The 113,226-nt window shown below is 71.3% G+C and carries 103 protein-coding genes (2 of these 103 running past the window's edge); 47 read left to right on the top strand and 56 right to left on the bottom strand.

Features of this window, described 5'->3' with window-relative positions; translation table 11 throughout:
* The 4 genes from OHA17_RS08900 to OHA17_RS08915 all read right to left on the bottom strand — a co-directional run.
* Positions 1–751: the 5' portion of an MFS transporter gene (locus OHA17_RS08900; RefSeq protein ID WP_406505603.1), read on the bottom strand. It extends 485 nt beyond the left edge of the window; only the first 751 of its 1,236 coding nucleotides appear in the window; its start codon is at positions 749–751; its stop codon lies beyond the left edge, outside the window.
* Positions 752–855: 104 nt separating this feature from the next.
* Entirely contained in the window at positions 856–1,626 is a 771-nt protein-coding gene (locus tag OHA17_RS08905; RefSeq protein ID WP_406505605.1) for an SDR family NAD(P)-dependent oxidoreductase, read from the bottom strand.
* Between the two features lie 139 nt (positions 1,627–1,765).
* Positions 1,766–2,710, bottom strand: coding sequence for an NAD(P)H-binding protein (locus OHA17_RS08910; protein ID WP_406505607.1), 945 nt, complete (start codon positions 2,708–2,710; stop codon positions 1,766–1,768).
* Positions 2,707–3,330: a ScbR family autoregulator-binding transcription factor gene (locus OHA17_RS08915; protein ID WP_406505609.1), complete on the bottom strand. Its 624-nt coding sequence runs from the start codon at positions 3,328–3,330 to the stop codon at positions 2,707–2,709. Before OHA17_RS08915 ends, OHA17_RS08910 begins: the two co-directional genes overlap by 4 nt.
* Positions 3,331–3,701: 371 nt before the next feature.
* On the opposite strand from OHA17_RS08915, the gene OHA17_RS08920 reads away from it, so the two are divergent.
* Entirely contained in the window at positions 3,702–4,643 is a 942-nt protein-coding gene (locus OHA17_RS08920; RefSeq protein ID WP_406505611.1) for a ScbA/BarX family gamma-butyrolactone biosynthesis protein, read from the top strand.
* Between the two features lie 107 nt (positions 4,644–4,750).
* Here OHA17_RS08920 and OHA17_RS08925 read toward each other — a convergent pair whose 3' ends face one another.
* A complete protein-coding gene (locus tag OHA17_RS08925) occupies positions 4,751–6,292 on the bottom strand; it encodes an AMP-binding protein (RefSeq protein WP_406505613.1) in 1,542 nt (513 codons plus the stop codon).
* 126 nt (positions 6,293–6,418) lie between these two features.
* Positions 6,419–7,234: a helix-turn-helix domain-containing protein gene (locus tag OHA17_RS08930; RefSeq protein ID WP_406505615.1), complete on the bottom strand. Its 816-nt coding sequence runs from the start codon at positions 7,232–7,234 to the stop codon at positions 6,419–6,421.
* A gap of 63 nt (positions 7,235–7,297) precedes the next feature.
* On the opposite strand from OHA17_RS08930, the gene OHA17_RS08935 reads away from it, so the two are divergent.
* On the top strand, positions 7,298–8,524 hold the full coding sequence (locus tag OHA17_RS08935; protein WP_406505617.1) for an MFS transporter: 1,227 nt from the start codon (positions 7,298–7,300) through the stop codon (positions 8,522–8,524).
* Positions 8,525–8,543: 19 nt separating this feature from the next.
* Here OHA17_RS08935 and OHA17_RS08940 read toward each other — a convergent pair whose 3' ends face one another.
* Positions 8,544–8,672 (bottom strand): tautomerase family protein, encoded by a 129-nt coding sequence (locus OHA17_RS08940; RefSeq protein WP_406510668.1) that lies wholly within the window; start codon positions 8,670–8,672, stop codon positions 8,544–8,546.
* Between the two features lie 190 nt (positions 8,673–8,862).
* Positions 8,863–9,759 carry a LysR substrate-binding domain-containing protein gene (locus tag OHA17_RS08945; protein WP_406505619.1) on the bottom strand — a complete coding sequence of 299 codons (897 nt, stop codon included), beginning with the start codon at positions 9,757–9,759 and terminating at the stop codon, positions 8,863–8,865.
* A 146-nt stretch (positions 9,760–9,905) separates the two neighbouring features.
* On the opposite strand from OHA17_RS08945, the gene OHA17_RS08950 reads away from it, so the two are divergent.
* Both OHA17_RS08950 and OHA17_RS08955 read left to right on the top strand, forming a co-directional pair.
* Positions 9,906–10,565, top strand: coding sequence for a LysE family translocator (locus OHA17_RS08950; protein ID WP_053725817.1), 660 nt, complete (start codon positions 9,906–9,908; stop codon positions 10,563–10,565).
* A 193-nt stretch (positions 10,566–10,758) separates the two neighbouring features.
* Positions 10,759–11,202: an SAV_915 family protein gene (locus OHA17_RS08955; protein WP_406505621.1), complete on the top strand. Its 444-nt coding sequence runs from the start codon at positions 10,759–10,761 to the stop codon at positions 11,200–11,202.
* 6 nt (positions 11,203–11,208) lie between these two features.
* Here the strand turns inward: OHA17_RS08955 and OHA17_RS08960 are convergent, their stop codons facing one another.
* Positions 11,209–12,351 carry a winged helix DNA-binding domain-containing protein gene (locus OHA17_RS08960; protein ID WP_406505623.1) on the bottom strand — a complete coding sequence of 381 codons (1,143 nt, stop codon included), beginning with the start codon at positions 12,349–12,351 and terminating at the stop codon, positions 11,209–11,211.
* 218 nt (positions 12,352–12,569) lie between these two features.
* Here OHA17_RS08960 and OHA17_RS08965 point away from each other — a divergent pair, with 218 nt between their 5' ends.
* A complete protein-coding gene (locus tag OHA17_RS08965) occupies positions 12,570–13,748 on the top strand; it encodes a magnesium and cobalt transport protein CorA (protein WP_406505625.1) in 1,179 nt (392 codons plus the stop codon).
* Between the two features lie 28 nt (positions 13,749–13,776).
* On the opposite strand, the gene OHA17_RS08970 is transcribed toward OHA17_RS08965, so the two are convergent.
* From OHA17_RS08970 to OHA17_RS08985, 4 genes are all read right to left on the bottom strand, one after another.
* Positions 13,777–13,956, bottom strand: coding sequence for a hypothetical protein (locus OHA17_RS08970; protein WP_406505627.1), 180 nt, complete (start codon positions 13,954–13,956; stop codon positions 13,777–13,779).
* A 334-nt stretch (positions 13,957–14,290) separates the two neighbouring features.
* On the bottom strand, positions 14,291–14,650 hold the full coding sequence (locus tag OHA17_RS08975) for an ANTAR domain-containing protein (protein ID WP_406505629.1): 360 nt from the start codon (positions 14,648–14,650) through the stop codon (positions 14,291–14,293).
* A 274-nt stretch (positions 14,651–14,924) separates the two neighbouring features.
* Positions 14,925–15,092: a hypothetical protein gene (locus OHA17_RS08980; RefSeq protein WP_406505631.1), complete on the bottom strand. Its 168-nt coding sequence runs from the start codon at positions 15,090–15,092 to the stop codon at positions 14,925–14,927.
* 34 nt (positions 15,093–15,126) lie between these two features.
* Complete coding sequence (locus OHA17_RS08985) at positions 15,127–15,483, bottom strand: PRC-barrel domain-containing protein (protein ID WP_406505633.1); 357 nt, start codon at positions 15,481–15,483, stop codon at positions 15,127–15,129.
* Positions 15,484–15,790: 307 nt separating this feature from the next.
* Here OHA17_RS08985 and OHA17_RS08990 point away from each other — a divergent pair, with 307 nt between their 5' ends.
* The 4 genes from OHA17_RS08990 to OHA17_RS09005 all read left to right on the top strand — a co-directional run bounded on the left by OHA17_RS08990 (position 15,791) and on the right by OHA17_RS09005 (position 17,698).
* Complete coding sequence (locus OHA17_RS08990; RefSeq protein WP_398877274.1) at positions 15,791–15,958, top strand: hydrophobic protein; 168 nt, start codon at positions 15,791–15,793, stop codon at positions 15,956–15,958.
* 92 nt (positions 15,959–16,050) lie between these two features.
* On the top strand, positions 16,051–16,224 hold the full coding sequence (locus OHA17_RS08995) for a CsbD family protein (protein ID WP_406505635.1): 174 nt from the start codon (positions 16,051–16,053) through the stop codon (positions 16,222–16,224).
* Between the two features lie 52 nt (positions 16,225–16,276).
* Complete coding sequence (locus OHA17_RS09000; protein ID WP_406505637.1) at positions 16,277–16,639, top strand: PRC-barrel domain-containing protein; 363 nt, start codon at positions 16,277–16,279, stop codon at positions 16,637–16,639.
* A gap of 204 nt (positions 16,640–16,843) precedes the next feature.
* Positions 16,844–17,698: a hypothetical protein gene (locus tag OHA17_RS09005; protein WP_406505639.1), complete on the top strand. Its 855-nt coding sequence runs from the start codon at positions 16,844–16,846 to the stop codon at positions 17,696–17,698.
* Between the two features lie 9 nt (positions 17,699–17,707).
* Here OHA17_RS09005 and OHA17_RS09010 read toward each other — a convergent pair whose 3' ends face one another.
* Together OHA17_RS09010 and OHA17_RS09015 are read right to left on the bottom strand one after the other, a co-directional pair.
* Positions 17,708–18,112 (bottom strand): DUF1003 domain-containing protein, encoded by a 405-nt coding sequence (locus OHA17_RS09010; protein ID WP_406505641.1) that lies wholly within the window; start codon positions 18,110–18,112, stop codon positions 17,708–17,710.
* Between the two features lie 286 nt (positions 18,113–18,398).
* Entirely contained in the window at positions 18,399–18,665 is a 267-nt protein-coding gene (locus tag OHA17_RS09015) for a hypothetical protein (RefSeq protein WP_406505643.1), read from the bottom strand.
* Between the two features lie 331 nt (positions 18,666–18,996).
* Between OHA17_RS09015 and OHA17_RS09020 the strand changes: the two genes are divergently transcribed.
* From OHA17_RS09020 to OHA17_RS09030, 3 genes are all read left to right on the top strand, one after another.
* Complete coding sequence (locus OHA17_RS09020; protein ID WP_406505645.1) at positions 18,997–19,203, top strand: hypothetical protein; 207 nt, start codon at positions 18,997–18,999, stop codon at positions 19,201–19,203.
* 198 nt (positions 19,204–19,401) lie between these two features.
* A complete protein-coding gene (locus OHA17_RS09025) occupies positions 19,402–20,019 on the top strand; it encodes a hypothetical protein (RefSeq protein WP_406510669.1) in 618 nt (205 codons plus the stop codon).
* Positions 20,019–20,426: a hypothetical protein gene (locus OHA17_RS09030; RefSeq protein WP_406510670.1), complete on the top strand. Its 408-nt coding sequence runs from the start codon at positions 20,019–20,021 to the stop codon at positions 20,424–20,426. The genes OHA17_RS09025 and OHA17_RS09030 overlap by 1 nt, the downstream gene beginning before the upstream one ends.
* Positions 20,427–20,446: 20 nt before the next feature.
* On the opposite strand, the gene OHA17_RS09035 is transcribed toward OHA17_RS09030, so the two are convergent.
* The 5 genes from OHA17_RS09035 to OHA17_RS09055 form a co-directional block, all read right to left on the bottom strand.
* On the bottom strand, positions 20,447–20,611 hold the full coding sequence (locus OHA17_RS09035) for a hypothetical protein (RefSeq protein ID WP_406505647.1): 165 nt from the start codon (positions 20,609–20,611) through the stop codon (positions 20,447–20,449).
* Positions 20,612–20,994: 383 nt separating this feature from the next.
* Entirely contained in the window at positions 20,995–21,423 is a 429-nt protein-coding gene (locus OHA17_RS09040) for an STAS domain-containing protein (RefSeq protein WP_406505649.1), read from the bottom strand.
* 222 nt (positions 21,424–21,645) lie between these two features.
* The gene (locus tag OHA17_RS09045; RefSeq protein ID WP_398877286.1) at positions 21,646–21,918 is read right to left on the bottom strand and encodes a hypothetical protein; all 273 of its coding nucleotides are present in this window, start codon (positions 21,916–21,918) and stop codon (positions 21,646–21,648) included.
* Between the two features lie 110 nt (positions 21,919–22,028).
* Entirely contained in the window at positions 22,029–22,259 is a 231-nt protein-coding gene (locus OHA17_RS09050; RefSeq protein ID WP_406505651.1) for a hypothetical protein, read from the bottom strand.
* Positions 22,260–22,264: 5 nt separating this feature from the next.
* Positions 22,265–22,837 carry a DUF5994 family protein gene (locus OHA17_RS09055; protein ID WP_406505653.1) on the bottom strand — a complete coding sequence of 191 codons (573 nt, stop codon included), beginning with the start codon at positions 22,835–22,837 and terminating at the stop codon, positions 22,265–22,267.
* 318 nt (positions 22,838–23,155) lie between these two features.
* Here OHA17_RS09055 and OHA17_RS09060 point away from each other — a divergent pair, with 318 nt between their 5' ends.
* Both OHA17_RS09060 and OHA17_RS09065 read left to right on the top strand, forming a co-directional pair.
* The gene (locus tag OHA17_RS09060) at positions 23,156–23,638 is read left to right on the top strand and encodes a DUF5994 family protein (RefSeq protein ID WP_406505654.1); all 483 of its coding nucleotides are present in this window, start codon (positions 23,156–23,158) and stop codon (positions 23,636–23,638) included.
* Between the two features lie 213 nt (positions 23,639–23,851).
* Positions 23,852–23,989, top strand: a complete 138-nt coding sequence (locus tag OHA17_RS09065) for a hypothetical protein (protein ID WP_406505656.1) — start codon at positions 23,852–23,854, stop codon at positions 23,987–23,989.
* Between the two features lie 25 nt (positions 23,990–24,014).
* Here OHA17_RS09065 and OHA17_RS09070 read toward each other — a convergent pair whose 3' ends face one another.
* Genes OHA17_RS09070 through OHA17_RS09085 form a run of 4 tightly spaced genes read right to left on the bottom strand, consistent with a single transcriptional unit; the run spans position 24,015 to position 28,209 of the window.
* Positions 24,015–24,845: an ANTAR domain-containing protein gene (locus OHA17_RS09070; protein ID WP_406505658.1), complete on the bottom strand. Its 831-nt coding sequence runs from the start codon at positions 24,843–24,845 to the stop codon at positions 24,015–24,017.
* Positions 24,846–24,856: 11 nt separating this feature from the next.
* Positions 24,857–25,720, bottom strand: coding sequence for a GAF domain-containing protein (locus tag OHA17_RS09075; RefSeq protein ID WP_406505659.1), 864 nt, complete (start codon positions 25,718–25,720; stop codon positions 24,857–24,859).
* Between the two features lie 24 nt (positions 25,721–25,744).
* Positions 25,745–27,610, bottom strand: coding sequence for a CheR family methyltransferase (locus tag OHA17_RS09080; protein WP_406505660.1), 1,866 nt, complete (start codon positions 27,608–27,610; stop codon positions 25,745–25,747).
* Complete coding sequence (locus tag OHA17_RS09085; RefSeq protein ID WP_398877293.1) at positions 27,610–28,209, bottom strand: chemotaxis protein CheB; 600 nt, start codon at positions 28,207–28,209, stop codon at positions 27,610–27,612. Before OHA17_RS09085 ends, OHA17_RS09080 begins: the two co-directional genes overlap by 1 nt.
* Before the next feature lie 629 nt (positions 28,210–28,838).
* Between OHA17_RS09085 and OHA17_RS09090 the strand changes: the two genes are divergently transcribed.
* The 15 genes from OHA17_RS09090 to OHA17_RS09160 all read left to right on the top strand — a co-directional run bounded on the left by OHA17_RS09090 (position 28,839) and on the right by OHA17_RS09160 (position 44,579).
* Positions 28,839–29,159 carry an STAS domain-containing protein gene (locus tag OHA17_RS09090; RefSeq protein WP_406505662.1) on the top strand — a complete coding sequence of 107 codons (321 nt, stop codon included), beginning with the start codon at positions 28,839–28,841 and terminating at the stop codon, positions 29,157–29,159.
* A 568-nt stretch (positions 29,160–29,727) separates the two neighbouring features.
* Positions 29,728–30,393: a hypothetical protein gene (locus tag OHA17_RS09095; RefSeq protein ID WP_406505664.1), complete on the top strand. Its 666-nt coding sequence runs from the start codon at positions 29,728–29,730 to the stop codon at positions 30,391–30,393.
* Between the two features lie 298 nt (positions 30,394–30,691).
* On the top strand, positions 30,692–31,270 hold the full coding sequence (locus OHA17_RS09100) for a DUF5994 family protein (protein WP_406505666.1): 579 nt from the start codon (positions 30,692–30,694) through the stop codon (positions 31,268–31,270).
* Positions 31,271–31,275: 5 nt separating this feature from the next.
* Positions 31,276–31,422: a hypothetical protein gene (locus tag OHA17_RS09105; RefSeq protein ID WP_406505668.1), complete on the top strand. Its 147-nt coding sequence runs from the start codon at positions 31,276–31,278 to the stop codon at positions 31,420–31,422.
* Between the two features lie 417 nt (positions 31,423–31,839).
* Positions 31,840–32,985: a hypothetical protein gene (locus tag OHA17_RS09110; RefSeq protein WP_406505670.1), complete on the top strand. Its 1,146-nt coding sequence runs from the start codon at positions 31,840–31,842 to the stop codon at positions 32,983–32,985.
* Between the two features lie 85 nt (positions 32,986–33,070).
* A complete protein-coding gene (acnA, locus tag OHA17_RS09115) occupies positions 33,071–35,746 on the top strand; it encodes an aconitate hydratase AcnA (protein ID WP_406505672.1) in 2,676 nt (891 codons plus the stop codon).
* Entirely contained in the window at positions 35,743–36,318 is a 576-nt protein-coding gene (locus tag OHA17_RS09120) for an NADPH-dependent FMN reductase (protein ID WP_406505674.1), read from the top strand. Before acnA ends, OHA17_RS09120 begins: the two co-directional genes overlap by 4 nt.
* 9 nt (positions 36,319–36,327) lie before the next feature.
* Positions 36,328–37,161, top strand: coding sequence for an isocitrate lyase/phosphoenolpyruvate mutase family protein (locus tag OHA17_RS09125; RefSeq protein WP_053724034.1), 834 nt, complete (start codon positions 36,328–36,330; stop codon positions 37,159–37,161).
* A gap of 34 nt (positions 37,162–37,195) precedes the next feature.
* A complete protein-coding gene (locus OHA17_RS09130; RefSeq protein WP_406505676.1) occupies positions 37,196–38,578 on the top strand; it encodes an LLM class flavin-dependent oxidoreductase in 1,383 nt (460 codons plus the stop codon).
* Between the two features lie 6 nt (positions 38,579–38,584).
* Positions 38,585–39,376 (top strand): class I SAM-dependent methyltransferase, encoded by a 792-nt coding sequence (locus tag OHA17_RS09135; protein ID WP_406505678.1) that lies wholly within the window; start codon positions 38,585–38,587, stop codon positions 39,374–39,376.
* Positions 39,369–39,857, top strand: coding sequence for a GNAT family N-acetyltransferase (locus OHA17_RS09140; protein ID WP_406505680.1), 489 nt, complete (start codon positions 39,369–39,371; stop codon positions 39,855–39,857). Before OHA17_RS09135 ends, OHA17_RS09140 begins: the two co-directional genes overlap by 8 nt.
* The gene (locus OHA17_RS09145) at positions 39,845–41,014 is read left to right on the top strand and encodes an acetyl-CoA carboxylase biotin carboxylase subunit family protein (RefSeq protein WP_406505682.1); all 1,170 of its coding nucleotides are present in this window, start codon (positions 39,845–39,847) and stop codon (positions 41,012–41,014) included. Before OHA17_RS09140 ends, OHA17_RS09145 begins: the two co-directional genes overlap by 13 nt.
* Positions 41,007–42,170 carry an acetyl-CoA carboxylase biotin carboxylase subunit family protein gene (locus OHA17_RS09150; protein WP_406505684.1) on the top strand — a complete coding sequence of 388 codons (1,164 nt, stop codon included), beginning with the start codon at positions 41,007–41,009 and terminating at the stop codon, positions 42,168–42,170. Before OHA17_RS09145 ends, OHA17_RS09150 begins: the two co-directional genes overlap by 8 nt.
* Positions 42,171–42,230: 60 nt before the next feature.
* Positions 42,231–43,499, top strand: a complete 1,269-nt coding sequence (locus OHA17_RS09155) for an MFS transporter (RefSeq protein WP_406505686.1) — start codon at positions 42,231–42,233, stop codon at positions 43,497–43,499.
* Positions 43,500–43,541: 42 nt separating this feature from the next.
* The gene (locus OHA17_RS09160) at positions 43,542–44,579 is read left to right on the top strand and encodes a hypothetical protein (protein WP_406505688.1); all 1,038 of its coding nucleotides are present in this window, start codon (positions 43,542–43,544) and stop codon (positions 44,577–44,579) included.
* Positions 44,580–44,592: 13 nt separating this feature from the next.
* Here the strand turns inward: OHA17_RS09160 and OHA17_RS09165 are convergent, their stop codons facing one another.
* On the bottom strand, positions 44,593–45,171 hold the full coding sequence (locus tag OHA17_RS09165) for a LuxR C-terminal-related transcriptional regulator (RefSeq protein WP_063801894.1): 579 nt from the start codon (positions 45,169–45,171) through the stop codon (positions 44,593–44,595).
* Between the two features lie 273 nt (positions 45,172–45,444).
* On the opposite strand from OHA17_RS09165, the gene OHA17_RS09170 reads away from it, so the two are divergent.
* Positions 45,445–48,654, top strand: a complete 3,210-nt coding sequence (locus OHA17_RS09170; protein WP_406505690.1) for an ATP-binding protein — start codon at positions 45,445–45,447, stop codon at positions 48,652–48,654.
* Between the two features lie 22 nt (positions 48,655–48,676).
* On the opposite strand, the gene OHA17_RS09175 is transcribed toward OHA17_RS09170, so the two are convergent.
* The 7 genes from OHA17_RS09175 to OHA17_RS09205 form a co-directional block, all read right to left on the bottom strand.
* Complete coding sequence (locus tag OHA17_RS09175; protein ID WP_406505692.1) at positions 48,677–51,223, bottom strand: ATP-binding protein; 2,547 nt, start codon at positions 51,221–51,223, stop codon at positions 48,677–48,679.
* 48 nt (positions 51,224–51,271) lie between these two features.
* Entirely contained in the window at positions 51,272–51,955 is a 684-nt protein-coding gene (locus OHA17_RS09180) for a response regulator (protein WP_398877313.1), read from the bottom strand.
* Between the two features lie 112 nt (positions 51,956–52,067).
* Positions 52,068–52,742: a potassium-transporting ATPase subunit C gene (locus OHA17_RS09185; RefSeq protein ID WP_406505694.1), complete on the bottom strand. Its 675-nt coding sequence runs from the start codon at positions 52,740–52,742 to the stop codon at positions 52,068–52,070.
* Between the two features lie 22 nt (positions 52,743–52,764).
* Positions 52,765–54,903 (bottom strand): potassium-transporting ATPase subunit KdpB, encoded by a 2,139-nt coding sequence (gene kdpB, locus OHA17_RS09190; RefSeq protein WP_406505696.1) that lies wholly within the window; start codon positions 54,901–54,903, stop codon positions 52,765–52,767.
* A complete protein-coding gene (gene kdpA, locus OHA17_RS09195) occupies positions 54,900–56,564 on the bottom strand; it encodes a potassium-transporting ATPase subunit KdpA (RefSeq protein WP_406505698.1) in 1,665 nt (554 codons plus the stop codon). The genes kdpB (OHA17_RS09190) and kdpA overlap by 4 nt, the downstream gene beginning before the upstream one ends.
* 8 nt (positions 56,565–56,572) lie before the next feature.
* Entirely contained in the window at positions 56,573–56,662 is a 90-nt protein-coding gene (gene kdpF, locus OHA17_RS09200; protein WP_406505700.1) for a K(+)-transporting ATPase subunit F, read from the bottom strand.
* Complete coding sequence (locus OHA17_RS09205; protein WP_406505702.1) at positions 56,659–56,799, bottom strand: hypothetical protein; 141 nt, start codon at positions 56,797–56,799, stop codon at positions 56,659–56,661. The genes kdpF and OHA17_RS09205 overlap by 4 nt, the downstream gene beginning before the upstream one ends.
* Positions 56,800–57,080: 281 nt before the next feature.
* Between OHA17_RS09205 and kdpB (OHA17_RS09210) the strand changes: the two genes are divergently transcribed.
* Positions 57,081–59,261, top strand: a complete 2,181-nt coding sequence (gene kdpB, locus OHA17_RS09210) for a potassium-transporting ATPase subunit KdpB (RefSeq protein ID WP_406505704.1) — start codon at positions 57,081–57,083, stop codon at positions 59,259–59,261.
* A 28-nt stretch (positions 59,262–59,289) separates the two neighbouring features.
* Here kdpB (OHA17_RS09210) and OHA17_RS09215 read toward each other — a convergent pair whose 3' ends face one another.
* Together OHA17_RS09215 and OHA17_RS09220 are read right to left on the bottom strand one after the other, a co-directional pair.
* Positions 59,290–60,810, bottom strand: a complete 1,521-nt coding sequence (locus tag OHA17_RS09215; protein ID WP_406505706.1) for a DEAD/DEAH box helicase — start codon at positions 60,808–60,810, stop codon at positions 59,290–59,292.
* Between the two features lie 384 nt (positions 60,811–61,194).
* Positions 61,195–61,398: a cold-shock protein gene (locus OHA17_RS09220; RefSeq protein WP_053726075.1), complete on the bottom strand. Its 204-nt coding sequence runs from the start codon at positions 61,396–61,398 to the stop codon at positions 61,195–61,197.
* A gap of 432 nt (positions 61,399–61,830) precedes the next feature.
* Between OHA17_RS09220 and OHA17_RS09225 the strand changes: the two genes are divergently transcribed.
* From OHA17_RS09225 to OHA17_RS09240, 4 genes are all read left to right on the top strand, one after another.
* Positions 61,831–62,595 (top strand): SDR family NAD(P)-dependent oxidoreductase, encoded by a 765-nt coding sequence (locus tag OHA17_RS09225; RefSeq protein WP_406505708.1) that lies wholly within the window; start codon positions 61,831–61,833, stop codon positions 62,593–62,595.
* A gap of 32 nt (positions 62,596–62,627) precedes the next feature.
* On the top strand, positions 62,628–63,749 hold the full coding sequence (locus OHA17_RS09230; RefSeq protein WP_406510671.1) for a sensor histidine kinase: 1,122 nt from the start codon (positions 62,628–62,630) through the stop codon (positions 63,747–63,749).
* A complete protein-coding gene (locus OHA17_RS09235) occupies positions 63,746–64,408 on the top strand; it encodes a response regulator (protein ID WP_406505710.1) in 663 nt (220 codons plus the stop codon). The genes OHA17_RS09230 and OHA17_RS09235 overlap by 4 nt, the downstream gene beginning before the upstream one ends.
* Positions 64,409–64,521: 113 nt before the next feature.
* The gene (locus OHA17_RS09240) at positions 64,522–65,160 is read left to right on the top strand and encodes a GPP34 family phosphoprotein (RefSeq protein ID WP_406505712.1); all 639 of its coding nucleotides are present in this window, start codon (positions 64,522–64,524) and stop codon (positions 65,158–65,160) included.
* A 27-nt stretch (positions 65,161–65,187) separates the two neighbouring features.
* Here the strand turns inward: OHA17_RS09240 and OHA17_RS09245 are convergent, their stop codons facing one another.
* From OHA17_RS09245 to OHA17_RS09265, 5 genes are all read right to left on the bottom strand, one after another.
* Positions 65,188–66,300, bottom strand: coding sequence for an ABC transporter substrate-binding protein (locus OHA17_RS09245; RefSeq protein ID WP_406505714.1), 1,113 nt, complete (start codon positions 66,298–66,300; stop codon positions 65,188–65,190).
* A 119-nt stretch (positions 66,301–66,419) separates the two neighbouring features.
* The gene (locus OHA17_RS09250) at positions 66,420–67,916 is read right to left on the bottom strand and encodes an IMP dehydrogenase (protein ID WP_406505716.1); all 1,497 of its coding nucleotides are present in this window, start codon (positions 67,914–67,916) and stop codon (positions 66,420–66,422) included.
* 288 nt (positions 67,917–68,204) lie between these two features.
* Positions 68,205–69,092 (bottom strand): polysaccharide deacetylase family protein, encoded by an 888-nt coding sequence (locus tag OHA17_RS09255; RefSeq protein WP_406505718.1) that lies wholly within the window; start codon positions 69,090–69,092, stop codon positions 68,205–68,207.
* 372 nt (positions 69,093–69,464) lie between these two features.
* The gene (locus OHA17_RS09260; RefSeq protein ID WP_406505720.1) at positions 69,465–70,697 is read right to left on the bottom strand and encodes a GNAT family N-acetyltransferase; all 1,233 of its coding nucleotides are present in this window, start codon (positions 70,695–70,697) and stop codon (positions 69,465–69,467) included.
* 79 nt (positions 70,698–70,776) lie between these two features.
* On the bottom strand, positions 70,777–72,021 hold the full coding sequence (locus OHA17_RS09265; RefSeq protein ID WP_406505722.1) for an MFS transporter: 1,245 nt from the start codon (positions 72,019–72,021) through the stop codon (positions 70,777–70,779).
* Between the two features lie 56 nt (positions 72,022–72,077).
* Here OHA17_RS09265 and OHA17_RS09270 point away from each other — a divergent pair, with 56 nt between their 5' ends.
* A complete protein-coding gene (locus tag OHA17_RS09270; RefSeq protein WP_406505724.1) occupies positions 72,078–73,061 on the top strand; it encodes a DUF5937 family protein in 984 nt (327 codons plus the stop codon).
* Between the two features lie 46 nt (positions 73,062–73,107).
* On the opposite strand, the gene OHA17_RS09275 is transcribed toward OHA17_RS09270, so the two are convergent.
* From OHA17_RS09275 to OHA17_RS09295, 5 genes are all read right to left on the bottom strand, one after another.
* Positions 73,108–74,259 (bottom strand): XdhC family protein, encoded by a 1,152-nt coding sequence (locus OHA17_RS09275; protein ID WP_406505726.1) that lies wholly within the window; start codon positions 74,257–74,259, stop codon positions 73,108–73,110.
* Between the two features lie 46 nt (positions 74,260–74,305).
* A complete protein-coding gene (locus OHA17_RS09280) occupies positions 74,306–75,769 on the bottom strand; it encodes an NCS2 family permease (RefSeq protein ID WP_406505728.1) in 1,464 nt (487 codons plus the stop codon).
* A gap of 393 nt (positions 75,770–76,162) precedes the next feature.
* Positions 76,163–78,562, bottom strand: a complete 2,400-nt coding sequence (gene pucD, locus OHA17_RS09285; protein ID WP_406505730.1) for a xanthine dehydrogenase subunit D — start codon at positions 78,560–78,562, stop codon at positions 76,163–76,165.
* 2 nt (positions 78,563–78,564) lie between these two features.
* Entirely contained in the window at positions 78,565–79,158 is a 594-nt protein-coding gene (locus OHA17_RS09290; RefSeq protein ID WP_053726064.1) for a (2Fe-2S)-binding protein, read from the bottom strand.
* Positions 79,159–79,160: 2 nt separating this feature from the next.
* Complete coding sequence (locus tag OHA17_RS09295) at positions 79,161–80,057, bottom strand: FAD binding domain-containing protein (RefSeq protein ID WP_406505732.1); 897 nt, start codon at positions 80,055–80,057, stop codon at positions 79,161–79,163.
* A gap of 263 nt (positions 80,058–80,320) precedes the next feature.
* On the opposite strand from OHA17_RS09295, the gene OHA17_RS09300 reads away from it, so the two are divergent.
* Together OHA17_RS09300 and OHA17_RS09305 are read left to right on the top strand one after the other, a co-directional pair.
* Entirely contained in the window at positions 80,321–81,991 is a 1,671-nt protein-coding gene (locus tag OHA17_RS09300) for a PucR family transcriptional regulator (protein ID WP_406505734.1), read from the top strand.
* 141 nt (positions 81,992–82,132) lie between these two features.
* Positions 82,133–82,906 carry a hypothetical protein gene (locus tag OHA17_RS09305; protein WP_406505736.1) on the top strand — a complete coding sequence of 258 codons (774 nt, stop codon included), beginning with the start codon at positions 82,133–82,135 and terminating at the stop codon, positions 82,904–82,906.
* A 41-nt stretch (positions 82,907–82,947) separates the two neighbouring features.
* On the opposite strand, the gene OHA17_RS09310 is transcribed toward OHA17_RS09305, so the two are convergent.
* Both OHA17_RS09310 and OHA17_RS09315 read right to left on the bottom strand, forming a co-directional pair.
* Positions 82,948–83,220, bottom strand: a complete 273-nt coding sequence (locus OHA17_RS09310) for a hypothetical protein (protein ID WP_406505738.1) — start codon at positions 83,218–83,220, stop codon at positions 82,948–82,950.
* A gap of 163 nt (positions 83,221–83,383) precedes the next feature.
* Positions 83,384–84,142 carry a GntR family transcriptional regulator gene (locus OHA17_RS09315; protein ID WP_406505740.1) on the bottom strand — a complete coding sequence of 253 codons (759 nt, stop codon included), beginning with the start codon at positions 84,140–84,142 and terminating at the stop codon, positions 83,384–83,386.
* 124 nt (positions 84,143–84,266) lie between these two features.
* Between OHA17_RS09315 and OHA17_RS09320 the strand changes: the two genes are divergently transcribed.
* Together OHA17_RS09320 and OHA17_RS09325 are read left to right on the top strand one after the other, a co-directional pair.
* A complete protein-coding gene (locus OHA17_RS09320) occupies positions 84,267–85,115 on the top strand; it encodes a (2Fe-2S)-binding protein (RefSeq protein ID WP_406505742.1) in 849 nt (282 codons plus the stop codon).
* Between the two features lie 237 nt (positions 85,116–85,352).
* Positions 85,353–86,408, top strand: a complete 1,056-nt coding sequence (locus OHA17_RS09325; RefSeq protein WP_406505744.1) for a DUF2637 domain-containing protein — start codon at positions 85,353–85,355, stop codon at positions 86,406–86,408.
* A gap of 36 nt (positions 86,409–86,444) precedes the next feature.
* Here OHA17_RS09325 and OHA17_RS09330 read toward each other — a convergent pair whose 3' ends face one another.
* Positions 86,445–86,915 (bottom strand): ATP-binding protein, encoded by a 471-nt coding sequence (locus tag OHA17_RS09330; RefSeq protein ID WP_406505746.1) that lies wholly within the window; start codon positions 86,913–86,915, stop codon positions 86,445–86,447.
* 140 nt (positions 86,916–87,055) lie between these two features.
* Here OHA17_RS09330 and OHA17_RS09335 point away from each other — a divergent pair, with 140 nt between their 5' ends.
* A complete protein-coding gene (locus OHA17_RS09335; protein WP_406505748.1) occupies positions 87,056–90,175 on the top strand; it encodes an alpha-mannosidase in 3,120 nt (1,039 codons plus the stop codon).
* Here OHA17_RS09335 and OHA17_RS09340 read toward each other — a convergent pair.
* From OHA17_RS09340 to OHA17_RS09355, 4 genes are all read right to left on the bottom strand, one after another.
* Positions 90,172–92,028: a serine/threonine protein kinase gene (locus OHA17_RS09340; protein ID WP_406505750.1), complete on the bottom strand. Its 1,857-nt coding sequence runs from the start codon at positions 92,026–92,028 to the stop codon at positions 90,172–90,174. The genes OHA17_RS09335 and OHA17_RS09340 overlap by 4 nt on opposite strands.
* A 130-nt stretch (positions 92,029–92,158) precedes the next feature.
* The gene (locus tag OHA17_RS09345; RefSeq protein ID WP_406505752.1) at positions 92,159–93,901 is read right to left on the bottom strand and encodes a pyruvate dehydrogenase; all 1,743 of its coding nucleotides are present in this window, start codon (positions 93,899–93,901) and stop codon (positions 92,159–92,161) included.
* 27 nt (positions 93,902–93,928) lie between these two features.
* The gene (locus OHA17_RS09350; protein WP_406505754.1) at positions 93,929–95,644 is read right to left on the bottom strand and encodes a protein phosphatase 2C domain-containing protein; all 1,716 of its coding nucleotides are present in this window, start codon (positions 95,642–95,644) and stop codon (positions 93,929–93,931) included.
* Between the two features lie 144 nt (positions 95,645–95,788).
* On the bottom strand, positions 95,789–99,568 hold the full coding sequence (locus OHA17_RS09355) for a S8 family peptidase (protein ID WP_406505755.1): 3,780 nt from the start codon (positions 99,566–99,568) through the stop codon (positions 95,789–95,791).
* Between the two features lie 191 nt (positions 99,569–99,759).
* Between OHA17_RS09355 and OHA17_RS09360 the strand changes: the two genes are divergently transcribed.
* The 3 genes from OHA17_RS09360 (at position 99,760) to OHA17_RS09370 (ending at position 101,749) form a co-directional block, all read left to right on the top strand.
* Positions 99,760–100,740 carry a helix-turn-helix domain-containing protein gene (locus tag OHA17_RS09360; RefSeq protein ID WP_406510672.1) on the top strand — a complete coding sequence of 327 codons (981 nt, stop codon included), beginning with the start codon at positions 99,760–99,762 and terminating at the stop codon, positions 100,738–100,740.
* A 69-nt stretch (positions 100,741–100,809) separates the two neighbouring features.
* On the top strand, positions 100,810–101,292 hold the full coding sequence (locus tag OHA17_RS09365) for a DUF456 domain-containing protein (protein ID WP_406505757.1): 483 nt from the start codon (positions 100,810–100,812) through the stop codon (positions 101,290–101,292).
* A 76-nt stretch (positions 101,293–101,368) separates the two neighbouring features.
* Positions 101,369–101,749: a PPOX class F420-dependent oxidoreductase gene (locus tag OHA17_RS09370; protein ID WP_398877346.1), complete on the top strand. Its 381-nt coding sequence runs from the start codon at positions 101,369–101,371 to the stop codon at positions 101,747–101,749.
* Positions 101,750–101,756: 7 nt separating this feature from the next.
* On the opposite strand, the gene asnB is transcribed toward OHA17_RS09370, so the two are convergent.
* From asnB to rsgA, 4 genes are all read right to left on the bottom strand, one after another.
* Positions 101,757–103,598, bottom strand: coding sequence for an asparagine synthase (glutamine-hydrolyzing) (gene asnB / locus OHA17_RS09375; protein ID WP_406505759.1), 1,842 nt, complete (start codon positions 103,596–103,598; stop codon positions 101,757–101,759).
* A 211-nt stretch (positions 103,599–103,809) separates the two neighbouring features.
* Positions 103,810–104,910, bottom strand: a complete 1,101-nt coding sequence (locus OHA17_RS09380) for a calcium:proton antiporter (protein ID WP_398877348.1) — start codon at positions 104,908–104,910, stop codon at positions 103,810–103,812.
* A gap of 42 nt (positions 104,911–104,952) precedes the next feature.
* Positions 104,953–106,326, bottom strand: a complete 1,374-nt coding sequence (locus OHA17_RS09385) for a bifunctional transcriptional activator/DNA repair enzyme AdaA (RefSeq protein ID WP_406510673.1) — start codon at positions 106,324–106,326, stop codon at positions 104,953–104,955.
* Positions 106,327–106,823: 497 nt separating this feature from the next.
* Positions 106,824–107,930 carry a ribosome small subunit-dependent GTPase A gene (gene rsgA, locus OHA17_RS09390; protein WP_406510674.1) on the bottom strand — a complete coding sequence of 369 codons (1,107 nt, stop codon included), beginning with the start codon at positions 107,928–107,930 and terminating at the stop codon, positions 106,824–106,826.
* 375 nt (positions 107,931–108,305) lie between these two features.
* On the opposite strand from rsgA, the gene OHA17_RS09395 reads away from it, so the two are divergent.
* The 3 genes from OHA17_RS09395 to OHA17_RS09405 all read left to right on the top strand — a co-directional run bounded on the left by OHA17_RS09395 (position 108,306) and on the right by OHA17_RS09405 (position 112,650).
* Entirely contained in the window at positions 108,306–109,121 is an 816-nt protein-coding gene (locus OHA17_RS09395) for a toll/interleukin-1 receptor domain-containing protein (protein WP_406505762.1), read from the top strand.
* A gap of 330 nt (positions 109,122–109,451) precedes the next feature.
* Entirely contained in the window at positions 109,452–111,200 is a 1,749-nt protein-coding gene (locus tag OHA17_RS09400; RefSeq protein ID WP_406505764.1) for an ABC transporter permease, read from the top strand.
* 28 nt (positions 111,201–111,228) lie between these two features.
* Positions 111,229–112,650, top strand: coding sequence for a nitrate/sulfonate/bicarbonate ABC transporter ATP-binding protein (locus OHA17_RS09405; protein ID WP_406505766.1), 1,422 nt, complete (start codon positions 111,229–111,231; stop codon positions 112,648–112,650).
* 285 nt (positions 112,651–112,935) lie between these two features.
* Here the strand turns inward: OHA17_RS09405 and OHA17_RS09410 are convergent, their stop codons facing one another.
* On the bottom strand, positions 112,936–113,226 hold the 3' portion of the coding sequence (locus tag OHA17_RS09410) for an ArsR/SmtB family transcription factor (protein ID WP_406505768.1). It continues 111 nt past the right edge of the window; the window shows 291 of its 402 coding nt (coding positions 112–402); its start codon lies off the right edge, out of view; its stop codon occupies positions 112,936–112,938.

Genomic DNA, 113,226 nt, shown 5'->3' on the forward strand with positions numbered 1-113,226 from the left:
TCGAGATGAACGTGTAGAGGATGGTGTGGGCCAGCACGAAGACCAGGGTGACGAACAGGACCGGGGTGACTCCGGGGACCTTCAGTGCCGCGGCCATCGGCGTCTTCTCACTCTGCCGCTGGCCCGGGTAGTCCGGGACCAGCGCGCCGATCCAGCCGAGCAGGAGGACCGTGAGCCCGGTCATGACCAGGAAGGCGACCTGCCAGTTGACGGCCTTGCCCAGGAACGTGCCGGCCGGGACACCCAGGGAGAGGGCGACCGGGATACCGGCCATCGCGATGGCGATCGCCTTGCCCTGGAGGTGCGCCGGCGCCATGCGGCGGGCGTATCCGGCGAGGAGCGCCCAGGCCAGACCGGCGGCCACCCCGGCGACGAACCGGGCCACCATCGTCACCGAGTAGGTGCCCGAGAGGGCGGTCACCGTGTTGGCCACGGCGAACCCCGCCATCGACGCCAGGAGCAGCCGCTTGCGCCGCCAGGCCGCCGTCGCCGCGGTCAGCGGGATTGCGGTGAGGGCCGTACCGATGGCGTAGATGGTGATCGTCTGGCCGGTCGCCGACTCGCTGACACGCAGGTCCGCACTCATCGCGGGCAGCAGACCCGCGGGCAGCGTTTCGGTCAGGCTCGTGATGAAGACCGCCGTGGCCAGCGCGAGGAGCGCGAGCATGGGCAGTTTCCGGTCGCTCTGGTTCTTGATTCCGGCGTGGGGATCACGGGGGTCAACTGGGGTCTGCTTCTCACTGATTGACATGCTGTGAATGCTCGAACCTTCACATCTATGTGAGGGTCAACGAGGAGTGGCGTGAGGTCGATCACATGCCGTTGAAGAGCCGGGAATTCCGCCGCCGGAGGCGGTTACGCCGCGGTCCATCCGCCGTCCACCGGCATGGCCGCGCCGGTGACGAACGTGGCGCGGTCGCTGCACAGCCAGGCGGCGGCCTGCGCGATCTCCACCGGGTCGGCCATCCGGCGTTGGACCGAGCGGGCCACGAAGCTCTCCTCCAGTTCCGGGGTCCCGGCCAGCACCTCCTCCATCAGCTCGCTGCGGGTGCTGCCCACCACCAGTGCGTTGACCCGGATCCCCTGCCGTCCGTAGTCGGCGGCGGCCGCCCGGGTCAGCCCCAACACGGCGTGTTTGGCGGCCACATACGCGGCCGATGCCCCGGTGGCCTGGAGGCCCGCCACGCTGGAGGTGTTCACGATGGAGCCGCCCCCCGCGTCGAGCATGGCGGGGATCTGGTGGCGCAGGCAGTTCCACACCCCGCGCACGTTCACGTCCATGGTCCGGTCGAAGATCGCGGTGTCCGTCTCGTGCAGCGGAGTGCCCGCCGTGGCCCAGCCCGCGTTGTTGAACGCCCCGTCCAATCGGCCGAACCGGCCCACCGCGGCCTTGACCGCCTTGGTCACGTCCTCTTCGCTGACCACGTCACCGGGGGCGGTCTCGGCCTTGCCGCCCGCCTCGACGATGTCGTGAGCGAGCGCGTCCAGCCGGTCCGCGCGGCGTGCCATCAGGACCACCGCGGCCCCTTCCGCCGCGAACAGCCGCGCCGCGGCCTCCCCGATGCCGCTGGAGGCCCCCGTGATCAGAACGGTCCTGCCCGCGAGCATGCCGTGCGCTTCGGTCATGGTGCTTCTTCCCTCCCGGTGCCGGTTTCCCGGCCGGTACGTATGTGTGGGTGCGGGCGCCTGGCATTCCGTGGGCGCCCCGGGGTGTGGTGTCGCCACACGTGGTCGGCCGCTTCTCGTGCGGCTGGCGCGCGGCAGCTCAGCGGAACGCCGCCGCGTGGCGGGATGCCCAGGCCCTGAAGGTGCCCGGGGGGCGGCCGGTGGCTTCCCGGACGCCATCGGTGACCTGCTCCTTCGCGCCCGCCGCCTGCCGTTCGGCGCTGGCCAGCAGGGCGCGGGCCAGAGGCTCCCCCAGCCGGTCCCGCCATCCCCGCAATGCCTGATCCGGCGTCAACTCCTCGTAGCGGACCGGCTGTTGGAGTGACTCGCCCAGCTGGTCCGCCTGCTCGCGCACGCTCAGGGCCTGCTGTCCGGTCAGCGCGTGGATCCGGCCCGCCTGGCCGCGGCCGACCAGGGACCGGGCGGCGGCCCGTGCCACGTCCTGCGGGTCGACGCAGGAGTTGCGCGAGGTTCCGTACAGCGCCCGCACCACTCCCTCCTTGCGCACCCCGGCGGCCCAGCCGAGGGCGTTGGACATGAACGCCCGCGGCCGCAGCAGCGTCCAGGTCAGGCCCGAGGCCCTGACCCGCTCCTCCGATTCGCGCTGCCAGCAGGTGATCCGGTCCTGGGCCAGCGGGTCGCATACCGCGGCCGCGGACAGCTTCACCACATGCCGAACTCCGCCCGCCCGGGCGGCGGCCAGCGCGTTCGCATCGTGCGTGGGGCTCAGCGGGTCGAACGTGACGAGCAGGAGGGCGTCCGCCCCCTCCATCGCGTGACGCAGCGTGGCGCGATCGCCGAGGTCCGCGCCCACGATGTGTCCGGCCACCCCCTGCCGGGCGGCCCGTGCCGGGTCCCGGGTCAGCGAACGTACGTCATGGTTCGGCGCCAGGAGACGGGCCACCTCGCCGCCCACGGTGCCGGCCGCCCCGGTGATCACGACACGCATGCGCCGCGTCTCGCCGAAGGTGCCATCGGCGTCCAACTCACTGTCGGCGCCCAGGGGTTCCTGGACGTCATCCGGCCACAAGTTCCGTTCACTCACGAGACCTGACCCCGCTCCGCGTCCAGGCTGATACGGCGCGCGGCACTGGGCACGGCCATGCCGGGGAGCAGCAGTTCCCACATCCGTACGGTGCGCTCGACGAGGTCCTCGCGGCCGTTCACCAGGTTCGCGTACAGCTGGATTCCCGTACACGCGCCGACCACGAACTCGGCGACGTCCTCAAGCACCACTCCCGGCATGAGTTCCTTGTCGCTCTCGGCGTCGGCCAGGCACTTGACCATGATCTCGCGCCACTCCAGGAACGTGGACGCGTCGTGCATGCCGAAACTGCCCTGCTCAACGGCGAGTCGGACGCCTGCGCGCAGCAGCGGGTCGACGCGCAGCCGGTGCGCCCAGACCAGGGTGATGTCGACAAGTCGCTGTAGTCCACGCGAGCTGAGGCGTGGCTCTATCGTGTGCTTCTGCGCGTTCATCACCGCGACGGCGAGGTCCTCCTTCGACTTGAAGTGGAAGTACATCGCCCCGGCCGTGAGCCCGGCCCGCGCGAGGATGTGGTTGATCAGCGCCGCCGCGTAGCCCTTCTCGTCGAACTCCTCCGCCGCGGCTCGCAGGAGCACCTCGCGGGTCCGCACCGCTCGCTCCTGTCTGATTTCCGCCATCGCTTCGCTCCCGAATTGGGTTCGACAAGAATAGAGAACGCCTTTTATATTATCGGCCATCGGTACGACGGTCCACCGATCTCGCGGACGCATCGACCGTTTCGACTTGTGCCCGGGGGGCCGCATGACGTCGGGAATCCAGCGCGCGCTCACCGCGCCGAGCCGGTCACCTGCCGACCCGGTGCGCCCCGTCAGACCCTGTGCCCGGTGTGGCAGCGGTTGCCCCATCTCCTGCCTCAACTCGCAGTCGTAGCACGTCAGTTACTCAGGTTCGGCCACTCCAGTACGGCGCATCCCTTCACCCCAAGCACCCCCCACCCCTGAGCCCGTCGTCGGCGCCCGCGCCGGCCGGCCGGCTGTGAGGAGTACCCATGCCGCCACTGCCCGCATGCCCCGCACCCCCTGTCTCCGCGGTCCCCAAAGAGCTGGTCCACAAGACGAATCCGGACGAGGTGCTGCTGACCGGTTGGCACCGCACCGCGCCCGACGACTTCACCGTGACCGCCCGCTGGCCAGAGGGCCACCCCTTCTACGAGGTGCGCCACGGCCTGCACGACCCGCTGATCCTGAGCGAGACGATCCGGCAGATCTTCCCCCTGCTCTCGCACGCCGCCTATGAAGTGCCGTTCGGGCACCACCTGTTGTGGGAGCACTACCGCTTCAAGCTGCACCCCGCCGCCCTGGACGCCGCGTTACTTCCGCCCACTGTCGACCTGCATGTCACCTGCCTGGAGGTGATGCGCCGCGGTCGGCGCACCACCGCCCTGACGCTGCTCATCCAGGCCTTCCGCGGCGGCATCCCGCTGGCCACCGCCCACACCCGCTTCACCATCCAGACGCCGACCGTCTACCGCCGCCTGCGCGCCCGGTACGCCGACGCCCATATGTGGCCGGCGCCCCAACTCGCCCTCTCCGTACCGCCCACACGTGTGGCCCGCACCCATGCCTGCGACGTGGTTCTGTCACCCAGCCACACCCCGCACCGCCATCAGCTCCGGCTCGACCCCCGGCATCCCGTGCTCTTCGACCACCCGGTCGACCATGTGCCGGGCATGCTGCTCCTGGAGGCGGCCCGCCAGGCGGCCCACCATCTGCACCACCCCGAGCCCGTCATTCCCCTGGCCATGGACTGCCTGTTCCACCGCTACCTCGAACTCCACACGCCCTGCTGGATCGACACCCGGCAGCTCCCCCCGGACGCGCAAGGCCGTCCCCGCACCACCTTCACGTTCCACCAGAACAACACCCCGCACTTCACCACCACCCTCACCCACCAGCGCCTCGACTCCGCGAGCAGTACCTGGCGCGGGTGACCGGCAGGCCCACCCCTCATCGCCGGCCTCCACGCCGAACCCGGCCGCTCCGAGGCACACGGAGCGGCCGGGTTCGCACGCGCACGCCAACTCCCGTACGGCAGACGTCAGTTGATGCTGCGGTCGAGACCGGACCAGTACGGCTCACGGAGCTTGAACTTCTGGATCTTGCCGGTGGCCGTCCGCGGGATGGCCTCGCGGAACTCGACCGAGGTCGGCGCCTTGTAGCGGGCGAGGCGCTCCTTGCAGTACGCGATGATGTCGGCCTCCGTCACCGACGCGCCTTCCGCCAGGACGACCAGCGCCTTGATCGTCTCGCCCCACTTGTCGTGCGGCACACCGATGACGGCGACCTCGGCGACCGCCGGGTGACTGAAGATGGCGTCCTCCACCTCGATCGAGGACACGTTCTCACCGCCCGTGATGATGACGTCCTTCTTGCGGTCCGAGATCGTCAGGGAGCCGTCGCTCTCGTCGATCGTGCCGCCGTCACCGGTGTGGAACCAGCCGTCCTCCAGCGCTGCCGCGGTCTCCTCGGGCTTCTCCCAGTAGCCGTCGAGCACCACGTTGGAGCGGGCGAGCACCTCGCCGGATTCGGACACCTTCAGCCGGACGCCGAGCGCGGGCACGCCGGCCCGGGACAGATTGCGCGCCCGCTCGGCGGACGGCAGTTCCACCTCGGCGGGCCCGGTCCGGTTCATGGTGAGCAGCGGGGAGGTCTCGGTGAGCCCGTAGATCTGGGTGAACTCCCAGCCCAGTTCCTCGTCCATCCGCTGGATCATGCGGGTCGGCGGGGGCGCCCCCGCGCAGACGACCCGCACGCGGTCGCGGCCCGGGATCTCGCCCTGCCACGTCGCCGCCGCGTCCAGGACCATGTTCCACACCGCGGGCGCCCCGCACATCAGAGTGACCCCGTGCTCCTCCACCCGCCGCAGGATCTCGGCGCCGTCCACCTTGCGCAGCACGACCTGTTTGACGCCGAGTCCGGCCATCACGTATGGCATGCCCCAGCCGTTGCAGTGGAACATCGGCAGGGTGTGCATGTAGACGTCACCCTCCCAGGCCCGGGTGTGCAGTCCGAACGTCAGGCCGTTGACCCAGATGTTGCGGTGGGTGAGCTGAACTCCCTTGGGGCGGGCGGTGGTTCCGGACGTGTAGTTGATCGTGGCCGTCGCATCCTCGTCCGGGTGGGACCACGGGCGCGGCGCCACGCCGAACCGCATCACCTCGTTCTCGGTCTGCTCGCCGAGCACGAACCGGTGGCGGGCCTTGACGGCGGACAGCGCGTCGTCCACCTCCGGGTCGATGAGCAGCACCGAGGCCCCGCTCTGCCGCACCACGTACTCGATCTCCTCCGGCTTGAGCCGGAAGTTGACCGGCACGCAGATCCGGCCGCTCATCGGCACCGCGAACAACAGCTCCAGCATGCGCGCCGAGTTGTGGCTGACCACCGCCACGCGCTCGCCCTCGCCGACGCCGAGCGCGTCGAGCCCCGCCTGCCAGGCGCGCACCCGCTCGGCGACCCGCCCATAGGTGAGGTCCCGCACGGGTGGGCCCGGCTGGTCCGGCTCGTCGACGACGCCGGTACTGGAGGAGAACCCCAGCTCTGCCCGGTCGAGGAAGTCCGAGACCGTCATCGGAATCCGCATCGCTCTTCTCTCCTGTATCCGCAACATCAGCAACAGCTGTCAAGTGGGGAGTCTGGTACCTACCGACGCCCGCAGCGGCCGAAACCCCGAATTGACCTGCTGGAACCGCCGATCGAGGCCGGCCCTTCAGCGCAGCCGGCGCAGGGCCGCCTCGGAGTCGGGGCCGTCCGGCAGGTAGGCGAGGAAGTGGTGGCCGGGTTCGTCGACCGCGGCGAGCTTGACCGAGCGAAGGCGCAGCTCGCCCGCCGCCGGGTGCCGGAAATGCTTGACGGCCGGGCGGAAGGCGGCGGTCTCCCGCTCGTCGAGCCAGCGCGCGGCGCAGGGGTCCGCGCGGATCGCCTCGATGATCTCGGCGTACCGGGGGTCGTCGGGATGGTGGGCGGCCCGCGCCCTGAACTGGCCGAGCAGCGACCGGGCTTCGGCCTCCCAGTCGGCGAGCAGCGTCCGGCACGGCGGCCAGCGGAACACCAGCCACAGCATGTTGCGCCGCTTGGGCAGCAGCCGGGCGAGATCGGTCAGGAGGGCCGCGTACGAGGCGTTCCACGCGAGCAGGTCCCAGTGCGGGTCGATGACCATCGCGGGGTGCGGAAGCATCGCGTCGACCAGGGAGCGCAGGTTCGGCGAGACCCAGCTGGCCGGGGCGGCGCTCGGCGGCGGCGCGTCCTCGACGAACGACAGGACGTGCGCGGTCTCGGCCGCGTCCAGACGAAGCGCCCGCGCGAGGGACCGCAGCACCTGCTCGGAGGTGCGCACCCGCCCCTGCTCCAGCCACGCGTACCAGGAGGCGCTGATTCCGGCGGATTCGGCGACCTCGGCGCGGCGCAGGCCGGGGGTGCGGCGGCGGGGCGCGGCGGGCAGTCCGAGGGCGTCCGGGGTCAGGCGCTCGCGGCGCGAGCGCAGGAACGCGCCGAGTTCCGCGCGGGGGTCCGGTGAGTGCGTCACGGTGTGAGTGATGGTAATCGGTTGAGCCCACACAGCCGTTGGCACCCCTGCTGAGCTGGGGGCATGACCACTTCACCGCCCCGTGGGGGGCTGCTCTGCGCCGCCGGGTTCGTCAGCAACTTCGACCGTTTCTCCATCGCGCCGATGCTGGTGCCCATCGGCTCCGCGTTCGGTGTGCCGCTCGGCACGGCCGCGCTCGCCGCGAGCGCGTACACCCTCGGATACGGGCTCGCGCAGCCCGCCTGGGGGTTGGCGAGCGACCGGTTCGGCAGAGTGCGGGTGATGCGCCTGTCGCTCGCGGCGTCCGCCCTCGGAGCACTCGCGTCCGCGGCGGCGCCGGGGGCCGGGTTCCTCGTCGCGGCGCGGGGATTCACGGGGGCGTGCTTCGCGGCCGCCATCGCGGGCTCGCTGACGTACGTGGGTGACACGGTCGCGCCCGACGGACGGCAGCGGGCGCTCGGCACGCTGATGACGGCGTTCGCGCTCGGCACCGCCCTTGCCACCGTCGTCGCCGGGGCGCTGGCCCACTGGGTGAGCTGGCGCCTGGTGTTCGCGCTGCCCGGACTGCTCGCCGGGTATCTGGCGCTCACCCTGCGCCGCCTGCCCGAACCGGAGCTCGCGCCTCGCGCGGGCGGCGCGCTGCGCACCGTCCTGCGCTCTCGCTGGCAGTGGTACGTGACGGGGGTGGCCCTCCTCGAAGGAGGCGTGCTGCTCGGCTGCTTCACCTATCTGCCGCCCGCCCTGGAGTCGCTCGGCGCGGGCCCGGCGACCGCGGGCGCGGTGGCGGCGCTGTACGGGGTGGCGGCGATGGGCGGGGCCCAGGTGGTGCGGCGGCTCGCGGGCCGGCTCGGTCCGGTCGCGCTGATCGTGGCGGGCGGCGCCCAGCTGACCCTGGCGTACGCCGTCGCCGCGCTGCACCCGTCCCTGGTGACGCTCGGGCTGAGCGCGCTGCTGCTCGGCGGCGGCTGGGCGTTCCTGCACTCGACGGTGCAGGCGTGGGCGACCCTGCTCGTGCCGACCGCCCGCGCGACCGGGGTCGCCTTCTTCGGCGTCGCCCTCTACCTGGGCAGCGCCCTGGGCACGGGACTGGCCGCCGAATCAGCCCAACTGGGCCGATTCCAGGGCCTGTTCGGCGTGGCGGCCGTCGTCTCCGTACCGCTGACGGCCCTCGCGGCGTACGGCCGGCGTCGTTACGGGGACGGCGGCCCGCCGCGCCGGGAGGGTGCCCGGCGGGCGGCGGGCCTGCGGCCGTCCGACCCCCGTACGGACGGCCCGGCCCGGCGGCGGTGAACCGGGGGTGTGTGCGTGGCTACTTGTCGGCGGTCAGCGTGCCCGCCGCGCCCCAGCTGTCCGTGGGGACCTCGTGGATCCACACCTGGACGGTCTCGGCCGGGATCTTGTACGCGTCGACGAAGGCGTCGGTGACGCGCTTGACCAGTTCGCGCTTGAGCTCGACGTCGCGGGGACCTGCTGAATGGTGACGATGGGCATGGCCAACTCCTTGGCAGGCGGCGGCTTCCCGGCCTTTCCGGGTCGCTCACCGGCGTGCCGCCAGTCCATCGGATCCGCCGGGCCCGACCAAGAAGCAGACCGCGACCGCAGCGATCAGCTTTCGTGATCGTTACTGGTCACGGGCTTGTGGTCGAGGACGTCATGGAGGTCTTCATGGAGGTTGAGCACGCCTTCAGGAGCAGCTCGACGGTGGCCGGTATGTGGTCGGCACCCACTGCCAGACCAGTGGGCAGTGCGAGGCCGGGGGCGCGTACCGGGCGGAAGGCGACCCGGGGGCTGTGCAGCACGCGGGCATGGGCCGCGTACACCACGGTCCACAACTGGCCGAGTCCGATGGTGGCCAGGGTGTCCTGGAGCGAGCCGCCGACCGGTCCCGGTACCGGCTCGAAGCCCGCGGTGTGGCAGGCGCCCACGACGAGGTCGACGAGCGCGGGGTTGTTGCGCCGGGCGGTGATGCACAGGGGAAGCGCGGCCAGGTCCGAGAGCGCTATCTCGTCCTGGTTCGCGAGCGGATGCGCCGCGGGGAGGGCCACGACCAGCGGGTCTTCCCACAGGGGCAGGATGCGCAGGCCCGGCGCGGGCTGCGGGGAGCGGACGAACGCGGCGTCGAGCCGCCCGTCGGCGACCTGGGCCAGGCGGTCGCGGGTGGGCGCGGAGACCAGCTCGACGGCCGTGCCCGGGGCGATCTCGGCGAACGCGCCGAGCACCCGGTCGAGGTGTTCGCCGAGCCCGGCGCTGGTGCCGAGCCGCAGGGTGGCGCGCTCGCGGACGGCGGCCCGGGCCCGCTCGGCGGCGGCCAGGACCTCGCGCGCCTCGGGCAGCAGCCGCTCCCCCGCCCCGGTGAGCCGCACGTGCCGGGGCGAGCGGTCGAAGAGGTCGGCCCCCAACTCCCTTTCAAGGCGCCGCACTTGCTGACTGACTGCCGACTGGACGATGTGCAGCCGCTCGGCGGCCCGCCCGAAGTGCAGTTCCTCGGCGACGGTGACGAAGTAGCTGAGCTGCCGCAGTTCCATGCGGGGACTGTATCCAGGCGGTTGGCGGCCTCTCCCGTGCGGGCGGCGGGCAGCGGGGCCGCTCGGCCCGACGGTATGGGCGTAGGTCACGTATGGGATGTCCATGCCCTGGGCGCGCGCCACACAGGTGAGGTTGAATGACAAACATGGTGTCCACCGATCGCTTCCTCGCCTTCGCCGCGATGTCCCTCCTGGTGATCGTGATCCCGGGACCGAGTGTGCTGTTCGTGATCGGTCGCGCCCTCGCGCACGGCCGCCGCACCGCGCTCGCGACGGTTCTGGGCAACGTGCTGGGCTCGTACGTGCTGGTGGTCGCGGTGGCGCTCGGCATCGGCGCGCTGGTGGAGCGTTCGGCGTCGGTGTTCATGGCGGTGAAGCTGGCGGGCGCCGCATATCTCGTGCTGCTCGGGGTGCAGGCGTACCGGCACCGCAAGGACATGCGGCTCGGGGTGGCGGCCATCGGCGAGACCGTGGCCGCGGTCCGGCCGGCCCACGGCGATCTGCGGACCGTCGCGGACGGCGTCCTGGTGGGCGTCACCAACCCGAAGGGCATCGTGTTCTTCGCGGCGGTGCTTCCGCAATTCGTGGACCACACGGCCGGGCACCTGCCCTCCCAGATGCTGCTGCTCGGCCTGATCCCCATCACCATCGGCCTGATCACGGACACCCTGTGGGGCCTGGGCGCGGCGGCGGCGCGCGGCTGGTTCGCCCGCTCCGAACGGCGCCTCTCGCTGATCGGCGGCGCGGGCGGCTTCGCGATGATCGGGCTCGGCGTGACGGTCGCGGCGACGGGGCGGGCCGACTGACGCGCTCGGGCCGGCTGGGCCCTCGGCCCACCGAGGGCTCGTGTGAGCCCGCGGCCGCCCGAGCGAGGTCCGCCGCCACCCGGTGGGATGAAGTTCTCGTACGGGGCCGCCGCCACCCGGTCGGCCGACCCTCCCGCGCCGACCTGCGCCAGGAGGGCGTCAAAATCCGGGGCGTCGGGGTCAATGCCGCGTCATGGCGCGAGAACGGGCCGGTGCCGGGGGCATAACTTCGGGCGTACGGGCGCATGACGCGTACGGCATCCACACTTCCGCACCGGAGGACACCATGGACAGCCTCACCATCGAGGACGCCGACCCCGAAGAACGCCGCCCGGCAGGGCCGCTGTACGTGCCGGTTCGGCTCGGCTCTGCCGGAGGACACCAACTGCGCTTCCTGCGCGACGAGTTCGGCGCACGCACCGCCGTCGGATTCACCAGCCCGGACCGGCTCAACGCCGTGCTGGGCGGCGACCAGAGCTGGATCCGGCTAGCCGAACCCGCCCTGCGGGCGCTGTCGGCGCCGCTCGGCGTGACCTTGGTGACGGTCGACCCACTGCTCGCCCCGCCCGCCCCGCGCAGGCGGCACGGCCAGAGCGCGGCCGCCTGCGCCCGCCGGGACCACGCACTGAGCCGCTAGCTCTTCTCATCTCCGGCTCACGAACTCACCGAACCGTACGTCGTAAGAGGTGGCCGAGGCCATGTCGGCGAGCAGCCGCGCACCCTCCTCGGCCACCGCGGCGCGCTGGGCGGTGCCGAGCGCGCCGAACAGCTGAACCGTGAGGAGAGTGGGGGTGCCCTTCCGCTCCTCGATCCGCCAGATCCCGGCGAGGAAGCCGTCGACGAGCAGGGTGCAGTGGGCCTGGTTGCCGGTCCAGCTGCGGCCCTTGTACTCGGGCGGAACGACCCGGCCGCGGTCGGCGTGCGAGAGCAGCAGGTTGTCGAACTCGGGCAGGAAACGCGGCGGCGCCGGGGTGTCCTCGTCCGGCCGGACGGCGTCCGGCAGGTCGAAGAGTTCGACGCCGTTCTCGTCCCGGAACACCGCGAGCCGGGGCCGCAGCCGCTCGAAGGCGGCGCCGAGCCGGGTGAGCCCGGACCAGGTCTGCATGTCCTTGACCGAGGCGGGCCCGAACGCGCCGAGGTAGCGCAGCACCGTCTCGTCGGCGGCGGGCACGGGCCGGGGCGAGCGGCCGAGCCAGTGCTCGACGCTGGTGAGCGCGACCGGCCCGCTGCGGCCCCACACCCCGCGCGGGGTGACCTGGACCAGCGGGACCACACAGCGGGCGGCGAGGGACAGCGCCAGGGGGTCCGCGTCCGGCCACGCCGTCAGGAGTTCCTCGCGCAGCTCCTTCATGGTGTGCGGCCGCTCCTCGACCAGCGTGCGGACGATCCCGCCGAGGCGCTCCAGATCGACCCCGGCGAGCCCCTTGCGGAAGGTGTTCAGCTCCCGGTCCCGGGCGGCTTGCACGAGCGGGCGCAGCGTGAGCGCGTCGTCGGCGGTGTGCGTGTGGATGGTGGACCGCAGGGTGACGATCCGCACCACCTCGCGGGCCTCCATGAGCTCCGAGAGCGCCTGCGGCCGGAATCCGGCGAGCCGCGACCAGAGGGCGAAGTACGGCGGCTTCACGTTCTGCGCCTGGAGCCCGAGGAGGTGAGCGACGGCGCCCTTGGCGGAGAAGGCGTCGCTGCGCCGCAGCAACAGCTGGCGGTCGAGGGTGGCGCGGTTGAGGGCGCGGCGCGAGAGGACGGGGTGGTCGTGCCGCGCGCTGGTGCCGGTCTTGGAAGCCATGCCGAGCACGGTACTCACCCAAGAGGACAGATCCTGTCCGCATTGCCCCCGGAGGGCACCGGCCCCCTCCGGACCACCGGGCCGGTGCCATTTGAGCCGTATATCCTGCCCAGAGGCATTCACCAGTGGCATTCAGAGATGTCCCGGGCCATTCCGAGGGCATGCAGGCGAACGTTTCGACCGCCCGCCGGGCCGGTTGCAGAGCGGGAGGTGAGATCGTGCCCGAGCGACGGGCCCGCCCCGCGCGGCCGCCGAAGAAGCACTCCTGGCGCAGGCAGCCCCCCGCCGGCGCCCCGGCCGTCGCCGAGCCCGCACCTCCCACGGCCGACGACGGGAAGTCCGCCCCCGGCGACGTACCGGCGGGGAACGGACGGGCCGGCAGCATCGTCCAGTCCGCCCTGTACCGCGACGGCCGGCACATCGCCTCGCCGGGCTCCCTGGCCGAGACGTTCCGCCAACTGCGGGAGACCCCCGAGGGCATGGCGTGGATCGGCCTGCAACGCCCGTCGGAGTCCGAACTCCTTTCGCTGGCCGGCGAGTTCGACCTGCACGAGCTGGCCGTGGAGGACGCCCTGGAGGCCCACCAGCGCCCGAAGCTGGAACGCTACGGGGAGACCCTCTTCGTGGTGCTGCGCGCGGCCCGCTACCTGGACGCCCCCGAGGAGGTGGACTTCGGCGAGCTCCACGTCTTCGTGGGCCGGGACTTCGTCATCACGGTCCGCCACGGCGCGGCCCCCGACCTCTCCGCGGTCCGCCGCCGCATGGAGGAGGACCCCGACCTGCTGGCGCTGGGCCCGGAAGCGGTCCTGTACGCCATCCTGGACGCGGTCGTGGACGGGTACGCGCCGGTCGTGGCGGGGGTGCAGAACGACATCGACGAGATCGAGACGGAGGTCTTCCGCGGCGACCCGGAGGTCTCCCGCCGCATCTACGAACTCTCCCGGGAAATGGTCGAGTTCCAGCGCGCCACCCGCCCCCTGGTCGGCATGCTGCACGCCCTGATGGCAGGCTTCGCGAAGTACGGCACGGACGAGGAACTCCAGCGCTACCTCCGCGACGTCGCCGACCACGTGACCCACATCAGCGAACGAGTCGACGGCTTCCGCCAGGCCCTGACCGACATCCTCACGGTCAACGCGACGCTGGTGACGCAGCAACAGAACGCGGAAATGCGGGCGTTGGCGGAGGCGGGCTTCGAGCAGAACGAGGAGATCAAGAAGATCTCGTCTTGGGCGGCCATTCTGTTTGCACCCACGTTGGTGGGAACGATCTACGGGATGAACTTCGACAACATGCCGGAGTTGAAGTGGGCGGTTGGGTATCCGTTCGCGATTCTGCTGATGGCAGCGGTGTGCGTGAGCCTGTACTTCATCTTCAAGCGGCGGCATTGGCTGTAGCCGGCAGCGCGAATCCTCTGCGCCGGCTTCATGTCGGAACAACACGGACAGCCCCGTCCTCTTGCCGTCCCGCCATCTCGTGCGGATGGACCACGATCTCGGTGATCGCGAAGACGTGACCGGATGCGGTGAGCTGCTCGATGCGTTGTGGCAGTGGTCCGTGGAATCCGCGCCACCAGGTGCCGTCGCGTCGTACGGGGACTGGCATGGCGGCGCTCCCGCTCTGGGCGTGCATGCGCGGGGAGGGATCAACGTCCGTTCCGACGGCCCGAGTTCCGGACCTGGTCCCCGTCGATTCCGTCGAGGGACGCGCCGGACGGTCCGCTTCCGGCGGGGCATCGTGGCCAACTGCCGTGCTGCTGCCGGGGTCTGGGACGTCCCTTCAGCAGCATGGCCCCGGAACGTACCGGCGGCGGAGCGCGGAGGTCCTGGGTTTAAGGACCGGGCGGCGGGCTACCCGTCCGAATGTCCGACAGGCATGCCGGGACGAAGGGCGCCGGCGGGTTGAAGACACAGCCCCCGGCGTCGCACCGCAAGCGGCCTCACGCCCGCTCCGCCGGCCGGCAGCGGCGCAGTGCAAGACGCAGTGCGCGGCGCAGCGCGGTGGGAAGCGGCTCGCCCTCCGCGGTGGCGACCAGGGCGGTCGCCACGTCACGGAGCTTGACGTTGGAGTGCTGCGACACGTCGACCAGGACGTCCCATGCCTTGCCACACGAACACGGCGCGAGAACCATCACCATGCCGCGCGCCTGGTCGATCGCGGCGCGGCTGTCCAGTGCCCGGCGCAGCTGGGCACATTGGACGCGCAGTTCGAGGACTTCCGCAGTCAGCGCGGCGTCCCCCGCCGCGGCGAGGGGCACGGCGGAATGCTGTTCCTCGTGGATCGCGATCGCCTCGTGCACGGTGCACCCCCTGGCGCGGTCACCTGTGATGCTCGCGGTCCTGGTGGCCACGGAAACCGGAATCGTCACCGCGGTCCCACCACGATCACGGCGGGCCTCCCGGACGTGGACCAGATCATCGCTGCCGGGGACTGGGGCATCGCCCAACAGCGTAGCCCTGCCCCATGGTGCGGACACCTGCCGATGCCGGCTCGGCATCTGTTCAGACCTCATCGAGCTGCCGATGGACCGGCCCGGATCGAGATCGGGAAAGGGTCGGGGGCCGGACGTATGGTCAGCGCACCCGGCGTCGGCCGGAGCTCCGCCGGCGAGCGGCGAGATGGACGAGCGCGCCGGCGAACAGCACGATCGCGATGAACAGCAGATACAGCAGTCCGTGCGCGAGCACGCCGATGACGCCGAGCACGATCGCCGCGATGACCAGGAGCAGGAAGAAGACCATGACGCGGATGCCTCCTCGGCCGGTGCCAGGCGTTCTATCGGCGGGCGAGCTGCCGCTCACCGCCGGCACCGGGTTGGTAGGTCAGGCCGTAGTGCGCGAAGACCGCCTCTTCGTCCTCGGCGGGCAGCACGTCGTCCGTGCCGATCGCCGGGCACTTCTTCACCAGCGCCTTTCCGTAGGCGACCTTCACATAGCCCGGCCCGACGATCGCGTCGTCCAGGGGGACGAAGACCAGGCGGTGCCGCGTGGGCAGACCGACCTGCACCGTGGCCATCGCCGGCTCATCGGTACGGGTGTCCACATAGACCGCCTCCAACGAGCCGATCCTGTGCCCGTCCGGGTCGACGACGCCCTGAGTGCGCCACTCACGGATATCCGCAGCCTGGATCATCCTCAACCCCTACGCCCTCGACGGTGACTCCGGGTTCACTACTCAAGTCTGCTACCGCCCGTCCACCTGCACCATAGGACGGGAAATCAAGCGAAGGCGTCCGCCCGGTCCGTCACAGCGCCGGAAACTGCGGTGTCCGCCATGCCGGCGTCGCGGAGCCATTGACAGGGCATGCGGCGCGGCGTTGAGTGGCGGACAGGGCGCTGGGCCATGACGCTCCGGGAATTCCGGGCGCGGCCTCCCGCCACTGGCTTCGCCGGGACCCCGCGGAACGCAGAGTGCACTCCTGCGAACCGGAGGTTCGGCCGTGCTTCTCTGGATCGTTCTGATCGTGCTGGTCCTGGCGTTGTTCGGGTTCGGCTTCACGATGCACGTCCTGTGGTACGTCGCCGCGGTGCTGCTGGTTCTGTGGGTCATCGGATTCTTCATGCGCGGCCGTATGGGCTCGGGCCGCTCCGCCGGCAGCCACCGCTGACCCCCGCCTGCCCGTCCCCTCATCTGCGGGTCGGGCGGCCCGCGCCGGGAGGCTTCTCCCGGCGCCTCACCGAACGAGAAGAGGGACCGTCAATGGGCCTCGCCGACAAACTCAGGAACAGCGCCCAGTCGCTCACCGGGCGGCTGAAGGAAGGCACCGGCCGAGCCATCGGCAACAGGCGGCTCAGGAGGAAGGGCCGCCGTGAGCAGGCCGGTGGCGACCTGAAGCAGGCCGGAGAGAAGGCCAAGGACAGCTTCCGGCACTGAGCACCGATCGAGCGTCCCACTCACCCAGAACCATTCGCGAAGGAGTACCTCCGTGGACGAGAACGTGTGGGCATACCGGCCCGTGGCCGCCTACCAGTCCGGCATGGATCTGACCGGCTTCAAGGTCGAGGCGAGTGACGGCAGCATCGGCAAGGTCGACAAACACTCCGAGGACGTCGGCGCCTCGTACATCGTCGTCGACACCGGAACATGGATCTTCGGCAAGGAGGTCCTCCTGCCGGCCGGGGTCGTGGTGCGCGTCGACCCGAAGGAAAAGAAGATCTACGTCGACCGCACCAAGGACCAGATCAAGAGCGCCCCCGAGTTCGACAAGGAGAAGCACCTCGGGAACCCGGACTACCATCAGCAGGTGGGCACCTACTACGCGCACCCGCGTCCGCGACCGATGATGTAGGGCGACCGGCCTCCCCGCCAAAACCATGCTCCGGGTGCCCGGCCCCACTGGCCGGGCACCCTGCCGTCGGCCGGGCAGGTGGCGCTGCGGTCCTTCCCGCCGGCCTTGGAGGTGCAGCATGGAGAGGGGTGAGAATCTCAGCTCCCCCGGGTGCAGCTCCAGGAGCTGGACCGCGCTGAGCTTCGCAGTCGGGACGGAACGCAGATGCCTGTTCAGAGGTATACGGCACAGGAGATCGTCCGCAAGAACGTGCAGCGGAAGGCCACCGGGATGACCCGCGAGAAGGTGGCGGCGGAGACCAGGACGGCGCAAGGCTGGGAGCGCGGGACCGAGCGGGGCCCGCAGGAGCTGGGAGGGCTGGAGCCGGGGCGGCTGGAGTCACTGCGGCTGGCGCGGTGGAAGCATACGGAGTGGCGCCGGATCAGCTCTGTGATGGCCGAGGAAGCGATGGACCTCTACACGCCGGAGCGTGATTCCAGGGTGCAGGAGTTGGAGCTGCGGCGTCTGGAGAGGGTGGCGGCCGAGGCCGAGGCCGCGGAGCGGGAGGGGCGGGGGCCGGTCAAGGTCGAGGAGAACCGGGTCTACCGGGTCGTGGCGGAACGCATCAGCGCCTCCCTGCCTGGTGTCTCGTCCATCACCGTGCACCTGGAGGCGCCGTCGGTGGCCGAGGCCGCAATGTTCGCCCTGCGGGAGAATGAACGAGAGGGCGGACTGTACGGAGTCGGCCGGTACCGGATCATCCGCGTGGAAGAGGACCTGCTCGGCGCCGATGGCGAGCTGGAGGCACTGCGGGCCTTCGTCCAGCGTGCGGCGCGCTCGGCCCGCGCCCACAGCACCGCGCGCCGCCGGGCCCTGGAGGCGCTCGGGGAAGCCGGGAACCTGTGCAACGCCACCACGATCCACTCCCCCTCCGGGGTCAGGGTCACCTGCACCCGGGAAGCCGGCCACTACAACCCGCAGGACCCACCGGCCCGCGGCCGCCCGGGCGGATGGCACATCGCGGACACCACCACATGGACCGACGACGAAGCGGAGTCCACCCCGCACCGACCGGCCTGACCCCCCGCCTTACCGCTGCTCGGGTTCCGCCATCAGCCGGCGGTGGAGTTCGGCGGTCATCGTGTGGATGGCCCGGGTCAGCTCGGTGTTGGTCTTGAGCTCCAGTTCCTGCTCGACGAAGTCGTGATCGGCTTTGGCCTGCTGGAACTCTGCCTGCCGATTCTGGCCGATCATGACGAACGTCGACAGGAAGATCGCTTCCAGGGACACGACGAGGGTCAGCGTGGGCCACGGGCTGGACTCCACGAACAGCATCCAGACCGCGAAGCCGACCGCGTGGAGATACACGAACATCATCGAGCCTGCGAACTTGGTGATCGCATCAGCGATGCGCAGCTGGATGTCACCGGCACGGCTGGATTGATGGGCGACGACGACCGGGTGGTGCCGCGTCGCGCTGTCGGGTTCGCTCATCCGCTCCTGCCCGCTTCCCTGAGTCGACGCTGCCGCCGCGCCTGATGGCGCTGGATGATGTCAGACAGTCCGAGGGACAGTCTGCGTGTGCTCCTCGGACGGGCGCACAGGATCAGCCGAACTGGTCGCCCCGGTGAGCCGGTTGGACGGCTCACCGGCCACAGCGGCCAGGCGGCAGCCACCGCGCCGGGCGGGGGCGGTCAGTGCTGCACGATGCCGCGGACGTGGCCGATGTTCCCGCAGTCCGCGGGCAGCGCCTGGTCGATCGCCGTGCGACTGTCCACGGTCACCCGTGGTGCTCGCGGTCGCGACGGTCCTGGCGGAGCCGCCGGCCCCGGCGGTCGTACCGGCGCCCCCACCGGTCCTCGCGGTCCCGGTAGTCACGGTAGTTACGGAACCCGGCATCGTCCCCGCGATCCTGTCCGCCGTATCCACCTCGCCGGTGACGGAAGAGGCCGAAGACCACCGCGGCGCCGAGCAGCACCCACCACAGGGCATTCAGGAATCCGAGACCGAAGAGGGCCATGACCAGAAGAACGAGCAGCACGGTCACGGCGGGCCTCCGGACGCGGAACGGATCATCGCAACCGGGGACTGGGGCCTGGCTCAACAGCCTAGTCCTGTACGGAGGTTGCGAATACCCAGCGTTGGCGGCTTGACGTCTGTTCAGACAATGCGGGCGGCGCTAGCGTGCGCGGAGCGGCCCAGGACCCCGGCAGCGTCGAGCAGTTACCGCGCCCCCCTTACCGGAGCGCACCGCGCGCATCGGCGCCGGCACCCTCGCACCATGTTCCCGACGCGGCCTCGATGCGCCTCATCCGGGCGGTACGGCAGGACTCCGCTGTCACCGGCCCGAGCGCCATTCCAGACAACAGGCGGTACCCATGTACGCGCTACTGTTCCCCGTTCTGGCTCCCTTCGTCCTGCTCGCCATGCTCATGGGCCTGTCCTGGTGGGAGGATCACCTGCTGCCGCCGGCGACACCGCAGGAGGCGGCCGCCGAGCCCGTGCGTGCTCCCGCCGTCCTGGTTCCGGATCGCGAACCGGCCCGTATCGCTGTCGCGTTGACAGGGCAGGGCGCCCGGAGTTGACTGGCCCGTACGGCGTCGGGCTATGCCGTTCCGGATCCCCCGGACGACGCGCCCCCCGTTCTGTTTCGCCCGGACCCCGCGGAGAACAGGACTTGCGGCCCTGTGACTGCCGGAGGCCCCGCCATGATCGTCCTCATTCTCCTTCTCCTGCTCGTCCTGCTGCTGCTCGGGGTCGGCTTCACCATGCACGTCACGTCGATGTTCGCCATCGTGATGATCGCCGTGGTTGTCGTGATCGGGGCCGCGGTCCTCTTCATCGGGTTCGGCCGACGCGGTGGCGAGCGCGGGCTGAAGCGCCGCTTCGGCCCCGAGTACGGCCGAACCCTGGCCCACCACCACGGCAATGCCAAGGCCGCCGAGCAAGAACTGAGCGAACGCGTACGGTTGTACGGATCCCTCAAGGAGCAGCGACTTCCGCCCGAGGCCCGCGAGCGGTACGTCGCCCAATGGGCCAAGATCCAGGAGCAGTTCGTCGAGTCGCCGCACCAGGCGGTCGCCGAGGCCGACGCGCTCCTGGCCCGACTGGCCGAGGACCGGGGATTCCCGGGCCGGGAGCAGTTCGACGAGCAACTGACCGCGCTCTCCGTCCACCACGCCGACCAGGTCCACGGCTATCGCGACATGCACACAGCGGTCCGCGGCCGGAGCAGCACCGAAGAGATGCGCGAGGCCATGGTCGAGGCCCGCGGCCTCTTCGCCGCACTAACCACCGAACAGGTAGCCGACTCGGGCCGGCACCGCACGCAGTCCCCCGGCGACCACAGCCAAGAGCCCACCACGCACGGCCGACACCAAGCAAAGGGAAGTGGCACGTGATGCTGTACGACTCCGAACGCGCGAGGCAACCCGCGACCGAAGGCCCGGATCCCACCAAGCAGCACGCCCCGCGGACAACTGGACCACAGCCGTCCCAGGCGCCGGGCGAACCGTTCACCGGCGCCGCGGGCTCGGAGCAGCGGCTGCTGCCGGCGGGCGAACGGGACAAGCTGGCCGTCCGCCTCCAGCAGGCCGTCAACAACTTCGTCGACAGCCCGCGGCACGCCGTGGAGGAGGCCGACGGCACCGTCGCCGAGATGGTCACCCTCCTGACGAACGCCCTCGCGGAACGGCAACGCACCCTCCGCGCGAACTGGCAGAGCCAGGACACCCAAGCAGAGACCGAGGACCTGCGCATCGCCCTGCGGCAGTACCGCGAGACCGCAGAGCGGCTGCTGGCCATCTGAGCAATCGCGACCTCTGTGGTTCAGCGGCCCGGTACGGCGAAGCGCAGAATGCGGGTCCAGGTGGAGGCGTACTGCCGCCACAGGGGGCCGACGCTCTGCGGGACGCCGTACTTGCCACAGAGTTCGCGCACGCGCGGGAGTTCGCGCACGCGCGGGGCGATCTCTGCATAGCGGTTGCTGGGCACGTCGGGGAAGGCGTGGTGCTCGATCTGGTGCCGAGGTTGCCGCCGAGGATGTGGAAGAGGGGTCCGCCGCCGGTGTTGGCCGAGCCCTGGATCTGCCGCAGGAGCGCACATCGAATGTACGGAGGTCTCCCGTGCCGGCCGGGTACCCGAGGCATTGATGAACACTCGGGCCGACCGACGGCCTCTGCACCCCTGGTCGGGGCGTTCGGAGACCAGGAGGCGCACCATGACGCCAACGCACGTACGGCGACAAGGCCATTGCTGGGAATGGGGGGGCAATCCCTCCCAAGGACGGGGTGGAGGAAGCCGGGGCCGGCCATGGCCAGCCACGAAGAGGATGCGAGCGAAGGGCAGTTGACGGCCTCCACGGGTTGGCGGAGTGTCTAGGCCGCTTCGCGGAGATCCGGCCTCGTCGCCTCGGTGGCCGAAGTCCTGGCCGGCGTGTCGAGAGTGGGAAAGACCTGGAAGAGCCGGATCAACCCGCTGGTGCCGAGCGCCTTGGCAACGGCGGGGCTCGGGGCGACAAGGCGCAGGCTGCCGCCGAATGAGCGGGCCCGGCGGGCGGTGGCGACGATCAACCCGAGGCCCAGGGTGTCGCAGGAGGTGACGCCCGACAGGTCGAGGACCAACCGGATTCCAGGGCCGTGGGACACCCGCAGCAGGCGCTCGCGCAGTCCTGGAACAGTGGCGAGGCCAAGGCTTCCGCTGACCACGACGACCACTTGGTCCGCGTCGACACCGGTGGGCGCGGGTTGTCCGTCCGGAACGGATACAGGCAGCGACGGCGAGGAGCGGCCGCTCCGTACAGGCACATGTGTGCCCACCGTCTCAGGGGGCGAGCGGAGCGCGTCCGCGGGGATGGGAGAAGTTCTGGCACCTCTGGACACCGTGCGCCTCCTCGGAGCGGATCCTCACGCTGCCGGGGACTGGGGCCGTGCCGACAGCCTAGTCCCGCCCCTGCGCCGCGAACAGCCCAAGCCACGTACCAGCGCTACGGCACTTGAACGTCGAAGACACCCTGGCGACGCCTCGGCTCAGCCGCGCTCCTCTTCCTCGGCCTCCATGAGCCGGATTCCCTGGTGGGTCAGCATGACCATCGCGGGTATGTTGCCCGGGTCCCAGTCGACGGTGATCAGGCCCTCACCCGCCAGATAGGTGCAGGCAGCGGCCAGATCCTGCTCCGGGACCTGAAGGGTGCTGCAGATCATTGCGCCGGTCACGCCGAGAAGGCGATTGCCCTCGGTGGCTTCGTACAGGGCTCGTAGAACCTGCTCACGGTAGGTCTTCCGCTCGCGCAGTGTCGCCATGACCGCGTCCTCTCGTGCGTGGAGTGGTTGGGTGGGCGCCGAGGCGGAAGGCCGGCGGGCGGGACGCCTGAGGCGTCCCACTCGCTGCCCCGGTCAGATGGCGGTCCGGGTCATCGGCCTGTGCCGCCGCGGCCGGCGCGACCGGTGGTGTCGGTCGGTCGACCGGGAGCTGCCGGTGTGTGCCTGTGGTGCTTCCTGCTTCGTCGGCCGACACCCGGCAGCGCGTCGCCGAAGTGGTAGGACGCGATCCGCGCATGGTGCTGGGCATTGAGCAGTTGGACGAGGCGCACTCCCAGGCCGGTCATGACGATGATCGCCGCGATGAGGATGACGGTCTCCATGTTCCTCACCTCCACGTGTCCGTGGGGGGAGGGCCGAACCGGCATCCCATCGGGTACCCGAAGGGGGACATGCACGCCCCGCCTTCGGTCTCCCAGGCGTCTTCCCTGCCCCGGGCTTCGACGGCACTGCCGGTCACGGCTTCGGCGGTCAGCAATGCGGCGGCGGTGAGAACGCTTCCCGGGATCGCGGCGGCGGACATCAGCCGGGCCGCGGCGGCCGGCTCGGTCTCCGGCGGGATCACGAGAAGGTCCCAGCGGCCGACCCTGCGGGAGAGCAGGATCATTTTGTCGGGGTCCTGCTCGGTGAACCAGCCCACGTGCACGGTGTGCCCGGCGACGGGCACCCTGTGCGGGATCACGGGCCAGTGAGTGGGGTTCACCGTGACGCGGGTGATGCGCTCCCAGGTCTCGTCCAGGGCATCGAGGAGTGCCGGAAGTTCGGCGTCGAGGTTGCGGGAGCGGGGCCACCAGGCGCCGTCGAGCTGGCCGGCGAGCGTGGTCTTGGGCGTGAGGGACAGCCGTGCCGGAAGCGGTGGGGCAAGGACGCGGACTGCTGTGCTGTCGACGGTGATGGTCATGGCGCGGACCTGCCCCCGGGCCCGTCTGCGACAGCCCGGTGCTTATGATCGCCGGAAACGACATCCGCGTGGGAGCGGGCGTACGAAATGCTCCCGGTTCCTTCACTCTACTCCGGTCCAAGGCTCCCGAAGCGGCCGTGCGACCAGGCATTTTCCGGGAGATGGCGGGCAGTCCGGACGGGCGGTGCCGAGCCGCACGGCAGGCACCGGGAGTACCGTGAATCAAGGGCGGCATTTCACCGGCGACCATCGCGGTGCCGACGTCAGTACGGGCGAAGGACGATGTGTCGCCGCACCTCGCGGGCAGGCGAACCGATCATGGCTGAATCCGACACCTCCACTCCTGCGAAGCTGCTTCCGGACGCCATTCACCATGCGGTGAAACCCGGAACGGCCCTCCTCCGGCTGGAGACGACGCAGTCCCGTGAAGGACTCCTGGACGGCGCGTGGTGGCCTCGGTCCCGTGACATCGCGGCGGAGCTGCCGGCGCTGGTCAGCGCGCTGACCGAGCACCTCGGCCCCATCACCCGCGTGGGCCTGGACGCCACCGCCTGGAACGAAATCCCGACGCGCCTGGTGATCGACGATCGGGTCGTACACCTCGACTCCTTCCCGGTCGGTGACGACACCGTCCTCATCACCCGCGGTCACAACGACCACTTCGCGCTGCTCGTGGTCCCTCCGCACACGAGCGTCGAGGCCGCGCGCAACGCCATGGCCCGTGCGGTCCACGCCGACAACACCACCCAGGCCACACAACTCCTCATTGCCACCGCCCCCTCGGAGCAGCCGGCTCCCTGACACCCGCCGCGCCGCTCAAGCGGGTGGCAGGGCCGAAGGTGTCCGCGCCGGACGGCGAGCCAAGAGTGAAACCCGGCCAGATGCGGGATATGCCAGAGCCATGTTCCCTCGGAGCGGAGAGAGTGGAGACACGGACCCCACGGTCCTCCAACTCCAGGGACTGGCATGACCGACTCGCCATCAGAAGACCAGCGCAGGGCCATCGCAGACATCGTGACCGCGGTACACGACGGCCGGCAATGGCGCGTCAGCATCCTGCTCGACCGCTTCGTCACCGAGGCCGACCTGCCCTCCCTCATGGCGCTGCGCCAAGCCCTCGCCAACGACGTTGCGCGGCAGCGCCCCTGCTGACCCGGGGGCATTACCGGCTCGTGCGTCAACCGTCGTGCGCCGCTCCCGTCGGCCGTTCCGGCAGGGTGAGGCCCGCCCCGACAGGCCCCGGCGCCGCGGGATCAGGGCTCGTCGCCTGCGGCCTCCAAGGATCCGGCCAGTCCGGAATCGGGCGCCCCTCGACGACATCGCGGGCCACCTCCGCGATCCTCAGGTGACGGGACCGTGTGTAGCGGCGCAGCAGGTCGAAGACCGTGTCCATGGGGAGACCCATGCGCGTGGCGAGGATGCCCTTGGCCTGTTCGATGACGATCCGGCTGGTCAGAGCGTGTTCCAGCTGAGCGCTCAGGGTGCGGCTCCTGGCCAGCTCCCGTTCCCTCACCAGAGCGACTGTGGCTGCGTCGGCCAGCGACTGCCCCAGGGCGAGGGCATCCGCAGAAAGCGGGATCGATGTGATGCGCAGCAGGACGAGTGCACCCACCAACTCGTCGTGCCATCGCAGGGGCAGCGCCGCGACCCCCGCGAACCCCAGCGCCCGTGCTCGTACGGAGTACTGCGGCCAGCGCAGCCGGGCCCGTGTCTCTTCGAGAGCGGTGTCGGGCAGGGGCTCGCCCGCACGGTGACAGTCGTGGCCGGGTCCCTCCCGCCAGTCGGCCGCATCCAGTTCCAGCCGTTCCACACCCGGATCCGAGGCTCCCGCCCGGACGCCTTTGTGCGCGTCGGTGGCGACGAGCACTGCCCCCGCGGCGCCGGCGCCCATCAATTCAACGCTGCGGTGCGCCAGCGTGGTCAGGAAGTCCGCGGAGTCGAAGGCATCGCCCCGGGACTGGGCGAGCATCACGAAAGTGTCGGCCAGTCGCTGGTCCGGCGTGGGCATCGAGCTTCCCCTCAGTAGTGGAGCTTCAGATCTCCGGACACGATGCGGCGCGCCACCGACTCCGGGGGCTCTCCCCAGCTGAAGGCCCGCGCCTTGATGAGCGACAGCGCATTGCCGAGCGAGCAGTGGATCTGCTCGGAGAGCACTCCGGCAGCTTGGTGCACCACCGCCCGGTGGTCCGTTTCGCCGTACAGGCCGGGGTCGGCATCCGGGCCGAGGAGCATGCTCTCGGCCAGGGCATCGGCCACCTTGCCGAAGACTCCGGACTCGGCGAGGCCGGGCCGGGGATCGAAGACCGTGAGCGCCCCGACGCAACCGGCCTGCGACTTCAGCGGCAGTGCGACCACCGAGGCAAGTCCCAGCTCGGCGAGACGCGCGCCGTAGCCGGGCCAGCGCTCCTCCATCGCGGGTCCCGAAGCGCACACCGTCCGACGGCTCTGGGCGGCGTCCCGGGCCGGCCCCATGCTGAGCACGAACTCCAAGTCCTGTGCGTTTCGCGCGAGTTGGTCGGACGCGGCCAACGCGAGCTGGGCCATGTCGGCCCCGACCAGAGTGAGAGCGGCGCTGGAAGTGCCACAGGTCTCCGCAACGGCTGCCATGAACAGATGCCGGGCGCCGCCCCCCTCCGACCGGTCCGCCAATCCATGGGCGTACCTCTTCTGGAGCTGCGCCGCGATGAGATGACGCTCGGCGACCCTGCGGTGCATCGCCGCCATGGTCACATGGAACTCGCGTCCCGTCTCCTCCGCCAGCCGCTCGTGCCGCTCGGCGGACGCCCTCTGGCGCGCCGCACGTTCGGCAGCGAGAGCGGCCCGCCGCAGCGCGATGCCGATCTGCCCGTCTGCCGGGTGTGAACTCCCGCCCTGTGCGGTCATGTTCTCAGCGTACGGCTTCCGGCGTCAGCCGCCGGCCTCATTCCCGATGTCTTCCATCAGGAGTACGACGCCTCCGTTGTGGCCGTCGAACGGAGAGCAGACCACGGCGCAGTTGATGCTTCTGCCAATGCGATTGACGGCGGGAACGTTCACCGGCCCCGCGCGTTTGCCCGATGCGATGCACCGCTGGATGACGTCACGCAGTTCAGTGGTGGGCAAGCCGAAGTCCAGCGCGAAGAAGTGCACGTCGTGCACTTCGTCCGCGCGCAGCCCCCAAAGGTCGACCGCCCCCCGGTTCCAGCTCTTCACCTTCATGTCCGCGGACAGCACCACCACGCCTGCCGCGATGCTGCCGACCACGCCCTCCAGGAACGCCCTCGCCTCGTCGAGATCATCGGTACGCAGCCGCATCTCGTCGTTCATGGTCTCAAGCTCTTCATTGCCCGACTGGAGTTCTTCGTTGGTGGTCTCCAACTCCTCATTGGTCGACTGGAGTTCCTCGTTGGTGGTCTCCAACTCCTCGATGCTCGACTGGAGTTCCTCGTTGGTGGTCTCCAACTCCTCATTGGTCGACTGGAGTTCCTCGTACGCCGTCTCAAGCTCCTCGCGGACCCGCTTGACCTCGGCCTTCAGCTGGGTGGCCAGCGTGACATCGGTGAACGTGACGTTGATGGCGACCGGCAGGCCGGGGCCGTTGGGGATCGGCTGGATGAGGATGTCGAAGTACTGGACCTCGTCACCCATGCGCCGTTCGGCGCTGTGGACCCGCAACGTCCGGCGCTCGTGCGTGGCCTGGTCGATCAAGGAACGGAGCTCGGTGGGCCGGTAGGAGAGTTCCAGGTCCTGGAAGGGACGGCCCACGTCATTGGCCGTGAGGCCGAAGTGGGAGCGCGCCTGGCTGTTGATCATCACGACGATTCCCTCCGCGTCCAGGGCCACGGCGGCACCGGGAGTCGCGTCGAGGATCAGGTCACGCAGTTGCCGGACGCGGGTCGCCGTCTGCATCTCCATGCCCATGCCGGCTCTGATCTTCACCGGCGCCGCGGTGTACGGCGGAGTGCTCTCGCCGGGGCGCCGCCGGAAGATCCGCTGGCGGATGCTGATCGCCTCGAACCGGTCGCCGTCGTTCAGCAGCATCTCGGCCTTGCCGAGGAAGAGGAAGCCGCTCTCGCGCAGGGCGAAGTGGAAGCGGTCGATGATCTGGCTCTGCGCCTCCACGTTGAAGTACATGAGCGTGTTGCGGCACACGAGCAGGTCGAGCCGGGAGATCGGGGCGTCGCGGGTGATGTCGTGCCGACCGAAGATCACCCGTCGCCGCAGATCGGGACGGAAGAGGTACTGGGTACCGCTCGGTTCGAAGTACTTGTCGCGCAGCTCCGTGGAGAGCGATTCCAGGGACTTGGCCGGGTACAGCCCCGCGCGAGCCTGGCGCAGCGCCTCCTCGTCGACGTCCGTGGCGTAGATCTTGACGCGATTCAGGCTTTCGTCGAGACCGAGTGCCTCCGCGAACATGATCGCAAGCGAGTACGCCTCCTCACCGCTGGAACAACCGGCACTCCACACCCGGATCTCGTCCTCGGGGGCAACGTTGGTGATCACCTCCGGCACGACCTCGCGCTGGAGCAGGGCCCATGCCTCCGCGTCCCGGAAGATCGAAGTGACGTTGATCAGAATGGTGTTGAACAGGGTGCGGAACTCGTCGGCGTCCGTCTCCAAGAGGTCCTGGTAGTCCGCGTAGTCGTGGACACCGGCATCCCCCATCCGCTTGCGGATCCGACGGCCGAGCGTGGAGCGCTTGTAACCGGTGAAGTCGAAACCGCGGGCGTCGCGAATGAAGCGGAGCAGGTCCTCCAGGCCTTGATCTGTCTCGGTCGCGGCTGACTCGCTCATCACTGCCTCTTGGTCTCGACAAGTCCACGGATGACCGCGGCGATCTCCTCAAGGGGCAGCACGAAGTCAACGGCCCCCGTCCCCACCGCCGACTGGGGCATCCCCTTGAATTCCGCGGTAGCGGGATCCTGGGCGATCACCGTGCCGCCCCGCGACTTCACCGCGTCCACCCCCATCGCGCCGTCACTGCCGGTGCCGGTCAGCACACAGGCGATGGCTCGCGGCCCATAGGCACCGGCCACCGATTCGAAAAGGAGGTCGGCGGAGGGACGCAGGAAGTGGACGAGTTCACTCTGGGACAACGACAGGGTGCCTTCCGGCCCGACGAGGAGGTGGCGGTCGGGCGGGGCCACATAGACGACCCCCGGCTCCGCGTGCTCCCCGTCCTCCGCCAGCTTGACGGGCAGGGACATCCGGCGGGCCAGCACCTCGGCGATGACGGTCCTGTGCCGCGGATCGAGGTGCTGGACGATCAGCACGGGTACGGGAAAATCGGCTCCGAGAGCGCCCAGAAGCACGCCAAGACCATGAATACCCCCGGCCGAGGACGCAACAGCAACGATGTCGTACCGCTCCGCCGAGTACTGTTCTGCTGTCACACACCGAGCCTAGCGGACCCCGGGGCTCTCACCCTGATAGTGGATACCGGCTGTCAGCGGGGGTGATCGACGTGGCCGATCCCTGTTCGTGGATGACGGGTGCGGGGGTACAGGGCTCCCCTTCCTCGTACCCCCGCGCCGGGCCCTTGGGGGTACCCCGGTCACGTCTGCCGCAAGGACCGGGGGCTGGAACTGCGTTGTCGGCGATGCGACCCTGCCGATGGCCCATTCCGGTGTGGCCCGCGGGAGCCGTGTGCGCCGTTGATCACACCGCACCTTGCCATGTCCGGTCCTTGGGGCGGTCGGCTGCCGCTCCGGTGCTGGTCGCGCGGGCTGTTCAGCCCAGCGACGGGGTGTCCGCCTGCACCCGGAGACATCCGACCGTTCACTCTTGAGGGTGAATATTTGCATGCATGCACGTTTCTTCTCATTTGCGTGTTTGTAGGGTGATGGACGCATCACCCCAGACCTGGTGGCTGCACCCGATGACCGTGAACTCCCGCTGCTGCGGGGGACGTTGTGGGTGGGGAGCTACTGTGGGAAGCATCAGTCAGCCAGGTTTACCGGAACCCGTTCCTCTCGTCGCGGGGCGCTCTCCGCAGGTGTTGGGTGGCGCGCGTAGCTGTCTGATGCAGGGATCCACCGTGGTCGAGATGTACGGAGAGATCGATCTGGCCACGGCTGCGGCAGTCCAGGCGCCCCTCGACGCCGCGACCGCCCGGCCGGGAGCCCGGCTGATCGTGGATTTGCGGGCGGTGGTCTTCTTCGACTGCGCCGCCCTGACACTGCTGCACAGGGCGCATCGCCGGGTGAGCGAGTGCGGTGGTGGGCTGGGTCTGGTCTGTGTCCGGCCGTGGCACCGGAAGGTCCTGGCCGCAGGCGGCGTCACCGCCCTGGTGCCGATGTTCGCCACGGTACAGGAGGCGCTCGTCGCGGCCCGGCCCGACTGAGCCCCCTCCTCCAGCGGCCCGCGGAAGCTGCGCAGTACCACTTCCAAGGCGTATCGGCCCGGTCGGAGCGCGCGGGAACCACGGACGTCGGCTCTGATCAGTCCGGTGCCTCAATTCCCTTGCACCGACGGCGTATCGGACGTGGCGTTGCCGAAACCTTCACCGCTCAGGGTGTTTCACGGGAACAGTCCTGGCGAGGACACCGGGACTATGCTGTCGAGTGGACGTCCCAGACCCCGGCGGACATGTTGCTGCTCCGAACTGAGGCTCGGGGAGCGGACCCTTCGTCCGGTCTCCGGCACATCTCCTGAAGCGAATCGTGCGGGTCCCGCTTCCGATACACGGGGCCGGCCGGCCGTCTGCTTCCGCCGTCAGTACGCCCCTGTCGACAGCGCGCCAAGAGCGGCCGCGAGTCCGGCTCCGCCGCTTGGCGTTGCCCGGCGGGTCTACCGAACCGAGGCGTCATGCCCCTGCCCCAGCCGAACACCCACCGCCACGACAGAGGACAACGGTCGCCGATCACCTCGGCAGGCGAGATCGGCCTGGACACCGTCACGGATGGTGTGCTGTGAGCGGTCGGCCCCGGCCGGAGCAAACCCGCAGGCCCAGGAACGACGACCCGTACCTCATGGCCGCGGTGCGGCTGCTCCGGGTGAGCCGCTGGCGGGCCCAGGACTTGAGGGAGGACCTGGCGGATCTCTACACGGAGTCCTGCGAGGCGACGACCGGCGAGACGTACCGCAGCCTCCGACGGACGGGCTTCCTGCGCCGCCTCGCCGCCGACATCCGGCGACCGGGGTTCGCCCTCGTGATCGCGGAGACCGACCGCCTGGTGGGATGCGCCTTCGGATTCCCCGTTCCGAGCGACGGCCGGTGGTGGTTCGGGTTCGACGGGCCGCTCCCGTACGACGTCGAGCAACTCACCGCCTCCGGCGATGTCTTCGCGATCTCCAAGATCCTGGTCCGGCCGCACCACGCGGGTCAGGAGTTGGCCTGCCGACTGCAGGAACGGCTCCTGACCGGCCGCCGGGCATCGCTCGGCGCGGCCTTGGTGGACCCGGCCGACCTGCCGGCCCTCGCCGGCCTCCGGGCCGGAGGCTGGCAGGACATCGGAATGGTGTGGCACCCGACCGGTCCACCGCTGCTCCGGGCCCTGATTCTCCCCTTCGCGGAACGAACCTTCGTACGGCCGACGGAACCTCCACACCCCGGCTGGACCCGGAGGACCGCGTGACGCCCAACAGCCGGTCGTCCCGGATCAAGGCGCTCGTCACACCCAGCAGGCGGCCCTGCGCGATGCTCGGGTCGGGGTCGTGGACGTGTGCACCCGCCCCCGCCGGCCGTCCATGGGCGCGCATCTCGATGGCGAACCGAACCTCGGTGCCCCAGCCGGTCCTTTGGGCCCTGCCTGGGAGTACGCTTGAGATACCGAGAGCACTTCGCACCCCGGCCACAGCGTCGGCCTCGTTCTCGGCGAGCAATAACCCCCGGGCCGCTGTTAACGAACGGCGACCCGGAGACGGGTTCGCGCGATGTCCGCGAGCACTGACCTCCTTCTGGCGCAGCGCGATCCCCCCTCAGCTTCGAACGTCCGCCTTGCGCTCAAGCCCGCAGGCGCCTCCCGTGGGCTCCTGGACGGGGCGTGGTGGCCACGATCCCGCGATCTGCTGCGTGAACTTCCCGCGCTGATCGACGTACTCGACCCCCTGTGGGGCCGGATCACCCGCATCGCCGTCAACCCTGAGCACTGGCCCGTCGTCCCCCGCAAGATCCCCGTCACCGGACACGTGGTGAAGGCCGGCTGGTTCAAGGCCGAGCAGGACCCGCACAAACTCCTGGTGCTCTCCTACGGAACCGGCCGCTGGGACCTCCTCGTCATCCCGCCGCAGACCAGCGCCGCCGCGGCCGCCCGGCTGATGGCCGCCGCGAGCGACCCCGCGGGCCTGGCTCTGACCGCGAGCGCGCTCATCGCGGGCGACGAAGCCCTGCACGGCGCCTCAGCAGCCAACCGACTGCGGGACTTCGAAGAAGCATGGGCGCACGAGGGCGGTACCTCCTTGGCCCACGCCGCCGTTCCGGCCCGCCCCGACCGCCTCCTGGTGGGGATGTGACCGCCATGACCACGGCGCTGACCATCGTCATCACGCTGCTCCTGATCGTCGGAGCGGCACGCACGATCCACCTGCTCAACGCACAGCAACCGGCGCCACATCGTGAAATAGGAGGGCGGCTTCAACTGTCCTTGGTCTGCGCGCCTTGGTAGCTGGAGAAGCGCACCCGTCGAGGACGCGTAAACCCCTCCGCATACGGCCCCGAATGCCGACCCCGTATACGCGCTCAGCATCCGTACGGCATTCGCAGAACTCGCGCCGCCCGCCCGCTCGCCAATACGGCTGAGCCGCAGACGAATTCCTCCGGCGGCGGCGCGGCAAGGTGGCGGGCAGAACGACAACGGCCCGTCAGGTACTGGCAGTTCGAGGCCCCGAGGGTCCAGTGTGCCCCGCTCCACGGCGGGGCCATCCGTCGAGCCCAAGCGATCCGGATTCCAGAATATAGGCCCTTTCGGCCCGGGCCACCTGTCCCCGATTCGTGGGACGCGTACGGGGATTGACCCTGTCGGCGCTCGTTGTGGATCATCCTCTCATTCCCCGTTCCCGCCGGAAGGATTCAGGAGCCAACCATGGCCATTCGCGATGATCTGATTCTCGAGGACACCACTCTCCGGGATGGCGAGCAGACCCCGGGCGTAGCCTTTTCCAAGGAGACGAAGACCAAAATCCTCGACGCGCTCATAGCCGCCGGGGTGACCTCCGTCGAAATCGGTATTCCCGCCATGGGCGGTGAGGAACTCGAATTCATCAAGACCTGCGTGGACCGGCAGGACGAGGCTCGGCTCGTCGTGTGGCACCGGGGCGTCCGGGAGGATGTCGAGCGCTCGATCGACATGGGGTTCAAGGCCGTGCACATCGGTCTGCCGACGTCCGCCGGACACCTCAAGGCCAGCGTCCGCAAGGACCGCACGTGGCTGCTGGCCACCGCCAAGGACCTGATCAAGATGGCCAAGGACCGCGGCGCGTACGTGTCCATCAGCGCCGAGGACATCGCGCGCACCGAGATCTCGTTCCTGCAGGAATACGCCGGTGTGGTGCACGAGGCGGGAGCCGACCGGCTGCGCCTTTCGGACACCGTCGGCCTGCTCGGGCCGGAGGCCTACGGCGAGCGGGTGGCCGCGGTGGGGGCGGCGGCGCCCATCGACACGCAGTGCCACGCCCACAACGACTTCGGCCTGGCGACCGCCAACACCATCGCGGGGCTCAAGGCCGGCGCCCGGTACTTCCACGTGACGGTCAACGCCATCGGGGAGCGGGCGGGCATGGCGGACCTCGCCCAGGTCGTGGTCGCGCTGAAGAAGCTGTACGACCGGGACCTCGGCATCGACATGACCAAGCTCAAGGACCTCAGCCGGCTCGTCTCGCAGGCGGCCAAGCACCCGGTGCTGCCCTGGCAGCCGGTCATCGGCGACAACGTGTTCGCCCACGAGTCGGGCATCCACGCCAACGGCATGCTGCGCGACACCTCCACCTTCGAGCCCTTCCCGCCCGAGCACGTCGGCGGCGAGCGCCGTTACGTCCTTGGCAAGCACTCGGGTCGCGCGCTGATCGCCTGGGCCCTTGAGCAGCAGGGCATCGAGCCGCGGGAGGACCTGCTCGGGCTCTGCCTGGACGAGGTGCGCCACATGTCCATCCGTACGGCCGGCGCGGTCCCCCCGGAGGACCTGGCCGACATCTACCGCCGGGCCCTGTCCCGGGCCGGGGCCGCGGCCTGACCCTCCCCCCCTGCTTGCCGGCCCGGTGCCCGCCCCCCTCGGGCACCGGGCCGGCAACCCCCCGACGAAGCGAGAAGGGTCAACCATGCACGACATGCTGCGCTCCCTGCCCCAGGCGCGGGGAGCAGGCCGGTACATCAGCCTGGCCGCAGCCGAGGAGAACGGCCTCACCGGTCTGCATGCCGCGCCCCGCAGCGTTCGCATCCTGGTGGAGAACGTCCTGCGGGCCGCCGTGAAGAGCCGTGACGAGGCCGCGGTGGGACGGGCCATGGCCTCGTCCGCCGCGCTGATCTCCGCCTGCGCCGGCGCCGGCCCCGAGGAGGAGATCACCTTCAGCCCCACCCGGCTGATCCTCCAGGACCACACGGGCATCCCCGTCCTTTCGGACCTCGCGTCGCTGCGGTCGCTGATCGCCGAGCGGGGTCTCGACCCGCGCCGCGCCCGGCCCGCGCTTCCGGTGGACATCGTCGTGGACCACTCGGTGGAGGTGAACGCGTGGGCCCGCCCCGGCGCGCTCGCCCTGAACATGTCCCGCGAGTACGAACTCAACCGCGAGCGCTACCGGTTCCTGCGCTGGGCCCAGCGCGAGATGAGCGGGCTGCGCGTCGTGCCGCCCGGCCGGGGCATCGTGCACCAGATGAATCTGGAGCACCTGGCCCGGGTCGTGATGCCGGACGCCGACGGCCTGCTCGCCCCGGACTTCGTCCTCGGCACCGATTCACACACCCCGATGGTCGGCGCCCTGGGGGTGCTCGGCTGGGGCGTCGGCGGCATCGAGGCGGAGACCGCGCTGCTGGGGCACTCGGTGTCCCTGCTGAGCCCGCCGGTGGTGGGCGTACGGCTGACCGGTGAGCTGCCCGTCGGCAGTACCGCCACGGATCTGGCCCTGACCATGACGCGCTTCCTGCGCGACACCGGCGTGGTGGGGCAGTTCGTGGAGTTCTTCGGCCCCGGTGTGCCCACGCTCTCCGTGCCGGACCGGGCGACGGTGTCGAACATGGCACCGGAGTACGGCTGCACCGTGGCCTTCTTCCCGGTGGACGAGGCGACGCTGGACTATCTGCGGCTCACCGGCCGCCCGGAGCAGGACGTCTCCGTGGTGGAGGCGTACGCGAAGGAGCAAGGCCTGTTCGTGCCGCTGGGCAGCGCCGAGGAGCCCCTCTGCGCGCGCACCGTCGAGTTCGATCTGTCGTCGGTCGAACCCAGCGTCGCGGGACCGCGCCGGCCGCAGGAGCGGTTGCCGCTGGCCGCGGTGCCTGGCAGTTTCCCCGACGGCCCTCGGTCCGGCGGCGATCACGCGGACGAGGGGCCGGCCGACGGGGCGGTGGGCATCGCCGCCATCACCAGTTGCACCAACACGTCCAATCCCGAGTCCATGGTCATCGCCGGTCTTGTGGCGCGCAACGCCGTCGAGCGCGGGCTGAGCGTGCCGCCGTGGGTCAAGACGACGCTGGCCCCCGGTTCCCGTGCGGTGCCGCGCTATCTGGAGGCCGCCGGACTCCTGCCGTACTTGCAAAAGCTCGGGTTCGACGTGGCCGGCTTCGGCTGCACCACGTGCATCGGCAACTCGGGCGGCCTGGCGCCCGCCGCCGAGGAGGCCGTGCGGCGCGAGGGCACCCGGCTCGCGGCCGTGCTCTCCGGGAACCGCAACTTCGAGGGCCGGATCCATCCCGATGTGGCGGCCGCCTACCTCGCCTCGCCGGCTCTCGTGGTGGCGTACGCCCTCGCCGGATCCGTACGGACCGACCTGAGCAGCGAACCGCTCGGCACGGGCACGGACGGGCGCGGCGTACGGCTGGCGGATCTGTGGCCGACACCGGCTCAGATCGCGACCGCCGTCGCGCACGTGGCCCGCGAGCACTTCGCGGTGGAGAAGGAGGCGCTCTTCCAGGGCGGCTCCGAATGGCAGGACCTGAGTTTCCCCGAAGGACCGGTCTACGACTGGCCGGCCGACTCCACCTACCTGGTGCGCTCGCCGTTCTTCGACCCCACCGGGCGGACCGGCACCGCCGATCTGCGCGGGGCCCGGGTCCTGGTCTTCGCCGGCGACTCGACCACCACCGACCACATCTCCCCCGCCGGAACCATCGCCGAGGACTCACCGGCCGGCCGTCATCTGGCCGGCACCGGGATCGCCCGCGCCGACTACAACTCGTACGGCTGCCGTCGCGCCAACCACGAGGTGCTGGTCCGCGGAGCCTTCGCCAACCCCGGCTTCCGCAACAAACTCACCCCGTCCCAGGGCGGCAGCCGCACGCTCCACGTGCCCAGCGGCGAGGTGATGAGTGTCTACGACGCGGCGTCCCGCTACTTCGCCGAGCGGACTCCGGTGGTCATCCTGGCGGGCCGCGACTACGGGTTCGGCAGTTCCCGCGACTGGGCGGCCAAGGGCCCCGCGCTGCTCGGCGTGCGGGCCGTCCTCGCCGAGAGCTTCGAGCGGATCCACCGGAGCAACCTGGTGGGCATGGGCATCGTCCCGCTCCAGTTCCCACCGGGGCGGGGTCCGAAGGAGCTGGGCCTCACCGGCCGCGAGACCTTCGAGATCACCGGACTCGAAACGCTGCGGCCCCGCGGCGAGGTCACCGTACGGGCCCTGGGACCCGGTGGCCAACTCGTCGGCGCGTGGCGGATGTTGGCCCGCGTGGACACCGCGCGCGAGCTGGACTACGTGCGGCAGGGCGGGTTCCTTCGCGCGGTGGCGGCACCGCTGCTCGCCCCCTCGCCTCCCGCGGGCGAGCCCGCTCGGCAGGGCGCGTCGTGAGGATCGTCGGAATCGGCGGATCGAACCGGCCCGGCTCCACGGCCGAACGAGCGCTGCGGGCGGTCCTGACCGAGGCCGAGCGGCATGGCGCCGAGGTCCGGCTGTTCGCCGGCACCGACCTGGTCATGCCGTTGTACGACCCCGGCGGCGCGCCGCTCTCCCGGCCGGCCCTGCGGCTGATCGAGGAGACGGCGCGGGCCGACGGAGTGGTGCTGGCCAGCCCGGCCTACCACGGCGGCATCTCCGGGCTCGTCAAGAACGCCCTCGACCACCTGGAGGAGCTGCGCGACGACGCCAGGCCGTACCTGACCGGCCGGGCCGTCGGCTGTCTGGCCGTCGGGCAGGGGTACCAGGGCGCGGTCGTCACCCTCGGCGCGCTGCGAGCCGTGACGCACACGCTGCGCGGCTGGCCCACGCCGCTGGGGGTGGCGCTCAACAGCACCCAGACCGGCTTCACCCCGGCCGGGCGGTGCGACGACGCGCGAGTCGAAGAACAACTGAAGAGCGTCGCGGAGCAGGTGGTCGGCTTCGCCCGCAGGTCCGTGAACCAACCCGTCCCACACCATTTCTGAGGAGACATCATGAACAAGCGAGCCATGCTGCGCGAGGCGATCGCCCGGGACGGCGAGCTGTCCCTGGCCGCGGGCGTCCACGACGGTCTGGGCGCGCGGATCGCGCAGAACAGCGGCTTCCAGGTGCTGTGGGCCAGCGGTCTGGGGATATCCGCGTCGTACGCGGTGCCCGACGAGAGCATTCTGACGATGACCGAATTCCTCAACGCGGCCCGCACGATGAACGACGCCACCGATCTGCCGGTGCTCGCGGACTGCGACACCGGCTTCGGCGGCGCGAGCAACGTGGCGCGCATGGTCGACCAGTACGAGCGGGTCGGCATCGCGGGCGTCTGCATCGAGGACAAGGTCTTCCCCAAGCGGAACTCGCTCGGCGACGGCACCCAGCACCAGGAGACCATCGAGAGCTTCTGCAACAAGATCCGGGTGGCCAAGAAGGCCCAGCGCACCCCCGACTTCGTCGTCGTCGCGCGGATCGAGACGTTCATCGCCGGGGGCCCCAAGGACGATGCGCTCAGGCGGGCCGACGCCTACGTCGAGGCGGGCGCGGACGCGGTGCTCATCCACTCCAAGTCGCGCGACGGGCAGGAGATCCTGGACTTCGGCCGCAGCTGGCAGCGCACCGACGTACCGCTGATCGCCGTGCCGACGACCTACCCGGACGTGGACGCCGGGCAGCTGCGCGCGGCCGGCTTCTCGCTCGCCGTGTACGCCAACCAGGGCCTGCGCGCCTCGATCACGGCGATGCGGCAGAGCTTCGCGCACATCTCGGAGCACGGGTCGACCCGGGCGCTGGAGGACGGGATCGCGGAGCTGCGCGAGGTCTTCCAGTTGCAGGGCTGAGCCCTCCCGCACACGAAAGGAGATCGGGCCCCTCATGAGCGAGCCAGAGGACCGCGAACTGGTACTGGGCGCCTATCTGTCCTACGGGACGGGCCACCACGCCGCAGCCTGGCGCCACCCCGACGCCGTGGCGGACGGTGCGCAGAACATCGACCACTACATCGACATCGCCCGAACCGCCGAACGCGGCCTGTTCGACTTCATGTTCCTGTCGGACACGCCGTCCGTCTTCAACGACGACCGGGACGGCTACGGAAGCCGGGTGGTCGTCTTCGAGCCGATGACGCTGCTGTCCGCGCTCGCGATGAAGACCACCCACCTCGGGCTTGTCGCCACGGCCTCGACGACGTACAAGGAGCCGTACAACGTCGCCCGCGAGTTCGCCTCGCTCGATCTGCTCAGTGGCGGGCGCGCGGGCTGGAACATGGTCACCTCGTCCAAGAAGGACGCCGCCCACAACTTCGGCCTGGACGAGCATCCGGAGCACGGTGACCGCTACCGCCGGGCCGCCGAGTTCTTCGAGGTCGTCACCGGTCTGTGGGACAGCTGGGAGGACGACGCCTTCCCCCGCGACAAGGAGCGCGGCGTCTTCTACGACCCGGCCCGCCGGCATGTGCTCGGCCACGAGGGCGCGCACTTCGGGGTCCGTGGCGAGCTGAACGTCTCCCGCCCGCCGCAGGGTCACCCGCTGGTGGTGCAGGCGGGTTCGTCCGAGGACGGAAAGGAGCTGGCGGCGCGCACCGCCGAGGCGGTGTTCACCGCGCAGCCGGACATGGCGGCGGCCCAGGCCTTCCGCACGGACCTCAGGCAGCGGCTCGCCCAGTACGACCGTGTGAACCGGGACATCCTGGTGATGCCGGGCCTGTGCCCGTTCATCGGTGCCACGGACGAAGAGGCGCGGGAGAAGTTCGAGCAGTTGCAGCGGCTCATCCATCCGGGCCTCGGCGTGGCCATGCTGTCCGACCTGGTGGGCGGATTCGACCTCTCCGGGTACGACGTCGACGGTCCGCTGCCGGAGCTGCCGCCCTCGAACGGCAACCAGAGCCGGCGCGGGCTCATCGAGAAGCTCGCGGCGGAGGGGCTCACCATCCGCCAGCTGTACGAGCGCATGACGATCGCCCGGGGACACCTGGTTCTGGTCGGCTCCTACCGCCGGGTGGCGCGGACGATGGCGCAGTGGCTGCGGTCGGGCGCCGCCGACGGCTTCAACATCATGCCGCCCCAACTGCCGGGCGGACTGGCCGAATTCGTCGATCATGTCGTTCCCGAGCTGCAGAAGCTTGGCGTATACAAGGAAGGCTACCGGGAGGGCACCCTGCGCGAAAAGCTCGGCCTGCGCCGTCCGCCCTCCCGTTACGCACCCGCGGCCGACGGCGCTCCGGGGCACGTCGGCCCATCGCACTACGGAAACAGGTGACCGCGCATGGAACCGCGCAAGCAGAAGTTCGACACCCTCGCCGACGACTACGACCGGCACCGGCCCCGCTACCCCGCCGTCCTGCTCAAGGAGCTCGTCGGGCCGTTGGCGGGGCGGCCCCGGCCGCACGTCGTCGACGCCGGGGCGGGCACCGGCATCGTCCTGGAGGGGCTCATTCCGATCCTCGGCGAGGACGGCCGGTACGAGGCGGTCGACCTGTCGTCCGACATGGTGGCGAGGGGCCGGGCCAAGTTCCCGTCGGTGAGCTGGTCGGTCGGTCCGGCCGAACCGTTCCTGGAGCAGGCGCGGGACGTCGATCTGATCGTCGCCGCCCAGTCCTTCCAGTGGATGGACCGGCCGCGCTTCCTGCGCGCGGCACGGGGCTGCCTGAATCCGGGTGGCCAGGTCGCGATCATTCAGAACAACCGTGATTTCGCGGCGAGTTCGTTCCTGGACGCCTACGAGTCCCTCCTTGAGGAGCTGAGCCCCGGCTACAGCCGGCACTACCGGGCCTTCGACTTCGGAGCCGAACTGCGCGAGGCGTTCGCCCCCGGCGGCGGCACCGTCGAGGTCAGGACCGCCGACTGGACGACGACGATGGCGGCGGACGACTTCGTCGGCATGGCGAAGTCCTCGACCCAGGTGCAGCGCGGCATCGAGGCGCACGGTCAGGCGCTGCTCGACCGGCTCCGGGACCTCATCGACCGCCATGCCGACCAGGACGGCGCGCTGACGATGCCGTACCACAGCGAACTCTTCACGGCCCGCACCCCCTCGGCCGCCGAGAGCGATGGATGACCCGGTCCGGGCAGCCGTGCGGGGCGTAGTGGTGGCCGGCGCCGACGAGGCGGACATACCGGGAATCCTCGCGGTGCTTGCCGCCGCCTACGCCCCGTATGCGGGAGAGTTCCGGCCGACCGCGCTGGGACGAACGGCCGAGGCCGTCCGCCGTGAACTCTCCCAATGGCTGGTCGCCCGCATCGGCGGGCGGCTCGCCGGCTGCGTGCTGCAGTACCCCGAGGACGGCTCCTACACCTTGTGCTTCCTCGCGACCGAACCCGCGCTGCGCGGCCGGGGCGTCGGCTCGTCGCTGGTCGACGCCGTCGTCGGCCGGGCCGCGGCGGCGGGGTGCCGGGAGATCCGGATCGCGCTGCGCACGACTCTGGCGGCCAACACCGCCTTCTTCACCCGGCGGGGCTTTCGGCGCGTGGCGCCGTTCCGCCCCGGCACGCACGACCTCTACGAGCTGAAGCTGGAGGCAGAACCATGGGCACCGTGATCGTCCTGGGCTACCGGAAAGGCATCGCCGACGCGGTCGCCCGACGCGGCCTCGACGTCTTCCATGTGGAAAGGAAGGCGAAGGAGGCACTCGCCGGCACCAGGTTCGCGCTGGTCGACGACCTGGAGGACGCCCAAGAGGTCCTCAGGACGGTGCTCGGCGCCGGCCTCACGGATGTCGTCGGCGTCGTCACCGGTCACGAGCAGGGCGTGTTCACCGCCGCCCTGCTCCGCGACCACCTGGGGCTGCCGGGTGACCGCGACTGGGCACGGGCCCTGCGGTTCCGGGACAAGTATCTGCAGAAGGCCGCCCTGCCACCGGACGTCCAGCGGGCCCGGTGCGAGTACATCGGCCCGCACACCACCTACGCGGAGCTGGCGGCCGGGCTCGGCACTCCCTTCGTCGTCAAACCCGCCAACGGGGCGGGGTCGGTCGGTGCGGCGGCCATCGGCTCGGAGCGGGAGTTCGTCCGGCACCTCGGCCCGCGCCGTGGCGGGGCCGACGCGGCCTGGGTCGCGGAGTCCTTCGTGGGCGGCCGGGAGTTCAACATCGACGGCGTCTGGTCCCAGGGGCGGCTGCGGTGGTGCTCGGTCTCCCGGTTCCACGAGCGGCCGATGAGCACGAACACCGGTGCCGTACTGGCCTCGCAGGTGCTGTCGCGGAAGGAGAACGCCGAGTTCCTCGACGGCGCGAGGGCGCTGGCCGAACGCGCCCTGGGCGGCCTCGGCGCCCCTGACTGCGTCTTCCACCTGGAGGCGTTCGAGGACGGCGACGACCTCGTCTTCGGTGAGTGCGGCACCCGCACTCCCGGCGCCCACCACACCGAGATCGTGCAACTGACCCACGGCGTCGACCTCTACGACCTCACGGTGGGGCTGGCCCTCGGCGAGGACGCGGCCGACCTGCTCGCGCCGAAGGACCCCGACGCGTACTTCGCCTACATCTACCTGCGCCGGTTCGAGGGAGTGGAGCTGACCCGGGCGGACTTCGAGAAGCACTTCGCGTTCCACGAACTCAGCTACCCGGACACCGTCGGGGGCGGCGGCACCGGTTCGTACGGCCGGGCCGGTCACGCTCTCGTGTCCGCTCCCGACAACGCCCGGCTCGGCGAACTCATGGGCCGGATAGTCGAGTTCAACGAGTCCGGCCGTGTCTGACGCCCGCGCCCTCGTCCTCAGCACCGGCAAGCCGCTCTTCGACGCGGCCCGCGCCGCCTTCGCCGCCGAGGTCGAGTACCTGGACCTCCACGCGGGCGAGGCGTCCGGCGGCAGGCTCACCGTGCCGTCCTTCGACCACGAGCGCGAGACGCTCGCCACCGTCGACCGGCTCATGGCGAAGCAGCCCTTCCGGTACGTGCTCGCGACCTCCGAGAGCAACCTCGCGTTCGCGGCCTTTCTGCGCAGCAGATACGGGCTGCCCGGCCTGGGCTTCGAGGCGGCCCTGACGGTGACCAACAAGTGGCGGATGAAGCAGTGGATCAGGCCGTCCCTGCCCACGGCCCGCTGCTGGCTCTCCGGTGACCTCGCCACCGCGTCCGCGCTCGGCGCCCTCCCGCCGGAGGTGGTGGTGAAACCGCTGTCCGGATCCTCCAGCAAGGGGGTGCGCCGGATGCCGGCCGAGCGGGCACGAGAACTCGCCGCCGCCGGTGACGAGCTCTTCCTCGTGGAGGAGGCCGTCGACGCGGACTGCGAGCTGCATGTGGACGGGGTGGTCCGCGGCGGTGAACTGCGGGCGGCGTTCGCCTCGGCCTACGACCGGCCGGTGCTGAGCGCCGCCGGAACGACCCGGGCGAGCATCCATCTGCCGCCGGGCGACCCACGCCGTGAGCCCGCGCTGCGGGCCGCCGAACGCGCTGTCGCCGCCCTCGGCATCGCCGATTTCGTCTTCCACCTGGAGCTCTTCCAGGTGGGCGACAGGCTTCTGTTCAACGAGGTCGCCCTGCGCCCGGCCGGGGGCGGAGTCGCCGAGTCGCTGCGCGAGTTCCACGGCGTCGACCTCTGGGACGAATTCGTCCGGATTCAGCTCGGCAGACCACCGGGGTCCGGCCTGCCGGCCGGCGGCGGGCCGGCCGGTTTCAGTGGCGTGATCGGAGTGGCGGCGCCCAGCCCGGGCAGCCGCCGACGCGTCCCCGAGGACTCCGAGTTGCTTGCGGTGCCCGGCATCGTAGGCGTCTCTCCTGGAAGTTCCCGGGCCGAATCGGAAGCGGACCTCGGCAGTTCCTGCGCCTTCTCGCGGCTCGCGTTCTTCTCGTGCCCCGACGAGGCGGCCGTGCACGCGGCCCTGGCCGGCGTCGGCCGGCTCTCGGGCGGCTGACAGCCGCAGAGCCTGCGCCCGCCCCCACCTCACCGAAGCCTCACGACAGGTCGTTTCTCCATGCCGTCCGCCAAGCCGCCGTCGCGACAGCTCGATCCGCCCGCGCCCGCTCCGGCGCACCGCTCGTCCCGCCTGTTCTTCACCCTGTTCTTCACCCTGTCGTCCTTCGCCGAGGGCGGTCAGGCGGTCGTACTGCTCTGGCTCACCTACGCGCTGACGAACAGTGCCCTGCTCATCGGTGTGATGGTGGTCCTCGGCTACCTCCCCGCGGCGCTCCTCGGGCTGCTGTTCAAGAGGTTCGCGGACCGGGGACGGGCCGGCCGGGTGGCGCGCAGCACCAACACGGCGCTCTCCGTGGTGTCACTCCTGCTCGCCGCCCAGCATTTCTCCTCCGGCGGCCGTACGGCCCTGTCCATCACCGTCATCGCCCTGAGCCAAGTCGTGCTGTCCATCGCGAAGATGTTCAACAAGGCGGCCCTGAACCGGCTGATCCGGGGCGCGTTCGAGCGGGAGGAGGCGCGGCGTCTCCTCGCGGTGTCCCAGTCGGCGTCGCTGACCGGGCAGGTCTTCGGCGCGGGGCTGGCCGGGGTGGCGCTCGCCCAGGGCTGGATCACGGCGGCGCTGATCTGCGCGGCGCTGGCGTACGCCGCGAGCGCGGGCTCCCTGTCCCTCGGCACCCGGGGCTACGCCGACCGGGCCGAACAGCGGCCGGGCTCCGGGGAGAACCCGGCGGGCGGGGGGCGGGCGGCCGTCCCGATCCGCTGGAGCTCCGCCCTGATCGGGGTGCTCGTCTTCTCCGTGCCCAGCAGCGGCGCACTGCAGTTCCTGAACACGATCCTGGTACCCCTCGCCAGCACCGTCGCCCCCGAACAGCCGTCGTACTACGCGCTGTTGAACATCGTCACGATCGCCGGCGGCTTCCTCGCCGGCGTCCTGCTGTCGACGGGTGCAGTCTCGTCCCGGCGGGTGCTCGGCTGGGCGCTGCCGGTGACGGTCGCCCTGTCGCTGGCACTGGCGCTGGTCGATGCCGCGTATCTGGTGGCGGTGGTCGCCTTCGGTCTGTCGCTGGCCGTCACCTGTCACGTGATCTGTATGCAGGTGCTGACGAACCAGGTGCCCGCGGACCACGAGGTGGGGCAGTTCGCGGTGGTCCGCAATGTGGTGGCGTCGCTGGCCAAGGCGGTGTTCTCGTTCGCCGCGGGCACGCTGGTCGGGGTGTACGGCGTCGCCGTGGCCTTTGTCGTGCTCGCCTGCGGCACGGCGCTGTTCGCTGCCGGGTGGCTGGTGATGCGGCCGCGGTGGGACACGCCGGGCACGTCCGCGCGCTGAGTCTGTGATCCACGCAGTGAGGAATGGGAAGGAGACGGTGACATGGTGTTCGACGGAACAGGGAGCCGCGGTGAGTTCACCGCCTGGCTGCGGTCGGCGCGCGACGGGCTCGTGACCAGCGACGGGGGGAAGGAGCGGGCGCTGCGGGCGCTCGGCCTCGACGACGCGGGCCTGCGCGCGTTCGCTCAGGCCCGCCGTGTGGTGGTCAGCCTCCCGCACGCGAGCCCGAACGTCTTCTTCCCCCGCGTCGGCGTGTCCTGGTACGTGCGCCATCTGCAGCGCCGCGACCCGTCGGCCTTCCATCTGCGGGTCGCACTGACGCACGTGAACTTCTCGGACCTCGGATGGCGGCCCTACGCGTGGTGGTTCCTCGACCAGGACGGCGCGCTGGCCCGCGAGACCCTGTTCACCCGGAACAAGAAGGCCAAGCACGTGGTCGTCGCCGGGCAGGGGCCGATGGGCGAGGTGCCGCCGCGTGCGGTCGGCGCGGATCGGGAGGCGGCCGAACTGGCCCTGCACGGAGCCGATCGCGCCCTCTCGCACCTGCTGCTGATGTCGGCCGTGGAGCGCGCGGCCGGGCTCACGGTGCCGGGCCGGACGCTGTATCTGCCGCTGGATCTGCTCGTCGCGTTCTTCCGCGACGGTCTTCCGGGAGCCGGGTCCGACGAGTCGGGCGGCTGGCCGGCCGCCCTGTTCGGGCTGCGGACGCGGGCCAGGAAGCTCGACGGCACGGGCCGGTTGGTCGACTGTGACACCGTCGGCGAGGCGTTCGTCCTCGACAACTCCTCCAACATCGCGCTGCTTTCGCTGCTCGGCTGTGCGGGTGTGGTGGGCGGAGCGAAGATGGCGGGCTACTGGGGGGAGATCGAGGACCGCGTGGCGCGGGCGGGCCGGCTCAGCGGGGTGCCGGTGCCGGTGCCCGAGTTGCTCCGGCTGCCCGACGGAGTCGCGTACGAGGACGTCGTCCGTCCGTCGTCAGGGCTCGCGGCGGAGCTGGCGGCCGCCGGCATCGGGTACTCGCAGGGGATGGCGGTGGCCGAGCACGGCCGGTTCGCCGAGGAGGCGGATCCCTTCCGGTGACCGCGTCCGCGGGTCAGTTCCAGCCATAGGCCATCGCCGCCTTGACCAGCTCCGCCTTGTTGCCCAGGGCGAGTTTGGCCCGGATGCGTTTGACGTAGGTGTCCACGGTGTGGCGGCTGATGCCCAGGCGCCGCGCCGCCTGATCGTGCGTCAGGCCGTCCGCGAGCAGCCTCAGCACCTGCCGCTCGCGGACCGAGAGCGCACCCGCTTCCTTTGCCGCCCCGGCCGACCGGGGCGGCAGCTGCGCGTTCCGCGCCGCCAGGTGCACGGCGGCGGCCAGGGCCATCGGATCCGTGCGCTCGGGCAGACAGAGGGTCACTCCCGGGCGCGGCTGCTCGGCTGCGGCGTCGGAGAGCATCAGGACGCAGGAGGCCCTGGCCGCCGCGGCCTCGATCCCGGCCAGATGTGGCCGCCCGAGGGGCCGGTCGATGACGAGCACGTCGAATCGGTCGGGTAACACCAGGGGGACGCCCGGCAGCGCGAGGGCCGCCGCGCTCAGCACGTGCACCCGCATGTCCGGGAATTCGGACAGCGCGTGCCCAACTGCCCATGCGATGAGCGGGTGTTCATGGACCACGCCGATGTCATACATCGTGACCTCACCTGATGTTCGAGTGGGGGAATCCTGCAACACCCCCCTTGCGGTGGCCTGTTCGGATCGTGCGGACTCCTTGCGACCTCGTTACCGCCCCCTTGCCGACGGGTTGCCATTCCCTTGCCGTCCGCTTGCCGTCCGGTGACGGAATACCGCCGGGTGATCTTGGAGGGGCCCGACCGGCGTGCCAAGATCGCGAACGGATGGTCCAGGCATTCGTCGGCCCGCCACGTTCGGCACGACCACAAGCGCGAGAACGGTGGGGATCACATGTACGCACCTCGGACGCCGGGCCCGCCGCCGCTGTCGGAGCGGGACCATCCGTCCGGGCTGCTGCTGCGTGTCATGGGACCCATGTCGGTGCGGCACGCGGACGTGGACCTCCCGCTCGGCCCACCGCTGCGGCGGGCCCTGCTCGCCCTGCTGCTCATACGCCTGGGCCGGGTCGTGCCCACCGAGCAGCTCATCGAGGAACTGTGGCGGAACGAGCCGCCACGACAGCCCCTCGCCGCGCTGCAGAGCCACGTCTCCCATCTGCGGCGTGCGCTCGATCCGGCGGCCGGCCCGGGCACCCGGTCGGCCCTGCGGCATCTGGCACCCGGATACATCCTCCAGCTCTCCCCCGAGCAGGTCGACGTGTGCCGCTTCGAGCAACTGGTGGCATCGGGGCGGCAGTTGCTGGACCGCGGCGAACACCTCTTGGCGCGCGCCCGGCTCAGCGAGGCGCTGGAGCTGTGGCAGGGCCACCCGTACGGCGAGTTCGGCGCCCATCCAAGGCTCAGCGACGAGGGCGCACGCCTTGAGCAGCTCCGCCTCACCGCCCTGGAGTCGTGCGCCGAGGCCGGACTCGCCCTCGGTGCGGCCGACGAGGTCGCGGCCGGCCTCGGCCGGGAGGCGGGCCTGAACCCGGCGCGCGAGCGCCTGGTCGGCCATCTGATGACCGCGCTCTCCCGTCTCGGGCGGCAGGCCGAGGCGCTCGAACTGTACGAGCGCACGCGCAGCCACCTGGCCGAGGAGTTCGGCGTGGACACCGCCCCCGGGCTCCAGCGCGTCCGTGACGCCATCCTGCGTCAGGAGCTCGGCGACGGCCTGCCGGCGGACCAGCCGGAACCGGTCGAGCTCTCTTCCGGGCCGGGACCCGACTCCGCGGAAGCGGAGGCTCCGTCCCCGTTCACCGGCCGGGACCAGGAACTGCACCGGCTGGTGGGCGCCGCGGCCGGCGCGCTCACCGGCCACGGCCACGTGGCCAGCGTCCTCGGCCCCGCCGGCGTCGGCAAGACGCGGCTCCTGCTGGAGCTCGCCCCCCGTCTGGAAGCCGCCCCCGGGGAGCTGGAAGTGGTCTGGAGCCACTGCTTCCAGGGCGAGGGAGTCCCGCCCTACTGGCTGTGGACGCAGGTGCTGCGCCGGCTGTCGGTCACCCGGCCGGAGGCCTTCCGCGCCGCGACGGAGCCCTTCGGCGCGCTCCTCGCCCCGCTGATGCCCGAACGGTCGCGGCGGACCGGCGACGGACAGGGCGGCGAAGTCGACTGGGCGCAGGCCCGGTTCCTCTCCCACGACGCGGTGTGCGAGGTCCTGCTCACCCTGGCCGCGCAGCGTCCTCTCGTCCTGCTCCTGGAGGACCTGCACTGGGCCGACACCGCCTCCCTCGAACTGCTCCGGCTGCTCGCCATCCGCCGCCAGGGCAACCCGCTCAGCATCGTGCTGACCGCCCGTGACTTCGAGGTCGAGTCCGACGCCGCCATGCGGCGCACCCTCGCCGAGACCCTGCGGGGCCCCCGGACGGAGACGTTACGGCTCGGCGGCCTCTCCCGGACCGCCGTCGCGGCGCTGGTCCGGGCGCAGGCCGGGCCCGGCGTGTCGACCGAGGTCGTCGATGCCCTGCACCAGCGCAGCAGGGGCAACCCCTACTTCGTCATGCAGCTCCTCTCCCTCCTCGGCGACGTCCGTCAGCTGCACGACCAGGGCGCCGCGGACATGCTCCTCGCCCGCATCCCGACGGGCGTGCGCGAGGCGCTGCGCCAGCGCTTCACCTCGCTTGCGGAGCCCGTCCTGCGGGTGCTGCGGCTCTGTGCCGTCATCGGCACCGAGGTCGACACGGACCTGCTGCACCTCACCGCCGTCGAGGACGAACCGGTCGCCACGGCCCTGGAGTCGGCGATCCGCGCCGAACTGCTCGACGAGGACCCGCACCGCCCCGGCCGGCTCCACTTCGCCCACGCGCTCGTCCAGGAGACGCTCCTCGACGAGCTCTCGCACGAGGAACGCTGCCGGCTGCACGCCCGCGTCGCGTCGGGCCTGTGCGCCCGCGGGCACCGGCAGAGGGAGGAAGAGGAGATCGAGCGCGTCGCCCACCACAGCTGGCGCGCCGAGGACGCCCTGCCGGCCCGCGAGGTCCTCCCCCGGCTGCTGCGCGCCGCCGAACAGGCCGAGCAGCGCCTCGCGTACGAACAGGTCGAGAGCTGGCTGCGCCGCGCCGTCCGCCTGATCCGCTTACTGCCGCCCGGCGACGACTCGACCCCGGTCCTGGAGCAGCGGCTGCACATCCAGCTCGGTCAGGTACTGGCCATCACCCGCGGCTACGGCGACGCCGAGGCCGAGGCGCTGCTCGGCCAGGGCCGCGCCCTCAACGCCGTCACCGGGGCCCCCGAGGACCCGTCGGTGCTGTGGGCCCTGTGCGCGGGCCTCCTGGTCACCGGGCGGTACGACGACTCCCGCCGGTTCTCCGGCCTCCTGCGCACGATCGCCGACCGCACCGGCCACCCCGTCGCGCAGCTCGGCGCGGCCTACGGCGAGGGAATCGTCCTGCACATCCGCGGCCGGCTCCGCGAGGCGCTCACCGCGCTGGACGGCGCCGTCGAAACGGCGGACCGTTTCGCCCGCGAGGGACACTCCCTGGCCCGTACGTTCCAGCACGACCCCCGCGTCTCCTGCCGCTCCTACGACGCCTTCACCCACTGGCTCCTCGGCGACCGCGCCACCGCGACCGAACGCCGCCGACAGCTGCTCCGGTTGACCGCGTACGAGAGCAGGCCTTCCGACCGCGCCTTCGCCCTCTACGTGGACGCGGTCCTGGCCGCCTGGGAGGACGACGTCGACACGGCGTTGCACTCGGGCGCGGAGGGTTCACGCCTGGCCGGCGAACACGGGCTGCTCTACTGGAAGGCGATGCTGAACCTCCCCGAGGGCTGGGGCCTGACCCACTCCGGCCGCGAGGCCGAGGGCATCACCCTGATGCAGTCCGCCCTCGCCGAACTCCGCCCTTCCCGAACCCACCTCCGCCTGCCCCTCCACCTGGGCCTCCTCGGCCAGGCCCAGCACCACGCGGGCCGGCAGGAGGACGCGAGGAACACCCTCCACAAGATGCTGGCGGTCGTGGAACACCGCCGCGAACACACCTACCTCCACCCCGCGCTGCCCCCCACCCGCCTGCTCCACACACTGCTGGGCCGGGGCGCGGCGGAGCGGGTACTGAGGGCGTGACCACGCCTCTACCGCCCGCCCCTCACATGTCGTCCGACCCCGACCCCGACCGCACCCGGGCCGGCACGTACCCCGCTGCCGGGCGCAGCGTAAGTACCATCGTCATGCCCCCGCCCGGGGTGTCCTCCGCTGCCAGTGTGCCTCCTATCGCCTCGGCGAAGCCCCGGGCCACTGCCAGGCCCAGGCCCACCCCGGCGCCCCGTGGGGCGTCTCCGTAGCGTTGGAACGGGGCGAAGATGCGGTCCTTCGCGGCGTCCGGGACGCCGGGGCCCCGGTCCACCACGCGGACCTCCACGCGGTCGGCGATCGTGCTCGCGGAGACCAGGACGCGCTCCCCCTCGGGGCTGTACTTCACCGCGTTCTCCACGATGTTGGCCATCGCGCGCTCCAGGAGGCCCGGGTCCGCCCGGACCATCGGGAGGTCCTCGGGGATGTCCAGTACGACGCTGTCCTCGGGGACGCCGCCCAGCGCCATCGGCACGACCTCGTCGAGGTCCGTCTCGCGGATGATCGGGGTGACCGTGCCGGTCTGGAGGCGGGACATGTCGAGCAGGTTGCCCACCAGGTGGTCGAGGCGGTCCGCGCCCGCCTCGATCCCCTCAAGGAGCTCCGCCTCGTCCGCCTCGGACCACTCCACGTCGTCCGAGCGCAGCGACGTGACCGACGCCTTGATGGAGGCCAGCGGGGTGCGGAGGTCGTGGCTCACCGCGGCGAGCAGCGCCGTGCGGATGCGGTCGCCCTCCGCGTAGAGCCTTGCCTGGTCGGCCTCTTCCTTCAGGCGGCGGCGGTCCAACACCACTGCTGCCTGCGCCGCGAACGCGCCCAGGACCCGGCGGTCCTCCGCGGGCAGTACGCGTCCCGACAGGGCGAGCGCCATGTGGTCGCCCACCGGCATGTCCACGTCCGCGTCCTCGGGGCGCTCCACCGGCCGGGGCCCCACGCTCGCCGAGCACGTCCACGGCTCGACCTCGCTCGTACGCTCAAGGAGGGCCACCGATTCCATCGCGAACGTTTCACGGACCCGCTCCAACAACGCGTCCAGACTCGTCTCGCCCCGCAGCACGCTGCCCGCCAGGAAGGAGAGGATCTCCGACTCGGCGCGCAGCCGGGCCGCCTGATGAGTGCGGCGGGCCGCCAGGTCCACGACGGACGCCACCGACACCGCGACCGAGCCGAAGATGACGATCGCGACGATGTTGTTGGGGTCGCTTATCGTCAGGCGGTGGACCGGCGGGGCGAAGTAGTAGTTCAGGAGCAGGGAGCCGACCGCCGCCGACGCCAGTGCCGGGAGGAGGCCGCCGAGGAGCGCCGCCGCCACCGTCAACGACAGGAAAAGCAGCATCTCGTTGGCGAGGCCCAGGTCCGTGTCGATGCCGGTCAGGAGCAGGGTGAGCAGTACCGGGCCGACTATCGCCGCCGCCCAGCCCCACATCGAGCGGGCCCGGCCCAGGCGGGCGCCGCGCGCCACCGGCAGGCCCCGCCCGCGTGCGGCCTCCTCGTGGGTGACGATGTGGACGTCGAGGTCGGGGCCCGAGTCGCGGGCCACGATCGCGCCCACCCCGGGGCCGAACACGTACTGCCACGTGCTGCGGCGGCTCGTGCCCAGCACGATCTGCGTCGCGTTGACACCCCGCGCGAAGTCGAGCAGGGCCGGAGGAACGTCGTCGCCCACCACGTGGTGGAAGCTTCCACCCACGTCCTCGACCAGGGTGCGTTGGACCGCCAGTTCCCTGGGTGAGGCGGAGGCCAGGCCGTCGCCCCTTGCCACATACACCGCCAACACCTCGCCGCCCGCGCCCTTTTCGGCGAGGCGGGCGGCTCGGCGGATGAGGGTGCGGCCCTCCGGTCCGCCGGTCAGGCCGACGACGATGCGCTCGCGCGAGCCCCAGATCTTCGAGACGCTGTGCTCGCTGCGGTACTCCTGGAGGTATTCGTCGACCCGGTCGGCGACCCACAGCAGCGCCAACTCCCGTAGCGCGGTGAGGTTTCCGAGCCGGAAGAAGTTGGAGCGGGCCGCATCCACCTTGTCCGGCTTGTAGATGTTGCCGTGCGCCATGCGACGGCGCAGCGCCTGGGGCGACATGTCGACGAGCTCGACCTGGTCGGCCCGGCGCACCACCTCGTCCGGCACGGTCTCCCGCTGGCGTACCCCCGTTATCGACTCGACGACGTCGCCCAGGGATTCCAGGTGCTGGATGTTGACGGTGGACACCACGTCGATGCCCGCGTCGAGCAGCTCCTCGACGTCCTGCCAGCGTTTGGCGTTGCGCGAACCCGGGATGTTGGTGTGGGCCAGCTCGTCGACGAGGGCCACGGCGGGCCGCCGCTCCAGGACCGCGTCCACGTCCATCTCGGTGAACTGCGAGCCCCGGTAGGCCAGTTCACGCCGGGGAAGCTGTTCGAGGCCGTGCAGCATCACCTCCGTACGCGGCCTGCTGTGGTGCTCGACCAGCGCGACCACGCAGTCCGTGCCGCGCTCCACCCGCCGGTGCGCCTCGGACAGCATCGCGTACGTCTTGCCGACGCCCGGCGCAGCGCCGAGGTAGATCCGAAGCTTGCCGCGTGCCATGGTTCCGATCTCTGTGTACGAGGGACGGGTGACGAGCACGGGCGGTGCTCAGACCTCGAAGCGGTAGCCCATGCCCGGTGCCGTGATGAGGTACCGCGGATGCGAGGGGTCCGCTTCGAGTTTGCGCCTCAACTGGGCCATGTATACGCGGAGATAGTTGCTCTGCGTACGGTAGCTGGGCCCCCACACCTCCTGCAGCAACTGGCGCTGGCTGACCAGCCGGCCGCGGTTGCGGATCAGGACTTCCAGGAGGTGCCACTCGGTCGGGGTGAGCCGCACGTCGTTCCCACCGCGCTTCGCCTTCTTGGCGAGGAGGTCGAGCGTGAAGGCTTTGGTGGTGACGACTCCCCCGTCGGCGCCCTTCGTGGCGGGTTCGACCCTGCGGGTCGCGACCCGCAGCCGGGCCAGGAGCTCGTCCATGCTGAACGGCTTGGTGATGTAGTCGTCCGCGCCCGAGTCGAGGGCCTCGACCTTCTCGTCGGAGGTGTTGCGCGCGGAGACCACCAGGATCGGCGCCCGGCACCAGCTGCGCAGCCGGCGCATCACCTCGATGCCGTCCATGTCGGGCAGCCCAAGGTCGAGCAGGACCGCGTCCGGGGGCTGCACGGCGGCCAGTTGGAGGGCGGTGGCGCCGTCCGTCGCCGAGTCCACTTCGTATTTTCGCGCCTTCAGGTTGATCTCAAGAGCCCGTACGAGCTGTGGTTCGTCCTCCACCACCAGCACCCGGGTCATCGGCGTGCCGCCTTCCTGTTGTGCGCGGAATTCCTACGACTGCCCGGCGGTGCGGGAGCCGGGGCCCGGAGGTCCTCCGAGGCCGGGGCTCCCGCCCGCCGTCGTAAGTGGCTCACTTCTGCGTGAGTTCCTTGAGTGCGATGTTGAGCTTGAGGACGTTGACGCCGGGCTCGCCGATGAAGCCGAGGATCCGGCCGTCGGTGTTCTCGCTGACGAGCTTCTCCACCTGCTTGACGTCGAGGTGGTTCTGCTCGGCGACCCGGTGCACCTGGATCCTGGCGTACGCCGGGGAGATCTGCGGGTCGAGGCCCGAGCCGGAGGAGGTGACCGCGTCGGCGGGCACGTCGGCCGGGTTGACCTTGTAGTCGGCGGTCGAGTTGTCCTTGACGACCGCGTCCTTGGCGTCCTTGACCTGCTTGATCAGCTTCTCGTTGTCGCCGGAGAGGTTGGTCGCACCGGAAATGATCAGCTGGTACTGGGTGTTGAGGGTGTTCGCGCCGAGCCCGTTGGAGGGGCGGGGCTGGAACCACTTCAGGTCCGGCTGCGCCTGCTCGTCGGCGTTGTTCGGGTCCTTCTTCGGCAGGTTGTACGTCTGCCCGATGAGCTCCGAACCGACCACCTTGCCGCCCGACTTGATCTCGGACCCATTGGCCTTGTTACTGAAGGCCACCTGCGCGATGCCGGTCACCACCAGCGGGTAGATCACGCCGCACACGAGGGTCAGAACCAGGAGTGCGCGCAGGCCCGCACCGAGCAACCGGGCTGTGTTTCCAACAGAGTTGTTCATTGCCGATCAGCACTCTTTCATTTCAACGCAGCCCGGGGATGAGGGAGATGAGCAGGTCAATGATCTTGATGCCGATGAACGGGGCGATCAGACCGCCCAGGCCGTAGATGCCGAGGTTGCGCCGCAGCATCTTGTCGGCGCTGGTCGGCTTGTACTGCACGCCCTTCAGGGCCAGCGGTACGAGCGCGATGATGATCAGCGCGTTGAAGATGACCGCGGACAGGATCGCCGACTCGGGGCTGTGCAGACTCATGATGTTGAGCTTGTCCAGGCCCGGGTAGACCACCGCGAACATCGCCGGGATGATCGCGAAGTACTTCGCCACGTCGTTGGCGATCGAGAACGTCGTCAACGCGCCCCGGGTGATGAGGAGCTGCTTGCCGATCTCGACGATCTCGATCAGCTTCGTCGGGTTCGAGTCGAGGTCGACCATGTTGCCGGCCTCCTTCGCGGCCGACGTACCCGTGTTCATCGCGACACCCACATCGGCCTGCGCGAGAGCGGGCGCGTCGTTGGTGCCGTCACCGGTCATCGCGACCAGCTTGCCGCCGGCCTGCTCCCGCTTGATGAGCGCCATCTTGTCCTCGGGCGTGGCTTCCGCGAGGAAGTCGTCCACGCCCGCCTCTTCGGCGATCGCCTTCGCGGTCAGCGGGTTGTCACCCGTGATCATGACCGTCTTGATGCCCATCCGGCGCAGCTCGTCGAACCGCTCCCTCATGCCCTCCTTGACGACATCCTTGAGGTGGATGACACCCAGGACACGTGCGCCCTTGTCGTCCTGGACGGCCACGAGCAGCGGCGTACCGCCCGCCTCGGAGATGGTGTTGGCGAGGGTGTCGGCGTCCTCGGCGACCTGGCCGCCCTGCTCCTTGACCCAGGTGATGACCGAACCGGCCGCACCCTTACGGGTCTTGCGCCCGTCCACGTCCACACCGGACATACGGGTCTGCGCGGTGAACGCGACCCATTCGGCATCCACGAGTTCGCCCTGGTGGCGCTCGCGGAGCCCGTACTTCTCCTTCGCGAGGACCACGATCGAGCGGCCCTCGGGCGTCTCGTCGGCCAGCGAGGAAAGCTGGGCAGCGTCCGCCAGTTCCGCTTCAGTGGTCCCGCGCACCGGCACGAACTCGGAGGCCTGGCGGTTGCCCAGGGTGATGGTGCCGGTCTTGTCGAGCAGCAGCGTCGACACGTCACCGGCGGCTTCCACCGCGCGGCCCGACATCGCGAGGACGTTCCTCTGCACCAGGCGGTCCATGCCCGCGATGCCGATCGCGGAGAGCAGCGCGCCGATGGTCGTCGGGATCAGGCAGACCAGCAGCGCGGCCAGCACGATCATGGACTGCTCGGCCTTCGCGTACATCGCGAAGGGCTGGAGGGTGACGACCGCGAGCAGGAAGACGATCGTGAGGGACGCCAACAGGATGTTGAGGGCGATCTCGTTCGGGGTCTTCTGCCGGGAGGCGCCCTCGACCAGGTTGATCATCCGGTCGATGAAGGTCTCGCCCGGCTTCGTCGTGATCTTGATGACGACGCGGTCGGAGAGCACCTTCGTGCCACCGGTGACCGCGCTGCGGTCACCACCGGACTCGCGGATGACCGGAGCGGACTCGCCCGTGATCGCCGACTCGTCCACCGACGCAACACCCTCGACGACGTCACCGTCGCCGGGGATGATGTCGCCCGCCTCACAGACCACCAGGTCACCGATCTTCAACTCGGTACCGGGGACCTGCTCCTCGGTGCTGCCGTTGAGACGGCGGGCGATGGTGTCGGTCTTGGCCTTGCGCAAGGTGTCCGCCTGCGCCTTGCCGCGGCCCTCGGCGACGGCCTCCGCCAGGTTCGCGAAGATCGTGGTCAGCCACAGCCACGCGGCGATCGCCCAGCCGAACCAGTCCCCCGGAGTCTTGATCGCCAGGACGGTCGTCAGGACCGAGCCGATCTCCACCACGAACATGACCGGAGACTTGATCATCGTCTTCGGGTTGAGCTTCCTGACCGCGTCCGGGAAGGACTTGACCAGCGCCTTGGGGTCGAACATGCCGCCCCCGACCCGCCCGGCCTCGGGCTTGTGCCCGCTGGGGAGGTCGCTGTGGGGAGCGCGCGTGGGTGTTGCGGTGGACATGGAGCCGGGCTCCTCAGACTTCTTCGTGTCGGTGGTCATGACGCCAGCCCCTCCGCGAGCGGGCCGAGCGCCAGCGCCGGGAAGTAGGTCAGACCCGCGACGATCATCACGGTGCCGACCAGCAGGCCGGTGAACAGCGGCTTGTTGGTGCGCAGGGTGCCCGCCGTCTCCGGGATCGGCTTCTGCTCGGCGAGCGAGCCCGCGAGCGCAAGCACGAACACCATCGGGACGAACCGGCCGAGCAGCATGGCCAGGCCGATGCTGGTGTTGAACCACGGCGTGTTCGCGTTCAGACCCGCGAAGGCCGAGCCGTTGTTGTTGGCGCCCGAGGTGTAGGCGTACAGGACCTCGGAGAAGCCGTGCGCGCCCGAGTTCGTCATCGAATCCAGCGTCGACGGCATCGCCATCGCGATCGCCGTGAAGATCAGGACGAGGGCCGGGGTGACCAGGATGTAGCAGGCCGCGAACTTGATCTCGCGGGTGCCGATCTTCTTGCCCAGATACTCGGGCGTACGCCCCACCATCAAGCCCGCGATGAACACCGCGATGATCGCCATGATCAGCATGCCGTAGAGACCGGAACCGGTACCACCCGGCGCGATCTCACCCAGCTGCATGCCCAGCATGGTGATGCCGCCGCCGAAGCCGGTGAGCGAGGAGTGGAAGGCGTCGACCGCGCCGGTCGAGGTGAGGGTGGTGGCGACCGCGAAGATCGACGAGCCGCCGACTCCGAACCGGTTCTCCTTGCCCTCCATGGCACCGCCGGCGATGTTGAACGCCGGGCCGCCGTGGTGGAACTCGGTCCACATCATCAGGGCGGTGAAGCCGACCCAGATCGTCACCATCGTGGCAAGGATCGCGTAACCCTGCTTGACCGAGCCGACCATCCGGCCGAACGTGCGGGTCAGCGCGAACGGGATGACCAGGATCAGGAAGATCTCGAAGAGGTTGGTGAACCCGTTGGGGTTCTCGAAGGGGTGGGCCGAGTTGGCGTTGAAGTAACCGCCACCGTTCGTGCCCAGCTCCTTGATCGCCTCCTGCGAGGCGACCGCGCCGCCGTTCCACTGCTGCGAGCCGCCCATGAACTGGCCGACCTCGTGAATACCGGAGAAGTTCTGGATGGCGCCGCAGGCGACCAGGACGATCGCGCCGATCACCGAGATGGGCAGCAGGATACGGACCGTGCCGCGCACCAGGTCCGACCAGAAGTTGCCCAGCTCACCGGTGCGCGAGCGGGCAAACCCGCGGACCAGCGCGACGGCGACGGCGATGCCGACGGAGGCGGACAGGAAGTTCTGCACCGCCAGGCCGCCCGTCTGCACGACATGGCCCATCGCCTGCTCGCCCGAGTACGACTGCCAGTTCGTGTTCGACACGAAGGAGGCCGCCGTGTTGAACGCCTGATCGGCCGGGATCGACACGAACCCGAGCGAGCCGGGCAGCGAACCCTGCAGGCGCTGCATCAGGTAGAGGAAGAGGACGCTCACCGCGGAAAAGGCGAGGACGCCGCGCAGATAGGCGGGCCAGCGCATCTCGGTGGACGGGTTGGCGCCGATGGCCTTGTAGATCCACTTCTCGACACGCAGGTGCTTGTCCGAGGAGTAGACCCGGGCCATGTAGTCGCCGAGCGGACGGTAGGCCAGTACCAGCGCCACCGCGAGCGCGAGGAACTGGAGCACACCGGAAAGGACAGGAGACATAGCGGGGCTCAGAACCTCTCCGGGGACACAAGGGCGAGGACGAGGTAACCCAGGAGGGCGACGGCCACGATCAGACCGACGATGTTCTCGGCAGTCACAGCTTTGCCACCCCCTTGGCGATGAGCGCCACCAGCGCGAAGACCGCGATCGTGGTGACGACGAAGGCCACGTCGGCCATCGTGAACTCCTGAGAGAGGTTCGAGAAAGAACGGACATCCCGAGGAAACCCCCTCACCGAGCGCTTTCGGCCTCCGTTGACGCCCCTCTTACGGCCCGCTGCGACTCCTTGACGGGTCTCATACGCCCCTGACCCCCGGAGACCGCCGACTCCACGCACGAGGGTGATTCGGCCGTATTGTCGCGGCTTTGACATCGGTGGACCGCGCTGTCAGAGAGCCGTAAATACCCGCGGAACCGGGCGAGTTGGGCTCCGGCGATGACCTAGATTTCGATTCGCCCGATCACAGGCCGTGTCCGAACCCCGTCCGGACCGCCGGACCCACCAGAAGGTCGTTGATGTCTCCCGCCGCCCCCCAGCAGGCCCCGACCGTCCCGGCCCCCAGCGGCCCGCCACCCAGAAATCCCCCGGGCCCGCGGTCGCCCCGGCCCACCCACCGGGACGGCCGGCGATCCGCCGGACTCTTCGAACCCGTACAGCTCCTCAAGGCGTTTCCCGACGCGCTGCGCAAGCTGCATCCGCGGGACCTGGTGCGGACGCCGGTGCTGTTCGTGGTGGCCATCGGGGCGGCGCTGACCACGCTGTCCGCGCTCATCCACCCGTCCGTCTTCACGTGGGTGATCGGCGTCTGGCTGTGGCTCACAGTGAGCTTCGCCAACCTCGCGGAGGCCGTCGCCGAAGGCCGGGGCAAGGCGCAGGCCGAGTCGCTGCGCCGGGCCCGTACGGACACCGTCGCGCTGCGCCTTCGCGACAACTGGCGGGTGGGCACGGATCTGGACCACGCCAGGACCGAGGCCGTCGCGGCCACCGATCTCAAGCCGTTCGACTTCGTCCTGGTCGAGGCGGGCGAGCTGATCCCGGCGGACGGCGATGTGGTCGACGGGGTCGCGGCGGTCGATGAGTCGGCGGTGACGGGCGAGTCGGCGCCCGTGATCCGCGAGTCGGGCGGTGACCGCTCGGGCGTCACCGGCGGCACGACCGTCCTCTCGGACCGGATCGTCGTACGCGTCACCTCACGGCCAGGGCACTCCTTCCTGGACCGGATGATCGCGCTGGTGGAGGGCGCGGCCCGGCAGAAGACGCCGAACGAGATAGCGCTGAACATCCTGCTCGCGGCGCTCACCATCATCTTCCTGCTGGTCGTGGTGACGCTCCAGCCGATGGCCGAGTACGCGAACGCCGCGCAGTCCACCACCGTCCTGGTGGCGCTGCTCGTGACGCTGATCCCGACGACCATCGGGGCGCTGCTCTCCGCGATCGGCATCGCGGGCATGGACCGGCTTGTACAGCGCAACGTGCTCGCCATGTCCGGGCGGGCCGTCGAGGCGGCGGGCGACATCAACACGCTGCTGCTCGACAAGACGGGCACGATCACGCTGGGCAACCGGGAGGCCTCGGCGTTCGTGCCGATGCCCGGGGTCAAGGAGACGCATCTCGCGGACGCCGCCCAGCTGGCCTCGCTCGCGGACGAGACGCCCGAGGGCCGCTCGGTGGTGGTGCTCGCCAAGGAGCGGTACGGGCTGCGCGAGCCGGCCGAGGGCGATCTGCGCGGCGCCCGCTTCGTGGAGTTCAGCGCGCAGACCCGGATGAGCGGGGTGGACCTGCGCTGGGAGAACGGCGCCGTGTCCCACATCCGCAAGGGCGCGGCCGCCCAGGTGATCGAGTGGGTGGCGATGTACGGGGGTCAAGTCCCGGACCAGGCAAGGTGGTTCGCGGATTCCATCGCCGCCTCGGGAGGCACCCCGCTGCTCGTCGGCGTGCACGACTGGAACGGGCCCCGCGTCCTCGGCGTGATCCACCTCAAGGACGTCGTCAAGGACGGCATCGCGGAACGCTTCTCGGAGCTGCGCCGCATGGGCATCCGTACGGTCATGATCACCGGGGACAACCCGCTGACGGCCCGGGCCATCGCCCAGGAGGCCGGGGTGGACGACTTCCTCGCCGAGGCCACCCCCGAGGACAAGCTCGCCCTGATCAAGAAGGAGCAGGAGGGCGGCAAGCTGGTCGCGATGACGGGCGACGGGACCAACGACGCGCCCGCGCTCGCTCAGGCCGACGTGGGCGTGGCGATGAACACGGGGACCTCGGCCGCGAAGGAGGCCGGGAACATGGTGGACCTCGACTCCAACCCGACGAAGCTCATCGAGATCGTCGAGATCGGCAAGCAACTCCTCATCACCCGGGGCGCGTTGACCACGTTCTCGATCACGAACGACGTGGCGAAGTACTTCGCGATCATCCCGGCGATGTTCGCCTCGGCCTATCCGGGGATCGGCGCGCTGAACGTCATGGGCCTGCACAGCCCGACGTCCGCGATCACCTCGGCGATCATCTTCAACGCGCTGATCATCGTGGCGCTTATCCCGCTCGCGCTGCGCGGCGTGCGCTACACCCCGGCCTCGGCGCACGACCTGCTGCGCCGCAACCTGGCGGTGTACGGGCTCGGCGGGCTCGTGCTGCCGTTCGTCGGCATCAAGCTCATCGACCTGGTGGTGTCGACGGTGCCGGGCCTGGGGTGACCGGTGCGGGCCGGCCACCCCCTGGGGGTCAGGCTGCGCGCCGGACCCGGGCGGCCTTGCGGGCCTCGGCCATCTCGCGGGTCTCGCCCGCGCGGCGCGAGGTGCCCGTACGGCCGCCGCCGGCCTGACCGCGGGCGGTGCCGCGGCCGCGGAACGGGGCCTGGCCGCGCTGCTTGGGGCGCTCCGCCGGGGCCGCCGCGGGGGTGACCGGGATTCCGGAGGGGGCCTGGGCGCCGGTGATGCGGCTCAGCTCCGCCTCGCCGGAGCGGACCTGGGTGATCGTCGGGGTGATCCCGGCGGCCATCATCAGGCGGCTCATCTCGCGGCGCTGGTTGGGCATGACGAGGGTGACGACGCTGCCGGACTCGCCGGCGCGGGCGGTGCGGCCGCCGCGGTGCAGGTAGTCCTTGTGGTCGGTCGGCGGGTCGACGTTGACCACGAGGTCGAGGTTGTCGACGTGGATGCCGCGCGCCGCGACGTTGGTCGCGACCAGGACGGACACGGCACCGGTCTTGAACTGGGCCAGGGTGCGGGTGCGCTGCGGCTGGGACTTGCCGCCGTGCAGCGCGGCCGCCCGCACGCCGCTCTGGAGCAGGTGCTTGGTGAGCTGGTCGACGGCGTGCTTGGTGTCCAGGAACATGATCACCCGGCCGTCGCGGGCCGCGATCTCGGTGGTCGTGGCGTACTTGTCGGCGCTCTGCACGTGCAGCACGTGGTGCTCCATCGTGGTGACCGCGCCGGCCGACGGGTCGACGGAGTGGACCACCGGGTCGTGCAGGTACTTGCGGACCAAGAGGTCGACGTTGCGGTCCAGGGTGGCCGAGAACAGCATCCGCTGGCCGTCCGGGCGCACCTGGTCGAGGAGCTCGGTGACCTGCGGCATGAAGCCCATGTCGGCCATCTGGTCGGCCTCGTCCAGGACGGTGATGGCCACCTGGTCCAGGCGGCAGTCGCGGCGCTCGATGAGGTCCTTGAGCCGGCCCGGCGTGGCCACGACGACCTCGGCGCCGGAGCGCAGCGCGCCGGCCTGGCGGCCGATCGACATGCCGCCGACGACGGTGGCCATCCGCAGCCGCAGCGCGCGGGCGTACGGGGTGAGCGCGTCGGTGACCTGCTGGGCCAGCTCGCGCGTGGGCACCAGGATCAGGGCGAGGGGCTTCTTGGAGTCGGCGCGGCGCCCGGCGGTGCGCACCAGCAGGGCGAGGCCGAAGGCGAGGGTCTTGCCGGAGCCGGTGCGGCCGCGGCCCAGGACGTCGCGGCCCGCGAGCGAGTTCGGCAGGGTGGCGCCCTGGATCGGGAACGGCTCGGTCACACCCAGGCCGGTCAGCACGTCGAGGACCTCGGCGGGCATGTCCAGGTCGCCGAAGTTCGCGACCGGCGGCAGGGCCGGGGTGATGGTGACGGGGAGGGCGAACTCGCCCTGCGGTGCGGCGGGCCTGCGGCCGCCGCCGGAGCGGTTCTGCCCCTGGGGCCGAAAGCGGGCCCCGCGGTCGGCGCCGCTCTTACGGGCGGCGGAGTAGCGGTCGTTCGTGCGAGCTGAACGGTTCAAGGAGAACCTTCCTCGATATGGCACGTATCGAGGGAGCCCGGCCGAATGGAGCGGCCGGGACATCGCAAGAACGAGCCGAAAACAGAAGTCGAATTCTGATCCGGCCGCACGAGGACGCGGAAATTCCCCGCCCGTTGTCGGAATGCCGGGCAACCGCCGCCTGGGAAGGCGGGCGGGCCGGATCAGGACAGCGGGCAGATGCGCACCCCGGCCGTGGCCGTGGTGGTTCGTCCGCTGCGTGGCGGGACGGCCGGGCGGCGCCCGGTGTCCCGCGGGCCGTGAAAATGCCGTCACGAGGTGGCGGCGGGCCCGGTGGAACAGCAACGGGCTGGGGCCCGCACCCCAAGGTGCGAGCCCCAGCCGCGTGCAGAAAACGCTTCAGCGTCAGGCAGGCGTGATGTTCTCGGCCTGCGGGCCCTTCTGGCCCTGCGTGACGTCGAAGTTCACCTTCTGGCCTTCCTGAAGCTCACGGAAGCCAGAGGAGGCGATGTTCGAGTAGTGGGCGAAGACGTCCGGGCCGCCACCCTCCTGCTCGATGAAGCCGAAGCCCTTTTCCGCGTTGAACCACTTCACGGTGCCAGTAGCCATGTCATATCTCCTTCGGGGCAATGCCCGGGGGTCCGCACTGTGCTGACCCCGTCGTTACCGCGATGATTGCCCCGTCCGGAAAAAGCACCGGAAATACAAAAGTGCCTGACGGCATAAAACCATCAAGGCACTTGAAGTCTTTGGGAACCACAACTGCAACTGGGATCAACAGTAGCACGGATCCTGGAAGACGGCACGGCAAATACTACTATTTTGCGCGCGCCGCCAGGAAGCCTCGCCGCACTTTGCGTAAATTTCCGTGGCCGCGGCGACAAATATTCAGGTTCCCCGACCCTGACGTCCGCCTCAACAGAGTGTCCGAAGTGGCCAGTTATGGGCCCTCGCACTTGATCTTCGGCGGAGTGCGCGAACACTGGGGCGGTGCGCGGACAGGTCCCGCGCCCCCTGGCCCCCGGAGAAATGAGAGCCACCATGACCACTGTTCTGATCACCGGTGCGACCTCGGGCATCGGCGCCGCCTTCACGCACCGCTTCGCGGGGTTCGGGTGCGCGCTCGTCCTGGTCGCCCGGGACGAGGAGCGGTTGCGCAAGACGGCCGATGAGCTGCGGTCCCGGTACGGCGTGCGGGTCGAGACGCTGGCCGCGGATCTGGTCGATCCGGCGCAGTGCCGCCTGGTGGAGAAGCGGCTCGCCGCGGCCGAGGATCCGGTGGACGTGCTGGTCAACAACGCGGGATCCGGCCTTCCCGCGCCGTTCCCGCACAGCCCCGTCGACGACGAGGAGCGGATGCTCGATCTCCTTGTGCGGGCCCCGCTGCGGCTCACGCACGCGGCCGTGCCGAGGATGACCGCGCGCAAGCGGGGCGTCGTCCTGAACGTCTCCTCGGTGGCGGGCCTGCTGCCGACCGGCACGTACGGCGCCGCCAAGGCGTGGCTGACCGCGTTCAGCGAATCCCTGCGCGTCGACCTCGCTCCGCACGGCGTCCGCGTCCTCGCGCTGGTGCCCGGTTTCACGCGTACGGAGTTCCAGAAGCGGGCCGGCATGGATGTCAGCTCGCTTCCCGAGTGGGCCTGGCTGGATGCCGAGAAGGTCGTGGAACAGGCCCTGAAGGACCTGCGCCGCAGGCGTCCGGTCAGCATCACGGGGCTCCAGTACAAGGCGTACGCCTTCGCCGTGCGTCACGTGCCGCGCACCGTCGCGGCCCGGATGGCCCGCTCGCGTACGCCTGCGAAGTGACTGGCGGTTGGTAGCGTCGCGGCGTGGGTCACATGCGCGGTCCGGACAGCAGCGGCACCTCTCCCTCGGCCCGGGCGGTCAGGGCGCTGCGGGCGGGCTCGGCCGTGCTGGTGCTCGGGGTGGCGGTGCCCACCTGCCTGGCGGCCGGTGCCGCTTGGCGGCCCGCGCTCGCGCTCGCCCTCGCCGCGGCGCAGGCCGTGGCCCTGTGGTGGGTGGTGGGCCGGCCCGGCGCCGTGCTTGCCCTGAGCGCGCTGCTCGGGGCTGGGATGTGGCTGCTGTTCCCGGCGCTGAGCCTGACGGGCGCGCTGCTCGGGGCGCAGCTCGCCCTGTGCGTGCTTTCGGCGCTGCGGCCGGTGCGGGTCTCTCGGTGGTGGCTGCTCGGGATGCTCGCGCTCGCCCCGCTCGCCTATGCGGGCGGCAGCACGCTGGTCCTCGTCAGCCACGTACTCGCCGTGACGCTGGCCTGGACGGCGGGGCAGTGGCGCCGGGCACAGCAGGACCGGCTGGCCGCCGAGACGCGGCGGGCGGTGGCCGAGGAGCGGGCCAGGATCGCCCGCGAGGTGCACGACGTGGTGGCTCACACCGTGTCGGTGATGGTGATCCAGGCGAGCGCCGCCGAGGACGTGTTCACCGCGAACCCGGAGCAGGCGAGGCAGGCGCTGCGGGCCATCGAGGGCGCGGGGCGCTCCGCGCTCGGGGAGCTGCGGCTCCTGCTGCGTACGGAGTCCGGCGAGGACGGCGACGACGGGCGGCGTCCGCCGCGCGGGCTCGGGGACCTCGGCGAGCTGACCGCAAACGCGCGGGCCGCCGGGCTCGCCGTCGAGCTGTACGAGGAGGGCCGGGCGATCTCGCCGCCGTCCGCCGTGGACCTCGCGGGGTACCGGATCGTGCAGGAGGCGTTGACCAACACGCTGCGGCACGCGGGGGCCAGCCTGGTGCGGGTGTCGGTGTACCGCGACGAAGAGGCGGTGCGCATCGAGGTGAGCGACAACGGCCGCCCTGGCAAGCGGAGTTGGCGCTCCGCCGGTTCGGGGCGGGGCCTCGCGGGGATGCGCGAACGGGCCTCGCTGCTCGGCGGCACCCTGGAGGCGGGATCCGGGCCGGAGGGAGGTTTCGAGGTGCGGGCGGTGCTGCCGATAAGGTTCGGCTCGTGACGATTCGGGTGGTGGTGGCCGACGACCAGGCGCTGGTGCGCGGCGGGTTCCGCCTGATCATCGACGCCCGGGACGATCTCGAAGTGGTCGGCGAGGCGGCGGACGGGCAGCACGCGGTCCGCCTGGTCGGGGAGCTGAGGCCGGACGTCGTCCTGATGGACGTACGGATGCCCGTGATGGACGGCATCGACGCGACGCGGGCGATCGTCGCGTCGGGCAGTGCGGCCCGGGTCCTCGTCGTCACGACCTTCGACCTCGACGAGCAAGTGGTGACGGCGCTGCGGGCCGGGGCCAGCGGCTTTCTCCTCAAGGACATCCGGCCCGCCGAGCTCGCCGAGGCGGTCCGGGTGGTCGCGCGCGGGGAAGCGCTCCTCGCGCCGACCGTGACCCGCCGCATGCTCGACCGCTTCGCGCACACCGCACCCGCCACGCGCCCGGCCCCGGCCGCGCTGGCCGAGCTTTCGCCGCGCGAGCTCGAAGTGCTCACCTTGATCGGTCAGGCGCTGTCCAACACCGAGATCGCCGGCCGGCTTCACCTGTCGGAGGCGACGGTCAAGACCCATGTGTCGGCCGTGCTGCGCAAGTTGCGGCTGCGCGACCGGGTGCAGGCGGTGGTCGCCGCCTACGACCACGGGCTCGTCGAGCCGCGCCGCGGCTGACCCGCTCCCTCATCCCGCGGGCTGAGCCGGCCGCGCACTCATCCCGCGGGCCCAGTGCGGATCCATCCGCCGGGTGGATCCGCGCGCGCCGCGGAATCCGTAGCGTCGGTCGCATGACGCACACCCTGTACGGCCGGATGTATCTCGCGGCCTACGACACCGCCGCCGGAGCCCTGTACGACCGCACCCGGACCCGCTTCCTGCTCCGCGTCGCGGTCCTCGCCGAACTGGCCTCACTGGGCCGTATCGCCGACTCGGCGGGCGAGGTGACGGTCGCGGATTCCGGCCGCACCGGCGACCCGGTGCTCGATCACGCGCTGGACCGCATCGGGGCGCACCGGCGCACCTGGAAGGCGTGGGTCCGCGCCGATCGCCGGGAGACCCTGGGCTCGGTCGAGGACCGGCTCACCGCCCTCGGCGTGATCAGGGTGGAGGAGCGGCCCGTCTTCGCCCGCGCCGCGCGGCGCGAGGTGACGGTGCGGGACGCGGCGGGCGTACGCGCGCTCCAGGCGGGGCTCACCGAGCTGCTGCGCGGAGAGGGGCCGGTCGAGCCGTACGACGCCGTTGTCCTGGCGCTCGCCTCGGCGGGCGGGGTGCGGCACGTCGTGTCGCGTGCGGACGCCCGCGCCCGCAAGGACCGCCTCGACGCGCTGACCGGCCGGCTCGACGCGCTCGCACCCGCCCTGGGCAGGACCGTGCGCGGCCTCGGGACCACGCTGGTCGCCGCGCAGGGCGGGATGGGCGGCGGCTGACCCTCGGTGCCGTTGAAGAGCGCCTTCTCAGCCGGTGTGGAGGACCCGGAAGCGATCGGGTTTCGCCGGGTCCCGGTCGACGACCTGGACCGGCGTCCAGGCCCACTGCCACACGCTGATGCCCGGCGTCCGGGAGAACCGGATCTTCCCGCGGGTGCCTTCGACCGCGACATGCGGCCAGGATGCGGCGATGCGCGCCCGGTCCGCGCCCTCGGAGCGGAGCACGTCGGCGAGGACGGTGATCGCGTCGTAGCCCTCGAAGGCGACGAAGGAGGGCGCTTCGGCAAGCCGCTCGCGCAGCACCGTCTCGACGCGTGCGCCGAGCGGGCCGAGGCGCTCGGGCAGGTAGCGCAGGAACGGGATCGCGGCGCCGTCGGCACCGAGGAGCGCCGCCCATGAGGCGAACTCCGGCTGCCCGGCCGGAGCGCCGACCAGGAGCCCGGCGAGGCGCCGGGCCTGACGTACGGCCTTGACGATCGGCACGGCCGGGTCCGGGTGCCCGACCAGAAGGAGGAGGGCCGTCGCGCCGCTGTCGACGAGTGCGTCGCACAGCGCGGTGGGGGTGAGTGCGTTCGCGTCGAGTTCGACGACGGTGGCGCCGTGTGGAGCGAGGTGGTCCCGCAGGATGCCGGTCCCGGAGGCCCAGTACACGCTCGGCTGGGTCGCCACGGCTATGCGGCGGTGGCCTGCGCCGAGGAGGAAGTCCGCGTAGAGCCGCCAGCCGTGGGACTGCGCCGGGGCGAGGCGCGCGACCTGGTCCGTCGGCCGGTCGGTGAGCGCGTCGAGGACCGCTGACGAGCAGAGGAACGGCAGGCCGAGGGCGTCGGCCCGGGCAGCAGCGGCGCGGGCGACCACGCTGTGGTACTCCCCCGCCAACGCGGCCACGCCCAGCCGGGCCAGTTCGTCCACGGCTGCCGCGGCCTTCTCCGGATCGGCCGCGGTGTCCCGGACCACCAGCTCAAACGGTCGTCCACCGATCCCGCCGCCGTCATTGACTTCGCGAACGCCCAACTCCAGCCCGGCGAGCAGGTGTTGACCCGCCTCGGCCCAGCCGGGCCGGGTCAGCGGAACGAGAGCGCCGATCCGGACGGCAGATCCGTCGGTGCGCTGCGCTCCGGGCGGCGATGGTGGCGCATTCATGGGGCCTCGTCTCCCGAGCGGCGAAGGTGAGTGGCGAACGGCAGTGGCGGACTACGGGCCGGAGAGGAGTGGTTCCGGCTGTACGCCATTCCCCTCCGGCCGGCTGTGGGCGGGGCCCGTCAGGCGATGGTCGCCGGGGCGTCCCGCAGGACGACGTTCGCATGGCTCTCCTGGAAGCTCTGGTCGGAGACCAGGGTCAGCCGGGCCGTGGACTGGAACTCCGTCAGCGTGACGGAGCCGCAGGAGACCATCGTGGTCTTGAGCTTGGCGATGGTGGTGGCGAGGCCTTCGTTGAGGTCGCCCGCGTACGGGACGTAGCCGTCGACGCCCTCTTCGAAGATCAGGCCCTGGCCGCCCTGGCCGTAGCGCTGCCAGTTGCGGGCCCGGTTCGAGCCCTCGCCCCAGTACTCCTTCACGAAGCCGTCCCGGGTGGGGAGCTTCGCGCCGGCGGCTTGGTCGAAGCGGGCGAAGTAACGGCCCATCATGACGAAGTCGGCTCCCATCGCGAGGGCCAGGGCCACGTGGTAGTCGTGCACCAGGCCGCCGTCGGAGCAGATCGGCACGTACTCGCCGGTGCGCTCGCGGAAGGCGTCCCTGGCCGCGGCGACGTCCAGGACGGCGCTGGCCTGGCCGCGCCCGATGCCCTTCTGGTCGCGGGTGATGCAGATGGAGCCGCCGCCCACGCCGACCTTGACGAAGTCCGCGCCGGCCTCGGCGAGGAAGGTGAACGCCTCCCCGTCGACCACGTTGCCGCCGCCGACCGGGATCTCCGGGTAGTGCTTCTTCACCCAGCTCAGCGCCTGTGCCTGCCAGTCGCTGTAGCCGTCGGACGAGTCGAAGCACAGGGCGTCGGCGCCCACCTCCAGCAGGGCAGGGACGCGCTCCTGGTAGTCGTGGGTGTTGACGCCCGCGCCCACGCGCAGGCGCTTGGCGGCGTCCACGGCCTGGTTCGGGAAGCGCTTGTTGTCCGCGTAGTCGGAGCGGAACACCAGGTACTGCAGGTGGCCCTCGGCGCCGAGCACGGGGAGGCAGTCGAGGCGCTGGTCCCACAGCCGCGCGTTGGCCTCGGAGAGCGTGGTGTCGGCCCCGGCGTGGGCCAGGTCGGCGACGGCGGTCATCCGGCCGGCCACCGGCCCGTCGAGGTCGTGGCGCTGGGGGTGGAAGTCGCGGGAGGTCACCAGGCCGAGCAGGCGGCCAGTGGCGGTGCCGTCGTCGGTGACCGCGGCGGTGCTGTGCCCGGTGCGCCGCATGACGGCGACCAGGTGGCTCAGGGTGTCGTCCGGGCGGACGTTGGTGTCGCTGGTGACGAACCCGGCCTTGAAGTTCTTCACCTGGCGGACGGCCGCGGCCTGGTCCTGGATCGACTGGTTGTGGTGCAGGAAGCTCAGGCCGCCGTTGCGTGCCAGCGCGATCGCGAGGTCCGGGGTGCTGACGGCCTGCATGATCGCGGACGTGAACGGGGAGCCCAGTTCGATCGCCGACGGCTCGCCGACGAGGTGCCGCACCAGGGGCGTGCGCAGGTCGACCGTCGCGGGCGAGCAGTCCGTCCGGGTCCGGTTCGGCAGCAGCAGAAACTCGTTGAACGTCCGTGAGACCTCGGCGATGACCTGTGCCACTGTTTCTCCTCACCCCGTCGGCCGGGGCCCGACTGCCCCGCCGTGAAAGATCGCCCCCGTGTTCCAGGGCCCGGGCGGACAGGGTTCGGCACAGCAGCCGTGGAGGTGCCACGCACTGCGGCAGAGCCCTGACCGGCCCGTGGAATCGAACGGGGTGCGGTCGTGACCAGGCACCTTATCGACTGCCGGGCCGTCGCACGAATCGTGACCCTGCCGGGCGGAGCCGCCGTGCGCGTTCGATGTGGGCGGCCACGCCCGGGATATGACGGACCGTCAGTTGCGAGTACGTCAGATGGCGGGGAAGCTGAACACGTAGCCCTGCTGCGCCAGCCAGGGCAGCACTTCCTTCAGGGCCGCGACCGTCTGGGCGCGGTCGCCGCCGCCGTCGTGGAAGAGCACGATCGGGCCGTTCTTGAGCTCCTGCTTCACCGTCTTCACGATCGTCGCGGTGCCGGGCTGCTTCCAGTCCTTGGTGTCGACGTTCCAGCCCAGCGGGCGCATCCCGTGGGAGGCGGCGATGCGCCGGTTGTCCGGCGTGAAGGCACCGCCGGGGGCGCGGAAGTACTGCACCTTGGCGCCGTCGGCGGCGTCCTCGATCATCTTCTGGGCGTCGAGGACCTCGGAGCTCTGGTAGGCGACGGGCTTCTTGTTCATGGCCTCGTCGTGGCTGACCGTGTGGTCGCAGAGCCGGTGGCCGGCCGCGACGATCTGCTTGACCATGCCGGGGTTGGCCTTGGCCTGCGGGCCGATCATGCAGAAGGTCGCCTTGACGTCGTACTGCTTGAGGACGGCGAGGATCTTCGGGGTCCAGACCGGGCTGGGCCCGTCGTCGATGGTGATCGAGACGGACTTGCCGCCGCTCTCGGTCTCGTGGTCGATCACTTCGGATATCCCGGCGGCGCCGGGCGGCGCGGCGGGGCCGGTGGCGTCGGCGGAGCCGTCCGAGCCGTCCGGCGCGCTGTCGTCGCCGGATGCCGAGGACCCCGGCTTGCCGCTCGCATGGCCGGGCTTGTCGTCGGACTTGCCGGTCGCGGAGGAGTGGGCGAGCGCGGGGCCCGGGCCGTTGGCGGAGGTGTCGCTGCCGAGGAACACCGCGGCGGCCACGCCGCCCGTCAGGACCACGGCCGTTGCTGCGGCCATCACGATGCGGCGTGTGTGGGCGGTCAGTCGCGCCATGGATTCCCCATCCCCTCGGTACGTGCCGGTTCGGCAGCGGAGCTTCACCGGTTGGCCACGATCGCACGATCGCGCTCGAATCCCGAAATGCGAATTCTCCGGCCGGGTATCGAGGGAAAATACCCGATTTCCGGCAACTACCCTGGAGGACAAGGGGGTTGACGCGACCTCAGTGATACGAGGGGTTCGGTGCAGGTGCCGCACGCCGGGACTTTGGTCCCTAACGTGCACGCAAAGACCCCTTCAAGGGGGCTTCCGGTTCCCCGTCCGAGCAGGCAGTTCACCGAAGGACCTTGGTCCCGGCCCCCGCCGCCCCCGTACGAGAGCCTCGTCACTTCTGCGCGAAATCCCCCCGGATTCTCCCCCGGCCGCTCAGAACTCGTCGACCGTGTGCGGCAGTTCCGTGGTGCGCAGCGCCGCGTCCAGGGCCGCCGCCGCGCCCGGGGTGTGCTCGGTCACCAGGCCCGCGAGGACGAGGCGGCGGACCTCGGTGCCGCCGAGGTAGCAGGCGGCCAGGTCGCGCACGTCGAAGGTGAGGTCGGCCGGGGCCCGGGTCGGCTCGTAGGTGCACGCGTGCGGGGACGCCGTCAGGCGGAAGCGGCCCGCGTTGGCCGGGACGCGGTCGTCGCGGACCTCCAGGACGAGTGCGGCCTCGGCCGCCCAGGAGCGGGCGGTGAGCGCGGCGCCGACGTCCACGAGGCGGATCCACAGCGCGGGGGACTCGGCGACGGCCCTGACCTGGTCCCGGTCGGTGGCGAACAGGAGCAGCGGGTCGTCCGGGGCCAGGCCCCAGGCGCGGACGGTGCCGGTGAGGTCGATGCCGGCGAGGTAGTTCCACAGCGCGGCCTCGCCCGCCGGGGTGTCGGCCTCCAGCTCGGCGACCTGGACGGTGCCGGGCTTGGCGGGGTCGTCCTCGCGCCGGGTGCGGTAGACGGCGTACCCGGCGAGCGGCTCGTCGGCGGCGCCGAGGCCGACGATGCGGGGCGGGCCGAGCTCCTCGTCGTCCTCGTCGGTCTCGGGCAGCCACTCGCCGCGCCAGCGGGCGGTGTCGCGGCCGATGCGCCCGGCCCTGCGGGTGCGGGTCGCCTCGTAGTAGGGGCCGATCTCGTCGGGCGCGTGGTCGGGGTCGATCAGGCGCAGGGGGCGCCGGTCGGCCTCGATGCGCAGGGCGAGCGGACGGGTCGAGTTGATCTCGACCGAGGTGCCGTAGGTGGCCGCGCCGAAGCCGAAGCGGCCGTAGATGGCGGCTTCGGAGGCCCACAGCGCGACGATGGGGCGGCCGTGTCCGGCGCAGCGGCGGAACACCTCGGCGATCATGCCGGAGAGCACGCCACGGCGGCGGTGGGTGGGGGCGACGGAGACGAACGTGAGCCCGGGGCAGGGGAGTTCACCGCCCGGGACGGACAGGGTGAATCGGTGGGCGACGAGGAAACCGGCGAGCGCGTCGCCGTCGTACGCCCCGACGCGGTCGCAGCGCAGCACCATCGCGCGGTGGTAGGCGCGCTTCTCCTTCTCGTCGGGGCGGTCGTGGAAGACGAGCCACCAGAGCTCCAGGGCGCGGTCGACGTCGGACTCGGGCACGTCGCGGAACTCCAGCTCGCTCATGCGGAGACCCTAACCCGGCCGAATATGGACGTCACTCACATAACGTCCGCTCGGGCACGGAGCCCCCGGGCGCCGCACGTCAGCCCACCCTCTGCTCCGCGGCCGCGGGGGTCGGGGCGTGGGCGGCCCGTCCGGCGACCGGCACCGTGACCGCGCCCGCCGCCAGGAACAGGACGCCGAGCGCCAGCCAGCCCGCCCCGCCTCCGTGGCTGACCAGGACGGCGACGAGCAGGGGGCCGCCCGCCCTGGCGAGGTCCGAGGAGAGGGTCCAGGCGCCGAGGTACTCACCCTGCCGCTCCGGCGCGGCCAGGCCGTACGAGATGCCCCATCCGCTGGCCGAGGAGAGCAGCTCGCCCGCCGTGAGCAGGGTGACCGCGACGGCGAGGACGGCGACCGCGGCCACCGGCGGCAGCGCGGCCGTCGTCGCGGTCACCGCGCAGGCCGCGAGCAGCGCCACGCCCGACCGGCGGCCGGCCGTGGCGGCCCCGGGGACGGTGTCGCTGCCGCGGGCCGCACGCACCTGGAGCAGGATCGCGAGCGCCGTGTTGAGCAGCATGAGCACGGCGATCGACCAGCGCGGCGCCTGGGTACGCTCCGAAATCCACAGCGGGAGCCCGATGTTGAGCATGTCGGCGCTGACGTAGAGGAGCCCCGAGAGCGCGGCCAGGAGCAGGAAGCGCCCATCGCGCAGCGCGGCGCGCCGGGGCCGCCCCGGGGTGCGCGCGGCCTTCTCGCCCTCGGGCATCCGAAGGAGCACGGCCGCGACGAGCACGTACGAGAGGCAGTTGCCGAGGACGAGCGCCGCGTACCCGGTGTGCGAGTCGAGGGCGAGCGCCGCGCCCGCGCCCAGGCTGCCCAGCGAGAAGCCGATGTTGAGCATCACCCTGCTGTACGCGCTGGCGCCCACCAGGGCCGTGGAGTCGGCGAGCTGGGCGAGGTAGGCGCTCTTGACCGGCCGCCCCGCGCTCTCGGCCAGCGTGACCGCGCAGACCACGGCGAGGAAGCCGGCGAAGGAGTCGACGAACAGGTACCCGGCGAACGCCACCGCGCGGACCAGGACCGTCGCCAGGTAGACGCGGCGGTGGCCGACCTTGTCACCGAGCCGTCCGGCGGGGACGGACACGGCGGGGCCGAGCAGCGCGGCCACGGTGAGCCCGAGGCCGACCTGGGCGGCGCCGAGCCCGACGACACGCGTGATGAAGACGATGGCGCCGGTGTGGAAGAGGCCGTTGCCGGTCCAGTCGATCAGGGTGGTGACGGCGTAGGCGCGCAGCGGACCGCGGGGCGGCAGCAGCGCTGCCGCCCCCTTGGAAGTGGAGGACATGACAATCACTCAACGGCCTTGAGCGGCCGGGCGACAGAGATTTAGGCTCTGCCTCAATGCTCAGCTACCGACTCGGCGTCGACGACCTCGCCGACATGCGTTTCGCCTGCTCACCGCTGCTTGAGACGGCCACAAGCCTGTGGGCGCTGCGGAAGCCCGAGAAGTACGCGCTGCACCTGCCGTGGATTCGCCGTACGCGCGAGGCACTGGCCTCGGCGGGCGGCCTCGACACCGAACTGCTCGGCGAGCTCGCGGTGGGCGGCAGCGGCTGGATACCCGACTTCGTCACGCCCCGCCCCGAGTCGCCGCTGCCGGACGTCGCGGACGAGCTGCGCCGGGTGCGGGCGACCCCCGCGGACAAGGTGCTCTTCGATGTGCGGGCCGCGTACGCGAATCGCCCGTTGGCCCCCCGCATCGCTCAACTGGCCGCGGATTCACGGCAGTTGAGGGAAGCGATCGCCGATGTGGTGGAGGCGTACTGGGAGCTGGCGATCGCCCCGCACTGGTCGCGGATGCGGGCCGTACTGGAAGCGGACATGGTGCACCGGGCCCGGCTGCTCGCCCGGGACGGCGCGGCCGCGCTGCTCACCTCGCTCGATCCGTCGGCGACGTGGGACAACGGGCGGCTGACCCTGTTCGTGCACCGGGACCTGCACATGGCCGCGGAGGTCGACGGGCGCGGGTTCTGGCTCGTACCGACGCTGTTCGCGCAGCACACGATCAGTCCGGTGGGGGCCGAGGAGCGGCCGACGATCGCGTATCCGGCACGAGGTGTCGCCACCTTGTGGGAGACCCGGCCGCCGCGGCCCGCGGGCGCGCTGGCCTCGCTGGTGGGCCGGCCGAAGGCGGCGCTGCTGCTCGCGCTCGCGGGCCCGGCATCGACGACCGAGCTCGCCCGGCGCCTCGGCGTCACGGCGAGCGCGGTCTCCCACCATCTGGCGGTGCTGCACCGGACCGGCCTGGTCGGCCGCGCGCGGGCGGGCCGGGTGGTGCTCTACGCCCGCACGGAGCTGGGCGAACAGCTCGCGCGCGGCGACTGACCGGAGCGGCGGCGGACCGGGCGCGGTGGCGGACCGGGCGCGGTGGCTAGGCCACCGAACCGATGCGCCCGACCGGTGTGTCCTTGCCGTCGTGGTGGATCGGGGTGTGGGCGCCGGTCAGCGAGACGCCGCTGCCGCCGCGCCGGTTGGCGACGATCTCCGCGGCGATCGACAGGGCGGTCTCCTCGGGCGTACGGGCGCCGAGGTCGAGGCCGATCGGGGAGCGCAGGCGGTTGAGTTCGAGCTCCGTGACGCCCACGTCGCGCAGCCGCTCGTTGCGGTCCAGGTGGGTGCGGCGCGAGCCCATCGCGCCGACATAGGCGACCGGCAGCTTCAGCGCGGTCTCCAGGAGCGGGATGTCGAACTTGGCGTCGTGGGTCAGGACGCACAGGACCGTACGGGAGTCGGTGGTGGTCCGCTCCAGGTACTTGTGCGGCCACTCCACGACGATCTCGTCCGCCTCGGGGAAGCGGGTCTTCGTCGCGAAGACGGGCCGGGCGTCGCACACGGTGACGTGGTAGTTCAGGAACTTGCCGACCCTGACCAGGGCGGAAGCGAAGTCGATGGCGCCGAAGACGATCATCCGGGGGGCCGGGACGCTCGATTCGACGAGCACGGTGAGCGGCTGGCCGCACAGGCGGCCGTCGGCGCCGAGGGAGAGGGTGCCGGTGCGGCCCGCGTCCAGCATGGCGGTGGCCTCGTCGGCCACGGCGCGGTCGAGCTCGGGGTGGCCGCCGAGGGCGCCTTCGTAGGTGCCGTCCGGGTGGACGAGCAGGGCGCGGCCCATGAGTTCGGCGGGGCCGTCGGTGATCCGCGCGACCGCGGCGGCCTCGCCGCTCGCGGCGGCGGCGAGGGCGGCCGCGAACACCTCGCGGGCGGGCGAGCTGGTGCGGACCGGGGTGACGAGTATGTCGATGATGCCGCCGCAGGTCAGGCCGACCGCGAAGGCGTCCTCGTCGCTGTAGCCGAAGCGTTCGACGACGGTTTCGCCGTCTTCGAGCGCCTGTTGGCAGAGTTCGTAGACAGCGCCCTCCACACATCCGCCGGAGACCGAGCCGATCGCCGTGCCGTCGCTGTCGACGGCGAGGGCGGCTCCCGGCTGCCGGGGCGCGCTGCCGCCGACGGCCACCACGGTGGCCACGGCGAATTCGCGTCCCTGCTCGACCCACCGGTTCAGCTCTTCGGCGATGTCCAGCATGTTCGGTCTCCTTACGGATGTGTGGAGGGCGTCAGCGGCGCTGCCGCTACTTGACGCCGAGCCAGCTCTCGATGGGATGGAGGGCGAAGTAGATGGTGAAGACGGCGGTCAGGGCCCACATGAACCCGCCGATCTCGCGCCACTTGCCCTGTGCTGCCTTGATCACGGTGTAGGCGATGACGCCCGCGCCGACACCGGCGGTGATGTTGTACGTGAACGGCATCAGAGCCACGGTGAGGAACACCGGGATGGAGACCGAGCGGTCGCTCCAGTCGACGTGCTTGGCGGCGCTCATCATCATCGAGCCGATGACGACGAGGGCGGCGGAGGCGACCTGGGCCGGCACCAGCTGGGTGACCGGGGTGAAGAAGAGGCAGGCCGCGAAGAAGAGGCCGGTGACGACCGAGGAGAGGCCGGTACGGGCGCCCTCACCGGCGCCGGAGGCGGACTCGATGAACACGGTCTGGCCGGAGGCGCCGCTGACGCCGCCGATCGCGCCTCCCGCACCGTCGATGAACAGCGCCTTGGACAGGCCCGGCATGCGGCCCTTGTCGTCGGCGAGCTTGGCCTCCTGGCCGACGCCGATGATGGTGGCCATCGCGTCGAAGAAGCCGGCGAGCACCAGGGTGAAGACGATCATGCCGACGCTGATGGCGCCGATGGAACCCCAGCCGCCGAACTCGACGTGGCCGAAGAGGCCGAAGTCGGGCGTGGAGACCGCGCTGCCGCTGAGGCCGGGGGCGGTGCCGCCCCAGTCCGCGTCGGTCAGTCCTGCGGCCTTGGTGACCACGAAGGCCAGGACGCTGCCGGAGACGATGCCGATCAGGATCGCGCCGGGCACCTTGCGGGCCTGGAGCGCGAAGATCAGCAGCAGGGTGACCGCGAAGAAGAAGACGGGCCAGCCGACGAGCTGTCCGGTGGCACCGAGGGTGACCGGCGGTCCGTGCTCCGGGCCCTTGCCCACGAATCCGGCCTTCACCAGGCCGAGCAGGGCGACGAACATGCCGATGCCCATGGTGATCGCGTGCTTGAGCGCCAGCGGGATGGCGTTCATGATCATCTCGCGGAGGCCGGTGACGACCAGGAGCATGATCACGACGCCGTACATGACACACATGCCCATGGCCTGCGGCCACGTCATGTTGGGGACCACCTGGGTGGTCAGGGCCGCGGAGACGTTGAGTCCGGCGGCCAGTGCGAGCGGTACCTTGCCGATGAAGCCCATCAGCAGCGTGCTGACCGCGGCCGCGAGTGCGGTGGCGGTCACCAGACCGGCGTGGCCCAGCGTGTGCTTGTCGACGTCGGGCGTCGAGAGGATCAGGGGGTTGAGCAGGAGGATGTAGCACATCGCCATGAAGGTGGTGATGCCGCCGCGCACTTCCTGCGCGAGCGTGGATCCCCGCTCGGATATGTGAAAGTACCGGTCGAGCCAAGACCTGCCGGCCTGGGGACGGGAGCCGGAGCCCGCGTCCTCAGCGGTGGTCTTCGGCTCCACAGACTGCTGGGTCATGGTGCCTACTCCCAAGGTTCACAGGGGCACCCGCATAAGACTTGAGTCCTCAGGTCAGACAAGCTGCGGGATTTGGGATGGTGCGTGGGCTGCACGACCCGGGGGACGGCCCGAGACGAACGGTGTCTGCTCCTGCCGGGGTACCGGAGGTGGTACCGCAGTGCAGATGGCTACGGGTGTTGCTGGTGTGACTCGGTTTTGCTGGTGGTGCTCTTACTGCGGGTGCTGCGAGGACCGCGAGCGGTGCGGTACTTGATTGCTCCGGGCGGTGCGGGCATCGGAATTGTGACGTTCCTGGGAGGCACGCACCGCCCGGAGGGCTTTTGAGGAGGGGGCCCGGGGGACGCAAGTCCCCCGGAAGAAATTTCTTTCACCCCCAAACCCCCGGAGGGATCAGGTGCCGGTGAGGTGCTCGGGGCGGACCGGGGTCTTGTTGAGCTCCAGGCCGGTCGCCGCCCGGATCGCCGCGAGGACGGCCGGGGTCGACGAGAGGGTCGGGGCCTCACCGAGACCGCGCAGACCGTACGGCGCGTTCGGGTCGGCCAGCTCCAGGACGTCGACCGGGATGGTCGGGGTGTCCAGGATCGTCGGGATCAGGTAGTCCGTGAAGGAGGGGTTGCGCACCTTCGCGGTCTTCGGGTCCACGATGATCTCTTCCATCACCGCGACGCCGAGGCCCTGGGTGGTACCACCCTGGATCTGGCCGACGACGGAGAGCATGTTGAGCGCCTTGCCGACGTCCTGGGCGGTGGCCAGCTCGACGACCTTGACGAGGCCGAGCTCGGTGTCCACCTCGACCACCGCGCGGTGCGCGGCGAACGTGTACTGGACGTGGCCGTTGCCCTGTCCTGTGACGAGGTCGAAGGCCTGGGTCGGGCGGTGCCGGAACTCCAGTTCCTCGTCGATCGCCTCGCCCTCCAGGACGTCCGCCAGGTCGGCGAGGACCTCGCCGCCGTCGGTGACGACCTTGCCGCCTTCGAGCAGCAGCTCGGCGGTGGCCCAGGCGGGGTGGTAGGAGCCGAACTTGCGGCGGCCGATCTCCAGGGCCTTGGCGCGCACGGCCTCACAGGTGTTCTTCACCGCGCCACCGGTCATGTACGTCTGCCGGGAGGCGGACGTGGAACCGGCGGAGCCGACCTGGGTGTCGGCCGGGTGGATGGTCACCTGCGTGACGCCCAGCTCCGTACGGGCGATCTGGGCGTGCACGGTGACACCGCCCTGGCCGACCTCCGCCATGGCCGTGTGGACCATCGCGACGGGCTCGCCGTTGATGACCTCCAGGCGCACGCGGGCGGTGGAGTAGTCGTCGAAACCCTCGGAGAAGCCGACGTTCTTGATGCCGACCGCGTAGCCGATGCCTCGTACGACACCCTCGCCGTGCGTGGTGTTGGACAGGCCGCCGGGCAGGGCGCGGACGTCCGCGGCCTCCCCTGCCGCGAGCCACTGCTGCTCGGGCGGCAGCGGGCGGGCCTTGACCCGGCGCAGCAGCTCGGCGACCGGGGCCGGCGAGTCCACGACCTGCCCTGTCGGCATGATCGTGCCCTGCTCCATGGCGTTGAGCTGGCGGAACTCGACCGGGTCCATGCCCAGCTTCGCCGCGAGCCTGTCCATCTGGGCCTCGTAGGCGAAGCAGGCCTGGACGGCGCCGAAGCCGCGCATCGCGCCGCAGGGCGGGTTGTTCGTGTAGAGCGCGATCGCCTCGATGTCGACGTCGTCGATGACGTACGGGCCGACCGAGAGCGAGGAGGCGTTGCCGACGACCGCCGGGGAGGCCGACGCGTAGGCGCCGCCGTCCAGGACGATCTTGCACTTCATGTGCGTGAGCTTGCCGTCCTTGGTGGCGCCGTGCTCGTAGTAGAGCTTCGCCGGGTGGCGGTGCACGTGGCCGAAGAAGGACTCGAACCGGTTGTAGACGATCTTGACCGGCTTGCCCGTGCGCAGCGCCAGGAGGCAGGCGTGGATCTGCATCGAGATGTCCTCGCGGCCGCCGAAGGCGCCGCCGACGCCGGAGAGCGTCATGCGGACCTTCTCCGGCGGCAGGCCCAGGACCGGGGCGATCTGCTGGAGGTCCGAGTGCAGCCACTGGGTGGCGACGTAGAGGTCGACGCCGCCGTCCTCGGCGGGCACGGCGAGGCCGGACTCCGGGCCGAGGAAGGCCTGGTCCTGCATGCCGAAGGTGTACTCGCCCTCGACGATCACGTCGGCGCGCTTGCGCGCCTTGGCCACGTCGCCGCGGATGATCGGCTGGCGGTGCACGATGTTCGGGTGCGGGACGTGACCGGAGTGGTGGTCGTCGCGGCCCTCGTGGATCAGCGGCGCATCGGCGGCGAGCGCGGAGGCCTCGTCGGTGACGACCGGCAGTTCCTTGTAGTCGATCTTGATCTTGGCGGCCGCGCGGCGGGCGGTCTCCGGGTGGTCGGCGGCCACGAGGGCGACCGGCTCACCGTGGTGGCGGACCCGGCCGTGGGCCAGGACGGGGGTGTCCTGGATCTCCAGGCCGTAGTTCTTCATCTTGGCCGGCAGGTCGTCGTAGGTGAGCACGGCGTAGACGCCGGGCATCGCGACGGCCTCGGAGATGTCGATGTTCTCGATCTCGGCGTGGGCCACGGTGGAGCGGAGCGTCTGGCCCCACAGCATGTCCTCGTGCCACATGTCCGAGGAGTACGCGAACTCACCGGTGACCTTGAGGGTGCCGTCCGGGCGGAGCGTCGACTCGCCGATGCCGCCCTTGGTGTGGTTCTGGGTGACGTTGGTGGGCGTACCGGCCGGAGTGGTGCGGGTGTTCTGCGCCATGGTCAGACCGTCTCTTCCTGACGGGCGGCCGCGAGGCGGACCGCGTCGAGGATCTTCTCGTAACCGGTGCAGCGGCACAGGTTGCCGGAGAGCGCCTCGCGGATGTCCGCGTCGGACGGCTCGGAGTTGCGCTCCAGGAGCTCGTCGGCGGCGACCAGGAGGCCCGGGGTGCAGAAACCGCACTGCACGGCGCCGGCGTCGATGAACGCCTGCTGGATCGGGGAGAGCGCGCCCGCCTCTCCAGTCTGCCCGTCCTGCGGCTTGGCCTGCCACCGCTTGGCGGCGTCGATGGACGTACCGCAGGAACCGGAGGCGCAGCCGCCGCCGGGGTGGGCGTCGGAGCGGTGGGCGGCGTAGTCGGCCAGGCCCTCCACGGTGACGACCTCGCGGCCCTCGACCTGACCGGCCGCGACCAGACACGAACACACCGGAACACCGTCGAGGCGGACCGTGCAGGAACCGCACTCGCCCTGCTCACAGGCGTTCTTCGAACCCGGAAGCCCCATGCGCTCGCGCAGGACGTAGAGAAGGCTCTCGCCCTCCCACACGTCGTCGGCCTCCTGCTTACGGCCATTGACCGTGAAATTGACGCGCATGGTTATGCAGCTCCTTCAAGGGTGCGGCCGTTGCCGCCGCGGTACGTCTCCCAGGTCCACATCAGCGTGCGGCGGGCCATGACGCCGACGGCGTGACGGCGGTAGTTCGCGGTGCCGCGGACGTCGTCGATCGGGTTGCAGGCACCCGAGGCGAGCATGGCGAACTGCTTCGCGACCGAGGGGGTGATGATCTTGCCGTTGTCCCAGAAGCCGCCCTCTTCGAGCGCCGCGTTCAAGAACTCCTCGGCGGCCTTCGCCCGGATGGGGGTGGGCGCGGCCGAGCCGATGCCGGTGCGGACCGTACGGGTCTCGGGGTGCAGCGCAAGGCCGAACGCGCAGACCGCGATGACCATGGCGTTGCGGGTGCCGACCTTGGAGAACTGCTGGGGGCCGTCCGCCTTGGGGATGTGGATGGCCTTGATCAGCTCGTCCGCCTCAAGAGCGTTGCGCTTCACGCCCTTGTAGAACTCGTCGATCGGGATGAGCCGGACGCCACGGGCCTGCGACTCGACCTCGACATCCGCGCCCGAGGAAAGGAGCGAGGGGTGTGCGTCACCGGCCGGCGAGGCGCAGCCGAGGTTGCCGCCGACGCCGCCGCGGTTGCGGATCTGCGGGGAGGCGACGGTGTGCGAGGCGAGCGCGAGGCCCGGCAGCTCCGTCCGCAGGTTCTCCATGATCTTGGTGTACGGGACGGAGGGTCCGAGCCGGACGCTGTCCTCCCCGACCTCCCACTGGGCCAACTCGCCGATGCGGTTCAGGTCCAGGAGGTACTCGGGCCGCCGGTGGTCGAAGTTGATCTCGACCATCACATCGGTGCCACCCGCAATGGGCACAGCGGTGGGGTGCTCTGCCTTGGCGGCGAGCGCCTCCTCCCAGCTGGCGGGGCGAAGGAAGTCCATGAGTGGCTCTCTTCCGATTCTCAAATTCGGGGTCGTTCGCGCGGGTCCCGGGGACGGCAGGCCCTCGACATCTCAGTCGTTCATGTGCTGTTAACGCGGTGTGGAATCAGTACACAAGCCCCGATCCCTCGGGTGCAGTCACCGAAACCATGAAGGAGTTGGCTGGTCTCCGCTTACGTCTTGTAGATTCGTATGAAAAGCGGTGCTCCGTTACCTCACCGCTTTCCAACGGCAACATCAAGACAGATCGGCGGCGACACGCGATGCGGCTGCGCGCACTTCTGGAAACCGACGCGCTGGGGCTGCGGCTGCTCGGCGGCGAGGACGAGCTGGACCGCACGGTGCGGGGAGTAATGACCACTGACCTGCGGGATCCGAGCCGCTACCTCACGGGTGGCGAGCTGGTCCTGACGGGTCTCGCCTGGCGCCGGGACGCCGAAGATTCCGAGCCATTCGTACGCATCCTCGCGGGTGCCGGTGTGGCGGGCCTGGCGGCCGGCGAGGCCGAGCTCGGCGCCATTCCCGACGATCTTGTTTTGGCTTGTTCTCGCCACCGGCTCCCGCTGTTCGCGGTGAACGAGTCGGTCGCGTTTGCAACCATCACCGAGCACGTCGTACGGCAGGTCTCGGGCGAGCGCGCGGGCGACCTCGCGGCGGTCGTGGACCGCCACCGCAGGCTCATGACGTCGGGCCCGGCGGGCGGCGGCCCCGAGGTGGTCCTCGACCTGCTCGGCTCGGACCTCGACCTGCGGGCCTGGGTGCTTTCTCCGACCGGCCGCCAGATCGCGGGCGCCGGGGACGCGCTGACCCCGGCGGTCGGCGCGGCGCTTGCCGCCGAGCACCTGGGCGCCACCCGCACCGGCCGCCGGGGCCCGCACCGGGCCACCGTCGAGGGCGTGACCTACTCGCTGTTCCCCATCCGCAACAACGGGCGGGGCGCCGCGCCCGCCGCCCGCGACGTGCGCGAGACGGTGCTTTCGGACTGGCTGCTCGCCGTCGAGGCCGACGCGAGCGACTGGCCGGCCGCCCGGCTCGACCTGCTCCAGGGCGTCACCCAGCTCATCGCGGTCGAGCGCGACCGGCGCGACGCGGCCCGTACGGTGCGCCGCCGGCTCGCCCAGGAGGTCCTGGAGCTGGTGCAGACCGGCGCCGCGCCCGCCGAGATCGCGGCCCGGCTCAGAGTCGCGGCCCCGGTGCTGCTGCCCGGCCTCGGCTCGGCGCCACACTGGCAGGTCGTGGTGGCCCGGGTCGACTGGGAGCGCGACTCCGGCGCGGAGATCGCGGGCGGCCCGGTCGCCCAGTCGCTCCTGGAGGAGATCCTGGTCGACCCCGCGGTGGTCGGCCCCGAGTCCTCCGACCGGATCGCGGTGGCCCACGCGGGCGACGAGGCGATCGCGCTCGTGCCGCTGCCCGCGGTCACGCCCGAGGGCGCCGAGGGCGGCCTGCACGCCGACGCGCTCCTGGCCGCCGTACGCACCCCGCTCTCGGCGGGCCTGGCGGACGACGGCCGCCTGACACTGGGTGTCAGCGCCGCGGTGCACTCCGCCGAGGGGCTGCGCGGCGCCCTGGAGGAGGCCCGGCACGCCCGCCGGGTCGCCGCCGCCCGGCCCGGCCGGGTGTGCGCGGCCGGCCACCACGAGCTGGCCTCGCACGTGCTGCTGCTCCCGTTCGTGCCGGACGACGTACGGCGCGCCTTCACCGCCCGGCTGCTCGACCCGCTGCGCGACTACGACCGGCGCCACCGCGCCGAACTCATCCCGACCCTGGAGGCCTTCCTCGACTGCGACGGCTCGTGGACGCGGTGCGCCACGCGGCTGCACCTGCACGTCAACACGCTGCGGTACCGGGTGGGCAGGATCGAGCAGTTGACGGCCCGTGACCTGTCCAGACTTGAGGACAAGCTGGACTTCTTCCTGGCGCTTCGTATGAGCTGACAGTCGATCCCGGCCAGTGTCGGACGATTGTGAACTCATTCACGCACCCCCCTTGGCCCGGCGTGCCATTCCGTGTTGAGATGCGGATCTACTCAGCAGCTCGATGGCGCGCTCGGGGAGGGCAACGTGGCGCATACCGCCATGTCTGGTTCCGGAACGACTGCAGATGACGGGGATCCGCTCCAGACCGCGGTATGGCGGCTGCGCTCGCGCGGCTGCTGGACGGACGCCGCCGCCCTGCTCGAACCGCATGCGGGCGCGGCGGCCGGGGCGCTCCAGCGCACCGCCCTGCTGACCGAGCGCTGTGTCTACACCGAGTCCGGCTGGGCGGAGGCCGACGAGGCGCTGCGCGGCGCCGAGGCCGTGGCCCGCAGCGACGAGGAGCGCGGCGCCGCCGCCTGCGAGCGCGGCTATCTCGCGTACGCCTCAACGCTGTTCGGGGTACGGGACCGGGCGGACGAGGCGCGCTCCGCGTTCGGCCGGGCCGCCGCCCTGACCGCGCTCACGGGGCGAGGCCGGGCGCTGCTCGACTTCCGGCGCGGGCTGCTCGCCGAGAACGTGGCCGACGCGCCGCAGGCCGCCCGCGCCGCCTACCGCCGCGCCCACGAGGGCGCCGCGGCCCACGGCGACCCCCTGCTGCTCTCCTTCACCTGGCGCCATCTGGCCGGACTCGCCCTGCGCGACGGCGAGTTGGCGGAGGCGCGGCACGGCTTCACCGAGTCCCTGCGCATCCGCGAGGAGCTCGGCTACCTCATCGGCACGGCCCCGGCGCTCGCCGCGCTCGCCGACGCCGAGGAGGAGCCGGCCTCGACCCGGCTGCGCACGGAGGCGGCCCGTCTCGTACGCCTCCTAGGCGTCCCCACCTGGCTGGCCGCCCACTTGGGGGCCGCGCCACCCCGGCCCGCCGCGATGTGACGGTCCGTCAAACCGACGGGGCGGACGATCCTGACGTGTCGTCAGTTACCTGAACGCGCGTCGTAGATCAGCGAGTTGAGGTGACTCCAGGCGTGCTGGGCGAACCCCCACAGGGCGGCCCGCACGTCGGGGTGGCCGGCGAGGTAGACGACTGCCGCGATCAGCAGGACGAGCTGGACGAGGCCGGCGAGGCGGCCCGAGGAGCCGCGCCGCACGGAGCCCTGGGCGAAGCCCCGGTGCACGTCACGTCCGTAGTAGGACGCCCGCCGGGCGGAGTCCGCGGCCCATTGCTGCTGCACCTGCTGCTGTTGCATCCACGGATCCGGCATGACGTCCCCCCGGCGTGCGATTGGTCCAAGTACCCGCTGGGACGCGGCAGTTGACGGTCCGGGTTCCTGGCGGCGCGAGCTGTTGCACGGTGCGGACGCGGCCGTGACGGGCCGGGGTTCGCCGGCCCGCTCGTTCAGGGGCACGGCCTCAGAGTGCGGAGCCCGTGAAGTGTTCCCGTACGAGCGCCTGGACGACCGGCAGGTTCTGGGCGCACAGGGCGTCCAGGAGGGCCAGGTGTTCGGCCGCGTCGGCGACCAGCTCTCCACGGCGCGCGACCGGAGCCGCGGTCAGCGGCCACTGGGCGCGCCGGTGCAGGTCGTCGGCGACCTGGACGAGCTGCTGGTTGCCCGCCAGGGCGAGGAGCGCCCGGTGGAAGGCGCGGTCGCACTCGGCGTAGCCCGCGCGGTCGCCGGTCGCGGCGGCTTCGGTGGTGGCCTCGGCGAGCGGGCGCAGCTCGGCCCAGCGCGCCGCCGGGACGGTACGGGCGAGGCGCAGCATCACCGGGACCTCGATCATGGCCCGCACCTCGGCGAGCTCCGCGAGCTCGCGGGCGCTGCGCTCGGTGACCCGGAAGCCCCGGTTCGGTACGACCTCGACGGCGCCCTCGATGCTGAGCTGCTGCATCGCCTCGCGCACGGGGGTCGCGGAGACCCCGAACCGCTCACCGAGGGCCGGCGCCGAATACACCTCGCCCGGCACGAGATCGCCGTCGACCAGGGCGGTGCGCAGCGCGGCCAGGATCTGGCCGCGCACCGAGTGGCGGTGGACGGTGCGGGGGGCCGGCGGCTCGCTGTGGGTGTGCTCGCCGCGGGCGTCGCCGCACTGCTCGCCGCCCCTGGCCTGGCCGGGGACGCGGGGCGACCCGTACGCGGGCACCACTGCCTCGCGCGCTCTGCCCTGTTCCACCCCGGCCTCCTACGGCTCCGCCTGCCCCACACAGACCATAGGCGGACAAAGCGCGAGTTCAAACCTCGCCCTCATCCGCTAAGGTAAGCCTTACCTGTCAACGATCGTGATTCGGTGGTCCCGCATGGCCGTCTCCACCTTGCTGCCCAGCCCCGCGCCGAGCCCCGTCGCGGACTCCTACGCCCGCCTGGCCGAGGTCTTTCCCGGACTGGGGATCAAGGAGCTGGTCGGCACCGAGCAGGCGCCCGGCGGCGCGGGCTGGGTCGGCGCGGCCGAGCTCGCGGCGGGCGGCACCGCCCTGGACGCCTTCCTGGCCTGGGACAACGCCCAGGTCGTACGGGACTACGGACACCAGGCCCGCCCCGACGTCATCGCCTCGTTCGGCTTCCACCGCTACGCCTGGCCCGTCTGCCTCCTCGTGACGGTGCCGTGGTTTCTGCACCGCCGGGTGCCGCGGGTGCCGGTCGCCGATGTGACGTTCCAGCGCACGCTCGGTCAACTCGCCGTACGGGTAAGGGAGTTCGCCTGTCTGCCGGACGACCCGGCGGCTCAGCTCCCCGGCGCCCGCGTCGTACCGGACGAAGAGGCGCTGCGCGGCGAGGTGCGGGCCGCGGTGGCCGAGCACATCGGGCCGGTGCTGGACGGGTTCGGCCCCCGCATGCGGCGCGGCAAGCGGGCGCTGTGGGGCATGGCGACGGACGAGATCGTCGAGGGGCTCTGGTACATCGGCGCCCTGCTCGGCGAGGAGCCGCGCGCGATGGCCGAGCTCGACGCGCTGCTCCCCGGCACCGCGAAGCCGTACGTGGGCACGCCCGGCTTCCGCGAACTGACGGCGCCCGACGGCCGGCGGCTGCCGACCCGCGACCGGGCGAGCTGCTGCTTCTTCTACACCGTGCGCCCCGAGGACACCTGCGTGACCTGCCCGCGCACCTGCGACGCCGACCGCGTGCAGAGGCTCAGCGCCGCTTCCTGAGAGCCCGCGACCGATCCGTGGCGGGGTTCGGACACCGGCTCCGCGCCCATGCCACCCGTCCAGGTGAGCGCCAGTCGAACTCAACTCGCGCGCCGGGCACGGCAGTTCGATCGAATCCCCCCTATCCGACTTCCCTCGGCCTCAGTTGTCGCCCTCTTGCCCCGAAACCCTCTGCCGCCCCGCACGGCAGGAGCAGTATGGCGGCCGATACGCCCTACGCGATGCAAGGGACACCGCATGCGACTGACCGACATATCGCTGGACTGGCTGCTTCCGGGCGGCGTGATGATCGTGGGGGTCGTCGTGGCTCTGGTAGTGCTCGCGCGCGGCAAGCGCGCCGGTGACAACGCCACCGGCGACGACTCCTGGGAGCGCAGTGAGGAGCGCCGCAGAAGGAAAGAGGCGGTGTACGGCACCGCTTCCTATGTGCTCCTGTTCTGCTGCGCGGCGGTGGCCGCCGCGCTCTCCTTCCACGGCTTGGTCGGCTTCGGCCGGCAGAACCTCAATCTGACGGACGGCTGGGAGTACCTGGTCCCGTTCGGCCTCGACGGCGCGGCCATGTTCTGCTCCGTACTCGCGGTGCGCGAGGCCAGCCACGGCGACGCGGCGCTCGGCTCGCGCCTCCTGGTGTGGACGTTCGCGGGCGCCGCGGCCTGGTTCAACTGGGTGCACGCGCCGCGCGGCATCGACCACGCGGGCGCCCCGCAGTTCTTCGCCGGCATGTCGCTCTCGGCGGCGGTCCTCTTCGACCGCGCCCTGAAGCAGACCCGCCGGGCGGCCCTGCGCGAACAGGGCCTTGTGCCGCGGCCGCTGCCGCAGATCCGGATCGTACGGTGGCTGCGGGCCCCCAGGGAGACCTTCGGCGCCTGGTCGCTGATGCTCCTGGAGGGCGTGCGCACCTTGGACGAGGCGGTCGAGGAGGTGCGCGAGGACAAGCGCGCCAAGGAGGAGAACAAGCTCCGCAGGCGCGACCAGGAGAAGCTGGACCGGGCGCACTTCAAGGCGCTCAGCAGGCAGAACCGGGCCTGGGGGCGCGGCAGGGGCGGCCGCCAGGTCGGCGTCCAGGCGATCGGCTCCGGCCAGGGCTCCACGCAGCCCAAGGCCGTCGCGGAGCCGGCCATAGCCGAGCCAGGACAGCTGCCCCTGCGGGGCCGGCCCTCCCTCCAGGCCGTCGCGGCCGCTGAGTCCGCGGCCCGGACCCTGGACCTCACCGCCGAGGACGACACCCAGGCGCTGCCCCGGCTCGACTCACTGGAACGCAAGCTCAAGGACCTTGAGCAGCAGTTCGGCTGAGCCGCCGGGCACGCGACGGTGCTTCCCGCGGAGCGCCTAGTACTGCGGCGCCGCCCTGTTGGAGCCGAGCTCGAACCACACCACCTTCCCCATGCCGTGTTCGTGCACGCCCCAGGCGTCCGCCAGCGCCTGGACGAGCAGCAGGCCCCTGCCGTGCGTACCGTCGTCGGCGGACGGTGCGTACGGCGTGGGAAGCGCGGCCACGAAATCCCGTACCTCCACGCGAAGGCCGCTCTCGCCGACCGTCGCCGTCACCACCGCGCCGTGTTCGGTGTGCACGAGGGCGTTGGTCACCAGCTCGCTGGTGAGCAGTTCGGCCACGTCCGCCGCCCCCGAATGCCCTGACGGGCCGAGAAGTTCCCTCAGCGCCCGGCGTATTTCCCCCACGGCACCCAGATCTGCCTGCCCCACTCTCCTGCGCAGCAGACGCTGGTCCCCCTGCTGCGCATCAGGTGTCCGGACGGGCCCGCTCCCCGCGGGGCCGATCCCTGCCTGATGCCTTGTCATAACCCCCACCTGCACGTTGTGACGACCTTTCCCCCTCGAACATGCACACGGGATGCATGCCCCGTCCGGCCGCGGTCACGCATGGTGATTCCTCAACAACCGAACGGGAAACCCTTCAGTGAGCCGCTGGAGGAGAAGCCATGCATGATGACCGAGCACTGGTGGAGGGACGCCTTGAGCGGGCCATGCGCCAGTTCGTGCGCCCCGCGCAGTACGCCGCCCGGGTGCCGATGGCCCTGGCCGTCTGGCACGCGCCGGGCGAGCCGGTGCCCGTCGAAGAGGCGTTGACGGCGGCATACGAGCCGTTCGAGGCCGGTACCGAGTGGGGCCGGCCCTGGTCGACGAGCTGGTTCCGGATCGAAGGACGGGTGCCCGAGGCGTGGGCTGGACGAAGGGTCGAGGCGGTCATCGACCCCGGTTTCACCGGAGCGGGTCCGGGCTTCCAGGCGGAGGGTCTGGTGTACGACACCTCGGGCGTCCCGCTCAAGGGCATCCATCCGCGCAACCGGCATATCCCGGTGGCAGCGCCTGCGGCGGGCGGGGAGCAGGTTGCCCTGCTCCTGGAGGCGGCCGCGAATCCGGCGGTGCTGCACGACTTCGAACCGACCCCGCTGGGAGACGTACTGACCGCCGGGCATGGGCCCATTTACCGATTCGCGGCTGCTGACCTCGCCGTACTCGACGACGAGGTGTGGCACCTGGTGCTGGATGTGGAGGTGTTGTCGGAGCTGATGCAGGAACTGCCCGCCGACCGGGCCCGCCGGCACGAGATCCTGCGGGCCCTTGAGCGCATGCTGGACGCGCTCGACCTGCACGACGTGGCGGGCACGGCGGCGGCCGCGCGCGCCGAGCTGACCGACGCGCTGTCCCGTCCGGCCGGCCCCAGTGCCCATCGCGTCTCGGCGGCCGGCCACGCGCACATCGACTCGGCGTGGCTGTGGCCGCTGCGCGAGACGGTCCGCAAGGCGGCGCGTACCTTCGCCAATGTGACGGCGCTGGCCGCCGACTACCCCGAGCTGGTCTTCGCCTGCTCACAGGCCCAGCAGTACGCCTGGGTCCGCGACCACCAGCCCCACATCTGGCGGCGCATCAAAAAGGCTGTGGAGAACGGGAATTGGGCTCCGGTCGGTTCGATGTGGGTGGAGTCGGACGCCAACATGCCGGGCGGTGAGGCGCTGGCGCGGCAGATCGTGCACGGAAAGCGCTTCTTCCTTGAAGAGCTCGGCGTGGAGACCGAGGAGATCTGGCTGCCCGACTCCTTCGGATACACCGCGGCCTTTCCACAGCTCGCGAAGCTGGCCGGGGTGAAGTGGTTCCTCACCCAGAAGCTGTCGTGGAACCAGACCAACCGGATGCCGCACCACACGTTCTGGTGGGAGGGAATCGACGGCACCCGGGTCTTCACGCACTTCCCGCCGGTGGACACCTACAACTCCCAGTTCCACGGTGCCGAACTCGCCCACGCCGAACGGAACTTCAGCGAGAAGGGGCTCGCCACGCGCTCCCTCGTCCCGTTCGGCTGGGGCGACGGCGGGGGCGGTCCCACCAGGGAGATGCTGGAGAAGGCGCGCCGGCTGCGCGATCTGGAGGGCTCGCCCCGGGTCACCGTCGAGCGGCCCTCGGCGTTCTTCGCGGCCGCGCACGCCGAGTACGGGGAGCGGGCTCCGGTGTGGTCGGGCGAGCTGTATCTGGAGCTGCACCGGGCGACCTACACGACCCAGGCCAAGACCAAGCAGGGCAACCGGCGCAGTGAACACCTGCTGCGCGAGGCGGAGTTGTGGGTGACGGCGGCCGCGCTGCGCTCCGCCGACTACAGCGTCCCGTACGACGATCTCGACCGATTGTGGAAGACGGTGCTACTGCACCAGTTCCACGACATCCTGCCCGGCTCGTCCATCGCCTGGGTCCACCGGGAGGCGCGCGAGACGTACGAAGAGGTACGCGCGGAGCTGGAGGGAATCGTCGCGGGCGCGGTCTCGGCACTGGGCAGGGCTCGGCAGCCCGCTGTGCTCAACGCGTCGCCGTACGCGCGGAACGCGGTGGTCGAGACGGCGGCCGAGGACGCGCCGGACGGCCAGCCGCTGCCCGGCGGCCGGGCGCTGCTCGCCGTCCGCGTACCGCCGCTCGCCGCGACGGCACTCCCCCGGGCAGCCGATTCGGCGCCGCCGGTGACCGTCGCACGGGACGGAGCAACTCTCGTACTGGACAACGCAGTTGTGAGGATCTCGGTGAACCACGAGGGACTGCTGACCTCGGTCCGCGATCTCGTGGCCGACCGGGAGGTGCTCGCCCCGGGCAGTCGCGGCAACCTCCTCCAGCTGCATCCCGATCACCCCAATCAGTGGGACGCCTGGGACATCGACCGGCACTATCGGCGGCGGCACACCGACCTCACCGACGCCGACTCGGTCGAGCTCGTCGAGGAGGGGCCGCTGCGGGCGGCCGTGCGGGTGGTGCGGAGCTTCGGGAGTTCGCGGATCACGCAGGAGATCCGGCTCTCCCGCGGCAGCCCGCGCGTCGATGTCGTCACCGAGGTCGACTGGCGCGAATCGGAGAAGGTGCTCAAGGCGGCGTTTCCGCTCGATGTGCACGCCGAACGGTCCACCGCCGAGATCCAGTTCGGGCATGTGCACCGCGCGACGCACGTCAACACAGGCTGGGACGCGGCCCGGTTCGAGATCTGCGCGCACCGCTGGCTGCGGGTCGCCGAGCCCTCGTACGGGGTGGCCGTGCTCAACGACTCGACGTACGGGCACGATGTGACCCGGGTTCCGCACGACGCCGGGCTCGGCACGACCGTACGCCTTACGTTGCTGCGGGCGCCGCACAGCCCGGACCCGGCGACCGATGTCGATGTGCACCGCTTCAGCTACGCACTGCTTCCGGGGGCCGAGGTGACGGACGCCGTCGCGGAGGGGCTCGCGCTGAACCTTCCGCTGCGCGTCGCGCCCGCCGCCGAGGTCGCGCCACTGGTCACCGTGGACAACCGGGCCGTGACCGTCGAGGCGGTGAAGCTCGCGGAGGACCGGGGCGGGGATGTGGTGGTGCGGCTCTACGAGTCGGCGGGCAGCCGGGTACGGACGGTGCTGCGGCCCGGATTCCCCTGCGGACGGGCCGAGTTCACCGATCTGCTGGAACGGCCGCTGGGCGAGGCCCCGCTCTCGGCGGAGGGGATCGCCCTGGAGCTGCGGCCGTTCCAGATCGTCACGCTGCGGCTGCGCGGAGACCGGGAGCAGCAGGAAGGCTCACCACGGGCTTAGTACGGCACCGTGCCGCACCAGGTCTCCGCCCAGGCCGAGGCTCCGTACTTGTTGGCGGCACGCATCGTGACACAGATCTCGTCGCCGGAGAACGGACCCGTGATCGTGTAGTTGAGGGAGCCGGTGGAGTAGACGGTGTCGACGCTCTTCTTCGTGAAGTTGCTGCCCTTGTTGGTGTAGTGGATGTCGTACCGGGTCGCGCCGGAGACCGCCGGCCAGCTCACCGCGATCGGCATGGAACACGCGCCGACGCAGGAGTTGGTGTACTCAAGTTTGTAGGCCTTCATGTCGGGCGGCGGGGACCCCTGGGACGTGCCGCCGGAGCCGGACGAGCCCGAAGACCCGGACGACCCCGACCCCGACGACGAGCCGGTCCCGCCGTCGGCGCCACCCCCGGCGCCCCTGGTGGAGCCGCCCCCGCCACCGGGCTGGCTGCCGCCCGCGCCGCCCGGCGGCGCCGGACTCCCGCCGTTGGCCGGGGAGTTCTGCCCGTCGCCGGGCTTGGCGTCCGGGCCCTTCGGGGGCTCGCTGCCCTGGGCGCTCGCCCCGGGGGAGGCGGGAGCGCTCGGCGCGCCGGGCGAGTTGCTTCCGGAGGGTGCGGCGCTGGAGCCCGCATGGGCACCGCTGCTCGCGCTCGCACTGGCGCCCGGGGTCCTGGCCTGTGCTCCGCCGCCACCGTCGCTCGCGAAGGGCTGGAGCACGGCGATCGTGCCGCCGCCGACGGTGAGCACGGCGACGACCGGCAGCACGATGAGCCTGCGGCGTCGGCGGGGCCGCTCTTCGGGATCCCGCTTCGTGGCGCTGACACTCGCCACGACGGGCTCGGGGGATCCGGCCGGTGCCCGCAGCCCGATGGTCGCCCGGTCCACGGGCTCTTCCCGCAGCGGCTCCGCCTCGGCGTCGAGCAGCCGCGCGGACTGCTGGGCGAGGCGGGCGACGACGCGGGCGGGCAGCCAGGCGCCGCGCGCGGAGCGCGGACGGGTCCGCTCCGGGTCGGCCAACAGCTCGTCCACGCCCGGCCGTTGGTCGATGTCCTTCGTCAGACAGCGGGTGATCAGGGCCCGCAGCGAGTCGTCCTCGACGCCCGTCAGATCGGGCTCGCCCTCCACGATCTGGAACATCACGGCGTGCTGGTTGCTGGCCCCGTGCCCGAACGGCAGCTGCCCGGTCGCCGCGTAGGTCAGCACGCACCCGAGGGTGAACACATCGCTCTTGACCCCGGCGCTCTGGCCCCGCACCTGCTCCGGCGACATGAAACCGGGAGAGCCGACCGCCATCCCCGTACTGGTGAGCAGGGACTCCACGGACGTCTCAAGGGCCCGCGCGATCCCGAAGTCGATGACCTTCGTACCGTCCACGGTGAGCATCACGTTGGACGGCTTGAGGTCGCGGTGCACGATGCCCGCGCCGTGAATGTCCCGGAGCGCCTTGAGGAGTTCCTCGGCAAGCGCGTGCAGGGACTCGGTCGGCAGCGGCCCGTGGCGCCGCACGATCTGTTCGAGCGAGAGCCCGGGCACGTACCCCGTCGCAACCCACGGCGGCTCGTCGCCCGGACCCGCGTCGAGCACCGGCGCCGTGTAGCGCTCCCCGACCTTGCGCGCCGCCTCGATCTCCCGCCGGAACCGGGCCCGGAACTGCTCGTCGGACACGTGCTCCTCGTGGACGACCTTCACGGCGACGGTGCGCCCGCTGTCCGAACGCGCGAGGAACACCCGCCCCATGCCGCCCGCGCCGAGCCGTCCAAGGAGCAGATACGGCCCGATGCGCGCGGGATCGCTCACCGCGAGCGGTTTGATGCCCCCCTCTATGTAATCTTCCTTGTCATCGCGTCCGTCCCCGTTCGTACCGCTCATGATGGTGTGACTCCCCCGGCCCTTCTCGCCTGGTCATCGGCGTAACCCGGTTGAGAGTAGTCGCTGTTGACCAACCGGGTGAAGGCGAAGACGCGCGCAAGGAGCCGGCCGGGGCCCGGCCGCGGGCTCCTCAGGGCCTCGGCACGTTGCGGAGGTTGGAGCGGGCCATCTGGAGCATGCGGCCCACTCCCCCGTCCAGGACGATCTTGCTGGCGGAGAGCGCGAAGCCCGACACCATTTCCGCGCTGATCTTCGGCGGGATGGACAGCGCGTTGGGGTCGGTGACGATGTCGACCAGCGCCGGGCCCTTGTGCTTGAAGGCGTCCTTGAGCGCGCCCGCGAGCTGCTTGGGCTTCTCCACGCGCACCCCGTACGCCCCGGCCGCCCGCGCGATCGCCGCGAAGTCGGGGTTGCGGTTGGTCGTCCCGTACGAGGGCAGACCGGCGACCAGCATCTCCAGCTCGACCATGCCGAGCGAGGAGTTGTTGAACAGCACGATTTTTACCGGCAGTTCGTACTGGACCAGGGTGAGGAAGTCCCCCATCAGCATCGAGAACCCGCCGTCGCCGGACATCGAGATCACCTGGCGCCCGCGGTCGATGAACTGGGCGCCGATGGCCTGCGGCAGTGCGTTGGCCATCGAGCCGTGGCTGAACGAACCAATGATCCGGCGCCTGCCGTTCGGCGAGATGTAGCGGGCCGCCCAGACGTTGCACATGCCGGTGTCGACGGTGAACACGGCGTCGTCGGCGGCGAGTTCGTCGAGCACGGAGGCGACGTACTCGGGGTGGATCGGGATGTGCTTCTCCACCTTGCGCGTGTACGCCTTGACGACGCCTTCCAGGGCGTCCGCGTGCTTCTTCAGCATCTTGTCGAGGAACCGGCGGTCCGTCTTGACCTGCACGCGCGGCGTGAGACAGCGCAGCGTCTCCTTCACATCGCCCCACACGGCGAGGTCCAACTTCGAGCGGCGTCCCAGGTGTTCGGGGCGTACGTCGACCTGGACGATTTTGACGTCGTCGGGCAGGAAGGCGTTGTAGGGGAAGTCGGTGCCGAGCAGGATCAGCAGATCGCACTCGTGGGTCGCCTCATAGGCGGCGCCGTAGCCGAGCAGACCGCTCATTCCGACGTCGTACTTGTTGTCGTACTGGATCCATTCCTTGCCGCGCAGCGCGTGCCCGATGGGCGACTTGATGCGCTCGGCGAACTCCATGACCTCCGCGTGCGCCCCGGCGGTGCCGCTGCCGCAGAACAGGGTGACGCGCTTCGCCTCGTCGATGAGGGCCGCGAGCTTGTCGATCTCGCTGTCGCCGGGCCGCACCGAGGGCAGCGAGGTGACGAGGGCGTGGTCGATAGCTTTGTCGGGGGCCTGCTCGGAGGCGATGTCGCCGGGCAGCGCCAGGACGCTGACGCCGCCCCGGCCGATCGCGTGCTGGATCGCCGTCTGGAGCACCCGGGGCATCTGCTGCGGGTTGGAGATCAGCTCGCTGTAGTGGGAGCACTCGCGGAACAGCTGGTCGGGGTGGGTCTCCTGGAAGTACCCGAGGCCGATCTCGGAGGACGGGATGTGCGAGGCGAGGGCGAGGACGGGGGCCATCGAGCGGTGCGCGTCGTACAGGCCGTTGATGAGGTGCAGGTTGCCGGGCCCGCACGACCCGGCGCACGCGGCCAGCTTCCCGGTGAGCTGGGCCTCGGCACCGGCCGCGAAGGCTGCGACCTCCTCGTGCCTGACCTGGATCCAGTCGATGGCGGAGTTGCGGCGGATGGCGTCGACGACGGGGTTCAGACTGTCGCCGACGACTCCGTACAGCCGCTTGACGCCCGCGCGGGTGAGGATGTCGACGAACTGCTCTGCAACATTCTGCTTGGCCATGGGTCCATCAACCCATGTCCCCTGCCGTTACGCCTCCCAGACCGCGACAGCCGTACGGTCGTCGGTGTACCCCTTCACCCTCAGCGTCACGTCGGCGAGGAAAGCGGCGAGCCCCGGCGGCTCGGGGCGGGTCCAGCGTTCGGCGAGTTCCTTGGCGAGGGCGGCCTCGCCGCGCAGGGGTTCGGCCAGGCCCCCGCTGCACAGCAGGAGCGTGTCGCCCGGACGGGCCACGGAGGCCCGGAAGCGGAACGGCTCGCCCGGCGGCGCGGGCGGGTCGATGTAGGGGCGGGCGGGCTCGACGGTGTTCAGGTCCATGGTGAGGCGGTCGCCCTGCGGGGTCTCGGCGGGGGCCGAGCCGAAGCCGACCACCGGCTCGCCGTACACCGCACCGGCCTCGGGCACGGCGGGCTCGATGTCCTGCCAGACGCCGCCGCGCAGCCGGAACAGGCCGCCGTGGCCGATGCCGAAGAACACCCGGGTGCGGCAGGCGGGGTCGGCCGAGAGGAGCAGACAGCGCAGGCTCGCGGTGTACTCCTCGGGCTCGGTGCCGAACTCGGCGGCGCGGGCCCGCAGCATTCCGTAGCTGCGGTCGGTGAGCCGGTGCAGCCCCGACTTGAGGTCGCCGCGCCGACCCGCCCTTATGTCCTCGGCGAGGCGGACGTGGCTGCGGCCGATCGCGCCGCCGATCCAGTGGCAGGCGTCGGCGGCGGCGAGGTGCGCCCGGTCGCTGGTCCGCGCGCCGCTCGCGACGGCGACCAGGACCAGGGCGTTCTCGCCGGTGCCGAAGCGGGCGGTGAGCAGGGCGTCGCGGCGCGGCTCGCCCCGGTAGCGCGCGGAGTCCCCGCGCGAGGAGGCGGCCCGCAGGACGTACGCGCCGTAGCGGGCGCCGTCGAGCACGGTGTCGGCGACGAGGTCGTCGAGCCCGTCCGGCCGGGCGGCGGGCAGCGCGGTGGGCTCGGCGTCGTAGGTGGGCGGCCCGTCACCCACATGGCCGGAACGCGGTCGGGGAACCGGCGCGAACTGCTCGGGCGGCGCGGTCTTCGGCGGGCCGAACTGCTCGTCGGGGGCGACCGCGGGCGGGGCGGGGGTTTCCACGGTGGGGGTGCGCAGGCCCTGCGGGGCGCGCGGCTCACGGGTGGCGGTGGCACGGGCCGGATCGGGCGGGGCGGTGATGGGGGCGGGGCGCCGCTCCTCGGCGGGGTGCGCCGCCTCGGCCGGATCCGGCGGGGCGCCCTCCGCCCAGCCGGGCGGCAGATCGGGCAGCGGGGCCGGGGCCGTCGGCGGGGGCGGGGCCGCCGGGACGGACTCCCACCAGGCGGCGGGTTTGCGCGGCCCGGGCGGAGTCCCGGGCGGCTCCCAGGGCGCCCGGGGGCGTGGCGAGGCGGGAGGTGCGTCCTGTGCAGCGGGCGAAGCGGCGCGTTCCGCCCCGGGTAAACCGGCCGGGTTGCGACCGGGCACGCCCGGACCCGCCGAGTCCGGGCCCGCCGCGTCCGAAGCCGCCGGGGTAACACCCGCCGTCTGCGAACTCTGCGCGCCCGAAGATCCCAGCGGCTTCGGATCCGCCGCGGCCGAACCCACCGCACCCGAATCCGCCAAGCCCGAACCGACCGTGTCCGACGCCGAGTTGAAGCGGTCGTCGAGGCTGTCGCCCGAACCGTCGGGACCGGCGTCCGGGGCCGACTCGTCGTACAGCCGGTTCCACCAGTCGTCGTCCCGGGTCGGCCTCTCCCCCTGCTGGCTCATGCCCTTATTGTCCACCGTCCGAGGCATACGAAAACGGGGCATCGGGAAAATGTCCGCAACGGGCAAGCGTGGTGGTCGATGCCGAAAGTCCGCCGGGCGGCCCCACCCCCCACGGGAGGGACACCCGGCGGACCGGCTGCGTGGCTAACGCACCGCGTATGCGTTCACCACGGTCTGGGTGACCGAATTGCCGTTGGCGTCGGTCAGTTCGGCCTTCAGGGTCACGTTCTTGGCGGCGGCGCCCGCGTGGTTCACGGTCGCCGTCCAACTGCCACCCTGCTGTGCGGACTTGGCCTCGGTCCAGGTGGTTCCGCCGTCGTAGGAGTACGACAGCTTGGCCGAGACCAGGGCGGCCGGGGTGTAGCCCGCGTGCCCGGTGACGGTGAGGCCGATCTTCTGGCCGTCGGCCGCCGGGACCGTCTTGAGGCCGTCCTCGGGGACGCCGTAGTGCGGGAAGAGCAGCGGGATGCCCTGCGAGTAGACGCTCTCCTCCCGGTGCGAGCGGAACTTCCAGCTCGTGACGACCTCCTGAGAGCGCTTCCACACCGAGCCGGAGGGGCCGATCTTCTGGTTGTCGCTGACGAGCTCGTACGCCGCGTCGTCCGCGGGGACGGTGAACACCCCCGACGGCCAGCCGCTGCTGTCGTAGTCCTGGCCGTTGCGGCGAAGGAGCAGGGAGCCGATGTCGCCGAACGAGCCGGGCTGGGCGCTGTGTTCGGAGTCGGCCCACATGCCGGGCGCGAAGCCGATCAGGTTGCCCTGGCGCTCGGCGGCGAGCAGCGGCTTGCCGGTGGCGTCGCGTCCGGCGTCGGGGCCGACCACGCCGCCGTACCAGCTCTCCTTGGTCTGCTTGCCCGCCTGGTAGGCCTTGGCCGGGGACAGCATGAACTCGCCGAAGGGGAAGCTGGACGAGACGAAGTGGTCCCAGGTGGTGGTGCCCGCCGTGTAGTACTCGGTGCGGGTCGAGGGGACGGCCACCAGGTCGATGCCGGAGACGCTGACCGGCCCCGCGCCGCTGGGCCGGTGGGCGGCGACGCCGTCGATGAAGTCGGCCGGCACGCCCATCGAGTGGTACGTGGACACATTGCGGCCGAGCTGTCCGTCGCGCACCCGGTAGGTGCGGTCGGAGCCGAAGCCGCCGTCCTCCTGGAAGCCCAGGTTGTAGACGTAGCCGCTCTTCGCGGTGGCCTTCCAGCGCAGCGTCACCGGGCCGTTGGAGAGCCGGTCGGCGAGCGCCTTGGCCTCGGCCGCCTCGACGGCGAGGGTCGGCAGCGGGCCGCCCGCGAACCCGTACGTGGGCAGCCAGCGGCCGGCCGAGGGGCGGTGCACGACGAGCGCCTTCGCGCCCGCGGCCTTGGCGTCCTTGCCCAGGGTCAGGGCCGAGGCATCGCCGTCCGGCACCGCGACGAAGGCGATCTTCCCGGCGACCCCGGCCGCCTTGAGCTCGTCCGGGGTGCCGTTGCCCGCGTCGACGAGCGCGGCCTCACCGGTGCCGTCGAGGTTGTCGGAGCCGATGCTCGCGGTGAGCGGGTGCAGCTCGGGCCCGCCGACCGCCGCGAGCTGGTCGAACTGCGGGGCGTACGCCCGCCAGAAGCTGCCGAACTCGAAGTCGCCGGTACGGGCGTCGCCCTGGACGTCCGCGAAGTAGTCCTTGATCAGCCGGGAGCCGGTGATCGAGCCCGAGTGCAGCCACTGGCCGCCCCAGGAGCGGGCGAAGTCGAGGGTGGTGGTGCGGACTTCGCTCGGCCGATCGGTCTTCACCGAGAGCCGGTGCGCGTTGCGGGCGTCGAGGACGAGGGTGGTGTCCTTCTTCAGGTCGAGCTGCGGGCGGCCGAGGTAGCTGACCGAGCCGACGTTCGCGCCGGTCGCGTCGCCGGGGTCGGCCGAGGCGACGAACGAGGACACGAAGTACGCGCCGGGGCGCAGCCGGTAGACCTGGTCGGCGGCGCCCTCGTTGAAGCGGCGCTCGCCGGTCGCGGTGTCGGTGCCGATGACGTCGAGGGACGAGGCGCCCGCGGCGGGCTTGCCCTGGCGGTCGACGAGCTTGACGCGCAGGGTGACCGTCTCGGGCTCGACGTACAGCGAGAACGGGGTGGACACCTTCACGCCGCCCGCCATGGCGAGCACGCGGCCGGTGATGTCTCCGTACTGGGCGGCCTTGAGGCGGGCGGTCGGGTCGACGGCGAGCGGCACCTTGACGGTGGCGCCGGCCGGGACGGTGACCGAGCGCGAACTCAGCTGCGCTACAGGGGAGTTGACGGCCGAGCCGTCGTTTCCGGTGACGCCCGCGACCAAGAGGCCGAGCTTCACGGGCTTGTCGGAGACGTTGGTGTAGGGCACGTCGACGGTGGTGCGGTCACTCTTGTCCTGCGGCCAGTTGAAGGTGCCGGCCTGCACGGCGGAGGCGCCGAGGACCGTCTCGTCGATGGCGGCCTTGACGTCGAGCCGCCCGCCGCCGGTCTCGCGCACGTCTCCAGGGATGCCGCTGTTGGCGGACGAGACGAGCGCGGCCTTGATCTGCTGCGCCGTCCAGTCGGGGTGGCGCTGCTTGACGATGGCGGCGGCGCCCGCGACGTGCGGGGTGGCCATCGAGGTGCCGGACATGGTCTGGTACGCGTAGATGCCGCGGCCGCCCGCGTTGGCGGCCGATATGCCGACGCCGGGGGCGGTGATCTCCGGCTTCAGGGTGTGCGTGAAGGGGGCCGGGCCGCGGCTGGAGAAGCTCGCGGTGGTGTCGTCGCGGTCGACGGCGCCGACGGTCAGGACGCCGGGCGCGCAACCGGGCGAGGACACGGTGTTCAGGCTCGGCCCGGAGTTGCCGGCCGCGACGACGAACAGGGTGTGCGTGGCTTCGGTGGCGAGCTGCTGCGCGGCGGTGCTCATCGGGTCGGTGCAGTCGGTGGGGACGGGGCTGCCGAGCGACATCGACACGACGTCGGCCTTGTTGTCGACGGCCCACTGCATTCCGGCGATGATCCACGAACTGTCGCCGGAGCCCGAGTCGTTGAGCACCTTGCCGACAAGGAGGTCGGTGCCGGGCGCGATGCCCTTCTTCTTGCCATCGCTGGCCGCGCCCGAGCCGCCGACCGTGGAGGTGGTGTGGGTGCCGTGGCCCTGGCGGTCCTCGGTGTCCGGCGAGTCCGTGAAGTTCTTGGCGGCGGCGATGCGGCCCTTGAGGTCGGGGTGTTCGGCGTCCACGCCGGTGTCGAGGACGGCGACCTTGGTGCCCTTGCCGTCGTATCCGGCAGCCCAGGCGAGGTCGGCGCGGATCTGCTTGGCCGACCGGTCCAGGGAGGCCGTCACCTTCCGGTCGAGCCACAGCTTCTTGATTCCCGAAGTGGCCGACCTCGTACGGGAGTTGGCGACATCGGCCCACAACTGGCTCGCCCTGGCCTTGTCGGCGCTGAGCGCCATGCCGTTGACGGCGGGCAGGCTCAGGCCGGCCTTCGCGCCGCGCGGCACGGGCGGAGCCGACCTCGCCACGGCGGTGTCGTACACCGCGATGAGCGGAATCGTCTTGGTGTGCGCGTCGTCGTAGCCCTGGCGGATGAGCCCGGAGACGTTGAACAGCTCGCCGTCGACCTTCCCGGCGGCGAGCGCCTGAGCCGCGTCGTCGGGGTAGACGTAGAGCTCCTTGCCCGAGCGCCGGGTCTGGACGAGCGGTACGGAGCCGTCCTCGCGCGGCAGCGCGGTGACGCCGGTGGGCGTGCCGGAGGTGTCCCGGCTCACCACGACCTTGTCGCCGGTGACCAGGGTGACGGTGGCCGGTGTTCCCGTGCTGCTCGCGGCGCTGCCGACGAGCGGTCTCTTTCCGGTGGCTGCTGTGTCGTCGTGCCGTGGCGCTGCCACGGACGGCGCCACCGCGGTGACGGCGAGGGCGGCGGCGGTCGCCACCCCCAGAGCCGTACGCGATATCGGGCGCATCGCTCTCCCCAGATGAATCCGGAACAAAAGACACCGCGCCCGAAGAGCGCAAATGCCCCGTACCCGGAGGCTGTTGGTGCTGCGGTGGCTCGACATTGGCAGAGCGACGGGAGATACGGGGATGATGTTGTGAGGCGGGTTTGCGCCGGGGCGGTTTCCCGCCACCGCGCAGGTGAGGGAGGCGGTCCGTGGTGCTGGGAGCGATAGGTCTCGACGAGACGCAGGAGTCGGCGTACCGCGCCCTGGTCGCGGTGGGCGCGGCCGAGGTGAGTGACCTCGCGCACCGGCTCGCGCTGCCCGAGAACGAGACCGAGCGCGCGCTGCGCCGCCTGGAGCGGCAGGGCCTGGCCGCCCAGTCCTCGGCGCGCACCGGGCGCTGGGTCGCGGCCCCGCCCGGCGTCGCGCTCGGCGCGCTGCTCACCCAGCAGCGCCACGAGCTGGACCAGGCCGAGCTGGCGGCGGCGCTGCTCGCCGCGGAGTACCGGGTGGAGGCCGCCGAGCCGGCCGTGCACGACCTCGTCGAGGTGGTGACCGGCGCGAGCGCGGTCGCCCACCGCTTCCACCAGCTGCAGCTGGGCGCGGCCGAGGAGGTGTGCGCGCTGGTGACGGGCAAGCCGGTCGCGGTCACCGGGATGGACAACGAGTCCGAGGAGCGGGCCTCGATCCGCGGGGTCGCCTACCGGGTGGTGATCGAGCGCGAGGTGCTCTCGCTGCCCGCCGGGATCGTCGAGCTGTCCGCGGCGCTGGGCCGCGACGAGCAGGTGCGGACGGTGGACCGGGTGCCGACCAAGCTCGTCGTCGCGGACCGCAGCCTCGCGATGGTGCCGCTGACCGGGCGGGGCGCCGAGCCGGCCGCGCTGGTGGTGCACGCGAGCGGGCTGCTGGAATCCCTCATGGGCCTCTTCGAGGCGGTGTGGAAGGACGCGCTGCCGCTGCGGCTCGGCGGCGGGGGCCGCGGCATCGTCGAGGAGGCGCGGGGCCCGGACGCGACCGACCTGGAGATCCTTTCGCTGCTGCTCGCCGGAATGACCGACGCCAGCGCCGCCAAGCAGCTGGAACTGGGGCTGCGGACCGTGCAGCGCCGGGTCAAGGGCCTCATGGAGCTCACCGGTGTGACGACCCGCCTCCAGCTGGGCTGGCACGCCTACGAGCGGGGCTGGGTGGCCCGCTGAGCGGTCGCGCGGTGGGCCGGGAAAACGCCTGGGACTGCGGAAACGGTCCGTTTCCTGCACCCTTGGCAGATGGGCGTGTGGCAGCTCCTCGCGGTCGGGGCGGTGATCCTGATGGGCCTGTGCGGCGTCCTTGTCCAGGGCGTCCCCGGGCAGGCGATCGTGTGGGCGGCCGTCGCGTGGTGGGCGCTGGACGACATCACCGGGCTCGCCTGGGGTGTCCTGGTGGGGGCCACCGGCGTACTGCTCCTGAACCAGGCCCTCAGGCCGTTCCTGCCGCCGCGCCGCTTCAAAGCGGCGGGAGTGGTCAAGAGATCGGTGCTGATCGCGGGCGCGGCCTCCGTCGCGGGGTTCTTCGTGCTACCCGTGGTGGGCGGGATCGCCGGGTTCATCGGCGGTCTCTACGGCGCGGAACGGGTGCGGCTCGGCAGCCGCGGCGACGCCTTGGCCTCGACCCGTACGGCCCTTCGCGCGGGCGGCTACTCGGTGCTGGCCGAGCTCTTCGCCTGCCTGCTGGTGGCCGGGGCGTGGCTGGGCGCGGTGATCTGGGGCTGAAGGAGAGGCGCCGCACCTCAAGTCCTAGGTCCACGACCCGATGACGGGGCCCCGCCACGCGTGTGAGGCTGGCGGCATGACCGAATTCAGCGAGGCCGAGCGCACGTATCTCAAGAGCCAGCGCCTTGGCCGGCTCGCCACCGTGGACGGGAAGGGCCAGCCGCAGGCCAACCCCGTCGGGTTCTTCCCGCAGGACGACGGGACGATCCTCATCGGCGGGTACGCCCTCGGCACCACGAAGAAGTGGCGCAACCTCCAGGGCAACCCGAAGGCGGCCCTGGTGGTCGACGACGTGGTGAGCGTACGGCCGTGGAAGGTGCGCGGGGTCGAGATCCGCGGAGTGGCCGAACTCCTCACCGGGGCCCACGAGTTGGGCCCGCACTTCAGCGAGGAGCTCATCCGCATCCACCCGCACAAGATCCACAGCTGGGGCCTGGACGAGCCGGGCCCCAGCTAGGCGGCCCCTATGCCAGCTTCAGCTCCGGCTTGTACAGGTCGAGCCAGATCGCGAGGTCCAGGGTGCGCTCCAGGCCGCGGCGCGATGCCTGGTGGATCTGCGGGGCGCTCACGTCGGCGGCCCGGCGCAGGCCCTCCCGGTCGATGAGGTCGAAGACCGGGTGGGACGGCTGGGCGAGCAGGTCCTTGGCGTGGCCCTGGAGGGCGATCGCGTACTTCGGGTCCTGCGTGGACGGGTACGGGCTCTTGACCCGGTCGTACACGGACTTCGGGACGACGTCCTTGGCCGCCTCGCGCAGCAGGCTCTTCTCGCGGCCGTCGAAGGACTTCAGCGACCAGGGCGCGTTGTATACGTACTCGACGAGCCGGTGGTCGCAGAACGGCACCCGCACTTCGAGCCCGACGGCCATGCTCGCGCGGTCCTTGCGGTCGAGCAGGACGCGCACGAAGCGGGTCAGGTGGAGGTTGCAGATCTTGCGCATCCGGTACTCGAAGTCGCTCTCGCCGTCCAGGCGTTGGATGCCGGCGACGGCGGTGTCGTAGGAGTCCTTGATGTAGGCGGGGAGGTTCAGCGCGGCCGAGAGGTCGGGGCGCAGCAGGCCGGAGTCGTCGCCGAACTGCTCGGCGAACTTGACGAGCCAGGGGAACATGTCGGCGTTGCGGGCGTCCTCGTCGAAGAACTGCTTGTAGCCGCCGAACACCTCGTCCGCGGACTCGCCGGACAGGGCAACCGTGGAGTGTTCGCGGATCGCCTTGAACAGCAGGTAGAGCGAGGTGTCCATGTCGCCGAAGCCCATGGGGATGTCACGGGCCCGGATGACCTTGGCGCGCACCTCGGGGTCGGCGAGCGACTGGGCGTCCAGGACGATGTCCTGGTGGATCGTGCCGGAGCTGCGGGCCACGTCGTGGACGTAGGGGGTGTCGGGGGTGGCGCGGAGTTCGTCGGCGACGAAGTTCTCGGTCTGGCCGACGAAGTCCACGGCGAAGCTGCGCACCTGCTCGCCCACGTCGCCGAGCTGGCGGGCGGCGAGCGCGGTCAGGGCGGAGGAGTCGAGGCCGCCGGAGAGCAGCATGCAGCGCGGTACGTCGGCGACGAGCTGGCGCCGGACGATGTCGTCGAGCAGCTCACGGACGTGGGCGATGCTGGTCTCGCGGTCGTCCTCGTGCGCACGGGTCTGAAGGGACCAGTAGGTGTGGGTGCGCAGGCCGCCGCGGTCGACGGTGACGACGGTGCCGGGCTCGACCTCCTTCATGCCGTCCCACACGGCGTGGCCGGGCGTCTTGACGAAGGTGAACAGCTCGCGCAGGCCGTCGAGCGAGACCGAGCGGCGGGCAAGGGGGTTGGCGAGGATCGCCTTGGGCTCGGAGCCGAAGAGCACGCCGTCGGCGGTCTCGTAGTAGTAGAAGGGCTTGATGCCCATCCGGTCGCGGATCATGACGAGGCGCTGGACGCGCTCGTCCCAGATCGCGAACGCGTACATGCCGTTGAGGCGTTCGGCGACGGCCTCGCCCCATTCGAGGTAGCCGTGCAGGACGACCTCGGTGTCGGAGTCGGTGGTGAACCGGTGCCCGCGGGCGGCGAGTTCGGCCCTCAGCTCGGTGAAGTTGTAGGTCTCGCCCGAGTAGACGAGGGCGACGGTCTGGCCGCCCGCTTCGACGGTCATGGGCTGGCGCCCGCCCGGAAGGTCGATGATCGCGAGCCTGCGGTGGCCGAGAGCGGCCGGCCCGTTGGCCCATACGCCGCGGTCGTCGGGACCGCGGCAGTCCATGGTCTCGGTCATCGCGTTCAGGGTGTCCCGCTCGGCGCGCAGTTCACGGTCGAAGGAGATCCAGCCGGTGATGCCACACATGGTGCCTCCTGCTTGGCCTCTCCGGCCGGAGGGGGGACGTACCGCCGGCCGAATCAGATGTATTGAGCAACTACCTACCTCTCGATCGTGTGCCTCGGCAGGCGGCCCGTCAACATGGCCGTAACACCGGTGACTTGAAAGCATCGCTTAGTCGGCCGGGAACGTATGCAGAACGAGCCGTCGGTTGCGGGCCGGGGCTAAGGGCCTGTGTCTAAGGGCTGATCGCGAGCACGATGTACGCGGCGAACAGCGAGAGGTGCACGCCGCCCTGCATCAGGGTGGCGCGGCCCGGCACGACGGTGAGGATGCCGACGGCGACCGTCAGCGCGAGCAGCACCATGTGGCTGGCGCCGAGGCCGAGGACCAGAGGCCCGGACAGCCAGATCGTCGCGAGCGCGACGGCCGGAATGGTGAGGCCGATGCTGGCCATGGCCGAGCCGAGGGCCAGGTTGAGGCTGGTCTGCACGCGGTCCCTGCGGGCCGCGCGCACGGCGGCGATGGTCTCGGGAAGCAGCACGAGCAGCGCGATCACGACGCCGACGACCGAGGCGGGAAGCCCGGCCGCCGCGACCCCCCTCTCGATGGTGGGCGAGACCCCCTTGGCCAGGCCCACCACGGCGACCAGCGCGACGCCGAGCAGGGCGACGCTGGTCCAGGCGGTGCGCGCGGAGGGCGGGTTGGCGTGGGCGTCGTCGCGCATCACCTCGCCCTGCTGGGTCACCGGCAGGAAGTAGTCGCGGTGGCGCACGGTCTGGGTGGCGACGAAGAGCCCGTACAGGAAGACCGAGGCGATCGCGGCGAAGATCAGCTGGGCGGGCGAGAACTCGGGGCCCGGCTTGCTGGTGGTGAAGGTCGGCAGGGCGAGGCTGAGGCCCGCGAGCGTGGTGACCGTCGCGAAGGCGGTGACCGTGCCCTCGGCGTTGAAGACGGCGTATCTGCGGCGCAGGGCGCCGACCAGCAGGCAGAGACCGACGATGCCGTTGCAGGTGATCATCACGGCGGCGAAGACGGTGTCGCGGGCGAGCGAGGCGCTCTTGTCGCCGCCGTCCGTCATCAGGGTGACGATCAGCGCCACCTCGATGACGGTCACCGCGACCGCGAGCACGAGCGACCCGAACGGTTCGCCCACCCGGTGCGCGACCACCTCCGCGTGGTGCACCGCGGCGAGCACCGCGCCCGCCAGGAAGCACGCGACCAGGGCCACGAGCCCGGCGGGCAGCGAGCGCCCCCAGGTCAGCGCGAGCAGCACGACGGCGAGCAGCGGCATCAGCGCCGACCAGCGGTCCAGGGGCAGGCGCGCGAGACGGATCATGCCTTCGACGTTCTCAGAAGTGGCCGGGCGCCGCCCGTCGGGCTACTTCCCCCTGCCCGCCTCGACCTGGAGGTGGCGGCGGGCATAGGAACGCCAGGGCCGCCAGGCGTCCTCCCCCTCTGCCGGCCCGACGTCGGGGTCGCCGAGCGCCCGCGTCCGGATCACCGCGACGGTCGCCTCGGCCATGCCGGGCAGGGTGCGCAGGATGCGGGCCGCCTCGTCGCGGTCGGCGCCGGCGTCCAGGCGCAGGGTGACGTCGGCGAGCGCGGCCGCCAGGGCGGCGAGCTGCGGGTCGGGGTGGCCGGCGAGCACCGCGGGCTCGGGGAACAGGTGGGTGAGCCTGCCGCAGGGCACATCCAGCCGCTTGCCATACGTCTCAACGAGCACGGCGGAGCCTTCCCTCCCCACCAGCGCCCGCACCGCACATTCGTCGGGGTCGGCGGCGCCCGGCGAGCGCAGACCCGGGGTGCGCGCGACGAGCGGGGCGAGCCGGGGATCGGCGCCGAGCCGCTCGTCGACGGCGTACGGGTCGGCGTCCAGGTCGAACAGGCGGCGCAGGCGCTGCACGGCGGTGGTGAGATCGCGCAGGTCGGTGAGGTGGATCCGGGCGTCGAGCCAGCCCTGGCGGGCCGCGGTGTGCGCGGGGGCGGCCTCGTCGACGGCCACGACTGCGGTGCCGTGCGGCAGCCGCAGGGTGCGGCGGTAGGTGCGGGCGCCGGGCTCGCCGACGATCTCCTCGACGCACGCGACGGCTTCGCCCGCCAGCAGATCGAAGGTCTCCCTGGTCGCGTACGGGCCCCGGTGGGCGAGCCGCAGCGGGATCCCGGCCGCCGCCGTGACGCCGGGCTTGGTGGCCCGGGTGCCGGCCTCCTCGCGCAGGCCGCTGGGGGTGCGGGCGTAGATCTGCCGGATCGTGTCGTTGAACTGGCGCACGCTCGCGAACCCGGAGGCGAAGGCGATCTCGGTGACCGGCAGCGACGTGGTCTGGAGCAGCACCCGGGCCGAGTGGGCGCGCTGGGCCCTGGCCAGGGCGACCGGGCCCGCGCCCACCTCGGCGGTGAGCTGGCGCTGCACCTGCCGGGTGCTGTAGCCGAGCCGGGTCGCGAGCCCGGGCACGCCGTCGCGGTCCACCACGCCGTCCCCGATCATGCGCATGGCCCGGCCGACGACGTCGGCCCGCGCGTTCCACTCGGCGGAGCCGGGCACGGCGTCCGGGCGGCAGCGGCGACAGGCCCGGAAGCCGTGGCCCTGGGCGGCGGCGGCGCTGGGGAAGAACCGCACGTTCTTCCGCCGGGGCGTGACTGCGGGGCAGCTCGGTCGGCAGTAGATGCCGGTGGTCGCCACGGCGAAGAAGAACTCCCCGTCGAACCGGGCGTCCCTGCTGCTGACGGCTTCGTACCGCGTGTCCTCGTCCATCACGCTTTCCAGTGTGCGGGGTCCCCTGCGGGGTGGCTGGCGGGTTTCGGACCCCGACCCGGCGAGGTGCGCTGGGGCTCCGCCCCAGACCCCGTTCACCCCTGAAGGGCGCTCGTCCTCAATCCCCCCAAGGCCTCAAGGGCCAGGGGAACCCCCATGACGGGCTGGGTATGCCCGTACCGCACCCTGCCAGGGGCGCGGGGAACTGCGCGACCAGCCATCCACGGCCCGCAGCCGAACCCACCCGCTCCCGGAGGGTCTTGGCTTTGGTCCGAGCAGGTGAGAGGTCCGCCCCCGTTGCCTTCACTCCCTGCTGTGCGAGGTGGGCGAGCGCTCGCCCTGTGCCGCATCCGGTCCTCGGGGCACCCGGGGACAGAGCAAGGGGGGCGTGGCTTTCGGGGCATGGGGGATCAGTCCCAAGGGGGTGGGGCTGGTGGCACTCAGTCCGGAGCATCGGGAAGGGCGGCGTGGGGGCCCCAGGGTGGAGCCCCCGGGGGTCAGCGCAGGCGGCCGCGCTTGGCTTCCATGTTGGCGCGCCCCTCCGCCCCCTTCGCCTTCCAGTCCCGCCGGATCTCCGCCCGCAGCCGCGCGTCCGTCTTCGCCACGATGCGCTGGTTCTCGCGCAGCAGCTTGCGGTAGCTGTCCAGGCGGCGTTCCGCGAGCGAGCCGTCCTCGATCGCGGCGAGCACCGCGCACCCCGGCTCCGCATCGTGCGCGCAGTCGTGGAAGCGGCAGTCCGCGGCCAGTTCCTCGATCTCGGCGAAGACCTGGCCGACGCCGGACTCCGCGTCGTACAGGCCGACTCCACGCAGCCCGGGGGTGTCGATGAGGACGCCGCCGCCCGGCAGCACCAGCAGATTGCGGGTGGTCGTGGTGTGGCGGCCCTTGCCGTCGACCTCGCGGGCCGCCTGCACCGCCATCACCTCCTCGCCGAGCAGCGCGTTGGCCAGCGTGGACTTGCCCGCGCCGGACTGCCCGAGCAGCACGCTCGTACCGCCCGCGACGACCGCCGCGAGGATCTCGACGCCTTCGCCGGTCGTCGCGCTGACCGGCAGCACCTGCACCCCGGGCGCGGTGGTCTCCACGTCCTGGACGAGGTAGGAGAGCCCGACCGGGTCGGGGACCAGGTCGGCCTTGGTGAGCACGACGAGGGGCTGTGCGCCCGACTCCCAGGCGAGCGCCAGGAACCGCTCGATGCGGCCGAGGTCGAGCTCGACGGCGAGCGACACCGCGATGATCGCGTGGTCGACGTTGGCCGCGAGGATCTGCGCCTCGGACCGGTTGGAGGAGGTGCTGCGCACGAACGCGGTGCGGCGCGGCAGGTACGTACGGACGAACCGGGGGTCGCCCACCGGCTCGACGGCGGCCCAGTCGCCGGTGCAGATGACCCGCATCGGGTCGTGCGGGGTGACGAACGCGGTGTCGGCGCGCAGGGTGCCGTCGGCGGTCACCACGTCGCACTGGCCGCGGTCGACACGGACGACCCGGCCGGGCACCAGGCCCTGTTCGGCGTACGGGGCGAACTCGGCCGCCCAGGCGTCGTCCCAGCCGTATGCGGCGAGCGGGCGCGACGAGGTGGAGGTGTTGAACCCGGAGTCGTTCAACTCAGCCGTGTTGAACGCGGAGTTGTCGAGCGAGGAGAGGAACGAGGAAGACAAGGGGAACCCTTCGAAGGGCGGCCCCGGCGCCACGCGCTCGGGCGTGGAGGAAGAGGTGGGTCAGCCGGAGACCACGGGGATGCGTTGGATGAACTTCGGGATGCGGGCAGCGCCCTTCGCAACGACAGCCATCGTTCACACCTCCCCAACCAGGTCACTTCACCGGCGACGACCCCGACAATCTTCGGTCGTCACTCGAACAGGCTCGACTCTAGACATGGGCGGGACGCGACGCCAGTCATTTAATTCCGCAGCTACCGCGCCCCCTTACGGAGGCGTACTCGCGCAATGCCCCACCTCGCCGGAAGGCGTCAACTTACAGTGGCGCCATGGGATTTCATCCCGGACACCCGCTTTGCGGAGGTGCTGACCGCCGTGCTGCCCGGGCCTCGGGCCGCCGACGCCCTGGCCCCGTTCGCGGGCGGCACCCTGGCACAGAAGGCGAGCCGTGCGGTGCGGGAGCAGCACGCGGCCGAGCTGCTCGAAGGCCTCAGCCGCGAGGAACTGGCCGACCTCCTGGAACAGGCCCGGCCGTCCGGCGCACCGCCGCCACGGCTGCGGCCCGGCGAGCCGCCGCCACCGGCGACGGTGCTTTCCCCGTTCGGCCTGCGAGCCGCCCCGCGCGTGTTCATCTCGTACGCCCACGAGGACGACGACGGCGCCCACATCGACCAGGTGCGCACGCTCTGGCGGCTGCTGCGCGGGCTGGGCATCGACGCGCGGCTCGACCTTCCGGCGGGCGAGGAGCCCCAGGACTGGGCCCTGTGGACGGACCGGCAGTACCGGGCCGCGGACTTCGTCCTGGTCGTCGCCTCGCCCGCCTACCGGCGCCGCGCCGAGGGCACCGAGCGGCCCGGGACCGGAGCGGGCGTGGCCTGGGAGGCGCGGCTCATCCGCAAGGAGATCTACGACCGCACCGGCGACTGGTACCGCCTCATCCTCAGGGCCGTCCTGCCCGGCGGTTCGCTCGACGACCTGCCGGACTACCTCGGCGGCCGCACCACCACCTACTGCCCGGTCGACCCGATCACCGCCGAGGGCGCCGAGAAGCTGGTGCGCTACCTCACCGGCCAGCCGTACGAGACCGGCGCCGCCCTCGGCGCCGTCCCTCATCTCCCGTCCCGGCCTCCTGAGTAACGCCGGCCGGGCCCCGCGCCCCTTATTTGCGCATCAGCGCAAGAACCGGCAGACTGCACGGGTCGCTGGAAACCGCATCACCGAAGGGGGCAGCCATGGACGCGGATCCTCCCAGTCCGCGCCGCCCCGCCGGGCGTCTCTGACCCTTCCCGTCACCTCCCGCCCCTCGGCACCGCGCCCGGGGCCACGGCACGGCGTGCCCCGATCCTCCGGGCCCCGTACCCCTCCCTCCCCCTTTCCTTTCTCACCACGCCGGGCTCCGCCGCGCCGGGGTGCGCGGTCGCGCCCCCGGGGCTCCTGTGCCCACAGTGTGGTCGGAGGTTTCTTGTGATGTCGTTCCGGACGAGCAGCCCCGCACCGCGGGTCACCTCCCGCTTCGCAGGCCGCCTGGCCCGGCTCAGCTGGGTCGACGCGGTGGTCGCCGCGGCCGTGCTCGTGCTCTTCTACGTCGTGCTCCAGGTGGGCCACGGAACCACGGTCCGGTTCTCCACCGATCAGTCGATCAAGGTCGACACCGATCCCGCCCAGCTGCCGTACGACGCCGCCCGCTCGCTGCTCCGCATGTTCATCGCGCTGGCCGCCTCGATCGTCTTCACCTTCGTGTACGCGCTGGCCGCTGCCAAGAGCAGGCGCCTGGAGCGCATCCTGATCCCGGCCCTGGACATCCTCCAGTCGGTGCCGGTGCTCGGCTTCCTCACGGTCGCCGTCAGCGGGTTCATCGCCCTGTTCCCCGGCTCCATGCTGGGCCTGGAGTGCGCGTCGATCTTCGCGATCTTCACCTCGCAGGCCTGGAACATGACGTTCGGCTTCTACCACTCGCTGACCTCGCTCCCCCGTGAACTCGACGAGCTGTCACGGTCGTTCAGGTTCACGAGGTGGATGCGGTTCTGGAAGGTGGAACTGCCCTCGGGGATGATCAGCCTGGTCTGGAACGGCATGCTCAGCTTCGGCGGCGGCTGGTTCTTCCTCGTCGCCTCGGAAGCCATCAGCGTCAACAACCGGGACTACGCCCTGCCCGGCGTCGGCTCCTACGCCGGCGCGGCCATCACCGACGGCGACCTCGGCAAGGTCGGCTGGGCCATCCTCACCATGGCCGTCATGGTCATCGGCGTGAACTTCGTCTTCTGGCGACCGCTGACCGCCTGGTCGGAGAAGTTCAAGAACGAGCAGTCCGAGGCGAGCGAGGTCCAGCGCTCGGTCGTCCTGGACTTCCTGCGCCGCTCCAGCTGGCCGCAGCTGCTCGGCAAGGCGCTGCGTCCGGCGGGCCGGGCCCTGAGCAGCGCGGGCCGCGTCCTCGGCACCGACGACCGGCCGCTGCACGTCGACGGGGCTCGTCGGCGCACCGGCGACATCACCTTCACCGTCGTCGCGGGCGGCCTCATCCTGTGGGGCCTTTTCGACCTCGGCCGCTACCTCCAGGACGAGACGGGCCTCGGCGTCTTCGGCGAGCCGCTGCTGCTCGGCCTCGCGACGCTGGCGCGGGTGGTCGTGCTGGTCGCGGCGGCCACCGTCATCTGGGTGCCGATCGGCGTGAAGATCGGCTTCTCGCCGAAGCTGACCCGGATCGCCCAGCCCGTCGTCCAGGTCCTGGCGAGCTTCCCCGCCAACTTCCTCTTCCCTCTGGCCGTCTGGTTCTTCCTCAAGACCGGCCTGTCCATCAACATCGGCGGCATCCTGCTGATGGCGCTCGGCGCCCAGTGGTACATCCTCTTCAACACCATCGCGGGCGCCATGTCGATCCCGAGCGACCTGCGCGAGGCCATGGACGACCTGGGCGTACGCGGCTGGCAGCGCTGGAAGCGGCTGATCCTGCCCGGCATCTTCCCCAGTTACGTCACCGGCGGCATCACCGCGTCGGGCGGCGCCTGGAACGCCTCGATCGTCGCGGAGGTCGTCACCTTCGGCGGCACGACCCTGACCGCCACCGGCCTCGGCGCCTACATCGCCAAGGCCACCGCCTCCGGCGACTTCCCGCACCTGATCGCGGGCGTGGCGGTGATGAGCCTGTACGTCGTCGGCCTCAACCGCCTTCTGTGGCGCCGCCTGTACCGGCTCGCCGACACCCGCTTCGCCCTCTGAAAACCCCTGAGCGTTTCTGGAGCCCCTCATGGTTCTGAACACCCTTCGCACCCTGCGCAACGCACGGCACGCGGTCGCCGCGCCCGCGCCCCGCCCGGCCGACGGCGAGATCCTCCTTGAGACGGTCGGCCTGACCAAGGCCTACGCCGGCGCGGACGGCGAGCTGCCCGTCCTCGGCGGGATCGACCTCCAGGTGCGGGCCGGCGAGGTCGTCGCGCTGCTCGGCAAGTCGGGCTCCGGCAAGTCGACGCTGCTGCGCTGCCTGGCCGGGCTCGTGCCTCCGAGCTCCGGCACGGTGTCCTACCGGGGCGCCCCGCTGACCGGCGCCAACCCGGGCACCGCCATGGTGTTCCAGACGTTCGCACTGCTGCCCTGGCTGACCGTGCTGCAGAACGTCGAGCTGGGCCTGGAGGCCCGGGGCGTACCGGCGGACGCCCGCGCGGACGCGGCCCGCCAGGCCATCGATCTGATCGGCCTCGACGGCTTCGAGTCCGCCTACCCCAAGGAGCTGTCGGGCGGCATGCGCCAGCGCGTCGGCTTCGCGCGGGCGCTGGTCGTCGAGCCGGACGTCCTGATGATGGACGAGCCGTTCTCCGCGCTCGACGTGCTGACCGCGGAGAACCTGCGCGGCGAGCTGATGGAGCTGTGGGAGTCGGGCCAGTTCCCGACCCGGGCGATCGTCCTGGTCACGCACAACATCGAGGAGGCGGTCCTGATGGCCGACCGGATCGTGGTGCTCGGCTCTCGGCCGTACGGCACGATCCGCGAGACGTTCGAGGTGGGTCTCTACCGGCCGCGCGACCGCGACGCGCCCGCCTTCGAGGAGCTCATCGACCGGGTCTACCGCACGATGACGGGCCGCGCGAAGGAGACCCATCCCCAAGGTCTCACCTCCGTCCGAGGCGGGGAGACCCCGTCCCCCGGCCGCCCCGAGGGCCTCGAACCCGACCGGCGCACCCCGGCTAACACCCCGCTGCCCGGGGCCAGCGTGGACGGCCTGTCGGGCCTCGCCGAGATGGTCGCGCACCGCGGCGGCAGCTGCGACTTGGCGGACCTCGCCGACGACCTCGGCCTGGAGATCGACGACGTGCTGCCGCTGGTGGACGCCCTCGAACTGCTCGGCTTCGCGGCCGTCAGCGACGACGACCTGGTCCTGACCGACCGGGGCACCACGTTCGCGGGCGCCGACGTCCGCAGCTCCAAGCGGATCTTCGCGGAGGCGGGGGCGGATGCGCCGCTGGTCCGCCTGATCACGACCAGCCTGCGCCAGAGCCCCGACGGCACGCTGCGAGCGGGCTTCTTCCGCGACGTACTGGCCCACCACTACACGAGCGAACAGGTGACGCAGCAGCTGGAGACGGCGACGGACTGGGGCCGGTACGCGGAGCTGTACGGGTATGACGCGGAGCGGGAGGAGTACCGGCTGGACGAGGGGGCCGCCACCGCGTAGCCCCGGCCGGGCCCGATGCCTCTGTCCGCTTCGCGGAGGTGCGGGTCTCGACTGCGGGCCGGGATGCTTCGAGGGACGCGCGAGCGTTCGGCTGCGGGCCGTGGGTGGCTGGTCGCGCAGTTCCCCGCGCCCCTAGCAGGGTTGACCTTCGCAGGGTGCCCATGCAGGCATACCCAGCCTGTCATGGGGGTCCCCCCTGGCCCTTAAGGCCTTGGGGGAGATTGAGGACGAGCGCCCTTAAGGCGCGAACGGGGTCTGGGGCAGAGCCCCAGGCAGGGTGGGTCGCTACTCGGCGACGGGGCGCGGGGCCCTGGCCCGGCGGACGGCCCGTACCGGCGCAGCCCCCTCGGCCGCGGCAGGGGCGGAGGCAACCCCCTCGGCCGACGCAGCGAGGGCCACCACGGACGCCTCCTCCAAAAGCGAGCGCACGCCCGGCCCGGCCGCCCGGTAGAAGATCCGCGTACCGTCGCGCCGCGACGTGACGAGCCCGGCCGAGCGCAGCTTGGCCAGGTGCTGGGACGTCGCGGCGACATGCGCCCCGAGAAGCTCCGCCAGCGCGCTCACCGGCAGCTCGGC

Source organism: Streptomyces sp. NBC_00212, from assembly GCF_045206365.1.
Classification (GTDB): Bacteria; Actinomycetota; Actinomycetes; order Streptomycetales; family Streptomycetaceae; genus Streptomyces.

What these genes read in the sequence shown, in the direction of transcription:
- OHA17_RS08985 (WP_406505633.1), bottom strand. Translation starts at nt 15,483, where the DNA reads ATGATCCAGGCTGCGGATATCCGTGAGTGGCGCACTCAGGGCGTCGTC.
- kdpB (WP_406505696.1), bottom strand. Translation starts at nt 54,903, where the DNA reads ATGACCACCGACACGAAGAAGTCTGAGGAGCCCGGCTCCATGTCCACC.
- OHA17_RS09220 (WP_053726075.1), bottom strand. Translation starts at nt 61,398, where the DNA reads ATGGCTACTGGCACCGTGAAGTGGTTCAACGCGGAAAAGGGCTTCGGC.
- OHA17_RS08995 (WP_406505635.1), top strand. Translation starts at nt 16,051, where the DNA reads ATGGGCCTCGCCGACAAACTCAGGAACAGCGCCCAGTCGCTCACCGGG.
- OHA17_RS09185 (WP_406505694.1), bottom strand. Translation starts at nt 52,742, where the DNA reads ATGAACAACTCTGTTGGAAACACAGCCCGGTTGCTCGGTGCGGGCCTG.
- OHA17_RS09135 (WP_406505678.1), top strand. Translation starts at nt 38,585, where the DNA reads ATGGAACCGCGCAAGCAGAAGTTCGACACCCTCGCCGACGACTACGAC.
- OHA17_RS09060 (WP_406505654.1), top strand. Translation starts at nt 23,156, where the DNA reads ATGGCTGAATCCGACACCTCCACTCCTGCGAAGCTGCTTCCGGACGCC.
- OHA17_RS09160 (WP_406505688.1), top strand. Translation starts at nt 43,542, where the DNA reads ATGGTGTTCGACGGAACAGGGAGCCGCGGTGAGTTCACCGCCTGGCTG.
- OHA17_RS09075 (WP_406505659.1), bottom strand. Translation starts at nt 25,720, where the DNA reads ATGACCGCACAGGGCGGGAGTTCACACCCGGCAGACGGGCAGATCGGC.
- kdpA (WP_406505698.1), bottom strand. Translation starts at nt 56,564, where the DNA reads ATGTCTCCTGTCCTTTCCGGTGTGCTCCAGTTCCTCGCGCTCGCGGTG.
- OHA17_RS09155 (WP_406505686.1), top strand. Translation starts at nt 42,231, where the DNA reads ATGCCGTCCGCCAAGCCGCCGTCGCGACAGCTCGATCCGCCCGCGCCC.
- OHA17_RS09300 (WP_406505734.1), top strand. Translation starts at nt 80,321, where the DNA reads ATGCGGCTGCGCGCACTTCTGGAAACCGACGCGCTGGGGCTGCGGCTG.
- OHA17_RS09230 (WP_406510671.1), top strand. Translation starts at nt 62,628, where the DNA reads ATGCGCGGTCCGGACAGCAGCGGCACCTCTCCCTCGGCCCGGGCGGTC.
- OHA17_RS09170 (WP_406505690.1), top strand. Translation starts at nt 45,445, where the DNA reads ATGTACGCACCTCGGACGCCGGGCCCGCCGCCGCTGTCGGAGCGGGAC.
- acnA (WP_406505672.1), top strand. Translation starts at nt 33,071, where the DNA reads ATGCACGACATGCTGCGCTCCCTGCCCCAGGCGCGGGGAGCAGGCCGG.
- OHA17_RS09365 (WP_406505757.1), top strand. Translation starts at nt 100,810, where the DNA reads ATGGGCGTGTGGCAGCTCCTCGCGGTCGGGGCGGTGATCCTGATGGGC.
- OHA17_RS09295 (WP_406505732.1), bottom strand. Translation starts at nt 80,057, where the DNA reads ATGGACTTCCTTCGCCCCGCCAGCTGGGAGGAGGCGCTCGCCGCCAAG.
- OHA17_RS09105 (WP_406505668.1), top strand. Translation starts at nt 31,276, where the DNA reads ATGACCACGGCGCTGACCATCGTCATCACGCTGCTCCTGATCGTCGGA.
- OHA17_RS08920 (WP_406505611.1), top strand. Translation starts at nt 3,702, where the DNA reads ATGCCGCCACTGCCCGCATGCCCCGCACCCCCTGTCTCCGCGGTCCCC.
- OHA17_RS09130 (WP_406505676.1), top strand. Translation starts at nt 37,196, where the DNA reads ATGAGCGAGCCAGAGGACCGCGAACTGGTACTGGGCGCCTATCTGTCC.
- OHA17_RS08905 (WP_406505605.1), bottom strand. Translation starts at nt 1,626, where the DNA reads ATGACCGAAGCGCACGGCATGCTCGCGGGCAGGACCGTTCTGATCACG.
- OHA17_RS08970 (WP_406505627.1), bottom strand. Translation starts at nt 13,956, where the DNA reads ATGCCAGTCCCCGTACGACGCGACGGCACCTGGTGGCGCGGATTCCAC.
- OHA17_RS09180 (WP_398877313.1), bottom strand. Translation starts at nt 51,955, where the DNA reads ATGACCCGGGTGCTGGTGGTGGAGGACGAACCACAGCTCGTACGGGCT.
- OHA17_RS08915 (WP_406505609.1), bottom strand. Translation starts at nt 3,330, where the DNA reads ATGGCGGAAATCAGACAGGAGCGAGCGGTGCGGACCCGCGAGGTGCTC.
- OHA17_RS09240 (WP_406505712.1), top strand. Translation starts at nt 64,522, where the DNA reads ATGACGCACACCCTGTACGGCCGGATGTATCTCGCGGCCTACGACACC.
- OHA17_RS09260 (WP_406505720.1), bottom strand. Translation starts at nt 70,697, where the DNA reads ATGAGCGAGCTGGAGTTCCGCGACGTGCCCGAGTCCGACGTCGACCGC.
- pucD (WP_406505730.1), bottom strand. Translation starts at nt 78,562, where the DNA reads ATGGCGCAGAACACCCGCACCACTCCGGCCGGTACGCCCACCAACGTC.
- OHA17_RS09325 (WP_406505744.1), top strand. Translation starts at nt 85,353, where the DNA reads ATGCGACTGACCGACATATCGCTGGACTGGCTGCTTCCGGGCGGCGTG.
- asnB (WP_406505759.1), bottom strand. Translation starts at nt 103,598, where the DNA reads ATGTGTGGCATCACCGGCTGGATCTCCTTCGACCGTGAACTGCGCGCC.
- OHA17_RS09245 (WP_406505714.1), bottom strand. Translation starts at nt 66,300, where the DNA reads ATGAATGCGCCACCATCGCCGCCCGGAGCGCAGCGCACCGACGGATCT.
- OHA17_RS09140 (WP_406505680.1), top strand. Translation starts at nt 39,369, where the DNA reads ATGGATGACCCGGTCCGGGCAGCCGTGCGGGGCGTAGTGGTGGCCGGC.
- OHA17_RS09070 (WP_406505658.1), bottom strand. Translation starts at nt 24,845, where the DNA reads ATGCCCACGCCGGACCAGCGACTGGCCGACACTTTCGTGATGCTCGCC.
- OHA17_RS09030 (WP_406510670.1), top strand. Translation starts at nt 20,019, where the DNA reads ATGCTGTACGACTCCGAACGCGCGAGGCAACCCGCGACCGAAGGCCCG.
- OHA17_RS08945 (WP_406505619.1), bottom strand. Translation starts at nt 9,759, where the DNA reads ATGGAACTGCGGCAGCTCAGCTACTTCGTCACCGTCGCCGAGGAACTG.
- OHA17_RS09320 (WP_406505742.1), top strand. Translation starts at nt 84,267, where the DNA reads ATGGCCGTCTCCACCTTGCTGCCCAGCCCCGCGCCGAGCCCCGTCGCG.
- OHA17_RS09345 (WP_406505752.1), bottom strand. Translation starts at nt 93,901, where the DNA reads ATGGCCAAGCAGAATGTTGCAGAGCAGTTCGTCGACATCCTCACCCGC.
- OHA17_RS09045 (WP_398877286.1), bottom strand. Translation starts at nt 21,918, where the DNA reads ATGGCGACACTGCGCGAGCGGAAGACCTACCGTGAGCAGGTTCTACGA.
- OHA17_RS09370 (WP_398877346.1), top strand. Translation starts at nt 101,369, where the DNA reads ATGACCGAATTCAGCGAGGCCGAGCGCACGTATCTCAAGAGCCAGCGC.
- OHA17_RS09330 (WP_406505746.1), bottom strand. Translation starts at nt 86,915, where the DNA reads ATGACAAGGCATCAGGCAGGGATCGGCCCCGCGGGGAGCGGGCCCGTC.
- OHA17_RS09020 (WP_406505645.1), top strand. Translation starts at nt 18,997, where the DNA reads ATGTACGCGCTACTGTTCCCCGTTCTGGCTCCCTTCGTCCTGCTCGCC.
- OHA17_RS09175 (WP_406505692.1), bottom strand. Translation starts at nt 51,223, where the DNA reads ATGGCACGCGGCAAGCTTCGGATCTACCTCGGCGCTGCGCCGGGCGTC.
- OHA17_RS09265 (WP_406505722.1), bottom strand. Translation starts at nt 72,021, where the DNA reads ATGTCCTCCACTTCCAAGGGGGCGGCAGCGCTGCTGCCGCCCCGCGGT.
- OHA17_RS09005 (WP_406505639.1), top strand. Translation starts at nt 16,844, where the DNA reads ATGCCTGTTCAGAGGTATACGGCACAGGAGATCGTCCGCAAGAACGTG.
- OHA17_RS09225 (WP_406505708.1), top strand. Translation starts at nt 61,831, where the DNA reads ATGACCACTGTTCTGATCACCGGTGCGACCTCGGGCATCGGCGCCGCC.
- OHA17_RS08925 (WP_406505613.1), bottom strand. Translation starts at nt 6,292, where the DNA reads ATGCGGATTCCGATGACGGTCTCGGACTTCCTCGACCGGGCAGAGCTG.
- OHA17_RS09275 (WP_406505726.1), bottom strand. Translation starts at nt 74,259, where the DNA reads ATGCTGGACATCGCCGAAGAGCTGAACCGGTGGGTCGAGCAGGGACGC.
- OHA17_RS09090 (WP_406505662.1), top strand. Translation starts at nt 28,839, where the DNA reads ATGCAGGGATCCACCGTGGTCGAGATGTACGGAGAGATCGATCTGGCC.
- OHA17_RS09270 (WP_406505724.1), top strand. Translation starts at nt 72,078, where the DNA reads ATGCTCAGCTACCGACTCGGCGTCGACGACCTCGCCGACATGCGTTTC.
- OHA17_RS09290 (WP_053726064.1), bottom strand. Translation starts at nt 79,158, where the DNA reads ATGCGCGTCAATTTCACGGTCAATGGCCGTAAGCAGGAGGCCGACGAC.
- OHA17_RS09405 (WP_406505766.1), top strand. Translation starts at nt 111,229, where the DNA reads ATGGTTCTGAACACCCTTCGCACCCTGCGCAACGCACGGCACGCGGTC.
- OHA17_RS09010 (WP_406505641.1), bottom strand. Translation starts at nt 18,112, where the DNA reads ATGAGCGAACCCGACAGCGCGACGCGGCACCACCCGGTCGTCGTCGCC.
- OHA17_RS08980 (WP_406505631.1), bottom strand. Translation starts at nt 15,092, where the DNA reads ATGGTCTTCTTCCTGCTCCTGGTCATCGCGGCGATCGTGCTCGGCGTC.
- OHA17_RS09110 (WP_406505670.1), top strand. Translation starts at nt 31,840, where the DNA reads ATGGCCATTCGCGATGATCTGATTCTCGAGGACACCACTCTCCGGGAT.
- OHA17_RS09025 (WP_406510669.1), top strand. Translation starts at nt 19,402, where the DNA reads ATGTTCGCCATCGTGATGATCGCCGTGGTTGTCGTGATCGGGGCCGCG.
- OHA17_RS09125 (WP_053724034.1), top strand. Translation starts at nt 36,328, where the DNA reads ATGAACAAGCGAGCCATGCTGCGCGAGGCGATCGCCCGGGACGGCGAG.
- OHA17_RS08935 (WP_406505617.1), top strand. Translation starts at nt 7,298, where the DNA reads ATGACCACTTCACCGCCCCGTGGGGGGCTGCTCTGCGCCGCCGGGTTC.
- OHA17_RS09400 (WP_406505764.1), top strand. Translation starts at nt 109,452, where the DNA reads ATGTCGTTCCGGACGAGCAGCCCCGCACCGCGGGTCACCTCCCGCTTC.
- OHA17_RS08955 (WP_406505621.1), top strand. Translation starts at nt 10,759, where the DNA reads ATGGCGCGAGAACGGGCCGGTGCCGGGGGCATAACTTCGGGCGTACGG.
- OHA17_RS09055 (WP_406505653.1), bottom strand. Translation starts at nt 22,837, where the DNA reads ATGACCATCACCGTCGACAGCACAGCAGTCCGCGTCCTTGCCCCACCG.
- OHA17_RS08960 (WP_406505623.1), bottom strand. Translation starts at nt 12,351, where the DNA reads ATGGCTTCCAAGACCGGCACCAGCGCGCGGCACGACCACCCCGTCCTC.
- OHA17_RS09340 (WP_406505750.1), bottom strand. Translation starts at nt 92,028, where the DNA reads ATGAGCGGTACGAACGGGGACGGACGCGATGACAAGGAAGATTACATA.
- OHA17_RS09310 (WP_406505738.1), bottom strand. Translation starts at nt 83,220, where the DNA reads ATGCAACAGCAGCAGGTGCAGCAGCAATGGGCCGCGGACTCCGCCCGG.
- OHA17_RS09050 (WP_406505651.1), bottom strand. Translation starts at nt 22,259, where the DNA reads ATGGAGACCGTCATCCTCATCGCGGCGATCATCGTCATGACCGGCCTG.
- OHA17_RS09280 (WP_406505728.1), bottom strand. Translation starts at nt 75,769, where the DNA reads ATGACCCAGCAGTCTGTGGAGCCGAAGACCACCGCTGAGGACGCGGGC.
- OHA17_RS09355 (WP_406505755.1), bottom strand. Translation starts at nt 99,568, where the DNA reads ATGCGCCCGATATCGCGTACGGCTCTGGGGGTGGCGACCGCCGCCGCC.
- kdpB (WP_406505704.1), top strand. Translation starts at nt 57,081, where the DNA reads ATGTCTCCCGCCGCCCCCCAGCAGGCCCCGACCGTCCCGGCCCCCAGC.
- OHA17_RS09380 (WP_398877348.1), bottom strand. Translation starts at nt 104,910, where the DNA reads ATGATCCGTCTCGCGCGCCTGCCCCTGGACCGCTGGTCGGCGCTGATG.
- OHA17_RS09255 (WP_406505718.1), bottom strand. Translation starts at nt 69,092, where the DNA reads ATGGCGCGACTGACCGCCCACACACGCCGCATCGTGATGGCCGCAGCA.
- OHA17_RS09145 (WP_406505682.1), top strand. Translation starts at nt 39,845, where the DNA reads ATGGGCACCGTGATCGTCCTGGGCTACCGGAAAGGCATCGCCGACGCG.
- OHA17_RS09305 (WP_406505736.1), top strand. Translation starts at nt 82,133, where the DNA reads ATGTCTGGTTCCGGAACGACTGCAGATGACGGGGATCCGCTCCAGACC.
- OHA17_RS09080 (WP_406505660.1), bottom strand. Translation starts at nt 27,610, where the DNA reads ATGAGCGAGTCAGCCGCGACCGAGACAGATCAAGGCCTGGAGGACCTG.
- OHA17_RS09385 (WP_406510673.1), bottom strand. Translation starts at nt 106,326, where the DNA reads ATGGACGAGGACACGCGGTACGAAGCCGTCAGCAGCAGGGACGCCCGG.
- OHA17_RS09350 (WP_406505754.1), bottom strand. Translation starts at nt 95,644, where the DNA reads ATGAGCCAGCAGGGGGAGAGGCCGACCCGGGACGACGACTGGTGGAAC.
- OHA17_RS09165 (WP_063801894.1), bottom strand. Translation starts at nt 45,171, where the DNA reads ATGTATGACATCGGCGTGGTCCATGAACACCCGCTCATCGCATGGGCA.
- OHA17_RS09100 (WP_406505666.1), top strand. Translation starts at nt 30,692, where the DNA reads ATGTCCGCGAGCACTGACCTCCTTCTGGCGCAGCGCGATCCCCCCTCA.
- OHA17_RS09335 (WP_406505748.1), top strand. Translation starts at nt 87,056, where the DNA reads ATGCATGATGACCGAGCACTGGTGGAGGGACGCCTTGAGCGGGCCATG.
- OHA17_RS08950 (WP_053725817.1), top strand. Translation starts at nt 9,906, where the DNA reads ATGGTGTCCACCGATCGCTTCCTCGCCTTCGCCGCGATGTCCCTCCTG.